Genomic DNA, 115343 nt, shown 5'->3' with positions numbered 1-115343 from the left:
ACGCGGTAACACCTGATATTTGTGTTATCAAAGTGGCACCGCTGGCAAAATCAAACTTTGCTTCAACAGCGGTTTTAGTAAGGTTAGCAAGTTCTGAAAAAGCAGCACCTACAGTTGATGCCGGTATAGATTTAGGTTCGGTTTTGTTAGATATATTAGCTGTTACGCCGGAAACGAAATTTGAAATATCCATTTATCTCTTGTTTGAGATAAATAGTCTGTTTACCTGTTAGAACTTCAAGCTTGATTCGCTTACCTTAAATTCCAATTCCAGCCTTCTATTGCCGGTTGAATACTGCTTATTGCCTAAGCTGTATGACTTGTTTTTAATCGTTATAGGTAAGAAAACTCCATTGCTTAACTTCACATACACCTTTTCAGAATCAATAATTGATTTAAGCCATTTTGCAGTTTCAATGTTCAGGACATCTGAGAATACTTTATAGGTAGATTCACTTACTTTATTGTAAACAAAGTCCGTTTCACTATAAACGCCATTGGTAATGTTTGTGTAATCACCAGCGGTGTCAATTTGGTATGGGTATGTTTTGATTATAGATTTTTCAACGCTTATAGTTTCAGCCGGATTAAACATGGTTACAGAATCGAACCCACCTAAGCGATTGCTAAACACAATTTGTACGGGTTCACATATACATTTATCATTTTTCAAGATGTATGTTCTTAATTCGGATTTTGGAATATTGCTGCTGTCAAGAATTTGAACTGTGTAATAATTTGCATTGTCTATACCATAATTTGAACCAAACGTATCAGTAAACATATCATCAAAGGAGTAATTACCATACAAATTTGAAAGGGCATACCCATAGTGGTTTTGTATCGCATTAGGGCTTACATTCAACCGGTAAGCTTTAGTGTTTGCCGTAATTCCTGATAGCGTATGAGAGCCTAAAAGCGTATGCCCAAAGCCATAAAATTTAAATTCAACTTTAGCATTGATACCAGCATTAAGAAAATATAAGTATTCATTGCTTCTCCGATATATATTACTTATTTGTGGTTTGTCTGTTAGGAAATTGGTATTACCTGAAACTGCATTAATTGCATAATCAGAATAGGAAAAATCAGTAAATTGAATTCTGTCAAATTCAGCATTCCATACATTGTAGATACCTGTTGTTAATGTTGAACCAGTAATAACAGTGCTGCCGGAAACATAGTTATCCGTAATGCTTAATTGATATGCCTTTACAAGCTTGCTAACAGGCTGCAATAGGTCGACCGATGGTAGTAACTGGTTATCAACAAACGGGCTTAGAACCGAGGATAAATCACATACAGTACCGTTATTTAAATTAGGTAGGGTTTGGTATTTCTGATTAGCAATTAAGCCACCAGTATCACCATCAAGAACTTGAACACTGAAATATAAAGCACCCGGCTTGTCTGAAGTAAACTTGAATTGTATAGGCGAATCAGCCGGTGTAAAACTTTGGGGTTGCTTATCTATTGAAATCATCAAATGCTTTCAAATAAATAGTCTGCCTTTTAAGTATATTTGATTAAAACCTTATCAACGATGCAGATAGACAAAACCCAACTCATTACAATTTTAAAGGAAAAATATGATTATGAAGTTCAACGTAAGCTTCATTTTGAATCTATCTTAAATATTCCGGTAACCATGTTGGGTTTATTAAGTGCTGGTATATTTTATGTTTTAAATCTATCACCCAACCATAGCTATCTGTGGTTCAATGAAATCAAACCTTGGTGTGTAGGAATTAATATGGTGTCATTCACAACATCGATTGTACTGATTATTCTATTTTATTTCGGTTACAAAAGAGAGTATAAATCCTTTCCAAACAGCGACGAAGTATCAACTAACTTTACGGAGCTATCCGAATACTATGATAAGATAACTCCTGGCTTAACATTGCTTGAATTAATTTTTAATCCCTCTAAAAGAGAGAAGGAAATTGATGCAAAAACTAATGAAAGGTTCAAGCAGAATATCATCGGATGGTATGTTGAAATCAACACTCACAATTCAAGCATCAATGACTATAGGGGTACTCTATTATTCGGGGCAAAGTTTTTTATTGGAATTTCATATTTGATATTAATATTAACTTATGCGTTATCTTTAGCTAACAGATTTTAACATGTCAGAGCGAAAAAAACAGAGAAGAATTAATAAAGCTATCAAGCTAAGTTCGCTTTCAGATAGTCGAATAAAAATTAAAAATAAAACCTCTAAACAGGATGAGATAAAAACTTACAAACCAAGAAAAGAAGGTAGGACTTATAAAGCTAAAAGTTCTAAATTAGGTTGGGTATTAAAATTTAATTACAAACCTGCTTCACGACGCTCATTTCGTCGAGTAAAATTTAAAAAAGCTTCAAGCACTGTTAACGTTTCTGAACCTGTAACACCAAAACCTAAAAACGAAAAAAGAAAATAAGATGGGAAAACAACAAAAACCACCTCCACCTCCGCCACCACAGGCACCACCACCAAAGAGAGAAAAAGCAGATAAGATTCCGATTAAGATTAAATAGCTTTTGGAATAATCACTTCTTACTGGCTTTTTTAACCAAGTCATTACCATACTTGTCTTGAATTGATGATGTGATGAAACTGGCAGCAAAGTTTGTTACTGATTTCGTCACATCGTCAACCAGTTTTGGTAACTCTTTTGAGAAGATATTTTTAGGGGCTAATCCTGTTTGATATACGGAATTCGCCATGGCGAAAGCAATGCTGTTTATTGCAGCTTCATCACCCTCTGAATTATTAAATGGTGAACCAGCATTTGAATCATAAAACTCTTCATTCCTAAGATTTAGATTTTTACGTTTGATGTAATCTTTAAAAGAATTAGCCGGAGGCTTCTTATCGGTATATTTGAAAGGACTGTTAGGTGCTTTTGCGTTACTTACTGAACCCTGCACACCTTTATCCTGGTATATTAAATAAGGTTTACCTATTATTTCAATTCCGGTATTAGATACATTCATCCTTAAATCAGCTATATCACCTGTGTTGGCAATACCAGCATCATTGATATTTTGCTGAACACGTTGGATAAAATTTGCCACATCAGATTCCATAGCGGTAAAGACCTCTTCATTTGAAAACTCTGAACGGGTGGAACCTATGTTATCAAGTTGTGATAAAGCATCAGCACGGGCTTGCCTTGATGCGCTGGTTATTGATTGTCTTGGCATATAAGCGTATATTGGTTAAGAGTTAGTTGGATATTGTCAGATTAAAGATTTGATTTTTATTGGCTAACACACCGGGCAAGACAGGGGGTCTTGTCCGTTCTTTTTTACTTTTTCGCTCTGTTTTCTATCAATTCAACCTTAGCTGAAAGATAACCGGCTAATGTTAGTACCTCTAAAACTGGTTTATTCATCACAATAAAAAAGCTGGTTAATGTTTCTTTTGCCACCTGCATTGCAAGGTCAATCCACCCCCACTGCTCTTTAAATTTATCTTCAGTGTGTTTTTGCAATTCGCCCATTACAGACCCTTGAACATTGCCCAAATCACTTTCAAGTTCTGCTTCATCATCTGTTTGCCCAAAGAGCGTTTTAAGGATTGTATTGATTTGTTCGTTGACTTGTTCAGTATAAAAAAAACGGCAACCACCTCCGGGATTGTCAAAAGGCTTAACTCACCAGCGGTTTTATCTTTTATAATCAGATTTAAGATTTTTTCCATGTTATCCCATTGTGATAACCTTAACTTCTGATAACTCACAAATTCATCATAAGTAAGTTCAGATTCAGCTTTGAGTTTAAGCGTTGTTTTAGCTTCCGGGATAGGTTCATTCATAAACTGCAACCGTTGAAGCATTGGTACTATTTCTGTAGCTGGTAAGCGTTCTAAATCAATAACAGGGATATCGAGAAATATAGATAGCGGTATTAAAGTGATGTAGCTGTTATATTCATCTTCATCCCACCCTTCCGGTAATTCTGCCGGTATTGCTTGAATGATTTTGATATAGGTTTTATAATTAATGTCGTGGTAGCTGGTGGGTAATTTATCTATCAATTGCATATTGATAAATAGTATGCTACCTTCGCTTGTAACCTATTCACATAATGAGAAGAATCACTTACGCAATCCTACTACTATCCTTTATGGGTTGTAAGCCGAAACCACAACCATTAAACGTTTACAATATCAAATTAAAGCAACTTGAAAAGGATTTGCTTACTCCAAATTACACTGCTATAGAAAAGCACGATACGGTTATGGTAGCTAATGATACCGCCGCTTTTGAGCAAGGTTTAATTAGTTATTATGCAAGAGTGAAACAAGAAAAGCTATTTAAAGAAAAAAGGCTTGAAGGGTATTATCAAACTATAGCCTTTTCTGTTACTGATGGCTCAGGTACTGATGTGCGCTACAAGCTATCCGAAAAGGTAGTTGATAGCTTAACAAAAAACGTCAAAAAGATTGCTGGAATCAATTAATAAAAATTAATATTATGAACTCAGACGAACATTGCAGAAATCCTCAATTAATTAAAGAGCTACTCAAAAATGATTTCAAAAACGAGCGTTACGAAATAACTTTTACACAACTATCACCAAATGTTGTTAAAGGTAAATTTGTAAACAAATTCGATAAGGAGGTCTACGAATCAAACTTTGGTTTGCCGAATACTTATAATGGAGAAAAGATTAAAGCTGAAACGCATATCAATTTGCAACCATTAGTATTTTGGGGCTTTGATAAAGGGAGTAATGTACCTTACATTCCTGATTTTGAAATCAACTCAGATGACTTTGTTGATTTTCTTAACAATAAGCTAATTAGTGTTCAAGATAACAGAGGTATAGACAAACTAAATAACCCTAAACCGGATAACAACATCAAACACATTAATGATATTAAATATAATTAGTTTAACCAAAGCTAAATCCTGCTAAGAAATTAACCGGTATTTGCTTCTTATAGCGATTAGCAAGGGCTAAAGCTATTACGCAATCATCAAACCCGCCGGGTGCATTACCATACTTGATGTACCCGGTACTTGTATAACTGTACTCAAAAATCGATAATTCATTTGCGGTAATTTCATTGAATTTTAGATTGCCTTTTTCAATATCTAAAATTAGTTCAGTAATTAGCTTAGGCTTTGTAGCTGATGTGAACTCAAAGCCCCGGATGTTTGCTACACCTTCGTTTTGCAAGCTCTCAAATATGCCATCACCAACGCTGCCATGTGTGCTGTCAATTACTTTCAATACGTTTGATGGTAGTGCTTTAATACGCTGCTTCGTATATTCATTATCCCGCTGGAACCGCTCAAAATAACACATAGCACCATCTGAATCTAAACCAGCAATTACGCTGTAATCTTGATACTTTGCTATATCAATCCCGAACACTACCGGCTTCTTGGTTGACAAGTTTGTAATTGTATTGGCTTCTATAAAATGCGATGCAACAACTGAATTGCTATTAGCATTTGGTACCGCTAAATATTCCTGTTTAAATGCTGAATCCGGTAATGAAGCTTTAGCTGCTTCAATCTCTGATTTGCTTATGTATGGGTTATCGTAGGTGCTGTAATGGAATGATTCCCATTCTGTATTGGATTCATCCAAGCCTTTTAAATAAAGGCTATAGAAGTAGTTTTTGCCCCGTGGGGTTGAGATGAATAAAGCATCACCCTCATAATCCGTCAAACATGGTCGGATGCTATTTAACCAGGCTAATTCTAAATCCGGTATATAAGCAGCCTCATCAATGATAACTGTATGAAATTTCCTACCTCTAAATGAATCAAGCCTTTCACCGGTTAAAAAGCTTAATGAACCACCAGTTTTAAGCGTAATAATCAGGTCGGTTTTATTAGCTGATTGTATTAACTGAACCGGAATAATCTTGGTTATCTCTTGAAAGAATATCTTACTTAGCTGATATGTAGGCGTAACGTAAGCGATATGCTTTTTTTTAAGCATACCAAGTATTGAAATTATTTGAGAAACCAGCGATTTGCCCCAGCGCCTCCCACATAAAAGGCATTTGAATCGTGCTTTGCTATCAAGTACTCTTTGCTGTCCGGAATGTGGTTTAGGTAGATTAATGTTAACGTCCAATACGTTTTTGATGTCCTGATTTTCCCGGCTTTTATATACTAATTGGCTGCGATTTTGGCACCTTTCACAAAAAGATGCCCTTTACAGTATCAAAAACAGCATATATTGGTTAGTGATTCCTAAACCAGTAAGTAGCCGGACGGCTTAGACAGTACCGTTTATTTTAATTATCCCACCATGGGGCATTCTTTTTTGGTAATGGTTAAACGGCTCTTCAATATCAAGCCCGGCATCATCATTGGCTTTGTCATTTTGGGTATCTGTAAAGCTCACAGTGACATTTATTTCACCGGAATGCTCAACGGTATCATCTGATTTTGATAATTGTGGCATCACGTATTTAGCTACAGCGTTGAGTATAGTCCATTGCTTGAACTCACTCATTTGTTCAAGGTCGGCTTCCAAATCTTCAATCTTATTTGATAAAACAAGCTGTATTTTATCCCTAATTTCCTGTGTGGTTTTGTTTTTAACGCCCGGCTTTCTACCTCCGGTTTTGGCACGTCCTTTTTGAAATCCCATCTATTTATCTTCTGTTATGAATAAATAGTACGTGCGAGGGCAGATTGAGAATTGCGCCCTAACATTTATGAGTTTTTGTATTACTTATAACCTTATATATATGAAGAATTTATACCTGACCTTGATTTTCGCATTAACCACAGTGTTAACAATAGCTCAAACTACTGAACATCTTTCTTTCAAAGGCGTTCCAATAGACGGAACACTTAATCAGTTTGTCTCCAAAATGAAAAACAGTGGGTTTACTAATTTAGGAACCGAAGGTGGGATTGCAGTGTTGAAAGGAGATTTTGCCGGATATAAAGATTGTTCTGTTGGTGTTGTAACATTAAGCCAGCAGGATTTAGTTTACAAAATTGGAGTTGCATTTCAAGACAAAGACACTTGGTCAAGCCTTTCAGGCAATTACTTTGATTTAAAAGAAATGCTAACCCAAAAATATGGTAAGCCTACTGATGTGGTGGAAAAATTTGATGGTCTTATTTCTGAACCGAAAGATGATGACTCCAAATTCCGTAATGTTAAATATGATAAATGCAAATACTATTCGATTTGGACTACTAAAAATGGTGATATAGAATTATCAATAGCAAATAAGAATTTAAATTGTTATATCAAGTTAGCCTATTTTGACAAAGAAAACTCAGCCAAAATAAAAGCGAAAGCGATTGATGATTTATAAGCATTAAATCTATACTTTCTCATTTAGCCGACTATTTATGATAAATAGATAGTATGGCTAAATTGAGCAAGAATGAGATTAAAGAACATAATATTGCTGTATAACTTCTACAAAAAGATAACCTAACCTTTGAAGAAAAACTTATAGTATTTGAGAAATGTAATGAGGGTGCAACATCAGTTAATAGTGAAGCTGGTGCATTCTTTACCCCTTATGAATTAGCTAATGATTTTTCATTAAACATATATGATAATGCTAAGACTATAGATTTATGCGCTGGTATCGGTATGCTGTCTTTTGTTGCTTATCACTACAGAAATTGTAAAGATATTACCTGTGTTGAACTAAATCCTACCTATTACGAAGTTGGTAAGAAATTACTACCAGAGGCTAACTGGATTAATGATTCAATCTTCAACTACAAAGACTTTGGATTATTTAAACAAGCTATATCTAACCCCCCGTTTGGTAAAATCAAGACTGGCTTAGATAAGAATCTGCAATCTGAACTAAAATACAAGGGTGCAGAATTTGACTTAATTACTGTTGAGATAGCTTTTAAAATCGCTGATTATGGTTGTTTCATACTCCCACAGCAGTCAACACCTTTCAAATACTCCGGTTCAGAATTTTATATGGATTTACGTGAAACAGGTAAAGGTTATAATCCTTATGGCCTAACAGTACCCAATAAAGTGCAGAAGTTCATTAAGGAAACGGGATTGGATTATATGTTCAATATTGGTATTGATACCAGCATCTACAAGGATAGCTGGAAAGGTGTTAGTCCTATTTGTGAAATCGTGACTTTTGAGTTTAAATAAAAAACCCGACTTCATTAGCCGGGTTTTCCAATTTGCTGATTTCAAATTTCTTTGGATATAAGTGCAAGATTAATATTTAAGTTAATTTAATATTTTATCTCTTTGCAAATGATTGCAAGTAGGTTGCAAAAGAAAAAAATGCTGATATTATTGTTAAACGAGGCTCAATGGTATCCCAATTTCTAAGTATAGAATCTAATATTTGTGTATAATCAGCAAATAGATATAGAATAGCTGTTAAGAAAAGAATTATGAATCCTTTTTTCAACTTATCTAAAGTATCGCACTTATTAGATTGAGCTGTTGTTAAATTTTTAGTATTTTTTCTCTTATCAACCTTGTTTCTTCGCCGCCCGGACATTGCCCTGAGCATTAAAGGTCAACGATTTAATTAACTGTTTTTCGTTCATTTAACTCCTTCTTTTTTTTTGTTATAATCAAATATATTAAAAAATAAATTTAAAACAACCACCTCATTATTAATGAGTTTTCCACATCGCATTAAAATTGAGCCATCTTTTTTGAAGTTAGATAATTGAGATTATCTTAGCACTTAAATCTTATATAAATGAAAAAAACCTTACTTATCGCATCAGCAGCGTTGCTGCTATTATCTTCTTGTGGTGATAAAAAAGCCAGCTTAGAAGAAACAGCAAAAAAGAACATTGCAATTTATTTGAATCAACATTTGAATGATTCAACCAGTTACCAACCTGCATCTTTCGGTACGCTTGATTCCTTAACTGATAGCTTTTATGATGACCCCAACTACAAGAAAATCGATGACCAAATAAGCGATATTAGTTCGGAAAAGATTTCTGACATGGAAAAGAATTATAATGCTTATTCAAAGAAAGAGGCTGCCGGGTTTTATGATAAGAAAAAAGCAGCTTTAGAGGCAGAGCAAGATATCATTGCTAAAAACTACAAAGAAAAATTTATTGGTTACCGTATGGAACATAAGTACCGGGCTAAAAATGGTTTTGGTGCCTTAATGCAAAATGAAACCGTATTTGTATTGGATAGCTTAGGTAACGTAGTTAAAGCTTTGAAATAGATTAACAATGACTACTAACACTCAAATTGAAATTAGAGATTACATTACTTTAATCGTTTTGATTTGCACGATTGTATCTTCACATTTTTTAGCTTCTAAGCAAACGAGAAAAAACAAACGTGCAAAGTGGATTGATGATTTCAGAATTTCAATAGCGAATTTCATTTCCCTATCTCAACAAATAGACCATTTAAACATAGATACTTTTATAAAATTCTCAAATAGTGGCTATACTATAATCTTGCTTTTAAATCCGGAACTAAAAAAACACTCTGACTTAATCTTACAAATTAGGTCATTCATTAACTTATTATCAGATTTAAAAAATACCAATCCACGAACAGAATTTATGGCAAAGTACGAAGACATTTTCCAAAATATATATTCTTTAACTCGTGAAATAATAAAAATTGAAGAAAAAAAAATTTAGCTTTTATATCTGATTCTATGCTTTAAAAATTCCAATTCTTCAATCATATTTTCCTTAGCCTTTATTCGCTCCTTTGAAGGTGAACCCGGCTTTTGTTTGCCCATCAATTGATAAAAAACAAATTTAGCTTCCGGGCTTAAATGGTCAATTATTTGTTCGGGAGTAAAACCGTATTCAGTTTCAAAATCTGATTTTGCATCTGCATCATCAAAGATTATTAATTCTTGCTTAGGTTCTGTATCACCATCGCTTAGTGATTCTAACGGTGGGATGCTGTAGTTGGTAGTATTGAATACTGAACCAAACCCCAAGCGTGACACTAAGCAGGATTTTGGGTTGTTGGTACGTTTATCAATAGCAAAGCATTTTAGCACGATAATACGCATTAGTAGAGCTATAATTCGGGTGCCTTTTATTTTAGAATTTTCATAAGCATCAATGAACTTATCTGTGTCATAGTTCCATAGATGCAAAAATGCTTCTTGGTAAATATCCTCTATAAAATCATTTTCCTGTACGCCATTATTTTGTAGTAGGTAACTTTTATATAGACAGCCTTTAATATATTCTTTTATCGGATTAGCCTTTGATTTAGATTTAATCCCTAAGTAGTAACCGTCAATACGACCAGTACGGTAAAACTGATTTATAATTTGTTCTTTTTGTTGTTGATTAGTCATTAAACATTTAATTAAGGCACAAAGCCTAAGTAGCTACACCGCGTGGGAGTCATATAGCTTAATCCGTGAAACGGAGATATTATTTTGTCACTTGGTAGATGTATTTCCTACCTAATCTGTGCGGGATTTCAATGAAAATTTTGTCTTTTTTTCCGACATCTATCACAGTTTTACGTCCTGCATTTTTGATTACAATATTTATGTCAGTTATACTAATATTTCGAAGGTTATAAGAATAAGCAACCCCATCAGTATAAAAACATAAATAATACATGTTTGCTTTACCATTGGCATCTGCTATGGCTGTCAGATTTTTAAGTTTATCCGCTTCCAAAATTGAAGAATCGAATGCTGTGGAACTGATTTGCCGGTCTTTTACTTCAATAAAATAATTTAGTGTAGGTGTTTGCCCAGAAAAATCCCAAACCTCACTTATATCGGGGCTTTCCGCAAATTGGTAATTAGGAAATAGCATCTTCGTCTTATTTCTACCTATCTCTTCGCATTTTTCAAATTCGTTCATAGCTCTTATATATCCTCTCTCAAATCTCTCATAAGCTCCATAATACCGTAACTATCGGCGCAAATCAATCTGCATTTATCGTTTTTTAGGTCTATCATTAGATAAACATCGGCTGCTCTGTCGGCAACGAAATACCAATCGTATACCTTAATTACTTCAACTTCTTTTTCCATGTGCTCCTTTATTATAAATACTCGTTAACTTTGAAAAAGACAATTTTTTTCAGTGTTTTTTTTTAAAATTTTGATAGCAGGATAAAGTGATTATTAATGAGAAAGAGGGTTAGAAGTTTTGTTATTAAATTTTGCTAATTTTAATTATTCAACTAAAACATGGAACAATTAATTTTCCCTTTCAGGGACGTAATGATGGAACCCATAATTTAATCTTGATAGTAACAGACGATATGCAAGCTTCAATTGTATATAACGCTCTAAATATTACCAAAACCGTTAGCTTAGAATGCTCAATTACGAAAGAGTTAATTGATTTAAAGATTGTATTAAATGACTCCTATCAAGAAATTAGAATAACATTTGGCAAATTTCCTGTTTATGGGCGGGCAATTCCAGTAGTTCCATTATTTAGCTAAAGCAATTTTACGAGTTACCCATAGCTTTAAGCAGCAATTATTGATTTAAAAACTACTTTTTGATGGCTCCCATCAACCATCTTTTGAAAGTGTGCTTTCACTTTGCCTTTAATCGGTACAATTATTCCCACTCCGGGTTGATTAAGTAAGGTTGAAAATAACCTAACTTGTTCTGCCATATCCATCTTTTTTACCCATTCTTCAATTTCACTGTAGTTATCAATATAGCACCCCGCTTCATCAGACAGAATAACTAACTGATGGTCGTATGGTATAATGCTTAATCTATCTGTTAACCTTATTTCAATACCATCTTGTGAAGCCACAGATTCAATTATTTCATCTGGCAATACAACCGATAATGTTGGTTGAATTGGTGTCTCTATGGACTCAGATTGCTTTTTAAAATTCACTTCATCCATTGATGCAGGTATTGCGATATTATTGAATTTCAACAGTGCTTCAAGTTGTTGAATACGTGTAATCAATTTGCTTTCATTTTGCGATTGCGGGATTTTTTTTCGGGGCTGGAACTTTGAAAATTCTTTATAGGTAAAGCCATCAGCAATGAAGCGATTGATAAAAGTAGGTGTACCGGGGGCTTCAAATTGGAAAGATACTACATCGCAGATATCCGTATCAACGTTGAACGGCTTCACCATGGCGTAAGTCCTGCACTGCTCTTTATATTTGCCAGCCTGTACGAGCTTTATTATATCAGCCTGAACCAGCACATCAAAAACTTTATCCAATTGAAGTGTGTTTCTCCCCAACAGCTTTTTAAATTTGCGGACATACACATCATAGTTCCCGTGGTAATTTGTTTGTGATACAATAAACAGGGCAATGATTTTATCACCCTTACTTAGTGGTAAATTATGTAAATCAAGGTATTCCGCCACCTTTAGGGTAAGAAATTTGTTTTTACTTTTCATTTGTTTTAGAGTTTATCAACCAAAAAAGTTTCAAATAAAGTAGCAGGACTTGCAACCCCTGCTACCGTTAACTCTAAAACCTAATTGGTATTTATTATAAATACTTTCGAGATATGGAAAGTACCAATAGAGTTGAAAATTTTTCAAACTCCTAAAGCAAACTTAGTTCGGTTTTCAGATTTGTCAAGCGATTAGCACCACTATTTCACCACATAAAAAGGACTTACATCACCACGCTTTAACCCAAATATCACCACATTAATCCAAAATATCACCACATTTTCCCCGTATATCACCACGATATCACCACTATTATATTAATGTATTTATGTATACTTAATAATGTAAAATGTAATAATGTATTAGGCTTTGGCAGTTGGTATTTCCTTTTCTTAAACTTTTCTAACCGGAGGAAAATACTCTCAACTATTTGAAAAATACTTCAACCTATTATGAAAAATGCCGGACACGGCACAGTTACCAATTAATATTTGGAATCCTATTTCACCGTCTTATTTATTTTACATAAATGCTTAATTATCAATTATTTATTTAAAATAAAATTTGCATATTGAAATTTCTTGACTATATTTGCAGCAAAATATTAGGTAAATCTATATACGGTTGCAATAAATAATTGCACATCTATATTTAAGTTGGGTAGCAGAGATGCTGCCCATTTGCATTTTAAATGGTGTGGTGAAAAATAAATTTATTTTAAATAATGATGTAAAACAACAGCATCAAATGGTTTGATACTGAATTAATGAATATAAATATGGAAATAATAGAAAATCAAGTATCTGATAGTGCTGAAAACGAAAAAGAACCGAACGTATTAATTGCAAAAATTTACTTCACTGTACTACAGATTGATGTTAATAAAAACTATAGTAAGTACGTTAATCTTGTGACCGACCATCAAATAGATTTCAATTTCAAAAATTTAGAAGAGGGTCAAGAGTTTTTTAGTGCAGTAACAAAGGAATCTGTAATTACAGAAACTGTCGACCTCAAAGCCTTAGCCGGTATTGCGAACTCAATTTTGTCTCAATTGTAACATTATTAAGCCGATGTTTATATCTCCGAGGCTTAACATAAAACTATGGACTTAAAGCAGATTTTCAGTGAGATATTACAGGTGTTGGGTAATAATTTAGCCAACCAATTTGAATTCGGTCTTACCACCAAGATAGGTACTAAATGTAGCAGCATAACAGCTTATTACTGGTACAGTTCAGAGTCGGGCAAGAACAAAGAGATATACGTTAACATCTGTGATTTATATAAGCTTGAAATAGAGGGTAAGCAATCAGGTAATTACTTTTATGTTAACATATACTTATGAACGCTAAAATTTTGAGAGAGGTTGAATTTGGTATTGAACAACTGAAAAGAGAAATAGCAGAAGATAACCGTAATGGCCGTGAAGCAATGAGACGTTCAGAGGCTAAAAGGATTGCTTTTAAAGAATTTAATCCTGAAAATGACATTGTCATAAGCCGCGAAGTATTCGCTTCGTTAAATGAGCTAAAAACAGCTAAAAATCCAACGATGCAATCTGAGCAGATAGAAGAAATTAGAGAAACTGTTTTATTTCTTAAAACCCTGTTTACCGAAAGTGTAAAGGGTAAAACACCATCAAAAGCACTAAGTAAAGAAGAGCGCGTTAATGCGCTGCGCGCAAAAATGCTATCAAAGATTGCCAAAAGTAAAAGGGGCTAATTTCGCCCCTTTTACCTTAAAACATCTTACTTGCCGATGGCTGGATGATATTCTTCAACAATCGCTCTCTCACATATAGTGTAGTTACCTGTAAATTTGCGTGTCTATTACGTTGCCTTATTTCTTCGTATGATGCACCATTCTCGATGTCAAAATAATTGGATGAATGCTTTAATGCATATAATTTAAGGTGCTTGGGGATTTTATATTTTTTGCGAAACATACGCCACTTTTGCCCAAAATAATCCTGATGAATTTGTTCAGCCCCCGGTTTGCACCTATGCCCAAAAACAAAATGTGACTCCGGCAAACCTGCTGTTAATTCATCTAAGAGATTGTACATATCATCATTTAGTTGAAAAATTGCTTCACAACCATTTTTGGTCTTTGCTGGTGGTAACGTCAATTGTTTCTTGGTAAAATCTATATCGCAAATTTGGATACGTGAAATTTCAACAGGTCGTATGTTGTAATGAAATACCAATTTTGATGCAACGAACAAACCGAAGTAGGATTTGTCATTTTCTAATAACTTCACCACATGGTGAAGTTCGGATGATTCATAAATTTTGAACCTTGATGAATCTTTTCGTGTATTTTTTTTCACTGATTCAATCACCGGATTCTCAGTTATTAATTTTAGAGTTTTTAAATAGTTAAAAAAAGTACCCAAATCTGTACGGTAACAATTATAAGATACCTTATTCCATTTACGAAGATTTGCGGTGTGTTGTAAAAAGCTATCAATATCAATCCTTGTGAATGTTTGCGGTTTTCGTTGTAAGTAAGATTTGGACTGCAACCAAGTTTTGAAGTACCTGACCAAATAACTATTTAGTTCATAGGATTTCGGTTTCATCGCTTTGTTATCGCGTTGTTTCTCCCGCTCTTTCAACCAGTAGTCCAAGCATTCATCAATTGTTGAAAGTGGTGATAACGGACGGTCTTTAAAATTATCTGTTATTGGATTCCAGCCTTTGCTTAACCAATCAACCATTACTTCAATTGTATCTTTGGCATTGGTTTTTAATACCGATAATGACGAACCGGGTTTTAAATTAGTCATTTTCCTAATTCGTTGCGACACACCGGTATCAGGATTAATAAAGTAAAAAGAGATGTAAGGCTTACTTCCGGGGTGTAACTTAAATTCGTAAGTTTCCCATGTTTGAATCAGGATGGCACCTGATTGTTTTGTTTCTTTTTTTCGTTCCATTTGCGGTGATTTTTAATCAGCCCGCCGTATCAGAAAATAAATTTATTTTGAGTTCGGAAAGGCTTTTTTTTATTTAGCCCGACCGATGGAACTATGTCCAAAACTACTAAAAATAACCCGTTTTTTAAAATCTGATTTCGCTGACTGATACATTAATTATTCTGTTATCACCGACCTACTTATTTCAATTGAAAATTTTAACAACCGCTCTGAGGATTCTTCTTATTTTTGTCACCTTCCTTGTCACCACAAGGGTAAAAACATGGCAAACAATAGCAAAAACATACAATTCTGGTTAGTAAAAAGCGAACCGTTTAAATATAGCTGGGAAAAATTTAATGAGGATGGCCGTACCTTTTGGGATGGCGTACGCAATTACCAGGCGCGCAACAACCTGAAAGGCATGCAAAAGGGCGACCTCGTGATGTTTTACCACAGCAACGAGGGTAAAGAGGTTGTGGGCATTGCCAAGGTGGTTAAGGAGTTTTACCAGGATCCCACTACGGAGGATGCCAACTGGGTGGTAGTTGACCTCTCGCCGGTTGAGGCGCTGAAAAAACCGGTTACGCTGGAGCAGATCAAGGCGGACGAGCGCCTGAAAGATATTAGTTTGGTGCGCCAGGGCCGCTTGTCGGTTATGTCGCTCAAGCCCGAGGAGTTTGACCGTATTGTTGAATTAGGCAGCTAATATATAAAACCCACACCTATGGAATTTGGCCGAGTTACTCCCGAAGAGCTTTTAACTACCGACTTTACCTTGCAGCCTGATCCGCAGATAACTACGGAAACCTTAGCGGCATCAAGCCGCAAGGGCGACCTGCAGGTACATGTGGGCTGTGCCAAATGGGGCCGTAAGGAGTGGGTAGGCAAAATATATCCGCCTAAAACCAAGGATGCCAATTTTTTGGATGAGTACGTTAAGCATTTTGACTGTATTGAACTCAACGCCACCTTTTACCAGGTATACGGTGCCGAAACCATCGCCAAGTGGCGTGATAAGGCGGCTATTAATCCTGATTTCAGGTTTTGCCCCAAGTTTTCGCAGAGCATCAGCCATATTCGTCGCCTTAAAAATGCCGAGGAAATAACCACCAGCTTTTACGAAGGCATTACCGCCTTTGGCGATAAGCTGGGGCCGCTGTTTTTACAACTGAGCGATAACTTCACACCCAAAAGCTTCCCCGAGTTAAAGGCTTACCTGGAGCACCTGCCAACTGATGTTCCGGTATTTGTGGAATTGCGCCATAAGGATTGGTTTGCCGTGCCCGAGAACAGCGAAAAGGTATTCAACTTATTCAGAGAACTTAACATAGGCGCGGTAATAACCGATGCCAGCGGCAGGCGCGATTGTGTGCACATGCACCTGCCTACGCCACATGCCTTTATCCGCTTTGTGGGTAACAGCCTCGACCGTACCGATTACCTGCGGGTTGACGAATGGATTGACCGTATTAAACAATGGGCCGATAAAGGGCTGCAATCCGTTTGGTTTTTTATGCACCAGCACGACGAACGTTACTCGCCCGAGTTGAGTGATTACGTATCCGATCAATTCAACAAAAAACTTGGCCTGAACCTGATGCGCCCGAAATTTATCGGCAAGGAAAAAGGATTATTTGATTAAGCTGATTGAGGCCGCTCAACAGCCTTGCGTACCAATCTGCCGGTAAGCGCGGCGAAACCGCCAAGCAAGCCGCCAATTACTACGGTTACCAGCAGCAGATACAGCCAATGCGGCAATTGGAACAGCGTTGCCATACGTGTAGCCAAAACATTATTATTAGGCAGGCTTTTAAGTAATGCGAAAGCCAGCCATGCCAACCCCACCCCTGCAAACCCCGACCAAAACGCGCTGCCGCTTGTTTTTACAAAATAAGCCACTACCAATGCTATCAGCACGGCTACCCACCAGGGCAGGAACAATCCGCTGATAAAGGTTAAAGCGAGTATAATGGCGAATAGCATATATCTTATTATTGTTTGTGAAACCCCTCCCTGCCCTCCCGTGGGAGGGAATTGGATTTTTTTATATCTTTTTATACCCTGTCATTTCGAGCGATAGCGAGAAATCTGTCGCTTTGTTATGAACGCGGACAGATTTCTCCTTGTAAAACCCCTCCTAAATCCTCCCCGAGGGGGAGGACTTGAAAATACGTCATTGCGAGGTACGAAACAATGACGCATGAGTTATAATACTTTCAACTCCCTCTCCTACAGGAGAGGGCCGGGGTGAGGTATCTACTCCCCCTTCCCCGATAATGCTTCCAGATGGCGCTCCAGGCTATATTCATCCGGATATAACACGTCACGTGCCTTGCTACCTTCAAACGGGCCAACTATGCCTGCGGCTTCCAACTGGTCAATAATACGGCCGGCACGGTTGTAACCCAGTTTAAGCTTACGCTGTATCAATGAGGTTGAACCTTGCTGGTGCAGCACAATTAACCGGGCGGCATCCTCAAACATCGGGTCGCGATCGTCCGGGTCAAAATCTTTGGCTCCGCCGCTTTCTTCGCCGTCGCCAACGTATTCAGGCAGCATGTGCGCTGTTGGATAGCCCCGTTGATCGCCAATGTAGGATGATATTTTCTCTACCTCCGGCGTATCAACAAAGGCACACTGCAAACGGATCAGATCACTGCCGGTTGACAGCAGCATATCACCACGACCGATCAACTGGTCGGCACCACCGGCATCCAAAATAGTGCGCGAATCGATTTTTGACAATACCCTGAACGCCAGCCTTGCCGGGAAGTTGGCCTTGATGGTACCCGTAATAATATTAACCGACGGCCTTTGCGTAGCAATAACCAGGTGAATACCCACCGCTCGGGCCAACTGCGCCAAACGGGCAATAGGCATTTCCACCTCTTTACCGGCGGTCATCATCAAGTCGGCAAACTCGTCAACTATCAGTACGATGAACGGCAAAAAGCGGTGCTTCTCCGGGTTAGGTATTTTACGGTTGATGAATTTGGCATTGTACTCCTTCAGGTTACGTACCTGCGCATCCTTCAGTAAGTCATACCGCTGATCCATCTCGATACATAACGAGTTCAGCGTGTTGATCACCTTTTTTGTGTCGGTAATGATGGCATCAGCCTCATCGGGCAGTTTAGCCAAAAAGTGGCGCTCTATTTTACGGAACAATGTCAGCTCCACCTTTTTAGGGTCGACCAGTACAAACTTCAACTCAGCCGGGTGACGTTTATATAGTAACGATACCAAAATGGCGTTAATACCTACTGATTTACCCTGACCGGTAGCACCGGCAACCAGTAAGTGGGGCATCTTAGCCAAATCGGCAATAAATACTTCGTTGGATATGGTTTTACCCAGCGCGATAGGCAGATCCATCGTCGTATTCTGGAATTTTTCGGTTGCCAGTACCGAACGCATTGACACCATTTCGGGATGTTGGTTAGGCACCTCAATACCTATGGTACCCTTGCCCGGCATCGGCGCGATAATACGGATACCTAAAGCGGCAAGGCTCAGGGCTATATCATCCTCCAGGTTTTTGATCTTGGAGATACGCACACCCGGCGCCGGAATGATCTCGTACAGGGTCACCGTCGGACCAATCGTCGCCTTGATCTTGTCAATCTCGATATTGTAGTGGTTAAGCGTTTCAACGATCTTGTTCTTGTTGGCTTCCAGTTCCTCGGTATTAACGGCTATTTTGTTGGTGCCATAATTCTCTAACAACTCAAGCGGTGGATATTTATAGCTGGCCAGGTCAAGCGTTGGGTCAAACGTACCGAACTGCTCTACCAGGTCGTTGGCTTTGTCTGAGTCGCTTTTTTCAATATTCAGTATAGCCGTAGGACGTTCGGTTTCTACAGTAAGCGGTATTTCTTCTTCCTCTTCAGGCTCGTGTATCACACGCTCGTTCACTACCGGATCGGGCGTAAGCACAACCGTTTCATGAAAAACGGGCACATCCTGCACCACAGGCTGCGGCCTTACAGGTTCGGTTTTTTGTACGTTAGCGGCCAGTTTATCGCGCAGGGTGCCATGGGCATTGGCGCGGGGCCATTCCACCGGCGCTGATGGTTCTTCGTCTATCAAATCTACCGGTTCGGGCACTACGTCCGGCACAGCCTCCGGCTTCACTTTTTGCTTGCGCTCAGGCAGTTTAAAGTCAATATTATAAGCAATTATCAATACCGTTAAGGCAGCAAACACCAGCAGGCCTAAAACGCCTGTTTGCCCTATTTGCGCCTCAAGCAAACGGTTGCTCCAAAAGCCGAATTGGCCCTCCAGAAAGTGCGGCGTATCATTAATAAACGAATGAAAAAAACCAAACGCTATTGAAAGGAATACAATGCTGAATAAGGTATAAGCCAGCATTTTACTCATGGAGAACAAACGCACCTTAAACAGCATACGGTAGCCCAGCACAAAAAACACAAACACAAACAGGAACGATGCCACGCCAAACCATTCAAAAATAAACTGGTTAGCCAGCAGCGCGCCAAACTTGCCCAGCCAGTTATCAACCACCGGGTCTATATTTTTAAGGGCCAGTTCCTGGGTTGTTTTAAACAGGTTATCCCAGCCGCCATTGGCTTTTGATACATAGCTCTGATCTTCCTGCCAGGTAAAAAGATAGGAGGTAAATGCCGTTAAAAAAAATATGGACAAGATAAGAAAAAACAAACCTGCCACTTTTATCAACCGGCCGTCCTTTAAGTCAAACGTGGGCAAATTCTCGGGCTTTACCTTAAATATACGGCCCTTTTCGGGCTTGCCCGCGGCGGTGCGGGGCTTGTTTTCGTCCCTTAAAGTATTTGTTTTAAACTGATTTCCTTTTGGCGGCATCCTGCAATATCTCTAATAATCTTCAAATATAAAGTTAATTAGTTAACAACTTATTTGGCGGTAGTTTTTAAAAAAAATGCGCCTTTTAATTACAGGCATTCAATCTGTTTAATAAAATATAAGCACATATTGTAACAAATTCATTTTCAATACCATCTTATCATCGAAACTTACTATCATGAAAAAACCGATCCTGATAATTACCTTCTTTTTAATAACCACGGCAGCATTCGCGCAAAACAGCATTAATAAGCCCCGGCTGGATAGCTTGCTTGATGTGCTTGCAGCTAATAACCGTAAAATGGTGAATATGGCTATCTCACAAAACGGAAAGATCATTTACCAAAAAAGTACCGGCATAGCATCATCAGGGGTTAAGGCAACGGCAAATACCAAATACCGCGTTGGCTCTATCAGCAAAATGTTTACCGCCACTATTATTTTTCAGTTGATTGATGCAGGCAAACTTAAACTGAGCGATCCGCTGTCAAAATGGTACCCCCAGTTGCCTAATGCCGAAAAGATCACCATCGGCCTGATGCTGAAACACCGCAGCGGCTTATTTAATTTTACGGCAGACAGTACCTATTTAACCTACTATACGCAACCCCAAACCGAACAGCAGCAAATAGCACGCTTTGCAAAGCTGCAACCGGCTTTTGCTCCCGATACAAAATCGGCCTACAGCAACACCAACTATGTGCTGCTGGCCTACATAGCGCAAAAAATTACAGGCAAACCATATGCACTGCTGATTAAAGAACGCATAACCGGCAGGCTTAAACTAAATGATACTTATGCCGGGGGCGCTATCGACCCGAAAAAGCATGAGGCACAATCGTACAAATACATTAACGGCTGGCAACAGGAAACAGCTACCGATATGAGCGTACCGGGAGGAGCTGGTGCCATTGTATCTACCCCTGCCGATCTGGCCCGCTTTATTGAGGGTTTATTTAACGGTAAACTGGTTAGCGATAGCAGCCTGAACGTTATGAAAACGCTTGACGGCCGGTTTGGCTCAGGCATGTTCGGTTACAGTTTTAACGAAAAATCGGGGTTTGGCCATAACGGCAGTATCGACTCATTTAATGCTGACCTGTCTTACTATCCCACAGAAAAACTAACTATTGCCATTTGCAGCAACGGCGGCACCTATTCGGTTAACAACATAGGCCTTGCCGCGTTAAAACTATACTTCGGTCAACCTTATCAATTACCCGTTTTCAGCAATATAAAACTTAATGAGGCTGATATGGATAAATATGTTGGCGTTTATGGCCTCGCCCAGGCGGCTATGAAAATAACCGTGGCCAAAAAGGACGACATGCTTACTGCCCAGGCAACCGGGCAAAACGCCTTTCCGCTTGAGCCTACAGCACCAGGCAAATTCAGCTTTGAACCGGCAGACATTGTGATTACTATTGATACCGCGAAAAAAGAATTAAACATAGCCCAGGGCGGCCATACCACCCTGTTTAAAAAAGAGTAGCTCAGTTGTAGCATTTTTGGCACCGCTCGCAATAAAAGCAGTGGCGTTTGGTTTTACCGAGGTCTTTTTTTACAAAGGGCACATGGTTGCGCGGGCATTCCTCCTGCTCATAAGCCTGCCAGTTACGGCTCAACGTTCCGGCCTGCTTCTGATCCAAAAACTTAAAACTGTAGGCAACTGTTTCGGCAATAAGTGCTTTAAGCCGTTTAGGAGGTATAGTATCGGCTATACTTGCCGGATGTATCTTTGATCGAAACAGCACCTCATTTTTGATAATATTGCCCACGCCCGAAAATACCTGCTGATCCAACAGTACATCGCATATCATGCGGCCGGGTTTGGCTTTAATTTTTTCAATGGCTTTTTTGGGATTAAAATCATCATTCATAATATCCGCCTGCCAATCGTAAACTTTATCCAAATCATCTTCAATCAGCAGTAATTTAGCTACATAAAAGTACAGTATACCGTTAGTGAACTCCAATTGCAACACGGCGTTACGCTTGCCGGGTTCATCAATTTTATAGGAGCCGAAGAGCATAAAATGCACCCGTACGGTGAGCTTACCAAAACATAACAGCAGGTGCTTGCCCCAGCTTTTAATATCAGTAAGCACTTTGCCCTCCAGCATAGCCGGCTCAAAAGCCGGGGTATAGCCAATGGCAGCCACAACCCGTTTACCCTTAAATTTTTGCAGGTTTTTTTTGGCGATGATAATGGTGGGTCCTTCGGGCATTTAATTGAGTTTTATATGGATGATAACAAGCATTATTGAATACGGTTGTAGTTAAGGCGCATGTTTTGTTAATTTGCTTTATCTACCATTTTTTTTATGAAAACAACAAACGTACTTGTAATTGGCGCAGGTGCTTCAGGCCTAATGGCCGCCCACAAGCTAACACAGGCCGGTAAAAGCGTTACCGTGCTTGAGGCGCGCAACCGCACCGGGGGCCGCATACATACTATTTACAATGAATTATTTTTTCAGCAGGCCGAGCTTGGTGCCGAGTTTGTACATGGCAACCTGCCCGTTACGCTGCAATTGCTGGATGAAGCCGGATTAAAATATCAGCCTGCCGGTTTTGAAATGTGGCAGTACGATAACGGCCGCTTTACGCAAAACGAAGAAATGATTGAGGGCTGGGACGAACTGCTTGATAAACTTAGCTCGTTGCAGCAGGATATACCCCTGAGCGAGTTTTTGGATACATATTTCAGTGATGAACGTTACGCGCCCCTGCGCAAAAGCGCCATCCGTTTTGTATCGGGCTATGATACCGCCAACCCTGATCTGGCCGGCGCCAAAGCCCTGGGGAACGAGTGGCAGCACGAAGAGGACGACCAGTACCGTGTTGCCCGCGGTTATTGCCGAATGATAAAATACCTGGCAGATACCTGCAAAGCCGCGGGTAACAGCATAGTTTTAGGTTCGGTGGTAAAACACGTTCGCTGGGAAAAAGGCCGGGTTAGCGTGGCGACCGAAGATGGCAAAGTGTACACCGCGGAAAAAGCCATCATAGCATTACCACTTGGTGTTTTAAAGGCCGAACCAGGCATAAAAAGCGCTATTGCTTTTACCCCGCAAATACCTGAGCAATTAGCTGCCATAAAAAAAATAGGCTTTGGGGCGATAATTAAAGTGCTCCTTGAATTTGATCATGCGTTTTGGCATGATAACGATATAGCCAAACTGGCCGGTGCTGATCTGAAAAATATGGGCTTTTTGCTGAGCAGTGAGGCCATACCCACCTGGTGGACGCAATCGCCCGACGCATCACCTATACTTACCGGATGGTTAGGCGGACCCGCCGCTTTTGATAAAAAGGATGTAAGTGATGAGGATTTGCTGCATTCAGCCCTGACATCACTAAGCCATATTTTTAAGATACCGCCGGGTATATTAAAAAGCAACCTGATAGCCTGGCACATTGCCAACTGGACCGCCGACCCTTTTACCCTTGGCTCATACGCTTATGACATGGTGGGCAGTGACAAGGCCCGCGAAACACTTTACAAGCCTGTTGACGATACCATATACTTTTGCGGCGAGTACTTATATGAAGGCACCGCCATGGGCACCGTAGAGGCGGCGCTAAGCAGCGGCAAGGATGTGGCGGGTAGAATTTGTTCAATTCTACCTTAACTACCGTCATTGCGAGGTACGAAGCAATCTCTGAGCGACTTGTCTAAGGGAATATCTTAAAGAGATTGCTTCGTACCTGGCAATGACGTATCTTTTCATAATTATATAATTTGTCATCCCGGGCGATAGCGAGGGATCTGCCAATGTTTATAGACGGCGACAGATTTCTCCTCGTACCTCGTTCGAAATGACAGGAGTTTTTATATATTCTTATACTCCCTTTCCCTTGGAGAGGGCTGGGGTGAGGTATCATTTTAAACGGTATACATTCCCTATAAATTACCATATTTGCAGCATGAGCAAACTTTGGCAAAAAACCACCTACGTTAACCAGTTAGTAGAAGATTTTACCGTGGGCCGCGACCGCGAGTTTGACCGCCAGATGGCCGCTTTTGACGTGCTTGCCTCACTGGCACATACGCGTATGCTGCAAAGTATTGACCTGATGAGCGCCGAGGATCTTAATGTGGTGCAGGCCGAACTAAAAAACATCTACAAAGAAATAGCCAACGGCGACTTTGTGATTGAAGAACATGTAGAGGATGTACACTCACAGGTAGAGTTGCTACTCACCCGCCGCATTGGCGAGGCCGGTAAAAAAATTCACAGCGGCCGTTCACGTAACGACCAGGTACTGGTTGACCTGAAATTGTTTTTTCGCCATGAGTTGCAACAAGTGGTTGCCGAAACCGAAAACCTGTTTAAGCAATTAATTGAACTCAGCGAAAAACATAAGGATGTATTGCTGCCGGGTTATACCCATTTGCAGGTGGCCATGCCATCATCATTCGGCCTGTGGTTTGGCGCTTATGCCGAAAGTTTGGCCGATGACCTTGAGCTGGTATTAGCCGCTTATAAAATTACCAACAAAAACCCATTGGGTTCGGCGGCGGGTTATGGCTCGTCGTTCCCGCTTAACCGCACGCTTACCACGCAGTTGCTGGGTTTTGAGCGCTTAAACTATAACGTTGTTTACGCGCAAATGGGGCGTGGCAAAACCGAGCGGATCATTGCGCAGGCGCTATCATCAATAGCGGCAACCCTGGCTAAAATGGCTATGGACCAATGCCTGTACCTGAGCCAGAACTTCGCCTTTGTAAGCTACCCCGAAAACCTGACCACCGGTAGCAGCATAATGCCGCATAAAAAAAACCCGGATGTTTGGGAGATTATGCGCGGTAAATGTAACCGCCTGCAAGCCCTGCCTAATGATGTGGCCATGATGACCACCAACCTACCATCGGGCTATCACCGCGAACTACAATTGCTGAAGGAGCTATTGTTCCCGGCGTTTACGGAACTGAAGAATTGCCTGCACATGGCCACCTTTATGCTGCAAAACATCGAGGTAAAAACCAATATTCTGGACGATCCTAAATATGCCTACCTGTTTAGTGTTGAAGAGGTAAACAAACAGGTGCTCAACGGTGTGCCTTTCCGCGATGCTTACAAACAGGTAGGCATGGCTATTGAACAAGGCAACTTTAACCCCGAAAAAACGGTTAACCACACCCATGAGGGCAGCATAGGCAACCTGGGTAATGAGCACATCAGCGCGGCGTTTAACGAGTTACTCTCAAATTTTAAGTTTGATAAGGTTGAACAGGCTGTAAATAAATTGGTTGAATAATTACTAAAATACGATCAGGTATAGGTAGATTTACAATAAAAGTATATCTGATCGTATGTATTTCACCACTCTGCCTAAACAAAAAACACTTCTCATTCTCGCATTTGCTGCGTTCCTTTTTGCATCCTGCAAGCAAAATAATACGGTAATCATCAAAGGTGATATTAAAGGACTTAATACCGGTATGGTGTATCTGGCCAAAACCTATCCTATCGGTGGCGAGCCGTTTGATTCTGCCAAAATCACTAATAGCCAATTTGAATTTAACATCCACCCAGATACCGTAATTGAGCCGGACCTGGTTATGCTAACCTATAATCGCGATGGTAAACAAGAGCCTTTATTTGTAACACATCAGGAAGCGAAGATTACGGCTCAAGGCCGAAATGGCTATGATAGTTTTATGCTCGAACCCGGCACTATTGAAATTAAAGGTGATTTTTCTAAACCGAACGCTAAAGCGATGGTTACGGGCGGGCCGCAAAATAAATTCTACTTTAAAAATTACGATCTTCCTTTTATACAGATCAGTATTGACTCCAATCAAAGGACAGCCCAGGCTGCAAGGATAAACAAACTCATAAAAGGAACACCCGATGCTTTTTACACAATACACGCTTTGCAAAATCTGCAGTATGATTTTGACCACAAAACGCTCGAAACCTTTTACAATAATTTTAGCGATGCCGTAAAGACCTCACACAAAGGGCGGCAGTTTAAACAATTTATTGATGACCAACCGGCCAGTAAAAATATTTTTTTACAAAGCCATTTTTTCGATGTAAAAAATCAGTCGCTGCCTGTGCTCGACAGTACCAAAAAGCTGAACATTGTAATTTTTTGGGCAAGCTGGTGCGGCCCGTGCAGAAAAGAAATACCATCCCTAAAAAAGATATATAGCCAGGTACCCTCTGATAATATACGCATGGTAAGTATATCTATAGATGATGAAAAAGCCGATTGGCAAACCGCCATGGCGCAGGAAAAAATGCCCTGGCAGCAACTTTTAATACAACCTGCCGAGAAAAACCGTGCCGACGCACGTTACAACTTAGGCTTCATCCCACAGATATATATCGTAGATCAGCACAATAAAGTGGTTAAAAAAATTAATGGCTTTGAAGAAGGCGGTGATAAGGAGATTATTAATTTTATAGATCAGTATCTGGCAAAAAGCTGATATTTGCCCACATGAACTGGTTTATCCTCATCATAGCCGGCCTTTGCGAGGTTGGCTTTACCACCTGTTTGGGCAAGGCCAAAGAAGCTTCGGGCAGCCTGTACTGGTCGTGGATCGGTGGGTTCCTGTTTTTTTTGACCTTGAGCATGATCCTGCTTTATAAAGCTACCCAAACCCTGCCTTTGGGCACTGCCTATGCAGTTTGGACGGGCATCGGCGCGGTAGGCACGGTAATTATCGGCATCATGTTTTTTAAGGAGCCTGCCAGCTTCTGGCGTTTATTTTTTATCGCTACGCTGATAAGTTCAATTGTTGGGCTTAAATTTGTATCCTCACATTAATATTATGGCAGGTATACCCACATTCAGGCTCAGCAGCGAAGGCGGCGGCAACAACGGCCAGCGCCGCGAAGATATTTATCCCGGCCTGGAGGTTGATATCATCCTGAAAAAAGATCAGCGAAGCGGCAAACGTACCCGCGGCATTGTTGAAAAGCTGCTTACCAGCGCGGCCTTTCATTCGCGCGGTATAAAGGTTAGGCTGGAAGACGGGCAAGTAGGCCGTGTAGCCGAAATTATCGGCGACTAAAAATTCATCAGCAAAGGCGTATAATAATTTGCCGCCGTTTACTCATATTTGATACATGAGCGGCATCACCCCAAATTGCGTAAACCCAAAGGATTATTTTTGCGCATAGACGCGAATTACCGTATCTATATCTCGCTGCTGGTAGCTTCAGGCGCATTCTTTATTTTCCGTGCCGAATCAATACCCGCAACCATCCTTACCACCTGGATAGGCTTTGCCCTGAGCATTATTATACTGGATTGGGTGGTGATATTTGGTGCCCATCCGCGCGAGATCCGCAAAATAGCCAGTCTGGAAGATTCAAGCCGCACGTTGATATTCATTATTGTATTAGGTGCCGCTTTGATCAGTTTATCGGCCATTTATATATTACTGAAATCAACCAAGGGCCATGCGGATGATGAAGTTACCGCGAACGTTTTTTTGGCACTTGGGGCGGTTATTACTTCGTGGTGGCTGGTACATACCCTTTTTACCATGCGGTATGCCCATATTTATTACGATTTACAGGCTGATAAACCTGACGCACCTACAGGCCTGCAATTTCCGGATGAGCCCCTGCCCGATTATCTCGATTTTGTATACTTCTCTTTCGTAGTCGGGATGACGTTCCAGGTGTCTGACGTGGAAATCTCCTCACGCCGCATCCGGCGTTTGGCGCTGGTGCATGGCCTGGTATCGTTTGTATTTAATACGGCAATCGTTGCATTAAGCATCAACATTATCTCCGGCCTGGTATCAAACTAAAAAAGCCAACCCTGTGCAGGATTGGCTTTTCGTATCGGTTTTACACGTTACAATAAATTACATCTTGGCCAAAGTAGCTTTAAGATTTTTAACTTCCTCGGTTGAGCTTTTTGATGAAGCGAATATATCCTGCGAGGTAGCCTTTGCGCCATAGTAGTTAGCAATAGATGTTTTATCAATTGCCAGGTTTGAACCATTGATGCTGATACCGGCAAATAAGCCTTTACTGCGCGAGTATGAGTAGATCTCGGCATCCAGTTCATGGTCAGTGCTTGCGCTCGAACTGCGGCCAACCGGACCAGCCGTTGCCGACACATCGCCACCGATAGTAAAGTCGCCGTTTTTAACCTTGGTTAACACACCCTTGCTTTTAAACACCAATACCAGGTCAACTGATTGAACACCAATCTGAAAACCGATACTACCGCCGGTCATGGTAATAAATACCGGATCGCTCCAGCTACCGTCGGCCAGTTTTACCATAGCTACACCCTTACCGCGTTTACCGCCAATGCCAAAACCCGCGTTTATTAGTTTAGGGATTACCACCAGGCCCTGGTATTCCTGCAAAAGTTCATGCGGTATGCTCTCCTTCATTTTGGTGAATGCCGTAAGCACCTCGGTTGATTTATTAATCCTTTCTGTTTCCTTACCTGCATCAGCGGCCGAAGTAAGTATAAAAAACACGCTTAACAAAAGCGGGAGTTTTAAAAATTTTAACGTTTTCATAAGCTCTTTAAATATTTGGTATCATCTATGTATTTAGCTGCAATATTACAACCACTAAGCATAACGCTTGTTTACCTAAACGCGCATTTTACTTTAATATGATAGGTACGGCAGCCGTTAAATTTGCATGGCCGGGCAATTAATTATCTTTGCAGTGATGAACAAACCCGGTAAAGAGCAAGTATTTTCTATCAGCAACGAGGCCGACTTCAATCATACTGCACTTGAAGTATTCAGGTATCAGGCTGAGTATAACATTGTTTACAAGGAGTTTTTAAGCGGATTGAATGTTGACGCAGTTTTGGTAAAGGAGGTTACAGCCATCCCTTTTATGCCGGTGGAATTCTTTAAATCGCAGGCGGTAGTTACCTCGCATGATGATATTGAGCTAACCTTTACCAGTTCGGGCACTACGGGCATGGTTACCAGCCGCCATCACGTTACCGATGTAAGCTGGTATGTGCAGAGCTTCCATAAGGCATTTGGTTTGTTTTATGGCGATATAAGTGAATATACCGTGCTGGCCTTGTTGCCCTCTTACCTGGAGCGTGAGGGATCATCACTTATTTACATGGCTGATGATTTGATTAAACAATCAAACAATCCCGACAGCGGCTTTTACCTGTACAACCATGCCGACCTGTTTCATCAGCTTAAAAAACAACAGGAGCTAAAAAAGCCCACTTTATTGTTAGGCGTAACCTTTGCCCTGCTCAACTTTATTGAACTATACCCGATCAACTATCCGGAATTGATAGTGATGGAAACCGGCGGTATGAAAGGCCGCCGCAAGGAAATGATACGTGATGAACTGCACGCTACGCTTTGCCGGGGCTTTGGGGTGAGTTCAATACACTCAGAGTACGGCATGACGGAGTTGCTCTCTCAGGCTTACTCAAAAGGCGAGGGTATATTTAACTGCCCACCCTGGATGCGCATCACCCTCCGCGACCCAAATGATCCGCTGAGTTTAATAGGCACCGGTAAAACGGGCGGCATTAATATTATCGATCTGGCCAACATCAATTCCTGCTCATTCATTGCCACGCAGGATCTGGGCAGGGTTTATGCTGATGGCTCATTTGAGATACTGGGCCGCTTTGATAATTCGGACATTCGCGGCTGTAATTTACTGATAGCGTAAACTTTATTTGCACCTATCAGTATTTTGCTATTTTTGCGTGAGCCCAAAAGCTAAAAATATGATAGAGAAATTTCTAAACGATCAGCAGGATGCCGCTGCCGTTGAAAAAGTATATACCCGCCTTGTTGACCTGCTTACAACCGGCGAAGAGATATTATACATAGCCGTACAAAAAAAACCGCTGGTAAACCTGTTTCCGGATTGTATTGCGCTTACCAACAAGCGCGTACTGTTTTTTACCCCGGCAAACCTTGGCCTTTCCATCAAGTTTATTGATTTTGTTTGGAAGGACGTTGTTGACGTGCACACCAAGGAAGAAATTATTGGCGCGGTATTCACTGTAAAAACCGTTAACGGTGCCGAAATGGGTGTTGATTACCTGCCCAAAGTGCAGGCCCGCAAACTTTACCAATACGCTCAGGAGCGTAAAGAAGCCGAGCGTGAAGCCCGCCGCCTGCGCGATCTGGAAGAAAAACGTGCCGAATCAGGCTCGGTAAATATTGATAACCCCGGTCATGTTGCCATACAGCCACCCGCACCTGCTCCGGTAATACTGCCTGAACCAACACCGGTACCTGAGCCTGTTGCTGTTAAGGAAGAACCTGTTGCCAAGCCCGACGAACTGACCGAAAAGCTCAAGAAACTAAAAATGCTTTTTGATAACAGCCTGATCTCGCAGGAAGAATACAATCAAAAGAAGCTGGAATTATTAAAGGACCTGTAAAGGTCCTTTTTGCTACAAAAGCCTGTCATCAAACCTGAAAGGCGAAACATTAACAATACGGGCCTTTTCCATATCGGGATGCCTCGGGTTGATCAGGTAATTAAATTCAGCCGGTACAATGATGGATGGAACGGATAAAATAAGATGCTCTCCTTTTTTCAGGAACTCATCACCTATTTGCCTTGTTATGCGCGATACGGATATGTCATGCCAGTTTTCAGGTAATGATTGCACATCTATCTGTAATATACTGTTCGCCGGCAGTTCAATTTCAACAAGGCAATAATTATCGGGCACTAACAAGGGCGGTAAATGCACCAATACCTCCAGCACAGCTAATGAGCGTGATGATGCGGTGTACAGCATCGGCCTGCCTTCGCTGTTCCAGCGGCCGCCATACAAGCGCGCGCCGGTTCCGGTAAGGTCGCGCCCGTAATCGTAGCTGGTAATACGGTAAACTATCATTTACACGCTAAGCAAATATACCATGCTCAATACGGCCCAACTCACGGAATACCATATCAAAACCTGCCGAGGTATCCAGTAATGAAACCGGCGTTTCACCTTTAAATATATACGATGGGGTTTTTATCCATTGTTTAAATTTATCGGCAGCGCCAAAAACCTCCTCGCCGCGTTTGTACAGGCGGGCCAGTTCAACAGCCTTTTCAGCATATTCCTTTTTGATGATGGCATCATCCTCATAGCGCTGTAGCGTACGCTCAGAGATATGCAAAATATTGGCCAGCTCCTGAATGTTGAGCGATATTTTTTTGGCAAGGCTAAGCAGCACATGTTTCGGAAAGCCCTGCCTTGCCAGGTTAACAACATCAAACTCGGTATTGAATTTTAATGATTTATTGCTGCCCAGCAAATTGTAATATGGAGTGGGCGATGGCAGATAGGCAACCATCGGCTCACTCAACTGATTTTTTTCATCCTTTTTCATAACTTACCGACATTTATACAAATATAAATACAAAATGTCGTAAATTATGTTTATTCAGCAATAATTAAAAAATAATTTTTCTTTCCTTTTTGTGCTACCAGGTATTTCCCGTTTATCAGGTGATCAGCATTAAATACATCATCAGGCGTAGCTATTTTATTTTTATTTACCGCAACGCCGCCACCTTGTATCATCTTTTTAGCTTCGCCTTTTGACGGAAACACGGCTGTTTTACCGGCTAATAATTCGGTAGCGCTGATGCCTTGATTAAGTTCGGCAAGTGATATATTAAAGTTAGGCACACCTTCAAATATGCCTTTTACCTCGGCATCGGTAAGTTCATTCAAAAATTCGATGCCTACGTTCCCGAATAAAAAGTCTGACGATTTGATCGCTTTTTCGTAAGCCGCTTCACCGTGTACGCGTATAGTTATATCCTTCGCCAAAGCCTTTTGCAATATGCGCAAATGCGGTGCGGCATCATGCTCGGCATCCAGGGCTTCGATTGTTTCTCGGTCCAGTAAAGTAAATATACGGATGTAACTTTTGGCATCGGCATCAGTACTATTCAGCCAAAACTGGTAAAACTGGTAAGGCGATGTGCGCGCAGGATCAAGCCATACTGCGCCGCTTTCGGTTTTACCGAATTTAGTACCATCAGCCTTTTTAATTAACTGGGTAGTTAGCGCAAAGGCCGAACCCGCGTCTTTACGGCGTATAAATTCGGTACCGGTAACTATGTTGCCCCATTGGTCGCTGCCGCCCATTTGCAGTATACAGTTATGGTTTTTCCAGAGGTAGTAAAAATCATAGCCCTGCACCAACTGGTAAGTAAATTCCGTGAACGACATGCCGGTATCACCCTCAAGGCGTTTCTTTACCGAATCCTTAGCCATCATATAATTTACAGTGATGTGTTTACCCACATCGCGTATAAAATCAAGGAAAGTAAAGTTTTTGAACCAGTCGTAATTATTAACCATTTGGGCGCTGTTGGCACCGCTGTTAAAATCCAGAAATTGCTCCAACTGCTTTTTAACACACTCCAGGTTATGCTGAAGCACATCTTCTGACAGCAGATTACGCTCCTGCGATTTGCCCGACGGATCGCCCACCATGCCGGTAGCACCGCCAACCAACGCGTAAGGCTTGTGGCCCGCGCGCTGAAAGTGGATCAGCGTCATGATCTGGGTAAGGTGGCCCACATGCAGCGAATCGGCAGTAGGGTCGAAACCGATATAGCCCGAGGCCATACCTTTATTCAGTTCGTCCTCAGTTCCGGGCATAATATCATGCAGCATGCCCCGCCAGCGTAATTCTTCAACAAAGTTCATTGTACGTAATTTTCAAAAGCTGCAAAGATAAAATAATAACATTATTGCCACCGTTCTCATTAAAAATTAGTAAATTGTGATGATCGCGTAAAATTTAATTCAAACGCCACCTATGAATTTTTTGTCGCATTACTACTATGAGCGTGATAACACAAACTGCTATTTTGTGTTGGGCACCGTGCTGCCCGACCTGCTCAAGAATGCCGATAAAAACGTAATTATTCATCCCGAGAAACTGGAACACCCTGACCCGCGCGTTAACGCCCTGATAGGCGGCTGGAAAAAACACCTGGAAGTTGACAGACATTTTCACTCATCCGCTTTTTTTGCCGAACACTCGCATGCGCTAAGGCTTGAACTGGCCCCGGTTATAGCAGGCTCGGCTGTAAAGCCGTTTTTTTTAGGCCATATTGCTATTGAGCTGATACTTGATAACCTGCTTATCACCACCGGTGAGGTTAACCCGGATGACTTTTACGATCATTTACAGGCTTGTAACAGCGATGTAATAGTTAACTTTTTGCAATTCAGCGGCATGGATGATCCGGATATATTTCTGCGGTTCTTCGCCATGTTTAAAAAAGAACGCTACCTGCACTCCTATGCCGAAACCCAGCACATTGCTTACGCGCTTAAACGTATATGTATGCGTGTATGGCCTACCCCTTTTACCCCCTCGCAGGAAAACGCCATTGATAATGTACTGATAGCTTACCGCCAAAACATCTTTAATAAATATATGGATGTATTTGATGTTGTAGGCGAAGGATTAGCATCCGATACCGAGAAAATGATGTGATGTTGATAAAAACTGCCTTAAAATCAACATTTAACATTAAATAAATTTTTTTGTACCAAAAATATATCTGTACCTTTGCAGTCCCAATTTATAATTGGGAAAAGGAGAAAATTTATTTAATGGCAAAAAAACAAGAAGCAGAAAAAGAATTAAAAGCGAAGCAAGCTGAACTCGATTCAGTAAATGCCTCTGCGCAAAAAGAAACAATTGAATCAGAAGCTGATTCATTTTCTATTGACGACATCAAACTACAACTGGCAACCCCATCAGCAGATTTTGACTGGGATGCTGATGACAAAAAATTCGGCAACTACAATGACGAAGAGCGCCAGAAGCTTGAGCAATTGTACGATGGTACATTTAGCTCAATCACTAAAGGCGAGATCATTACAGGTACTGTAGTGAACATCAACAGTAAAGATGTTGTGTTAAACGTAGGGTTCAAGTCAGACGGTTTAGTGTCGGCTTCTGAATTCCGTGATATGCCTGACCTTAAGGTAGGCGATAAAGTTGAGGTTTTTGTTGAATCGCAGGAAGATGCTAACGGCCAGTTAGTACTTTCACGCAAACGTGCAAAAACACAACAATCATGGGAGCGCATTAATGCTGCTTTAGATAACGATGAGATCATCACCGGTTTTGTTAAGAGCCGTACCAAAGGTGGTTTAATTGTTGATATAATGGGCGTTGAAGCCTTCTTACCAGGTTCACAGATCGATATCAAACCTATCCGTGATTACGATGTGTACGTTGGTAAAACTATGGAATTCAAAGTTGTTAAAATCAACCACGAATTCAAAAACGTTGTGGTATCTCACAAAGTTCTTATCGAGGACGATCTGGAGAACCAAAAAACTGAGATTGTTGCACGCCTTGAAAAAGGCCAGGTATTGGAAGGTACCGTTAAAAACATTACTGACTTCGGTGTATTCATCGATCTTGGTGGCGTTGACGGCTTACTGCACATTACCGATATATCATGGGGCCGTATCGAGCATCCGCGTGAAGTACTTGCGCTTGATCAAAAGATCAACGTTGTGGTACTTGACTTTGATGACGAGAAAAAACGTATCGCCCTTGGCTTAAAACAACTTACCCCGCACCCTTGGCAAAATTTGGATGAAAACATCCAGGTTGGCTCAAAAGTTAAAGGTAAAATTGTTACTGTTGCTGATTACGGCGCATTCCTTGAAATCACCCCTGGTGTTGAAGGCTTGATCCACGTATCAGAAATGTCATGGTCACAAAACCTGCGTAACCCTCAGGAATTCCTGAAAGTAAGCGACGAGGTTGAAGCTCAGGTACTTACTTTGGATCGTGAAGAGCGCAAAATGTCATTAGGTATTAAGCAATTAACGCCTGATCCATGGCAACAAGCTGCCGATAAATACGCTGTTGGTACTCAACACGTAGCTACAGTTAAAAACATGACCAACTTTGGTGTGTTTGTTGAACTGGAAGACGGTATCGACGGTTTGATCCACATCTCTGATCTTTCATGGTCTAAAAAAGTGAATCACCCTAATGAGTTTACTAAAGTTGGCGAGAAACTGAACGTAGTAGTTCTGGAGCTTGATACCGACAACCGTAAACTGAGCCTGGGCCACAAACAACTTGAAGAAAACCCTTGGGATACTTTTGAAACCGTATTCACTATCGACTCGATACATGAAGGTACAGTATTAAAAGTAACTGATAAAGGTGCTATCGTAGCTTTACCTTACGGTGTTGAAGGCTTTGCGCCAACCAAACACCTGGTTAAAGAGGACGGCACAAGCGTTAAAGCTGACGAAACTGCTGAATTCAAGATCATTGAGTTTAACAAAGAGAACAAACGTATCGTTATTTCTCACTCACGCATCTGGGAAGAAGCACGCGCCGAAGCACGCGTTCAGGACTTTGAGAACCGCAAGAAGGAAGCTAAAGCTGCCAGCAATGCTGTTAAAAAAGTGAAAGATTCTGTTGAGAAATCTACTTTAGGTGATCTTAGCGTACTTGCACAATTGAAACAACAGATGGAAGGCGCTGAAAGCGAAGCCCGCAAATCTCAGGAAGATTCAAAATAAGCATTAAGTAAATTTAATTCTTCATAGCAAAGCCGCTGTATTTAGGTACAGCGGCTTTTTTATATTGATACCGTGAATAAAATTTTTACCCCTAAGCATTCGGCACTTATCATCGTAGTTTTATTTTTTGTGTCGATAGCCGTGCTGTTTACCCCGCAAATAAATAAATCGGCGGTAGTTATATCTATGATCGTTAGCGCCGCGCTTGCCGCTTTAAGTTATGGCATGTTGGCAAGGCATATCATTTATAACTGGGCCGGTTATAATACCTCTTTAAAAACAGTCAACATTATAATAGCCCTTTGCCTGCTGCCCATGTTACTGCTTATGCTGTTTTTACCGTATGCGGTATCAACTATTCAATGTTAACAAACGTTACCGTTTAACCGGATGTATCACTTTGATTTTTGCTGCTCGCTGATAGTTATCTTTTCAACACGGCAGCCGTAACGCCCATCGAGCGAAGTACCTTCTATAATCAGTGTATATGTCCCCGGTTTTGCTCCTGCAAAAAAGGAGAAGTTTGCTTTACCCTTATCATCGGTTATAATGTTAGGTTCCCAGTGGATGGTTGAGCGATAATCGGGTACATTAACATCTTTTACAGTATAACGGGGGCGATAAAAATCCTTATGCGGCTGTAATGGCATAGGGCGATACACATAACTGCCAAAGGTGCTGCCACTCAAGGTTGGCCCCGCGCCACTGCGGGTGGTAACAGATAAAATGTAACTAACATCCGTGCGCATCATCTGAATATCTTTTACATCCTCGGCACTTAAACGGGTAAAAAATGAATTCACGTTAGTAAAGAACTCATCAGGAGCCGCGGAGCTAAATCCATTCCCGGTAGGGTCGCCAGGTATAGCATCACCTAATAATCTCCTAATACTCATGCCGTCAACCACCACATCGCCTATCAGGATCGACTCATAAACATAGTTATCCTGGCGTTGAATACCTATTTTAGTGAATATTGTTGGAGAATAAGTATTGGAAATACGGAAACGTTTAAGCTTGCTGTATAACAAATCCTTGAGCGTTGTGCGCCGGGCTTCAATAAGTTCCTTTTCTTCTATCTGTTTTACGGGCGTGGCCCAGGCCATACCTATTCTTTTACTTGCCTTTTTACCTTTAATATTTACCTCATCAAGTATAGGCCCTTTAACATTACCGGCATTGAGCTTATTATTCTTTTCGGCCTGCTGCTTGTTGGCTTGCAGATAATTCAGCAGGGTTGGGTCGCTTTTGTAAAACCATGGCACAGGCTTGAGTGGTTGTGCGGCCATTGGCCACATTGGCAAAGGCTCAAACACCTTTATAGCGCCGTTAGGTACTTTACCCTTGGCATTGTGTATCTTGAGTGTATAGGCTATGGTATCAGTAACAGGCAGGTCAGTAAAAGTAAACAGCCCGTTATCGTCTGTTTGGGTATCTGCAATAAACAAGTCGCTGCTCAGGGTGGACAGGATGGTGACCCTGGCATTCTTCATAGGCTTTTTAAATAATCCTGTCACCTTGCCCGATAGGCTATTATTAGCCTCGGCAATGTATTTAAGCCCGGTATCTGTTTTTAAAATATCAGTAGTATTATAATTCGTCCACCCTTGGGTAAGCAGCAATATATCCAACGCACGGCGGGTAGTTAACGTATCATCCTTAAAATACCATGCCGGTTGCTCAACATATCCTTTTAGGTTGGCGGTAAGCAACATGCGGCTTATTATATTGTCGACATATCCATCATGCCTGATCTGCCCGTCATCCGTTACCGAGGCCGAAAAACTGCCGATAACGGGTTTGCCATCCCTGCCAGTAACATCTAACCCGATGCTGATGCTATCTCTCAGCAAATAGCTTTGTGCAGTGGCAGGTTTAATATGCAGCCCATCATGATGATCAACAAAAAAGCGGCGCTCGTTAAGTGGCTGGTTAAGCTCATTCATCAGCATTACCTGCGCAATGCCGGTAGGGAAAAGCTGTTTGCTTATTACCCTGTTATAAACACCCTTGTTTAAAACCAGGGGCAAACCAAAATACACTACATCCCGCGACTGCGCGATCAATGAAAAATGCTTACCTGCCATATCCGGCGTACCGGTAACATAGATGATCACCGAGTCGGACTTAGAAATGTTATCAACCCTCAATACCAACCCTGAAGCCTGCACTTCGGGCAGCTTATGGCTGATCACGGTACTATCATTCACCTGTATTTTAGCCATATATTTTTCACCGGCCTGCGGCATCAGGGCAAACATGCCCATACCATTATGGGTAGTTGTAAATACGCTTACTTCCTCACTTTTTGAATTGAATACACTGCCTTTTATATTTACGCCAAGCCCATCCTCACCAATTACCTTGAGGGCTACACGGCTATAAAGCCCTGCTACGAGGCTGCCGCCCTCGGGCATAAACTGTACATCAATATTTTGCGCTACACCGCTGTAAAACGGAAAAGATGCTGTTTGCGCTTTATTTTTAATGTTGGCCAGGCTAATGCTTAAACTGCCCGTATCAGCCTTTGCAGGTATTATAAACGTAGTGTTGATGATGCCGTTATCAGGCGTAACATGTGTGCTTTTAAATAAGGGTTTACTGCCGCTCAATATGCGCATCTCAACATCCTTATAGCCCTCGGGGCGTTGCTGCATATCCTTAATTTGCAGAGATAGGTTAACCTCGGTACCATTGGCCACTTTTTTTATAGTGTGCGATGATGATACCAGCCACGAATCGGCAGCAGGCCTGCCGATGTAAAACTGTTTATGAAAAAAATGATCCTCATTAAAATTACCCATCCAGTTGGTATACGCGCGGATAGTATAGCCACCATCGGCCAGCGTTTTATCATCAAGCACCATATACCCCTGCGCAAGGCCTGATGCTACGGGCACGGCAAGTTTTTGTACCTCGCCGTTTTTATCATTTAGTAATGATACATACAGCTTTGAACTTTTAACAGATGGGGCCCCATTTGCAGCCATCAACAAATAAGCCTTAAACCAAATGGTATCGCCCGCGGCATAGTAAGGTTTATCAAAATGGAGATACAGTTTTTCAGCCGGATATTTGGTTTGATAGGCTTCGGCAGCAGCGATGTACTTTTTTATTCCGGCGGTATCTGTTTGGCAATAAGCATTGCTAAAACCGGTTATAAATACAACACATACAATTAATAACTGCTTAAAATAAGGCATAAGGCGGGGCGGTAAAATTAAAGTCAAGATAGGCATCTTTAATTAAACATGATGCAAGGGCTGGTATTAAACCCAAACTTTTTCCTATTTTTGCCCAAATCTATCCCAGCGATGCTAAATCTAACACTGCTCGACGGTCAGAAATTTCAGATAACAATACAACGTTTGTGTCGTCAGTTGATCGAGAATCATAATGATTTTTCAAATACCGTACTTATAGGCATACAGCCCCGCGGCATATTTTTGGCCAAACGTGTGGCCGAAGAATTGCGCAAGATATTACCTGACGATACCATTTTACAGGGCGACCTGGATATCACCTTTTACCGGGATGATTTCCGCAGGCGCGAAAGTCCGCTGGTGCCTAACCAAACCCGTATTGATTTTATTATTGAGGGTAAAAAGGTGGTGATGATGGATGACGTATTGTGGACAGGCCGTACCATACGTGCCGCCATGGATGCCATGCTGGCCTTTGGCCGCCCGGAAAAGGTGGAACTTTTGACACTGGTTGACCGACGTTACTCGAGGCATATACCTGTAGCTGCCGATTATGTAGGCATAGAGGTAGATTCTATTGCCTCGCAGCGCGTGGTGGTTAGCTGGAAAGAAACCGATGGAGAGGACAAAATAGAACTGCTGAGCGAGATAAAATAGGTTACAAGGCCGGCAGGCATACTAAAACATTAACGAAAATAAAAAAATTCGAGATCGGACATCCGAAATTCGAAATCAACATAACATGGCAGGATTAAGCACAAGGCACCTTTTAGGCATTAAGGATCTGAACCAGGCAGATATTGAACTCATATTACAAACTGCCGATACCTTTAAAGCGGTATTGAACAGGCCTATAAAAAAAGTGCCCTCGCTTAGGGATGTAACCATTGCCAACATATTTTTTGAAAATTCTACCCGTACCCGCCTGTCGTTTGAACTGGCGGAAAAACGCCTTTCGGCAGATGTGGTCAACTTCGCGGCCTCATCATCATCCGTAAGTAAAGGCGAAACGCTTATAGATACCGTGAACAACATACTGGCCATGAAAGTGGATATGGTGGTAATGCGCCATCCGTATGCGGGCGCGGGCATCTTCCTGTCAAAACATGTAAACGCACAGATAGTAAACGCGGGCGACGGCGCGCACGAGCACCCTACCCAGGCCCTGCTGGATGCCTATTCTATCCGCGAAAAGTATGGTGATGTTGCGGGTAAAAAAGTGGTGATCGTAGGCGATATACTGCACTCGCGCGTGGCATTATCCAACATACTTTGCCTCAAACAATTGGGTGCCGAGGTAATGGTTTGCGGCCCCACAACGCTGATACCTAAATACATTGGCACGCTGGGCGTTAAGGTTGAGCACAACCTGATAAAAGCCCTTAACTGGTGCGATGTAGCCAACATGCTGCGCATACAGTTAGAGCGTCAGGATATTAAATACTTTCCATCACTGCGTGAGTACACCATGCTTTATGGCTTGAACAAGCAGATACTGGACAGCCTGGACAAAGAGATTATGGTGATGCACCCCGGCCCGATAAACCGCGGCGTTGAAATAACCAGTGATGTTGCCGACAGCAAACAATCCGTTATACTTGACCAGGTGGAGAATGGTGTGGCCGTGCGTATGGCGGTATTATACCTACTTGCCGGGCAAACGGTATAAACCCCTCCTAAATCCTCCCCGAGAGGGAGGACTTTAAATAACACTTTCCATTTCGAACGGGTGCGAGGAGAAATCCTGTAGCCTGCTAACCCCTCCCTACCCTCCCCAAGGAGGGAATTATAACGACATCAAAGCAAAAACCGCAAATAAAAATAACAACCGGCATCAGTAATGTCCGGAGTAGCATATGCCCCGCCAAAGCATAATCTTTCACCGGGCAGGACGTAGCCGGCGACTTTTGCTTCTTTTGTTCGCACAAAAGAAGTTTAGGACAGGTGATAAACTGTGCTCTAATTAATGATTATGCTTTGTTTACGTTGATCTGCTCTTGGCCGCAGAGGCCAGTTACTTTACCTTAGATGCAAAGTAACCAAACATCAAGCCGGAAAAAACCTTCAGCCGCACAAGGCCATACTCCTCGCCCGGTTTTCCGGCAGGCCGACGCTCTTTTTTTATAGTTCGATGAAGTTATTGAATATAATTAAGCACAAACCACAAATAATCCTAACAACCGGCATCAGTAATGCCCGGAGTAGCACAAGCCCTGCCAAAGCATAATCTTTCACCGGGCAGGACGTAGCCGGCGACTTTTGCTTCTTTTGTTCGTACAAAAGAAGTTTAGGACAAGTAATGAAGTGATCTGAACTAATTACAATTCAGTACAGGTATTAATTAATTACTAAAATTTCAATTTATGCAACGGGCTCTCCGGCCACTCACTTTTTAATATGCTATAGTAAGCGGAGCTGCGTAAAAATCCATCATATAGTTTAATATGCTGCCTAACAGTGCCTTCATATTTAGCACCGAGACCCGCGATAGCTTTGCACGAGCGGATATTACGCTCATCGGCACGGAGTTGAATGCGGTTGAGGCCGAGCACCTCGAAGCCGTAGCACAGTATTTCAAACTTCATGGCTTTGTTGAGGCCGGTTCCGCGAAACTCAGGGGCTATCCATGTCCAGCCTAAATGTGCATGCTCATGCTGCCATGATATTTCGGCCAGGCGGGTGCTGCCTGCTATGCGGTTGGTTGCATCATCAATTATGGTGAATACAACGCAGATACCTGCTTCCCTTTCGGCAATAGCTTCGGCCATATATTTATGTAATGCGCCGGGCTGCGAAAGGTCTGTCGGGCTGTACATCCAGCATTCCTTATCATTTGCGATGGGTTGCAAGGCGGCTTCATCACTCAATTGCAGGGGGCGCAATATCACTTTAGCATTTTGCAGCGTGGGCGACAGGTTGAAATTCATATCAGCAAATTTGTTCCAGCATATCAATATATATACCTATACCCTGCTCTATCTCATTCACATAAATAAATTCATCAGCCGTATGTGAACGTGCCGAATCGCCGGGACCAATTTTCAGGGATGGAATATCCAGCAATGATTGGTCTGACGTGGTTGGCGAACCATAGGTATCTCTGCCCAAAGCAATACCGGCCTGCACTATCGGGTGGGCTTTATCAATTGATGATGGTTTTAAGCGAATAGAACGCGGCTTAACCTCGCAGTTTACATGCTCACGGATGATCTCCAGCACTTCCTCGTTACGATAAGCATCAGTAACGCGCACATCTACCGTAAAGGTGCAGCTTGCAGGCACCACGTTATGCTGCGAACCGGCATTGATAATAGTTACCGACATTTTTACCGGCCCAAACACTTCTGATTCCTTCGGGAACCTGTAGTTGCGGAACCATTCAATATCCGTAAGCGCTTTGTAAATGGCGTTATCGCCTTCCTCACGGGCGGCGTGGCCCGCTTTACCGTGGCTGGTACAGTCCAACACCATCAGGCCCTTTTCGGCAATGGCCAGGTGCATCAGGGTTGGTTCGCCTACTATGCCGAAATCAAGCTTACCCAGGTCGGGGATGATCAGTTCCAGACCATTAACGCCGGATATTTCTTCTTCGGCAGTAGTAGCCAAACAGAAGTTATATTTCAAACCCTCCTGCTCATAAAAATACATGAACACAGCTATAAGCGATACCAGGCAACCACCGGCATCATTACTACCTAAACCGTACAGTTTACCGTCCTCTATCTTAGCATCGAAAGGGTCGCGGGTGTAGCCTGAATTAGGTTTAACCGTATCATGGTGCGAATTAAGCAGGATGGTTGGCTTAGCCGGATCGAAATGTTTATTCCATGCCCAAAGGTTGTTAAGCTTACGATGAACCTCGATGCCATGCTGCTTTAAGAATTGTTCTATAAGGTCGGCAGTACGGTCTTCCTCTTTACTGAATGAGGGTGTCGCGATCAGTTGCTGCAGCAACTGCACCGCCTGCTGAAAAAGGTGCTGTTTATCGGTCATATAAAACCGGGTAGTTCCCGTTTGGTAAGGCGCAAAAATAAGCTTTTTTGCTGATTATTGATTTTTTGAAAAGCTATACCTCGCCGGTATATTCGTCCTCAATTTTTGATGACTTGCGGGTATCGCTCATGGTACCATATATAAGCAATGATATAAATATACACACCGTAACATAGTAGAAGAACCATTCGGGATGACCCTGACTTTTTAGGTACAGGGCGATATACTCCGCCGTGCCGCCAAATAATGATACCGCTATAGCATACGGAAAGCCCACCCCCAAAGCACGCACATTAGCCGGGAAAAGCTCGGCCTTAACCACGGCATTGATAGAGGTATAGCAGCTTACTACCACCAGTGCCAGCATAATCAGCATAAAGGCCGGCATAGCTTCGTGTGTATTACTCAATGCGTTAAGCACAGGTATGGTTACCAGTGTACCCAATATGCCAAAGGCAACCAGCAAAGGTTTGCGCCCTATCCTATCGCTCAATAAACCGAATAAGGGTTGCAGCAGCATAAAAAACACCAGCGAGAGGGTTGATATTAACGATGCCTCCGGCTTGCTGAACTTGCTGGTATCAACCAAAAATTTTTGCATGTAGGTGGTAAACGTATAAAAGGCCACGGTACCACCAAGCGTTAACCCTACTACGGTAAGTACCGCCCTTGGGTGTTGTGCCAATGCCCGTAGTGTACCCTTTAACGGGTTGGCGCTGTTTTTCTGGTTTTGGTATGATGATGATTCCTTTAAACTGCGGCGCAGGTACATGGTAATAATGGCCAGCATGGCGCCCACTACAAACGGAATGCGCCAGCCCCAGGCATGTAGCTGATCTTCGGACAAAAATACCCTTTGCAGCAGTACCAGTACGCCCATGGCCAGCAACTGCCCCATTATTAATGTAACGTATTGAAAGCTGGAGTAAAAACCACGGTGCTTTTTGTCGGCCATTTCGCTGAGGTAGGTAGCGCTGGTGCCGTATTCGCCGCCTACGCTGATGCCTTGCAGCATACGGGCCAGCAACAGCAACAGCGGCGCGAAAACGCCTATACTATCGTATGACGGAATGATGGCGATGATAAGCGAACCCAAACTCATCAGCAATACCGAAAAGGTGAGTGCCGTTTTACGCCCCTTTTTATCGGCAAACATACCCATCAGCCAGCCGCCTATAGGCCGCATTAAAAAACCGATAGCGAATATACCTGCCGTATTCAGCAGCCGCACGGTAGGATCAGTATCCTTAAAAAAGGAATCAGAAAAATACAGCGAAAATGACGAATAGGCATACCAATCGTACCACTCCACCAAATTACCCATAGAGCCGCCAATGATTGATTTAAGACGTTCGGCGGTGGTAGGTGCGGTTGCTGTTTGGTTCATGGGTTAAAAGTAGCTTTTTGGGAGGAAAGGTGAAAGGCGAAAGGTGAAAGGTGAAAGGCGAAAGGCGAAAGGTGAAAGGTGAAAGGTGAAAACTCACCCGGTCTTCACTTCGTTTGACCACCCTCTCTTCGCCTTTGGCGAAAAGAGGGTTATTACTTCTTCCCTCTTTTCGCTTGCGAAGAGAGGGATGTCGAGCGTTAGCGATGACAGGGTGAGTCGGAATAAAGCCGCTATTCAAAATCTCAACCAAAACCATTATTTTGCAGCATGCTTATCACCGAGGATTTTTTGCACTATGTATGGAAGTTCAGGCTGTTTGACCGTGCCGAGCTTAAAACCGTTGAGGGTGATGAGATAGAAATTTATTCGGCAGGCATGCATAACAAACATGCCGGACCCGATTTTCATAATGCACGCCTGCGCATTGGCGAAACTACCTGGGCAGGCAATGTGGAGCTGCACCTATCCTCGGCCGACTGGCAGCGCCACGGCCACACTAACGATAAGGCTTATGATAACGTAATACTGCACGTGGTTTACCGTGATGATGCCCCGGTTACCCTGCCCAATGGCCGCCGGCTGCCCACACTTGAACTGCATAACCGCATTTCGCCCGACCTGTATAACCGCTACCACAGGCTCATTTTTGGCGAGCGGCAGTTCATCCCCTGCGAGGCTAACATTACGGTTGTAGATAGCCTTACTATGAGCAATTGGCTGTCGCGTATATTGGTGGAGCGGCTCGAAAAACGCTCGGAAGCGGTTTTGAATACCCTTGAAACCAATCGCGGAGATTGGGAAGAAACTTTTTACCAGTTTTTGGCGGCCAACTTCGGTTTTAAAACCAATGCGCTGCCCTTTGAGTTGCTGGCCCGCTCGCTGCCGCAGATCACGCTGGCCAAGCACAAAAACAATCCGCTGCAAATTGAGGCGCTGGTATTCGGGCAGGCGGGCTTTTTGGATGGCGATGTAACCGACGATTATCCGCAGAAACTAAAAACCGAATACCAATACCTCAAACATAAACACGGCCTTAAACCCATTGATAACCATTTATGGAAATTCATGCGTATGCGGCCGCAAAACTTCCCGACCATCAGGCTGGCGCAGTTTGCAGGGCTCATTATGCAATCAAACCATTTGCTGAGCAAAATACTGGAGATAAGCGAAGTTGAAATTTTGCGCGGATTGTTTGACAGTATCAGCATACACCCCTATTGGGAAAACCATTACCGCTTTGATGCCGAAAGCAAGCCATCGCCCAAAAACCTGGGGCGGGCATCAGCTAATATTTTGCTATTGAATACGGTAGCGTTGTTTTTATTTACCTACGGCAAACAGCATAAGCAGCAGTACCACATAAACCGCGCATTAAAGTTGTTAGAAAGTTTACCTGCCGAAACAAACAACATTACCGCGGATTTTGTTAACTTGGGATTGAAAATAAAAACGGCTTTTGAAAGCCAGGCATTGCTCGAGTTAAAAAATAATTACTGCGATTATAAGAAATGCCTTGATTGCTCCGTTGGAAATAAAATACTAAAGCTGAACTGATATGTTGCAGAGGATAATCACCTTTTTTGAGCGTTACTCTTTTGGGGTATGTACCTACCTTGGGGGCCGCTTCAATGTATCTATCGCCAAAATTCGTCTTTTCTTTATCTACTCCTCGTTTTTGGCCGTAGGTTTCCCGCTTATATTTTACTTTTTTGCCGGTATTGTGCTTGATATCCGCAACTACGTTAAGCGTACCCGCACCCGCCTTACCGATCTGTAAGCCGTTTATAGTACTATTTTAAAGCAGGCACCCTCGCCTTGTTTACTGTGTGCTGATATGCTGCCGTTCATGCGGTCAACAAATTCTTTTACCAGCAGCAAGCCCAAGCCGTTGCCCTTTTCGTTTTGTGTACCCTGCGTGGTGCCGTTCTCGGTACCGTTAAATAATTGCTCGGCCTTGCCCTCTAACATACCTACACCCGTATCTGTCACTTTAATTTCGGTTTGCTTGCCATCTCTTACAGCACTTATGGTAATGGTGCCGTTCTCGGTAAATTTATTGGCATTACTCATCAGGTTACGTAAAATAAACTCAAGCACACGCTTGTCGGTATTTACTATAAACTCCTTGTCAACGGCATTAACCAGGGTATTGCCCTTGTCGCGGTTATTTAATACCTGCGAACCCACAATGCGCTGCACCAGGTCGCTCAGATCGATGTTATCATAATTGAACTTATCAAATTTAAGCTGCATCTCGCCCCAGTTCACCACGTTTTCTATCATATCTATCGTGCTGTCTAACTGCAAACTGATGGAGCCCATCATGCTTGATGTTTCAGCCTCATCCAGCAAATCGTTATTACGAAACTCGATGACTGATTTTAACGATGCCAGCGGGTTGCGCACATCATGCGCCAGTATAGATATAATGCGTTTTTGGGTTTGTGTTAAATAATTAAGATGCTTGTTCTTGATGCGCAGTTCGGCCACTTTTATCACGTTATCAGCCAATACCTTTAGCGCAAAACGCTGCCGCTCGTTTAAATGGCGGGGTACACGGTCAATAACGCAAAGGGTACCCAGGCGGCTGCCTGTACTGGTAACCAAAGGCACACCGGCATAGTAACGGATTGATGGATCGTGTGTTACCAGCGGATTATCGAAAAACCTGTCGTCCTGCCGGGCATCAGGTATCTCAAATATATTGTCCTGCAAAATGGCGTGGCTGCAAAATGATATATCACGGCTGGTTTCGGTGGCATCAAGCCCCACACGCGCCTTAAACCACTGCCGGTTGGCATCAACCAAACTTATGAGTGATATAGGCATGTTACACAGGTCAGATGCCAGCCTTACAATATCATCAAACTCCTGTTCCTGCGGTGTATCAAGCAATTCGGTTTTGTATAATGCCTCAAGTCTTGATAGCTCATTAGCTGGCAGTTGCGCGGTATTCATGTTTACTAAAACTATTAAATTACAGGGTGAATGTTATACGTATACTGGTGTTAATTGGTTACTTTTTGATCTGTTTAACTTTAATTTACAAGCACATGCCAATTAGTTTATAGGCAATATTTTAACATATCGTTAATTAAAAATTCATTAAAACAAATGTACAATCCAAGTGATTATATATAGTCAATTAAAATATAGATTATGGTATATATTTACAAGCTTTTATTAAAATAATGACCGGGACCTCCACACCTGACGCCAGTTTTAACGACGATATTTTTCGCACCCTCATTGAGGAGTCGCCTACGGCAGTTGGTCTGTATGTTGGCCCCGAGATGCTTGTAAGGCTTGTTAATGATGCTATGCTGAAGGTTTGGGGAAAAAGCAGCAATGTAATAGGCAAAACATTGCATGAGGCCCTGCCCGAACTGGAAGGGCAACCCTTTCATGATCTGCTGAGCAATGTATTTAACACCGGCATAGCTTATGAAGCCGCTGAAGACCGTGTTGACCTTGTTGTAGATGGACGCCTGCAAAGCTTTTATTTTACCTTTACCTATAAACCGCTAAAAAACACCGACGGCCGCGTTTGGGGCATACTTAATACCGCTACCGACGTTACCGAACTGGTACTAACCCGTAAAAAGCTTAACGAAAGTGAGCAAAGCACGCGCTTTGCCCTATATGCCGGTGAACTGGGCACCTGGGACCTTGATCCGCTTAATAACATTATTACATGGGACGAACGCTGTAAAGAGCTTTATGGCTTTCCGCCGGATGATGTAACAACCTATAACGAGGTACTTAACAATATTCATCCTGATGACGCAGGCCGTGTTAACCGTACAGTACAACACGCGCTTGATGTAAATTCGGGCGCTGAGGGCAAATACTTTTGTGAGTTTCGTACCATTGGCGCTACCGATAAAAGATTACGATGGCTGCAATGCAAAGGGCAGGCTTATTTTAATAATGATGGCATTGCTTACCGCTTTGCCGGTACCGCGAGGGATATTACCCGCGAGGTTGAAGATAACCGGCAGCAGCGCGAACTATCGGCACTGGTTGAAAGCAGTGATGATATTATTTACGTTGCCGACCTTAATAATAAACTTACTTATATAAATAAAGCCGGCCAGCATGCATTGGGCTTGCAAACAACCGAGGGAATGCCCGGCACGGATATTTTTATGCCGGAGGATGTTGAGCGCCTGCAAAATGAGGTGTTGCCGGTATTGCTAAAAAAAGGCAAATGGAGTGGCAATATGCGTTACCGCAACGTTGATAACGGCTTGCCCATACCGGTACATATAAACGCGCTGCGCATTGATGACCCTATGACGGGTAAAACCACCGGGTTGGCGGCGGTAAGCCGAGATATGCGCCCCGAAATACTGGCCAACAGCGAGAAGGATAAACTACTGGCCCTGGTTGATAACAGCAGCGTTTTTGTAGCTCTCTCAAACCTTGATGGTTTTGTTACCTATGTAAATACCTATGGCCGCCAAATGATAGGCCTTGACAGCATTGAGGATGCACAGCGCCCTAATACTGATTATGTAATGCCCGGCGAGCTGGAAAAGATAATGGCCGAACACCGCCAAAGCATGGCCGAAAAAGGCATATGGGCAGGCACGGTTGTTTATAAACATTTTAAAACCGGCGAGCCTATACCTGTTGAGGGCAGAACCATATTGGTGTATGACCCCATAACCGGCGAACCTGCAGGCCGTGCCAGTATAGCGCGCGACCTGAGGCAGGAACTGGCCGATAAGCAAGCATTACAGGAGAGCCAGCACCTTTTATACAACATAACATCCGCATCGCCAACGGCATTGTGGATGGCCGACCAGGATGGCAATGTTAGCTATGCCAACCAAACCTGGCTGGACTGGACCGGCCAAACCTATGAGCAGGTATTGGGCGGCGGCTGGATAAACGCTATTGTTGAGGATGACCGTTTGGCTGCCGAACGTGATTTTGCTGGTGCCCGCGAAAAAAGGGTGCCTTATGTATCAAATTTCAGGCTGATACGTAAGGATGGCGTAATACTGTGGTGCGTGGCCAAAGGCAACCCGCAATATTATGCCGACGGTAGCTTTGCAGGCTACATAGGCTCATGTACTGATATTACCGAGAAAACGCTTATTGACCAAAAATTACAGCAAACCAACGGCGAACTTAACGAGCAAATAAACCAATTTGCCTTTGTTACTGATTTTATGCCCGTGCAGCTATGGACGGCTAACCTTACCGGCGACGTTGATTATGTGAACCGCCGGATGGTTGATTATTTTGGTGCGGCGGCTGAGAGTATTAGCGGCTCGCGATGGCAAAACCTGGTACATACTGATGATTTACAAAATACGCTTGATACCTGGCAAACCGCGCTCAATACCGGCGAACCTTTCCAGGTAGAGTTCAGGCTGCGTGATGCCAGGGGTGATTATAAATGGCATCTTTCAAGGGCATTACCGTTTTACAGCGATGGGCAAATAATAAAATGGTTTGGCACCAATACCGATATTGATCAGCATAAACTGCTGCAACGCCAAAAGGACGACTTTTTAGGCATTGCCAGCCATGAGCTTAAAACGCCCGTTACCAGCATAAAGGCTTACGCACAGGTGCTTGGGGCCATGCTTACCAAAGAGGGCGAACATACCAAGGCATCAATGGTTACCCGCATGGACAGCCAGATAAACCGCCTTACCAACCTTATTGGCGATTTGCTGGATGTTACCAAAATAAATTCAGGCAAGCTGCAATTCAATAAAACCTGGTTTAACCTTAACAGCCTGGTTAAAGAGGTAATGGACGACTTGCAGCACACCACAGTTAAGCACACACTTGTAGAAAATTTTACCCACACCGGGAAAATATACGCAGATCGGGACAGGCTTAGCCAGGTAATTGTTAACCTGATAAGTAACGCAATTAAGTATTCACCCGCTGAGTGTGACATAATTGTGCGTACCCAACGTACCGACAGTGAAATTACTGTAAGTGTTGAGGATTTTGGTATTGGTATTGCACCTGATAAACAAAACAGGGTGTTTGAGCAATTTTACCGTGTAAGCGGTAACATACAACATACTTTTCCGGGGTTGGGGCTCGGTTTATACATCTCCTCAGAAATAATAAAACGCGAAGGCGGCAAAATGTGGGTAAACAGTGTAGAAGGCAAAGGTTCAACCTTTCACTTTAGCCTGCCTGCGCAGCCCGAAAATTAACTGATTATTGATAATGTACTTTACCTATTATAGATGACAGGCCTTAAACATAAAAAGATAATGATAGCAGACGATGACCCGGGTATTGTGGATGCCGTTGAGATGCTGCTTGAATTTGAAGGCTATGCCGTTACCTCAACCGTTGAGGGCTCGGCAGTACTTTCACTTAAAGATAACCTGCCCGACCTGCTGCTGCTTGATATATGGATGAGCGGCGAGGATGGGCGTGATATATGCAGAAACCTCAAGGCCGATGATACCAAGAAACACATCCCGGTGATCATGATATCGGCAAGTAAAGACATTAAGGACTCGGCCATGCAGGCCGGTGCCGACGATTTTTTGGCCAAACCATTCGAGATGAATGATCTGCTGGGCAAAATAGAGGCACTTATAGCGAAGCCGAGTATTTAAATAACATGTCATTTCGAACGAGGTACGAGGAGAAATCTCTCGCTTGATTACGAACGCAGACAGATTTCTCGCTATCGCTTCGAAATGACATCATTAAAAACCACGTCATTGCGAGGTACGAAGCAATCTGTTTAGGACAGGCAACGTGCAAATGAAAAAAGCATAGCCACTGTCACCCTGAGTCTGTCGAAGGACGAGCGAGGGACTAACCAAGCGGCGAATGCTTCGACAAGCTCAGCATGACAAAACGGTTAAACCCGCAATTGACGCTTAATTATACACTACCTCTCCCATGATAAAAACACTCCTCACAACCGCTATAACATTACTCCTAACACTAAACAACACGCCCCAAAACAACGGTGATGCTATACTGGGCCAATGGACATCAGAGGATAAGAAGATGGTGGTTGAAATGTATAAGCAAGGTAATGAGTATCGCGGTAAAATGGTTTGGTTTAAGGATGACGACAGCAAACCCATGAACGAATGGACCGACAAGCACAATCCTGATGAAAAACTTCGCAACCGCAAATTATTAGGTATGGATGTGGTAACCGGTTTGGTATATGATCGCGATAGCAAAAGTTACAACGATGGCGCCATATACGAGGCCAAAAGCGGCAAAACCTGGAATGCCTCGGCCAAACTGGCCGATAAGGATGTGTTAAAAGTAAAGGGCTACTGGCACGTAAAATTTATTGGCCGCACCATGATCTTCAGGCGGGTAAAATAGCACAGAAACAAACAGGGCGTACCCAATTGGATACGCCCTGTTTGTTTCTATATATCGAATACTGATTAATCAATATCAATTAAGCTTTACCGAACTCGCCGTTAGCTTTAAATTCAACTTCTTCGCTTACTACGGCTGCAGGTACTGTACCTACGCCAAAATCAGTACGTTTAATGGTACCATTAACCTGGAAACCGGCAACATCTTTTTTAGTCATCGGGCTAACTTTAGCACCACGGAACCAAAGATCAAGCGTTACTGGTTTAGTAACACCGTGCATGGTTAAGTTACCTGTAACTTTAAATTTACCGGCACCCGCTGGTGTTAATTTAGTGCTTTTAAAGCTGATGGTAGGGTATTTGGCAGCATCAAAAAAGTCGCCGCTTTTAAGGTGGGCATCGCGTTTTTCGTTATCAGTATCAACTGAGGCTGTTTGAGCGGTAAAATCAAATGTAGCATCGCTAAAATCAGCTTTTGATGAAGTGATGGTGGCATCAAAATCTTTAAAACGGCCGTCAACGTCAGACAGCATCATGTGTGTAGTAGTAAATTTCAGGTTAGCATGAGCCTTGTCAAGCTTCCATGATGACTGTGCAAAAACCGCAGTTTGCATTAATACAGCCGCTAAAAGGATAATCGTTTTTTTCATTGTCTTTTTATTGTTAAATGGTATTATTTACGTGTTTGGAGTACAAATGTAATAATAGGTTTAGTGTTTAAAAATTTATTTGTTTAAACATCTATTATATTACACATGGATGATAATCAGCTACAGAAGTTCAAATTTATACTTTATTAGTGTTAACACAATCCATTAAAGCGTTTATTAACAAGTATTATTATGCAACAAATACTTGCCCCGTAACATAACCGATACATATCCGTATAACACACTAAATCCCTGATTAATTTAACGATGCCGCCGGTACGTTAACCGGATGTATTGTATAAAGTGTTGGTTATGAATTTGTGTGAACGATCTATCTACCGTATTGTAAAAACAATTATTCTGCTGGCTTTACTGGCCTTTTCGGTTCCGGTATTTGCCCAAACTCCTGCCGGGCGTATTGAAACCGTATCAGTATCAACAAACAAAAACACCGGTCAAAATTACGCGTCATGGTTAAGTGATGATTTGACCTCGCTGGTGCCCGAAGCCTGGGAAAATAACTTTGTATATGCCGATGTTATGCTCAGGTTTAAATACCACAGCCGCATATCGCAATTAAAGCTTTATGATTACACCGGGGTATTTGAAGATAAGCCGGCTGAAATATACGCCCTGAATGGTACTGAGCGTACCTTGCTTGGTTATTTTACAGGCCCGGCATACGGCATCTTTCAAACCATTGATCTGCCCGCGCCGGTTGAGGCTGATGCCATCATAGTACATAAATACAGCAACAATATACCGCAAAAGGTATTTGCCTACGGCGAGCAGGATACCACGCTTGCAACGCCTGCAAGCATTGAGCTTGTGGCCGAGCAAACAGGCAGTACGCCTGCCACCCCTACCACACCGCCGGTTACTGAACCAACGGATAGCTATGTTAAGCTACCGCTTGAATTAAGCCGCTGGTACCAGCTAAATAATGTTAGCGATGGTTTAGGCGGATTGTTTGACGGCATTACCGAAACCGAAGTGACTACCGGTTGGGGTAAACTTTTTAATAATTACGATGCCTACTATCCCGTGCCTGATGGCCAGCGGATAGACATCGCCAAAATAAAATTCTTTAACTATACCGGCGCCCTGGGCGATTATCCGCTTACCGTATCGGTTATTGACAGTGCCGGCAAACGCACTGCTATTGGCACTTACCGCGGCGGATACTGGAACAGGTGGGTTGGCCCCTACCCTGAACGTGCGGACCAATTTACCCTGGATACCATTGCCACCAACGTAAAGTACATAGTGCTTAACTGCTGGTACCAGTTCCCTACCGAAATTGAGTTTTACGGTAATTATATTAACACAACCAGCGCACCCGGCAGTATCCCTGCCGACACTGAAGCACCTGCAACTACGGCATACCCTTTAAAGAATTTTATGGGTGTTAATGCCTTTGAGTGGGATTTTGAAAGCCCTTACGATCCGTTTGTGGTTGAGGCCAAGCGCCTGTCGGCCATGCGTACATTCTCGCAGGTGCGGCATTATATGGATTGGGAAAAGCTTGAATCACAGCAGGGCGGTTTTACTTATGCCCCTACACACAGCGGCGGCTGGAATTATGATGCCATGTACAAAGCCTGTTATGAAAATAACATTATGGTACTTGCCGATTTGAAAACGCTGCCTAACTGGCTGCTGCAATCATACCCCGAAGGTGAGCGAGATACGGAGAACATCCCGGTAAAATATGGCGCTGATTACGCTGACCCGAAATCGTACCTGGAACAGGCTAAAGTAGCCTTTCAGTATGCCGCGCGGTATGGCAGCAATAAATCAGTTAATAAAAAATTATTATCGGTAAACAGCTCGCCAAGGTGGACGGACGACCCGATCAATACCGTACGCGTAGGCCTTAACTACGTAAAATATATTGAGTGTGATAACGAGCGCGATAAATGGTGGAAAGGCCGCAAAGCCTATCAAACAGCCTACGAATACGCGGCCAACCTCTCGGCCTTTTACGATGGGCATAAAAACACCATGGGCCCGGGTGTTGGAGTAAAAAATGCCGACCCGAATATGAAGGTGGTAATGGGCGGCCTTGCATCAGCCAACCCCGAGTATGTGATGGGCATGATACAATGGTGCCGCATAAACCGCGGGTATAAGGCTGATGGTACCGTAAACCTTTGCTGGGATGTGATTAACTATCACTGGTACTCGCACGATGCCGAAATGATACCTAACTCGGTACCAACACGCGGTATGGCACCGGAGGTGAACAATACAATGCAAAAAGCCCGGGATTTTGTTGAACTGGCTAAAAAGTATTGTTATAATATGCCGGTTTGGGTTACCGAGGCCGGTTACGATGTTAACCCCTACAGCCCTATACGCGCCATACCTATCGGCAATAAAACCATTGAGCAAACCCAAGCCGACTGGATATTGCGTACCGCGTTGCTTTATGCCCGCAGCGGCGTTGAAAGGTTATTTTTTTACCAGGCTTATGATGATAACATTGATAACCCGGTACAATACAGCTCATCGGGCCTGTTAACCCAAAACCGTACCCGTAAACTCGCGGCAGACTATATTAACCAGTTTAACAAGGTGCTGGGCAAATACGCCTATGCCGAATCATTAAGCAGCAGCCCGGTGGTTGACCGGTATGTCCTTAATGGCGAATCAGCCTATATAATGTATATTCCGAATGAAAAGGGCCTTACCGGCAAATACACGCTTAACCTGCCGGGTATTGATTCGGCGCGGGTGTTTACACCACAGGCGGGCTCGCTTGCTGTAAGTAAACGTAAGGTAACTAACGGGCAGTTCGCGGTAAACATAAGCGAAACCCCGGTATTTGTGATGCCTGTTTATAAGGGTGATAATACTGATACGGTTAGCACAAGCAGCCTGTCAAAAAAGGTTATCATGTCGGTTAAGCAAGGCATTGGCAACATAAGCCAAAAGCCCGATACTATAGCTAAAGCTGCTGCCGGGTATACTATCAACCTGTTCCCTAATCCATCAACACAATATGTTAACGTAAGCTTTAAGAACGATAGTAAAACCAAGGTGAACATCAGCGTGGCCGATGCCATAAGCGGGCGTATTTACAGCAATAACGATTACGCTAAAGCCGATACTGATTTTTCGCAAACTATTGATATCAGCAAGATGCCGCAGGGCGTTTGCCTGGTGATGATAAAACAGGATGAGCAAACCATTGTAAAGCGGGTTATTAAAACCAATTAACGTTTTTAGTGAATATGCCCTATTGATGCGTAAAGCACATACAACGGAATAAACAGTACAAAAAATACCCTTGCCATTTGTTGCCTGCTGGCGTTACCTTCAACTAATACATTATATAAGTCGGTGCGTATGGTGTTTAATTTAGTTTTCATATTGTGTAAGTTTTATACACAATAGAGGGGCACAGGCAGCAAAGGTTTAAAACCGTAAAGTATCAGTTTAATTACAGTACTGATTATTAATCAAATAAACTGATTAAGCACCTGCTCAAGTTGCCCCGCCTGTATAACGCCGGATTGCCGCCACTTGCTCTCGCTGTTTTTAAATACCATCAGCGTGGGTACGCTTTGAATGTTATAGGCGTTAGCTACCGAAGGGTTCTTGTCAACATCTATTTTTATGATGGTAACCTTATCGCCCACGGCATTTTTTAACTGCTGCAATATGGGCGGCATCATTTTACAAGGGCCGCACCACTCGGCCGAAAAATCAACCAGTACCGGTTTCTCTGATGCGATGATATCCTGAAAGCTTGCCATAATAGTATGTTTATTGATGATACAACAGCGTGCGCCTGCACTTGTTTAGGCCGATGGTTTATTAAATGTCAAAAAAAATGGCTGTATTTGCAACCATTATCAAAACAATACCGTCTTGATGATATACAAACCATAACCCGTTAAATATGCATTCTAAAACTTACAATACAAGGTTAACTTTCAAAGTTCTTTTAACAATGCTGATCCTGTCGGTTACGTTAGCAGCGCAAGCGCAAAAAATAAAAACCATAGGCAATAAATTACGCTCGGGTACATCAAACAATACATTTAGTGTAGTAAAGGGTGGTGAAATAGGCATAAAAATGAAAGCCGGTAAAAAGCCGGTAAAACTGCTTAAACTTACTTTTGATGTGGAGAACCGACAGCAGGACAGCCTGCCCGTTAAAGTTAATGTTTACCGCTTTACGGATGAAAAAGCCGGAGAAAATATTGTTAAACAGGAGATAACCGGCATAATTGCAAAAGGCAAATCACGCCCGGTTATTGACCTTTCGGCTTATAATATTGAAGCCAGCGGCGATATACTGGTAAGCATTGAGTGGCTGAAAGACTCTCCGGGGCCTGAAGTTGCTTTTTCTATCGGCTTGTTTAATGGCGGAACCTATCATAAGGACTCGGCAACCGCTAATTGGGAGAAAATACCCGTTGCCGGTGTTGACTTTAACATGCAGGTAATGCAGTTAAAATAGTATGGAACATTTTACTTATCTGTAAAAAGTACCATACATACCCTGTTTATTACCATCAGCAATGGCAGATAACCGCTACTTTTGTAAGTATGATAAGCGGTTATCCGGTATATGATATTTGCACACTAAGCGGCCAACAGGAGCACGACCTGCTGGCCGACCGTTTTGGCGACTACCTGAAAAAGCATGATAAGCTGCATTTTCCGCACAAGCACAGCTTTTATCACCTGGTTTATTTTACCAAAGGCAGCGGCTCGCACGTTATTGACTTTGAAACCTATGATGTTAAGCCCGGCCAGATCTATTTTATGATACCCGGCCAGGTACATAGCTGGTTTTTTGAAGGAGAGATAGAGGGCTACATCATCAACTTTTCGCAAGCTTTTTTTACCTCGTTTTTGCTGAGGCCCGATTACCTGGACTCATTACCGTTTTTTAGCGGCAATACCGCTGATGCTGTGATACAGCTTAGTACTAAAACAATTGCTGCGGTTACTGAATTGTTTGAGAACATAACCGAGGAGAATAACGGCCATGACCGTTACAGCCTTGATATGATACGCACCGCCATGATGCGCATTTTTACCCTTGTGGCGCGCGAGCACAATAAACATGCAGAAGCTGTAACCCCCACGTATAACCATACTTTGCTGGCCAATTTCAGGAAGCTGATAGAGCAGCATTACAATTCTCTGAAGCTACCGAAGGATTATGCAGCCCTGCTGTACATCACCCCCAATCATCTGAATGCCCTATGCAATGATATTTTGGGCATATCTGCCGGCGAGGTGATACGCAACAGGGTAATATTGGAAGCCAAGCGTATGCTCATCAACCCTAAACTTACCATTGCTGATATTGGCGGCCGGTTAGGCTTTGATGATAACTCGTACTTTACCCGTTTTTTTAAAAAACAGGCCGGTATAACGCCCGATGAATTTAGAAAGAACTTTAACAAATAAAACCATGGCTACCCCAACATTAAATACCGACAAACGCTATATACCTCAATTTGGCGCATTTGTAAAGGCTAAATGCCCGCGCTGCCGCCGCGGCAACATGTTTGCCAACAGCATGTATAACCTAACCGGCCAAAACATGTACCATCGGTGCCCGCATTGCGGCCTTACCTTTGAGCGCGAACCGGGTTATTTTTATGTGGCCATGTATGTAAGCTATGCCCTTAACGTTGCCGAAATGGTTACCATAGCCGTGGCCACCATCATCCTCACCGGGTCCGAGTCGCCTTGGTTGTATGCAGGTTTGCTGCTGGGCTCAATATTGGTGTTAGCGCCATTTAACCTGCGTTATTCAAGGGTGATACTGCTTTACTGGATGACACCGAGCGCCAAATACCGCCCTGAACTATCCGGCGATCTGCCGCATGATCACGAGCAAAACGGGCATCAGCATTAAAATACTTAGTGTTTTGAATAATTTTTTTTAACTTTGAAAAAAAGCATTTAAATAACTAAATATCAAATAATTAAATTAAATAAAACACCACAACATTACAATTATTCACAAAACCTATAGTTGTAATTTACGGGGGCACGTTAAACCCTCGCTCTCAAAAAGTGTTTAATATTTAAACAACCGCCGGCGCCACATTTATTTTTGCCGATAATGATTGATAATTTTTTAGCGCCCGGTGGTTGTTTGCTTATGTAGAACTAAAACTTTTTTGAGAGATGAAAACTTTAAAATTATTCGCAATTACCTTAATAACATTCGGAGCTGTTTCAGTAGCTAATGCACAAGTTCAGGTTAGCGTAAGCGCGCACTTTGGCACTCCTGTAAGATATTACGCCCCACCGGTAGTTTACGAAGAACCGGTAGTGTATGAACGCCCCATAGTTTATCATCCACGTACTGTTGTGGTTGAAAGGCCGGTGGTGTATCGTCGTCCGGCGGTGGTTTATGCACCGCGTACCGTGGTTTATGAACGCCCGGTAAGATACCGTACCGTTAAGTATTATGGCGGCCATGGCCGTGGCCACGGATGGGGCCATTATAAAAAAGCCCATTACAGGTATCGTTAATAATATAACTGTTGATATCCCCTTATTTAGCAAGCCCCGCATATAAACCGCGGGGCTTGTTTTTTGTTAAGCACCCGGGCATGGTGCAATTGCTAACTATTTTTACGCTCTGATTACCATTGCTTAATTATCTTGCAATAAATAATTTAATATGCGCAGAGGCGGCTTTTTTATCTTCTTTATGATATTCGCGGCAGTTAGTTTACTGCTGGACTGGTATGTATTTTCGGGCCTGCGCACCCTGACGGCCGACTGGCAATCGCGCTGGCGTGTGGCATTGCTATCAACCTTTTTAATACTCTCTATAGGTGCTACACTCACCTTTGTTATAGGCATCGCCTTTACTGATACTTCACGCGGGCTATCACAGTTTCATATGTGGTCGCTCAGTGTGTTTATGGCATTTTTTGTAAGTAAAATAGTATTTGTGATGGTATTGTCGCTGGGTGATCTGGGCCGGTTTGTGGTCGGCATAGCATCAAACGCGGGCAAGGATGGCATTGAGCAAAGCAGGCCGTACTTTCCGGAAAGGCGTAAGTTTATCAGCGAGATCGCGGTATTGTTGGCCGCATTGCCTTTCAGCGGATTTTTTTATGCCATGTTCAAGGGTAAGTATGATTACCGTGTGCATCGCCATGATGTATATTTTAAGGATCTGCCCGAAGCATTTGATGGTTTTACCATCACCCAACTGTCAGACATTCATGCAGGCAGTTTTGATAACGCTGATGCCGTACAAAAAGGCATTGACAAGGTGATAGCGCTCAACAGCGACCTGTTTGTTTTTACCGGCGACCTGGTGAATAACACCGCCGACGAGATAGAACCATACATCAACCGTTTTGGTAAGATCAAGGCTAAATACGGACAATACTCCATTTTAGGTAACCATGATTATGCCGACTATATACAGTGGGATAGCGAGAAAGCCAAAGCCGCTAACCTTGATACGCTGAAACAGCACCACAAGGACATGGGCTTCCGCCTGATGCTTGATGAAAACATCACCCTTGAAAAGGACGGCCAAAAGCTGCACCTTGTAGGTGTACAAAACTGGGGGCATGGTTTTATTAAAGTTGGCGATCTGGATAAGGCGCTAAGAGGATTGGATAAGGACGATTTCAAGGTACTGCTCTCCCATGATCCTACACATTGGGAACATGTGGTACGCTATCACCAAAACCCGGTACATTTAACACTTTCGGGCCACACACACGGCGCGCAGTTTGGCATTGAGGCAGCCGGTTTTCGTTGGAGCCCGGTAAAATACCGCTACCTGCAATGGGCAGGTTTTGCCAAAGAGCATAACCGCAAATTATATGTAAACCGCGGCTTCGGCTTTTTGGCCTTTACCGGCAGGCTGGGCATATGGCCGGAGATCACGGTGCTGACGTTAAAGAAGAGTTGATAAGTCAAAATAACCTTTTCTGTATTTATTATAATAATTAATAGCACAAACCGTAAACAAAACTACACTCCGGCATCAGGAATGCCCGGAGCAGCACAGACCCTGCTAAAGCAAAAACTTTAACCGGGCAGGACGTAGCCGGCGATTTTTGCTTCTTTTGTTCGCACAAAAGAAGTTTAGGACAGGTAATTAATTGTGGTTTATTAGGGCCTGTACTACCTCAAGGGTTTGTGTTCTAACCATTGTCAGCCTGCTCTTGGCCGCAGAGGCCAGTTACTTTGTCTTAGACACAAAGTAACCATACTAAGCGTAGCGATCTCATGAACGCCTTAAAAAACAAATAATAATAATGTGAATAACGTCAAAGGCAGAAAAACCTTCCACCCACATGCCATACTCCCGGCCCGGTTTTCTGCCAGGCCTATGCTCTTTAACCCCTCCTAAATCCTCCCCGAAAGGGAGGGCTTTAAAATTCTTGTCATTTCGAACGAGGTACGAGGAGAAATCTGTCGCCTGATTATGAACGCGTACAGATTTCTCGCTATCGCTCGAAATGACATAATGGGATTTTTTAAAGTAAAAAACGCGTCATTGCGAGGAACGAAGCAATCTCTTTTAGGGCATTGTTCAAGCAAATCGCTCGAAGATTGCTTCGTTCCTCGCAATGAGGCAATTTACTAAAAGCCGTATCCTCCGAGATGATTACACATGGAAAGTAGCACTTTTCAGACAATAAGCCCCCTTGCTTTTACTACCTTTGCCGCCTATGGCAGATACTACAACATCACTAAAAAACAAGTACGACAGTATAATATTTGACCTTGACGGCACCCTTTGGGACAGTACCGCCAATGTGGCCGTGGCCTGGCAGGCTGCCAAACAAAAGGTTGATTTTATTAAGGACGATATTACCCAGGCTGATGTTCGCTCGATAACCGGGATGGCCTATGACGCCATTTTTGTAAAGCTTTTGCCGTATCTGGATGATGAAAAACGTAATGAGTTTAAGGCACATTGCTCCGTAAGCGAGCTTGAAACGCTTAACGCCTTAGGTGGTGAGCTTTACCCGCAACTTGAAGAAACCCTGCAATACCTGAAACAGCATTACCGCCTGTTTATTGTTAGCAACTGCCAGAATGGTTATGCCGAAACTTTTTTTAACCACAGTAAGCTACAGCATTATTTTGAGGGCTATCAGTGCTATGGCACCAAAGGCCAGCCTAAAGCTGAGAACATTGTGGATGTTGTGAACGATTTTGACCTGAAAGCACCCGTTTACGTTGGCGATACCCAGGGCGATTATGATGCAACCGTTAAAGCGAATATTCCTTTCATTTTCTGCAACTATGGTTTCGGCAAGGTGGAAAGTGGACAGGTAGCCACCATATCAAGCTTTGGTGAACTGAAGGAAATTTTGTAATAATTAAAATACATCAAAAACAAAAATGGGTAGTTGTATGCACAGCTACCCATTTTTGTTTTATCACTCTACCGGTTGCAAAACGGCGGCGAATTTCTGTTCGTATTCCTTTGCGTTTTTTTCAATTTTGGCGGCAAGCGCATCCTGATGAGCGGCTTTGGTATAGCGTACCATATTATTTAAAACATATACGCCTATGTTAACCAGCCGCAGGTCTACACTATACGGACTATCCTCATAAATGGTATGGTTATAATCCATTTCATCCGTCAGGTAATTATAAATATCGTCAGCCAGCTTATTGCCCAGCTTATAATCACCTAAGCGGAAGGCTATCTCCGCCATGTGCGATTTGCGGTTGGCTACATCAACAAACGGATTTATGTTAGGCATCACTTCATCAAAACGGTTTAATACTTTGCGGGCCATATCCGTTTTACCTTCGGCCATTAACCCATCAGCAAGGGAAAGAAACGTGGTAGTAAGCGCAGGGTAAAACATCATTACCGATTGCTGATCTAAATAGCGGGCGTGTTTAAAGTTGCCGAACCTGAACTTGTTCATCACATTATCATACATCACCTGTGTATTCACTTTCGCACCCTGATCCTGAAGGGTGGTATCAGGCTTCAAGGGCAGTAAGCGGTAGGTGAAGCCCTCGCGGTACAGGTAATCATCCAAACCCATCATATTACTTGTGCCGATGGTAACCGTAAAACAAACCGGCCTTTTCCAGTTATTATGGGCCAATATATCTATCAGTGCCAGGTTATTTTTTACGATAAGGTTAGAGTTGTACTGCCATACCACGCTATCGGCCATCATGCGGTTTTGATCGGCAGTTAATACTTTATTCTTAATAACCTCATCAGGCTTAACCGTAATTTTAAAGTTTTTTGTAGGCAGGTAATTGGCCACCATGCCGCTTTGGTATTGTACATGCGTGCGCGGATCGTCGGACGTGATGAAATCAAACACTTCTTTTACCTCCACATGGTCGGGTATGTGTTCATCATTTAAATAGATCACATCACGCACGCCTTCTTTATACTTATCATACGGCATAGTAATAGGTAACGGTGCCGACTCGTTTACCTTATGCTGCATCTGCTTAATGAGCCAGTCGATACCGAACAGGCTCAGGTTAACCAGGCGTACATCGGGCCTTATATTTTCCACTTCCTGCGCGTACCATAACGAGTAGGTATCGTTATCGCCATAGGTAAACAAAATAGCGTTCGGCGGGCATGATATCAGGTAATTATAAGCCATATCGTGCGCGGTAAGTTTGGTAGATCGATCGTGCCCGCGCCACTCCTTAAAGCCCATTAATACCGGGGCGCAAAGCAGGCAAAGCACAGTTGCCAATACCGATGCTTTTTGCCATTTAAAGCGTTGCTGCAACATCTCGCTAATGGCTACTACACCCAATCCTATCCAGATGGCAAAGGCATAAAATGAGCCTACGTATGAGTAATCGCGCTCGCGGGGTTGTATGGATGGCTGGTTTACATAGAGCACAATGGCTATACCGGTAAAAAACCATAACAGGGTAACCACCAAAGCATCGCGCCTGCGGCGCTTAAAATGATAATACATGCCCAGCAAACCGATGATTAGCGGCAGGCCATATAAGGGCGCGTATGATGGGCTTTGGGTTACTGATTTGGGCAGATGCTTAGCGCCATCCAATATGCCGGATGTCCAGTTACCGTCAAGGGCGGTCATGCTTTGCTGGCCATCCATATCATTATAGCGGCCTACAAAATTCCATAAAAAGTAACGGGCGTACATCTGGTATATCTGCCAACTGAACATAAAGCCCAGGTTATCCGCAAAGTTTGGTGTATGGCCCTCGTCCATCTTCATCCACTGGCGGTAGAACTGCGGGTCGTCGCCATCATCACTGAACATGCGCGGCAGTATGGTATTATGATCGTAAACCAGCGATTGCCTGTAGCCGGTTATTTCATATTTCTTTTCTCCTTTACGGTAGCGTGCCTTGCCCTGGGTTTGATCAATGGCCTTACCGTCAAAATACGGCCCATACAGCAATGGGCTCGGCGGATACTGATCGCGATTGAGGTAGCTGGCTAAGGTAAAGGCATTATCAGGGTGGGTATTGTTTAGTGTAGGGTTAGCTGTTGAACGTATGGGCACATACATAAAACAACTGTAACCCAGGTACAAAAACGATAGACACATTAATGCCAAATGCACATAATATTTTTTGTGTTTGATGCTGTATAGTATCCCCCAAACAATGGCACTGATCAGTATGGTAAAGAAAACGATAGCGCCGCTGTTAAAGCCAAAGCCAAGGGTGTTCACAAAAAACAGATCGAACCAGCCGGCAAACTTAACCGTGTATTGTATAATGCCGTACTGTACAAAAGCCAGCAACACCACACCCAACAAGAACACCATAAAACCCTTTTTTACGGTGATGTTTTTATACCTGCGGAAGTAGTATACCATAGTAAGCGCGGGTATGGTAAGCAGGTTAAGCAAATGTATGCCGATAGAAAGCCCCATAACATAAGCGATGAAAACCAGCCAGCGGTCGGCACCGGGTTCGTCGGCGTGGGCATCCCATTTCAGGATAGCCCAAAACACCAGGGCTATACATAATGATGACAGGGCGAACACAATGGTTTCGACAGCCGAGAACCAGAAGGTATCAGAAAAGGTAAAGGCCAGCGCGCCTACCAACCCCGCACCCATAATGCTGATCAGCCTTTGATTGGGCATAGCATCGGCATAAGTTTTGGCGGTAAGTTTTTTGGCCAGCGCGGTAATCGTCCAAAACAGGAACATGATGGTAGCGGCACTTGCAATGGCCGAGCACAGGTTGGTAAAATAGGCTACCTTGGTACGGTCGCCAAAGGAAAGCAGCGAGAACACCTTGCCAATCATGGCAAAAAGCGGATAGCCGGGCTGGTGCGAAACCTGCAAACGGTACGCGCAGGAGATGAATTCGCCGCAATCCCAAAAACTTACGGATTGCTCGAGCGTAAGCGTGTACGTTGTGGCGGCAATAACAAAACATAGCCAACCCAGCAGGTTGTTAATTTTAGTATAAGGCATGGTGGGGTGATGTAAAAGTTTCTTCAATGCCGTAAATATCCGCTTTTTATAAGTAGTACCACAGGCATTAACTTTTTTTAACAGGAGATGTTAAATCGGCGTTAATTGAGTTTGCTTAAATGAACATAGTCAATAAAAACCAACTGCTCAATCCAATGAAATGCACCCAAACCAACCATAAATTAGGTTTAGTCTTGTTTAAAGTATATCTATTAAGTACTACTATCATAAGTATGATACTAATAAATACAGCCAATACAAGGCTGATAATATCTAAATTCGGCCCACACATTCCTGTCCTGAACGATGTAGATAACCGAAAACTACACACTAATCCAATAGTAATAATGTAGTATATTATTGAATATATGATAAGTTTAGATTTGAAAATCATACGTTGTGAAAATAATCATTAACCTGATAAAAACAATAACACCCGGTTTGGCATTAGGTATCATAACTATTAGCAAGCAGGCCGTATTACTCAAATTATATATAAATATTGGCCTCCAATTTTCTATCTTGTACCCATAATTACTGTAAATGCAAAACATCTACACTGTTAAACGCTGTAAATTACTATTGGCTACGGCCGGTGCATTGCTGTGCGGCACCTTCGCCCGCGCGCAATCAGTTCAGCTACCCTATCAGTACCAGTTCTATCAAAAATTTAATGCCGATGTTTATTCAACATCTAACAATATACATACGGCATTTAAACCACTGCTGATTGACAGTTCGCTTACCGCACGGTACGATTCGCTGATGAATTACGGCGCCGACAGCAACCGCCACGGCTGGGTATACCGCAAGCTTTTCAGAGAGCATTTGTTTGATGTACGCAAAGCGGATTATACCTTTTATGCCGATTACCTGCCCGACCTTACCATTGGCCGCGACTTTAAAAGCAAGGAAAGCACCTGGCTAAACACCCGCGGTTTCCAGATTGGCGGTACTATAGGCACCAAATTTTCCTTTTACACCAGCGGATTTGAGAACCAGGGCCGCTTTGCCCCGTATATTGACGACTACGTGCGCACAACCCGTATGATTCCCGGCCAGGCGTATGACCGTAAAGGCGGCATTGAGCAAACCAAAGACTGGTCGTACGTAACGGCGGTAATATCATACACCCCCATAAAACAACTTAATTTTACTTTAGGGCAGGATAAAAACTTTATTGGCGATGGTTACCGCTCGATGCTTCTGTCAGACTATGCCACCAACTACCCTTTCTTTCGTACTACCTTAACTCTTGGCCCTATACAATACACGGCCATGTGGGCGCATATGCAGGACAGGCAGGCACCCAAGTTTGATACCTTTGGCGATAGCCGCCGAAAATGGGCCGCGTTTCATTACATCGACTGGACCATCAGCAACCGGGCATCATTAGGCTTTTTTAATGCCTACATTGCCTCAGAGGCTGATGACGAAGGCAACCGCCGCGGCTTTGACGTAAACTTTATAAACCCTGTATTTTTTGCCAGTTCGCTGGGCCCGTCAGGTATGCCGGGCAATTCCATATCAGGCTTTAACGGTAAATATAAATTCCTGAACAAACATGCCATTTACGGCCAGTTAGTGCTTGACCGTGTTAAGGGCCGCGAAGGCAAGGCTATTAACAGTACTGCCTGGCAGGTAGGTGTACGCGGTGCCGACCTGTTTGGGGTACGCAACTTAAATTACCTGGCCGAATATAATACCGCCCAACCCTACACCTACATCGGCGCGCAGCGCATGAGCGGCTATACCGCCTTTAGCGAGCCGCTTGCCCATCCGTTTGGTGCCAACTTCAGAGAAACCTTAGGCATCCTGAACTACTCGGCAGGCAGGTTTGACCTGCAGGGAAAAATGATCTACGCCAAATATGGCCTTGATGAAGCCGGCACGCTTGACAATTACGGCAAAAACATTTTACGCGGCTTTAATGGCGATGCAATACCAGGCACCAGTACCGGGCAGGGCATCAGCACATCGCTAAAATACGCTGAGGCTACTGTGGGCTTTATCATCAACCCACGTTATAACCTTAAATTTGAGGTTGGCGGTATATTGCGCCAGCAAACAAACCGCCTGGGTACATCAAACACCACCCTGCTTACGGTTGGCCTGCGCAGCACGTTCCGTAACTTATATTCCGATTTTTAACATATCGCGTAAGCAAATATTAAAAGGCGCTGAACATAATCTCAGCGCCTTTGTTTTTACTAAAAACACCGATATACCATGCCCGAACTACCCGACCTGCAGGCTTTTAGCCACAACCTCAATAAAAAGCTTAAGGGCAAAACCGTAAAGCAGGTTACTGCCCACACCGGTAAACTCAATGTTAGCGCCGATGAGCTGAACCATACCCTGCAGCACCAAAAGGTAGAGGAGATATACCGCGATGGCAAGGAGCTGCATATCCGCTTCGCTAAGGGTGATGTACTTGGCCTGCACCTGATGCTGCACGGCAAACTGTTTTTATTTGAGGGAGAGAATACCAATAAATACCCCATTATTGATATTCAATTTACTGATGATAGCGGGCTTACCCTTACCGATTTTCAAAAGGCGGCCACCCCTACCCTCAATCCCGAAAAAAAGGACGCGCCCGATGCGCTGGCCGGGGAGGCTGATGCAGCGTTTTACAAAAAGATATTGGGCAGCAAAAAATCAGTCGTAAAAAATATATTGCTCGATCAAAAGATCATCAAAGGCATTGGCAATGCATATGCCGATGAGATATTGTGGCATGCCGGAATATCGCCCTTCTCGATAAGTAATAAAATACCTGCGGATAAGGTAAAAGCCCTGGCCAAAGCGGTTAAGGATGTGCTTACCGATGCCGAAAAGCAGATACTGAAAAGCAACCCGGATATTATAAATGGCGAAGTGCGTGATTTTATGCTGATACACAATGCCAAAAAAACGCATAGCCCCGATGGTGCCGAAATCAAAATAAAAGACGGCACCCGTAAAACCTATTATACTGATGAACAGGAACTTTATACATAAAAACTATCAGCATGAAGATAAGTAAATACCTGCATTCCTGCCTGTTGTTTGAACTTGACGGTCATAAGTTATTGTTTGACCCGGGCAAGTTCTCGTTTGGTGAAGGACGTGTTACAGCCGATATATTCAGCAATGTTGACAGCATTGTTATTACCCATATTCACCCCGATCATTTTGATTTGGATATACTCAAAAGCATTTTAGCTATTACCGATGCCAACCTGTACACCAATAGCCAGGTAGGTGAGCAATTAAGCAAAGCTGATTTGGCATATACGTTAGTTGAAGATGGCGATATTAAGATCGGCCCGTTTAAATTAAAGGCCATACCCGTTACGCATGAGCCATTGCTGGATAACCCTATACCGCAAATGACGGCCTTTGTAATTAACGACAGAGTACTTTACCCGGTTGATACCCTTGGCGATGAACTATTGGCCTACAAAGGGATTGAACTGTTGCTGCTGGTAACGATGGCACCATTTGCCAACGAGCTGCGCATTGCCGCCTTTGCCGATAAAATGCAACCCAAACAAATACTCCCGGTGCATGATGGTTACGCCCGCGACTTTTTTATACTACAGCGCTATGCCAACTATAAAAAGCACTTTGAGCAACAGGGTATCACCTTTCATGAGGTTTACCGGGTTGGACAAAGTATTACTATCTGAAATAAAATTACAATGCCTGTAGTTTTACAAACTTCAGGTTTATTGTAAAAAATAAAAACCCATAGCGTTTAAGCTATGGGTTTCTATTTAATAGACACATGGTCTGTTAAATCAACACTAAATGGTTGAGGAAAATTATTTCCTCTTATCTTTTTTAGTAGTATCTTTCTTTACAGTGTCTGTTTTTGTTGTGCTTTTTGTAGTGTCTTTAGGAGCAGTTTGAGCAAATGAACCTAAAGTAAAGGCTGATAATACCAGCACGCTTAATAGCTTTTTCATAGTTTTCAGATTTAAATTATTTTATTATACCAAACAATTACTGAATAGTATGCAATAAGGTTACCAGTGTGCCGTCAGCATTATAAATTCTATTTGTAAACACTGTAAAAACTTAACACAAACTACTAATTATCAACTATATAAAATATTAAATATAATTATTTACAGGGTTGTGTGCCGAAGCCAGGCTATACTTAAATATGTAGACTTATTACACAAAATGGCTATAAATGCCCCTATTAAGGCCGTTTTTCGGCTTTAAACTCGGATGGCTTAGGGATGATCTTTACTATAGCCCATAATGTCCCGGCCATGATGCCCATAGTTTTTACACCGAATTTTACAAAAGGCTTCATCACCTGCCAAAAGCTATCATTATTTTGCGGTTTGGGTTGCTGGGCAGGTTGTTCAATATATTTGCGTTCCATAATGTTATGTATTTATATAACACAGGCACATACTATGCCATAGGCTTAAACACTGCCATCATAAACTTCATTTTCAACCAATTGTGTTAATATGGCCTTTAAAATAGCTTCGCGCGCCCACTGTTGTTCGGTGGTGGTGGCATCATCACGGTACCAGGCAACCGGCTCATTTATCTCGATACGGCTCTTATACAGGTACCCTTTTTTGGTGTGTACCTTTGTGCCCACGTAGCTGTTTAGGCCTTCGCTTTTAATAATGCGGGCAAAGCGGGCTATCGGCAGGTCAAGGCGCAGGCATTCATCCAACGTATTCTTATAATCCTGCTTGTCCTCAAGCCACAGGGTGAAGGCATCGTCGGTAAGGTCGTGGTCGGCAATGGCAATGCGGCTGTAATTGTAATCAACCGAAATAATTAACCACCATAATTGCTGTTTTAGTTTTTGTGATAATTTGATCATGACATATGCCCCCCAACCCCCTTCAGGAGGAGCTTTGTTTTTAATCAGTAGCGCGGCAAGGCAACAGCTACAGGGATTTAGATTTTGATTAATGATCGCTCCGCGGTAAGGAGCTGGTTAATTGGTTTTACTTTAAGCCCGGCCGTTCCGGAAGCCAGCCGGGCAGGTAACGCTGAATTGCGGCAATTTCTTTGCTTAGCCTCGCACATGCCATTACGTATCCTTCCATTTGCGCATTATGAAAGGCTTGTTCATCAGCATCAACAACATTATTTGTTTGATGGCCGGTTAGTGCTGGCAGGTGATCGGGTGATAAGTAGGCTACGTACATGCTGCAATTCTTTAATTCCTGTAAATTCTTTAGGCGATGTTTGGCGCTTTAATAAATTTGCTTTAGCTTAGCATCAAACAACGAAACAAATATAAAGATATTTCTGTATTTATATCAAGAATATTTATAATTTTTTCTTTATGGATCAGACTACAAAACCCAATAAAATAAAAACCATTCGCCCGGAAACATTGGAGTTTATTATACTCTATACTCAATTGAGAGGCAAGGCATTTTATAATAACACACAATTAGCAGAGGCACTTGGCTACAACTCAGCCAGTACCATTACAGAGATTGTAAAAAGCAGACAAAATATTGATCCAGAAAAATTAAAACTTTTTAAAGAAATATATCAAGAATATCTTTCTCCGGTAAAAAATAAAGAAAACAGCACCTCTGTTAGTATAAGTAAAAAAGCCTTTGAAGGTATACCGATGTATGAGGTAATGGCAACAGCTACCGGCGTTGAGGTTTATAATGATATAAACGACAGCAACCCGGTAGGCCACATGAATTTTCCGGGGATTGAAGATTGCGATTTCGCGCTACCCGTATGGGGCCACAGCATGTACCCTTACCTTGAAAATGGTTGCTGGGTTGCCCTGAAGGTGATACATGACATGAAGATACTGCCCGGCGAGGTTTACTATATTGAGTGGGGCGATTATCGCATGTACAAGCGCCTGCTTGCCGGCGACACGGCCGACGAAGTGATAGCTCACTCAGACAATACCACCGAAATGGTTGGCAACCGTTTGAAATACGCCCCCTTCGTTATCAAGATAGCCGACATTAAAAAGCTGTGCCTGGTAAAGGATATTCATAAAAAACATAACCATTAATAGCGATAGAAAAATATACAGGATGACGATACGTGAAGCTACCCTGACCGACATACCCGGGATAATGACAGTAGTTGCCGAAGTAGTGCCGTTAATGCAGGCAGCAGGTAACCGGCAATGGAGCGATACCTACCCCAACACCGAAGTTTTTACAAAGGACATTGAGCTTAAACAACTGTGGGTTGCTGAACATAACGGCCAGCTTGCAGGTGTAACCGCCATAACTACCGCCCCCGAGCCTGACTATGCCGCGGCGGGCATTGATATTACCCTGCCTGCGGTTGTTACCCATCGGCTGGCGGTTAGTCCGCGGTTTCAGGGCCTGGGCATAGCGGTGGCGCTGCTAAACCATGCTGATGAAGTGGCACGCAGGCATAACATAGGCAAAGCACAGGCTGATACCAATACCATGAACAAAGCCATGCAGCGCTTACTGGAACGATCAGGATATAAAAATATAGGCGAGATAGGCCTGGCACATAAACCCGGTTTAAGTTTTTACTGTTATGAAAAGGATATAAGATAAGGCGTGTTGAAAATTTTGTTCGCTCACGTAAAACCATTTAACTTAAAACCTCGTAATGATATATATAAATACCCCGATTACGAATGAATGAGTTGTTACCCTACGCCTATGGCGGCGCTGTTATACTTATACTGATATTGATATTTGATATTCGCCAGCGCAGAAAATTCAATACTATTTTAAAGCAAAGCAATGGAGTGGAGCCTTTGCTGATGAAACAAACAGCGGCTACAAAACTTAACAAACTGCAAAATGTACTATCGGCTGTGCAATCAGCAAATACGGCGCTTTATAACAAGGTAAGCCAAAAGCTTGATGAAACCATGCACGATTACAATACCGGCAAAATGCCCCTGCCCGAATATACCAACAGGCTCGACCTGATACTCAACTACATTAACAAACACGCTAAACGCTAAGGCCGGATATACTGCCTGGTAAAAAATATTCTTTAAGATTGGCTTAATGCCAAATTGTTTATACTTGCACCATCATGGGTGATGACGGCATTGTAAAAAGGCTAAAGGTAATTGTTAAGGAACATGGCGGCCAGGTTGGCCTGGCATCGGCCATTGGCGTTGATCAGGGCTTTATCAGCAAGGTTATCAATCACAAGCAGGAGATGAGTTATTACCTCATCAGCAAACTATGCTTTCAGCTTAAATATTCGCCCGAGTGGCTGATATTGGGCACCGGCGATAAAAAGATCAACAAAACCGACGGGGCCAAATTAATTACCGAAATACAAATGCTGCGCACCGAGGTTGATATTTTACATGCCCGTATGCGCGCTTATGAAATTGAACTGAATGAATTAAAAGACAAGCTGCCCGGCAAACAAGCCGTATAGTAATAAAAATATATCCGTTACAAAAAATGCCCGGCAAATTGCCTGGCATTTTTTGTTATAAGTAGTACGAGGTTTGCTTATTTAGCTGCGTCGCGCAGGGCCTTAATGGCATCGTGCGCGGCATTAATATCCTGAGATTGCGCTGTAACGGTTTGCAAAGCTTCGCCGCTCAGGCCACCTTCGGTAAGGGCGGTGGTGTAAGCTTTTTTAATAGCATCTTCACCTCTTTCGGCCTCGTTAAGAATACCGACACGATCGCTACCGCCAAATAATGATTTTACGTCGATCCAGGCGCGGTGTAATGTACCGCTTACGCTGTTACCGGTTTCTACATCACCACCACGAACAGCGGTAAGCGCGGTAAGCTCCTGGCTAAACTTGCGGCTTTGAGCTGAGTAAGTTTGAAAAAGCCCTTTTAAATCGATGTTTTCATCGTTAATATCAGCTAAGGCTTTTTCAAAACCTGCAACACGGTCATTATTGATCTCTATCAGATCATTTAATACGTCAATTGATTTTTCTGTAGTTTCCATAGTTTTTAGATGTTTGCATCAACATTTGCAATAGCTGTGCCAGCCTTACCGCAACATGGCTTTTATTATTAATGCCGATGCCGCCTCACCAAAATCCAAACCTGAATAATCGGGATTAAACCCGCCAATGTAAGGCACCGCCATAATATAAACACGCTCATTTAGTGCGCTATAACCATCCACCGCCTGAAAATCATCATTAATAGCCACCCCGGCAACATTCAAATAAAAATCGCCCGAGGCATCCTGTGTTACCTTGCCGTCGCCTTTGGCTAATGCCTGCTGTCCCGCTTTTGGGTCACTGAATTTTAGCTTTGCCGGGGTTAGCACCCTGTTATCTATCAGGCTTTTATAGGGTATATCGCTAAATGAAAGGTGCGGCTGCCCTATGCAATCAACAAAGGTTTGATAGTGTTTAGTTTTTTGTTCGCCGTCCTTATCAGTATACGTAACGGTTGCTCCACCATCATCGGCGGGCTCAACGGTACTATCTTCACCAACGGCTATAATATCAAGCACGCCAGCGTTATGCAGGGCAAGCATCTCAATGGCCGAGCTTTGGGGCACATAGGCAATAACGATGGAAATAAGCGGCATCAGCGTTTTTTGCACCCGCTGCATGTCCTCCGCCGAAAAATATTTAGCCGGGTAATTCATCGCGAAACTTAATATCCCCAGCATCTCTTTCCAGTAAATCGACTCCCGTTTTTCAATCGACCGATCGGCCTCATCATACTCCGCCTGTAGCAGCTCAAACGCGTCGCGCTCCTCACGCATGCCCATCATCAGGTCAACAAACTCCTCCGTTTGCATATCCTTAATGCGATGGTAAAAGTCAGGGTCATTCTCTTTAATGCCGTCTTTAAAGTTTTTATCGAACACATAATCAAGTGGCAAAAAGCCATTGTTGGCCTCACGTACGCGCGCTATCTCGTCCCGGCTAAGCACAGTGTCTTTACCCAGGTGCGAATCCTCCAGGTGAAAACGCACCGCGGGCAGCAAACCATTGCGCGAGTGCATCACCATCCTGAAATTCTTGCTTTCGGGATATGCAGAGTAGGTCAGGTTTCCTTCAGCATCCTTATCAAAGCTGCCGTTATATCTTGATAAAGTACGGATGGCATCAATAGCCGTTAACGATGAACCACGGATGGCTACCTCATGATCGACCTTAAAAGTGAGTTTTGATGGCGGGTAGGGCGAATCAAAATAACCGGCCACCTTACCCTCATTTTTTTTAGGCCAATAGTGCCCGCTGCAAATAGCTATGCGCTCGTGGTAAAATTTATCGCCTGCTGATGTTATTACCTGTACCCTGCCCCCGGCCGGATCGTCAACCAAATCAGCCACGGCGGCATTAAATTTAACAATAGTATTAATCCCTTTTTCCTTAGCCTGCTGCAGCAGTAACCTGAACTGCTCAGTAAGATATTGCCCGAACAGTAATCGCGGCAGCACCTTGTACTCATTAAAGCGTTCCGGATCAATTTTATATTTATCAAGCGTATCTTTAGGTACGGTCCATATCCAGTCGGACACGGAAGTGACCAGCTCAGGTATCTCATTGCCTGATACATTGGTAACATGCTCATCATTAGCACCGGCGGCACTGTACGGCATACCGGCACCCAGCCTGTTACCTTTTTCGTAAATGGTGATGTTCACGGTATGGTCAGATGCTTCAATAAGGCGTTTATACAGGAACATGGCGCTCGGCCCGCCGCCAATAATACCGATGTTCAGGTTTGTTTGGGTTGAATTCACAATTAAAGTAATATTTGTTTGAGCTGTTCGCGCAACCGGATCTAAATATTCTTTTGTTGTGGTTGGCGCTATAATAATTACTTAATAATAAAATTGTTTGCCTAATTCATTAATAAATCAAAAAAGCCGGAACATGTACATGCCCCGGCTTTTCAGATATCAAAATACTATATAATTACTTCCCGATCACCGTCATGATGGCATCGCCTACCTCATGCCCGGCAGCTTTCTTAAAATCAAAGCCAAGCAATAAGGCCATGGTTTGTGCCAGTTGCTTATGGTAGGTGGTGGTAGCGGTTTTAACCTCGCCGGTTGGCGCGGTATCGGGGCCAATAACGGCAAACCAGGTTTGCTCTGAGTTTTTAACATCCTCGCCATGGCTGCGCCAGGTTTCAATCGGCTCCTCGCCCCTGCCATGATCGCAGGTGATAAGCAGCGTTGTTTTACCTTTGTAAGCCGGATCATGCTGCACCATATCCCATAGAGCTTTGATATAGCCATCCTCCTGCTTAATCCTGTCGAGGTAAAAGCTGTAATTACCCTCGTGCGCCATATCATCCGTTTCATCAAAACCCAAAAAAACCACCTTGGGTTTATATTGCCTGATGTACTCTTTGGTGTATTCAAAGCTGATGAAATCCAACCGGGTTGAATCGCCTAAATAATGAGGCACATTATGCTGCAACTCGTTCAGGTATTTGATACGCTCATTAGCATCCTTATTTTTTACATCAGCATAACCTGAATACACCGGCAGGCCCGAACGCGAAGTATTTAATATCTGCGGAAAACGCTCCCATGATGAAAAGGCCACCACTTTGCCCTGGTAACCTTTTTGCTTGTTGATAAATTCAAGCACATTCATGTTAGGGTTAGTTATCGGGTCATTGGTATTCATCCGTCTATCAGGGAAACCGGTGAATATCTCGTTATAACCCGGGTAAGAAAAACGGTAAGGATTAGCGACCTCATCTTTATTACCCAGATCGCGGTTGCCGTAAACCTGCCCCTGTTTGCTTATTACCGACCATAGAAAGGGCATCAGTATGCTACGCCTTTCGCCCGGAGTAGCTGCCCAGTATTTCTTTTTAACACCATCCTTATCGCCGGTAAACGTTGAGGCTACAAGCACCGAATCCGCTCCGCGAAATACCTCCTGCCAGCGCAGGCCATCAAGTGTAACAATGATGAGGTTTTGCGTTTTGGTTTGCGCCTGTGCGTAACCGAGGGTCATGGCACCCAGCAGCACCAAGAATATTTTTTTCATACTGATCACTATTAAAACAAACGGCCATTATCGCTAATGGCCGTTTGCAAGTTTTATTTAATTATTGAAGTATCCACATAACGCCGTTAATATCGTCGTTACCGCCAAATTGCCTGTCAAGCGCATCCTGGTAGTTTTTAGCGTTCGAGGTACGCTCTACATCAGGGTATTGAAAGCGCTTGGCTATACGGCTGCCGTTACCTGTACCCGGGCCGGTAGTAAAGGTTGGCACACCTGTACGGCGGTAGTTAAAGTACGATACCAAACCCGAATGGCGAAACAAGGCCAGGTATTGCTGCTGCAACACTTTTTTCAAACCATCGGCACCATCAGCGTATTTTACGGTTGATTGATTGTAATAAGTATTAAAATCAGCATCAATAGTATAGGTATCATAGTTAGCATCAACAGTTACGCTGGTTGAGCCGGGGCGGTAAAAATACGCCGTAAAGGTGCCATCATCAGGTATGCTGTATGCTGCCCTTGATGCCTTGATGCCTTTTATATAGTAAGTTTCGGCATTGGCACCAGCAGCCCAGCCACGGTTAATACCCTCGGCAATATTCAGCATCAGCTCAGGGTACCCTATTTGTACACTTGGCTCGCCGGTATAAGTTGAATAAAAATGCTTACGGTTAATAAATGAATATTTTTGCAGACCGGCGTTGTTGTACATCACACCCTGGTCAAGCCCCGGATCGGCACCTACAAATGATGCAAAATCGGTAGCGCTTTGTTTTTTATTATCAACCAGATCGCGCGCTGGCTCGGCAGTTACAAATACACGCGGATCTTTTAACTGCGTTAATAAGCCGATATAAGTAGCGGATGTGTTTTTACGCGAACCGCTTTGTCCAAAGTTATTTGGGTTTTGCGGATAGTAGTTGTTAGGCGCCATAAATACATACTGCATGTTGTCATCATTGCTTTCCATCAACGGGTATTTTGTTGGGTTGTTAATGATGCCGACAAAACGGGTAGCTACTTTCAGGTCAGTATCCGCCGTTTTTTTGCTTAGTTGTATAAGCAGGCGTACCTGTAAGGCATTTACCGCCTTTTGCCATTTACGCAGATTGTTACCAAAATAAATATCATTCTTTAATATCGCGCCTTCACCGGTGCCAAAATCATTCGGCTTGCTGATGAGCTGACCCAAATCGTCATTTGCGCTTTCAAGCCACTCTAACGATTGCAGCATTACCTGTTTTTGAGTATCATATGTTGGCTCAAGGTTATCCAAACCTTTAAGGGCCTGGCTCATGGGGATATCGCCCATTTCCAAACTCATTTTGCTGAACAGGTAAGCTTTAAAAAATTTGCCCACTGCCTCATAAGGGTTTATGGCGGCACCACCGGTTGCGGCAGCCTGTTTTTCCATAGCCAGTACATTTTTTAATACGGTATAGTAATCATCACCGCCACCCAGATCGTAACGGTTGTTACCATAATAATCGTAGTTATAAAGGTAATACTGGTTGTATATTTCCTTTTGGCCATCGGGCAGTTCGGCAATACTGTTAAGCACGCCGTTAAACAGCAGCGATGCGGGTACATTGCCTGGCAGGTTGTTGTTTTGCGAAAGCTCATCAAAGCTTTTTTTACAACCCGTTACCGATAGCGCAAGAGCTACAGGTAATATATATTGTTTTAATATCTTTTTCATTTTGTTTACAGCTAAGTAAGTTTAGAATGACAGGTTAAGGTTAAAACCATAGCTGCGTACGGTTGGCGATTGCAAACCGGTTAAGCTGGTGGCATAGTTATACTGGTCAAGGTCAACATCCTTAAAGCGTTTATCTTTATAGAAGTACAGCAGGTTACGGCCATATACTGATACAGTAGCTTTTTGGATAAAGGTTTTTTGCAGCATCGGTTTCGGAAAATCAAAGCTTAAAGTAACCTCACGCAGTTTAGAGAAGGTTTTGCTCATCAGGTTGGCTTCGTCGGCATTGTAGTACTTGCTCACATAATCCTGCACAAAGGCGGTTTGTTTATTTGGCGCATATTGCAATTCACCATAATTTAACACCGCACCTGTTTTTGAATCGTAGTTGATAGAGCCTCCGTTTGAAATAACCACACCCTCACCCACGTAGCTACCGTTGTAACCGGCCTTGCCGTAGTTTTGCCAGTCCTTGTAACGGGCATCGCCAAGGGCACCTTCAGCAGTTTCAATGTTGGCACCACCACGCATCGTTTTGTTGTGCATGTAGTCAACAATTACACCACCTACCGAACCATCAAACTGGAAGCCCATGCTTACTGTTTTATAACGGATTTTGTTGTTGATAGCCCAGTTGTATTTGGCGTTCATGTTACCCAGGTATTGCGATACCGGGTTGATCAACGGCTTGCCGGCAGCATCATTAATGATCTGGCCGTCAGGCGTGCGTACAAAGGCGGTACCATATAGTTTGTCGGTACGGTCACCTGCCTTAAAAAAGGTTTGGTAAGTATCCTGACCGGCAGGCAGCTCTTTATACACCTCTTTAAAGGTGGCAAAGTTTACTAATACATCCCAGGTAAAGCCGCCCATGTTTTTAATTGGCGTACCGGCAAGCGATAGCTCATAACCATTCTTTTTGGTTTTAAGCGCGTTTACGTACTCAATGGTGTAACCTGTTGAGGTTGATATGGCGTTAGGTAATATACGCGGACCATCAATATACTGGAACGCTGTACCTGTTAAACCTAAACGACCCTGCAAAAATTTAATATCAAAACCTTCCTCGTAGTTTACACGGGTTGATGTTTTGATGCCATTTTGATACAAGTAATCGGGCGCGTAACCTGCGGTTTGGCTGTTGTATGGCTTGCTGGTTGAGTACGCTGATACCAATGAATAATCCGGACCATTATATGGTGAGTTATAAGTAGTACCATAACCCAACGGATTAGTGAACAACGACGAACCGGTTGACCCGCCAAGTGCCGTGATAGAATTAAACGGAGCGGGGCCGATAGTGGTTGAAGTAGCATCCGAACGGATGTTTGAGAATGACGCCCTTGCTTTCAGGAAGCTGATCGCTTCCGGCAGTTTAACGTAATCAGATATTACAGTAGCTAACGATACACTTGGATAAAAATAAGTTGTAGGTACCTGGAATGCCGATGATTTATCGATACGGCCGGTGCTTGATAAAGTAGCGTATTTACCAAAGCTGGCATCTAACGAGTAGTAAGCACTCATTACCCGCATATCCGAATTGAAGTTGGTTGACTGAACCGGGTTTTTAGAGTTGCTGAAGCTGTATACGCCCGGTACGTTCAGGTAATCAGTTGATGTCCAGTTAGAGTTATAAGTAAAGTTACGCATGTTACCACCTACTAAACCCGATAGGTTAAGGAACTTTTTAATGGTGTAATCGTAATTCAACATTAACTCGGTATTGCTGTCGTACAGGTTACGGCGATCTTCGCGGTAGTCACCTTCATTACCTTCACGGCCGTAAGGGTGTGCTGAGAAAGGCATTTTTTCGGTACGCAGAATATTGTAGGTATTGATCTGTGAGCGCAAGGTGGCGTTCAGGTTATTATTGATCTTGAAGTTGGCAGACATCCAGCCATACAAATCATTTTTGTAATGACCGCGGGTCCACTCTTTCACCATAAACCATGGGTTATGGTAACGGGTGTACTCGGCAAATTGCTGCTGAATACCCTCTTTACCAGGCTGCCATATAGCTTTAATATCAGGCGCGTTAACATCCCAGTCGGCACCTGTCCAAACAGCAATGTTATAAATTAAGCTGTTAGGGCCATATTGCACGTCAGGAAAGTTATCTGTAGTTTGACGGTTGTAGTTTACGTTACCCTCAAATTTCCAGCGTGGGTTAGGGTTAAATGAGGCGTAAATATTAGCATTAGCTATATCCAGGTATTGCTCAGGTATATAGCTGTTTTGGTGCTGCTGTGAGGCCGATAAACGAATGTTGTACGTATCGCCGTTGGCACTCAGCGCAATGTTGTTGTTGGTTTGATAACCGGTGCGCAAAAAGTTATTCAGGTTATTGGCACCACGCGCGGTATATGGCGTAGCCTGGCGTACACCGTTAATGATCGGGCTATCGTACTGCTCAATTAACTGGCCGGCAAAGTAAGGGCCCCAAACGTCATAATCGGCATCAACGCCACCCGGCGCACCGCCTTTACCATCAACAAATTTGTAAAAAGTATTCTCGCCCGCGCCGTATAATTTTTGAACTCTCGGGAAGGCCAGGAAACCGCTGTTAATTACAGTACTGCTGTTTACATCAACACTAAGGCCTTTTTTGTTTTTGTTGCCTTTTTTAGTGGTGATCAATATAGCGCCGTATGATGCACGGTTACCGTATAACGCGGCAGCCGCAGGGCCTTTAAGCACAGTATAGGTTTCAATATCATCAGGGCTGATGTTGTAGGTATCGGTGTTAATAGGAATACCATCAACCACGTAAAGCGATATCTGGTTACCACGTATACGCACGCTTGGCGCGCCCAGCAACTCGGCCGATGGACCTACTGATAAACCTGCCACCTTACCGGTTAAGCCGGTGATAGGGTTAGGGTCGCGGGCCATGGTAACATCATCACCATTTACAGTTTGTACGGCATAGCCAATGCGGCGGGTTTCTTTTTTAACACCAAGGGCGGTAACTACCACCTCGTTAAGTGCTTTACTGTCGCCTTTAAGGGCAACTACCATGGTGTTGCTGTTACCTACGGTAGCTTGCTGCGGGGCAAAGCCTAAAAATTTAAACTCAAGCACATCGCCCGGGTTGGCCGTAATAATAAAGCGGCCATAAATATCGGTTGATGTGCCTTGTGTGCTGCCTTTTAACATTACAGTTACGCCCGGCAGGGGTTGCTTGTTCTCGTCAGTTACGGTACCGGTAATTTTTGTTTGGGCAAACAAAATAACCGGCGACAGGCAGCACATTATAAATAATGCAAGCCTTTTTAAATTTGGATAAAAGTGTTCCATGTTTTGCTGTTAAAAAATCGGTGGTGTGACTTTGATTTTGTTAACGGCAATTTTAGAGTTTGTTTATTATTTATAAACTAAGTTTAATTTAAATAAACTTTAACGTTTCATTGTGGAAATGTTAACACCCCGGGCTGGTAGTAACACTAAACATACATGCTTACCCAATTAAGTTAACAATACCTGTTTACCGGGCGTTGTTACGGAGATGGTTTACAGCCATTTGTTTAAGGGCGGCAACGTTAGTAACGGGAATATGCTCCAGCTTTGCCTCATCATCCCAATGCCTGAAACGGATGATCAGATCCTTATCCGGGTCAGTCTCAAAAGCACCTGCTTCATCGGCATTCATCACTCCACCCTGAAATTCAAGCGTTACCCTGCTTGCGGGCGAAAGCTTTTCATAGTATTCCGGGTATTTATAGGTAAGATAGCGCTTGGCGATAACATGGGCGCGTACCAGGTTTGCAACCCGTTCAGAAAAACCCCGCTCTGATAAATAATCAGCACCCAGCTTTTCGTGATCTACATTGCCCATACCGTCCATGCTTTCAGCTTCGCCCTGCGCAGCGCACAGGTGGCCAATGTCATGAAAAAACGCGGCCAGTATTACCTCATCATCATACCCCTCATGCTGTGCTAAAGATGCAGCTTGGGCCATATGCTCTAATTGCGATACGGGCTCGCCTATATAATCCTCATCGCCATGGCGTTCATATAAAGCAAAAACTTCGTCAACAATAATTTCGGGGGTGCGTGTGGTGTGTAGCATGGCTAAAGCAAAACAATAGCACAGACATTAATATCTTATTAAGCGAATATTATGTAATTTACAGTGACGTAAAAATTTTGTTCAAGCCCGGATTTAACATCCTATTATTTGTGTGTTGCTGTTATATTATATACTTTGCCACGGTTCAACCAATAACCTGATTATAGATGGAAGACGATATTCTGATACAGATAAGCAACCGCATTAAAGAACGCCGCCGCGAAAAAAATATCACCGTACAGGAACTGGCCAACATGGCCAATGTAAGCAAAGGCCTTATATCACAAATTGAGAACAGCCGTACCATACCATCACTCATCGTACTGATAGATATTATTAAGGCGCTTGATATTGACCTTAACGTGTTTTTTAAGGATATAAGGCATAAGGAAGACAAACAGGTGCCTATTATTAAAAGGAAGAGCGAGTACGAGCATTTTGAAAAGGAAGATGCCCACGGTTTTCACTACCAGCGAATATTCACCCAATCTATCAAAAACTCAACAGTTGATATTGTGATATTGGAACTTGAACCCGGTGCCAACCGCCCCATGGTGCAAACCGAGGCTTACGAATACAAGCTTATTTTGAACGGAACAATTGAGTACCAATTTGAGGATAATAATTACATCCTTAATAAAGGCGACTCCATGCTGTTTGACGGCCGCATAGCCCATACCCCTAAAAATACAGGCACCGATACAGCCAGTATGCTGGTAATCTATTTTTTTGAGGAACACCCAAACGCTTAAAGGTAACTTAACATTGGCTTTGTTTATTTTTAATAAACAAAGTTTATTATTGCTAAACTATTAAAGTTTAGCATGTCCCAAACAAACAACACCCCTTATAGAACAGGGCCGATAAAAATTCGCCTGCAAAAACGGTTAGGGACATTGCCTTACGGGTTAATTTCTGTACTTGCGGCGGTATCGGCATTCGGGGCTTACACCTGCATGTATGCTTTTCGTAAGGCTTTCGCGGCCGGCACTTACCCCGGTGTTGAATTTATGCACGTAAGCTATAAAGCATGGCTGGTTATAGCGCAGGTATTGGGTTACACCTTGAGTAAATTTTACGGCATCCGTTTTATTGCCGAAGTAAAGGCGCTTAACCGCGGCAAAAGTATCCTGCTTCTGATCGGCATTTCATGGCTGGCCCTACTGGGTTTCGCGCTGGTACCTGCTCCTTACAATATAATCTTTTTGTTTGTTAACGGCTTCCCGCTGGGGATGATCTGGGGGCTGGTATTCGGCTACCTGGAAGGGCGTAAGGCCACCGAGTTTATGGCGGCCGTATTATCTATCAGCCTGATATTCGCCTCCGGATTTGTTAAAACCGCCGGGCGCACCCTCATCAGTAATTTTGGCGTTAACGAGTATTATATGCCCTTTTTAACCGGGGCGCTTTTTGCTATCCCACTTATATTATTCGTATTGTTTCTGGAGATCATCCCTCCACCCACACCTGAGGACAAGCTTTTACGCACCGAACGTACCCCCATGAACGCCACTGAACGCCGGGCATTTTTACTGCGCTTTTTACCTGGCATTATCCTCACCGTAGCGGTGTACGTTATGCTTACCGTGATACGTGATATTCGCGATAATTTTGAGGTAGAAATATGGCATGGCCTCGGCATTAACAGCAACAGCATTTACACCAATATTGATTCGGTTATCTCCATCATTGTATTGGCCGGTATCAGTCTGCTTATTTTGGTGAAGGATAATTTAAAGGCATTCGCCATCATCCACATTTTTATTATTTGCGGATGCCTGCTTGCCGGTATATCAACCCTATTATTTAACGCCGGGAGCATCAGCCCCATTACATGGATGACCCTTGCCGGGCTGGGCCTTTACGCGGGCTACGTACCCTACAACGCCATATTTTTTGAGCGGATGATCGCCTCCTTTAACTACAAAAGCAACGTTGGCTTTGTAATGTACATTGCCGATGCTATTGGCTACCTGGGCAGTGTAAGTGTATTACTGGTAAAAGAGCTGGGCAACCCCAGCGTTAGCTGGGATACCTTTTTTAAGGATGCCTTGCTCATATTAGCCGTTACGGGTGGTGTTGCAGGCACGCTTTCACTTATCTACTTTTTACAAAGCGCGCGCCGGTCGCGGGTGCAAAATAAACCGTTAAATTTATCAGCAGTATAAAATGAGTAACAGATCTGCCATTATTATAGGCGCGGGCATTGTTGGCCTGGCCACCGCCCGTGCGCTGGCCACACGAGGTTATAAGATTACCGTATTTGAGCGTAACGAACGCGCGGTTGGCGCATCCATACGTAACTTTGGGATGATATGGCCCATTGGGCAGCCCAACGGAACATTATTTGAACGCGCCATGCTTTCACGCGGCATCTGGAAACAGTTAGCCACCGAAGCCGGTATCTGGCATGACGAGGTGGGCTCGCTCCACCTGGCCTACCATGATGATGAACTACAGGTAATGACCGAGTATGCCGACCTGAACAGAACGGTACGTGATTGCACCCTGCTATCACCTGCCGAAGCCTTGTCAAAATCGCCATCGGTAAATCCGGATGGGTTAAAAGGTGCGCTATGGAGCGGCACCGAAATGATCGTGGAGGCCCGTGCCGCTATTGGACAAGTGGCAGCATACCTTACCGAAAAACATGACGTTACCTTTTACTGGAATACCGCTATCAGCGCGATAAAGGGCACCGAGGTGCGCAGCGGCAACCGCACCTGGCAGGCCGATGAGGTGTTTGTGTGCGGCGGTGCCGAATTTGAAACCCTATACCCCGAACTGTTTGCCGAGGCGCCGCTCACCAAATGCAAATTGCAAATGATGCGCCTTGCAGCACAGCCCGATGGCTTACGTATTGGCCCATCGCTTTGCGGCAGCCTATCCATGATTCACTATCCCGGGTTTGGCGCCGCGCCATCATTACCGGCTTTAAAAGCCCGCTATGAGCAGCAATATGCCGAATACCTGAAATGGGGCATACACGTAATGGTTTCGCAAAATCATCTGGGTGAACTTACCGTGGGCGATTCGCACGAGTATGGCTTGGTGCACGATCCGTTTGATAAGGAGTTCATCAACCGCATGATACTGGATTACCTGGCTACCTTTACCCGCTTTACAAACAACCTGGTAATACAAAGCTGGAATGGCATTTACCCTAAGCTTACCAACGGCCAAACCGAACTAATACTGGAACCTGAACCGGGTGTTACCATCATCAACGGCCTCGGCGGTAATGGCATGACGCTCTCCTTCGGCCTTTGCGAACAATTTATCGCCGCGAGGCAATAAGGCTTAATATTCTTCATTAATAAAAAACGGGGCTTGCATTATCTGCAAGCCCCATTTTTGTTAACCCATTAGGCTTTATTTTTTTGACTTAACCACAAACCAGGTGTTCACCATATTGTACTTGCCTTCAATACAAACCTTATAAATTTCTGATGGGGCATCTTTAACCGGGATCAGCGCGTGGCCGGCATCACCGTTAAATTTACCCATCAGCTTGTAGGTGTCGCTTTTGCCCTCCTTAACGTTGTTGGTTGTTGCTACCCAAATATTTACCTGCTCGCCCTTATTCAAAGCTTTCCAGGTAACATCCAGGTTGCCTTGTATAAGGTTTACTTTGGGCTGCGCTACTGACACCTGTCCGGTTAAGGGCACGCCATCTATCTCCCGCTGATATTTTACGGGGATGCTGATATTCATAAAACGCGCCAGCGATGGCATAATATCAACAATGCCGGGCGTATAGTAATTCGCATAAGTATTTACATCCTTAGCGTTGGTAACTATCCAGGTGGAGCGCTGCCTGTCCGACTGGCCACCATGGCCTTTGCCTGTAGCTTCATCCCGCCCATGATCGGTGGTGATATAGATCTGCCAGCTTTCGTTAAACTTTTGCTCACGGTATTTAATGGCATCCCAAATGGTACCGATCTGCTTATCAAGCATACCGATGGCGGCATAGTATTGCGGACTATCGCCGTAACGGTGTCCCATATCGTCGGTATATTCCAGGTAGATCCATGACAGATCAGGCGCCTGCGTTTTTATGCTTGCTGAGGCCTCAGCCACCACTTTTTCATCAATGCGGTGCATGTAGGCGCTTTCCTTATCGTGCTTAAAGTTTATGGTATCCAACTCAAAGCCATCAGCATGAATATCAACCTCAATGCTATTGGTTTGCTTTAAACCATCACCAACCAGTTTGGTACGGTTATCTTCCCAGCTCGAAAAAACCGCTATCTTTTTCTGCGGATACTGATCCTTAAATATCCGGAAGATGGTGGGGTAGTTATAGTTTGGCGCTTTAATATCATTATCCCAAACGTTGTGCTTGTTTACCCATGTACCCGTAAGCAAACTGTTATACCCTACTGCCGATATGGTAGGCGTTTGCGAATAACCATCCTTTTCGCCGCCTACATGAGCACGAAGGTATTTGCCTTCAGCAGCTATTTTTTGCAGGTTGGGCATCGGTAATTTCTCAATCACATCCGCAGGAATGCCATCGGCAATTATAAAAACCGCTTTATGTGTTTTAGTTTTGGGCTGAGCCACGGATATGGAAACAGCCGCGACGAAAAATGCCGTAAGCTTTACTATTTTGGTGTTGATAAGCATAGATGAAACTTTTATGCAAGATAAGCACTCACCAATGATGAGGCGTTAAGCAAATATTATTTTATCAGGATAAACGATTAAACAAGCGGCAGCAACTCCAGCAGGTTATTGATGATGTGATCCGGCTGTGCTGATTGCAATTGTTCAACCGTATGCGCCCCGGTAGTAATACCAATGCTCATAGCGCAGCCCGCGTTTTTCCCTTCCTGAATGTCAATTACCGAATCGCCAACCTTTACAATTTCGGCAGTGCTTATGTTATACATTTGCGCTGCCAGTTTAATCATATCCGGCGCGGGGCGGCCACCTTTTACATCGCTGGCGGTTATCAGCGTATCAAACTCAACACCTTTTTGCCAGCCCAGTTTGTTAACAATAGCTTGCGCTACCTGGCCGCTGTAACCGGTGTTAAGCACCACCAAAATACCCTTTTCTTTCAGCGCCTTAAAGGCATCTGTGGCGTTAGGCTGGGGCAATATGGCATTTGTGCTATAGGCATTATCTAACTGGGTAGAGAATTTTTGAAAGATGCTTTCCGCAATCACAGCATCGTCAACACCGGCATAGGTATGTAATATACTTTTAATAGCCTGTAATTTTTCCATGCCTGCGCCAACGGCCAGTACATCGTTGAGGGATATGTTGTAACCGGCATCGTTTATAGCTTTGTGAAGTGTTTTATAAACAATATTCTGTTCGTTCACGGTTGTTCCGGCCATATCGAAAACAACCATTTTTATAATAGTATTCATTGTAAATTATGTTTAGCAAAACTAAACATAATTCATTATTGATAAACAAATTCTGTATTAAGTTTTAGTTAACGGGTTCATTTTTAACCAATGCATCCCATAATATTTCGGCAGGATGTTGTGCTGTTACCGCCGTTCCATCTTTAATTTGGTGGCGGCAACTGGTGCCCGGCGCGGCTATAATGGTATCGGTATCTGCACCACGAACCGCGGGGAATAGCACCAGTTCGCCTATGCGCATGGAAACATCATAATGCTTATCCTCGTACCCGAATGAACCTGCCATGCCACAACAACCCGAAGGGATAACCTCAACCTGATAATTAACAGGCAAACTCAACGCCATTTGCGATGCCGCCTGCACATTCCAGGCCTTTTGCTGGCAGTGGCCGTGCAGCAACACATGCCGGTGTTCAATTGTAAATTGCTCGCCGGTTATGTTTCCGGTTTTTACTTCACGGGCGATGAATTCCTCTAACAATAAAGCGTTTTTAGCTAAAACTTGCGCCTGTGGTAATAGCTCTTCTTTTACCAGGTCAGGATATTCATCCCGAAAACTCAAAATGGCCGATGGTTCAACTCCGATCAGCGGCGCATTATCATTAATCAGCGGAGCAAGCAGCGCCACATTTTTTTCTGCCACGGCTTTGGCCTGCCGCAACAAGCCTTTAGAGAGCATGGTACGCGCACTTTCCAGATGCTGCGGAAAAACTACTTCGTAACCCAGCGCCTGCAATAATTTTACAGCCTTTTGGCCAATGCTTACATCGTTGTAATTGGTAAACTCATCGCAAAAGAAGTAAACACGTTTGCCCTTCTGTTTTTTATCAGCCTGCTTTTTATACCACTGCTGCAAGGTTTGCGAGGCCAACTTTGGCAGAGTACGCTTTGCTGAAAAGCCGAGGCTTTTTTTTAATATGGTGCCGATAGCATTATCAGCCGTAAAAAAATTATACAATCCCGGCCATGCCATACCCAATTTATTAAGCCTGGGCAAAGCAGCTATCAGTCTGGCCTGCATGGGGGTGCCATTGGCATCATAATAATGCTGCAAAAACTCGGCTTTCAGCTTGGCCATATCCACGCTGGAGGGGCACTCCGACCGGCAGCCTTTGCAACTTAAACACAGGTCCATCACCTCCTTAATTTCGGGATGATCAAAGCGGTTCAGCTTTTCAGAATTGGTAAGGTAATGGCGCAGGGTATTGGCGCGGGCACGGGTGGTATCCTGCTCGTTACGGGTGGCCATGTACGATGGGCACATGGTACCGCCTGCCTGTGCCGACTTGCGGCAATCGCCCGAGCCGTTGCACTGCTCGGCATGTTGTAAAATATTTTGCCCGCGAAAACGGAATACGGTTTCAATTTCAGGCACCTGCTGTCCCGGCGTGTAGCGCAGGTATTCGTCCATAGGCGGCGTACCGGTTATTTTGCCGGGATTGAATATGCCCTGAGGGTCCCAGGTTTGTTTGATGGCTTGCAGCAGGCGGTAATTCTTCTCCCCTATCATCTGCGGGATAAATTCGCCGCGCAGGCGCCCGTCGCCATGCTCGCCGCTTAATGAACCACGGTATTTTTTTACCAGTCCGGCTATCTCCTGCGCTATCATGCGGAATTTCTGCACGCCCCCGGCCGTCTTTAAGTTCAGCATCGGCCTTAAATGCAACTCGCCCGAACCGGCATGGGCATAGTATACGCTGTACAGGCCGTGCTTCTCTAATATCCGGTTAAACTCCGCTATGTATGCAGGCAGATCAACGGCATCAACGGCGGTATCTTCAATAACGGCCACGGCCTTTTCATCGCCGGGCAGGTTACTTAACAAACCCAGCCCCGCCTTGCGTAACGACCATACGGCATTTTGCTGCTGCCCCGTTAGTAACGGAAAATGATAGCCTAAACCACCTTGCCTTAGTTCTCCCTCAAGTCGGGCGGCAGTGGCAATCAATTCATCATTACTTTGTGCCGATAACTCTACCACCAAAATAGCTTTGGGGCTGCCCTGTACAAAAAAACGGTTAAGCGCTTGCGAGGGGTTATCGAGCGTGCAATCCAATATATAATGGTCGATCAGCTCGCATGATCGCGGCTGATATTTGAGGGCGATGATATTGGCATGTAATGCCGCATCTACCGACGGGCAATGCACGCAAAGCAGCCCGGTTATTTGCGGGGGCAGCTCTTCCAGGTTCAGCTTTATTTCGGTGATAAAAGCCAGCGTACCCTCTGAGCCGCATATCAGTTTGCAAAAATTAAAATCATCGCCACCGGCGCTAAAGGGATTACTATCCAGCAGCACATCAATGGCGTAACCGGTGTTGCGGCGGTTAACGCTTGGTTTCGGGAACTCGCGGCGGATCTCCTGCTGTACTTCCCAATCGCCAAGCTGCTGCCTGATGGTTCGATATAATGATGCCTCAAGTGTGTCACCCTCGCCAGCGGCAATGAACGCCTCAAAATTCATCGGCCTGAAAACCGCTTCGCTGCCATCGCTTAGTAAGGCTTTCACCTCCAGGGTATGATCGCGTGTACTGCCGTAAACCATGGAATTGGAGCCGCAGGCATTGTTGCCTACCATGCCGCCGATCATGGCGCGGTTGGCTGTCGAAGTTTCGGGGCCGAAGTACAGACCATAAGGGCGCAGGTAACGGTTCAGTTCATCACGCACCACGCCGGGCTGCACGCGCACCCATTTTTCGGCGGTGTTTACTTCGATAATACCGGTAAAATGCCTGGATACATCAACCACCACGCCCTTGCCCACCACCTGCCCGGCCAATGAGGTACCGGCGGTGCGGGGTATCAGCGAGGTTTTGTAATTATTGGCGAAGACGATCAGCTTTTTCAGATCATCCTCGCCCCTGGGGATGGCTACGGCCAGCGGCATTTCGGAGTAGGCGGAGGCATCCGTGGCGTAGAGTACACGCATCAGTTCGTCCGAGTACAATTCGCCTGTTAACGCCTCCCTGAGTTCCCGAAGTCCGTGATCGAGCATCTCCTAAAAATCGAATTTTATACCCTGCGCCAATGGCAGCTCGGTTGAATAATTGATGGTATTGGTTTGCCTGCGCATGTACGCTTTCCAGGCATCCGAGCCCGACTCGCGGCCGCCGCCCGTTTCCTTTTCCCCGCCGAACGCGCCGCCAATTTCGGCACCGGATGTACCGATGTTCACGTTGGCTATGCCACAATCAGATCCCGCGCCGGAAAGAAACAACTCCGCCTCGCGCAAATTATTGGTCATGATAGCGGATGACAAGCCTTGCGGCACACCGTTTTGCAGGGCGATGGCTTCATTCAGGGTACTGTACTTTATAAGATAGAGTATAGGCGCGAATGTTTCGTGCTGAACGATGGCGTAGCTGTTTTGCACCTCGGCAATGCAGGGTTTAACATAGCAGCCTGACGCATAATCATCACCCTGTAACAAACCGCCCTCAACCACAAAATTGCCACCCTCGGCTTTGCATTTTTCAATGGCATCTAAATAATTCTTCACCGCGTCTGTATCTATCAGCGGGCCCATGTGGTTATTGCTGTCCAGCGGGTTACCTATCCTTATTTGCTTGTAGGCGCTGACCAGTTTTTGCTTAAAATCATCATAAACTGACTCGTGAATGATCAGCCTGCGTGTTGATGTACAACGCTGCCCGGCAGTACCCACCGCGCCAAACACAGTACCGATAAGCGCCATTTCCAAATTAGCATCGGGTGTTATGATGATGGCATTGTTGCCGCCAAGCTCCAATAATACCTTGCCCAACCTTGCAGCCACGGCAGTTGCCACAGCCTTGCCCATACGGGTTGAGCCGGTTGCCGATACCAATGCCACGCGTGGGTCATTAGCCATCAGGCTGCCTACCTCACGGTCGCCAATTACGAGGCAGCATACGCCCTCGGGTATATTATTGGCTTTAAATACTTTGCTGATGATATGCTGGCAGGCCACAGCCGTAAGCGGTGTTTTTTCGGACGGTTTCCAGATGCAGGTATTGCCGCACACAAGCGCCAGCATGGTATTCCAGCTCCATACCGCCACCGGGAAGTTAAAGGCTGATATAATACCAACAACACCTAACGGATGATACTGCTCGTACATGCGGTGCAATGGTCTTTCAGATTGCATGGTGAGGCCATACAACTGGCGGCTTTGCCCAACGGCAAAATCGCAGATGTCTATCATCTCCTGCACCTCGCCCAACCCCTCCTGCAGGCTTTTGCCCATCTCGTAGCTTACCAGCGCGCCCAGGTCATCCTTGGCCTCACGCAGGGCATTGCCAACCTGGCGAACGATCTCGCCACGGCGCGGGGCAGGTACAGCACGCCAGGCTGTAAAGGCCTGCTGCGCCTGATCGGTGGCTGTATTATAATCAGCCACGGTTGCCATATTTACCTTGCCGATGGCTTTACCATCAACAGGCGAATATATGGTATGTGCGTTTTCGCCGCTAACCTCTGCCCAAACACTGCCCGTGCTGTAGGCTGGGTTAACATCACTTATTTGTAATCTGCTTAATATCTGTTGTATATCAACCATTATTTTTTGGTTTGACTGGTGTATGTACTTTCAAAAATTTTATCGGCATTGCCGGTTTCAAAACCCTCGCGGCGTTGCGCGGTGGTAAGCTGCTGTGCCGGTATGTGGCTGTATTCAGGCAGTGGCCTGCGTTCGGCAAACTCCACATAGCTGCCAGCAATGGCCAGTGTTTCGCCACCGGCAAACAGGGCCTCCTTCATTTCGGCAACCGTACTGCTCTGGCTTAGTAAACCATCCGGGCTGGTCTTGATCTTGCCGCCCTCGGTATTCAGCCTGATGCCTAAACCCTCTGCGAAGTTATTGAAATCCTCAATGGTATTGTAACCGTTTTTAAGCGCATGCACGCTGATGGTGTAATGATTGAGGTAATAGCGATTGTAAATTACCCAGGCGGCATACTCATTTTCTTCAAGCAGGCGCAGGTAATCAGCTTTGGTTGGGCGGTCCCATAAGGGCTTTTGAAAAAATGCGCCAACCTCGGCACCATTATCCAGGTCCAGCGCATCTACCGGGTCGCTATTTATGGCAGCGGTATATTTTTTAATGATGTGCTGCGCTTCGGCAGACAATTCCTCCACCCGCAATTCGCTGATAAATATGCGCGGGTAAACAGGCTCCGGTGGCGAAAACCAATAGGCATCGAGCTTCTTTTTTTCAAAATGATAATGATCGCGCTGCGTATAGCCATAGTGCAAAAATATCTTGCCCAATGAGGCTATGCCCAGGTGCGGCAACCCAAGCGTGCGGAAGGCAACATGGTCATTCACAATATCCTGCTGCGAGGCCACTACGCCCTTTTCAACCAGCGCGGCGGTTATTTGCTTAACGGCAGGTACGCCTTCGCTGTAGCGTTCAAACAAGTCGTTAAGCGCTACGTCCAACGGTTTATTCTCATCAAATCTCATAATCCTGAATGTTTAAGTGAACCTTTTAAAACAGGCATCGGGTTTATAATTACAGGCTAATATCAATAAAATATGGCAAGCAACAATCATTTACAGGTAACAAATCATTGCCTTGCATGCCAAAACAAAATGCCATATTAATGTAAAATAATTTAAAACATATTATATCTTTATGCGTACCGATAATAAACACATACAGGTACTTCAATCACCCATACTATGCCCCTACATAAACTTATAGTATTACTGGCAATACTTTTTATTGCCCCGGCAGCAGCCTTTGCACAAGTTGCCGAGATGGACACCACACACTACGGGCGTAACACCACTACCGGCAAATATGCTAACATACGCGGGTTTAAAATGTATTACGAAACTTATGGCAAAGGCGAGCCACTGCTGCTTATTCATGGCAATGGCGGCTCTATCAATAACTTTATTTTCCAGATACCTTATTTCGCTAAAAACTACCGGGTAATAGTGGCCGACAGCCGCGCGCAGGGAAAATCAACAGACGCGACGGACTCATTAAGCTATGAGATGATGGCCGATGACCTGAACGCACTGCTGGATACCCTGCACCTTAAAAATGTTAATATTATTGGCTGGAGCGATGGCGGCATCAACGGTTTGCTGCTCACGCTGCGCCATCCTGATAAGGTAAAAAAACTGGCTGTTACCGGCGCTAACCTGCGCCCCGATACCACCGCTGTTGACCCGCAGGTATACAGCATGGCCATGGGCTGGAACCTCCAGATACAGGATTCGCTTAAACTGATGAAACCGGCTTCGGCACAACTTAAAAATGTGGCCAAGGTAATGCACCTGCTATCCTACCAGCCCAATATCCCGGCATCGGCATTGCATAAAATTAATTGCCCGGTGCTGGTTATGGCCGGAGATCATGATGTGATCAAGAATATACATACGCTTGAAATAGCCGATAACATACCCAACTCCTATCTGTGGATCATCCCCGGCTCGGGCCACGCAACACCTGTTTATAAAAAGCAATGGTTTAACAGTACCGTAAGCGATTTCTTTTCAAAGCCTTATCGTAAAATTGAGGGCGAGGCACGTTTTAATTAAGTAGCTGATTTATGCGCATCTATAATATACTAACCGTACTGCTGCTGTTATGCGGCCTTACCCTTACTGCCAGTGCACAAAAATATGGCAGCAATGCCGCCGTGGGTAAATACGTAAAAATTAGGGGCTTTAAAATGTACTATGAAACCTATGGCAGCGGCAAACCGCTGCTGATGGTACATGGCAACGGCGGCTCTATCGGCAGTTTTGAAAACCAGATACCCTACTTCGCAAAAAACTACAAGGTGATAGCGGTTGATAGCCGGGCGCAGGGAAAATCAACCGACCTTAGCGACTCGCTAAGCTATGACATGATGGCCGATGACCTGAACGCCCTATTGGATACACTGCAAATAAAGGATTGCTATGTAGTGGGCTGGAGCGACGGCGGCATTAATGGCCTTGCCTTATCACTCCGGCACCCGGATAAGGTGGCCAAGCTGGCTATAACCGGCGCTAACCTGCGGCCCGACACTACTACACTGCATCCTTTCGTTTATAATTTGATCGCTAAAACAGATAAGGATTATAGTGATTCAATAAAAAGGTTTGGCGCTAAACCCCTGCTTAAAAATGCCCGTAAAGTAAACCACATGATGCTGGTGGAACCTAAAACCATTTTAGCCGATCTGCACAAGGTACAGTGCCCCGTGCTGGTTATAGGCGGCGACCATGATGCCATACCTACCCGGCACACCATCGAGATCGCGCAACACATTCCGCTATCGTACCTGTGGATCATCCCGAACTCGGGGCATTCAACACTTGTTAATTATAAAGATCAGTTTAACAATGTTGTAGAACATTTCTTTAAAACCCCATACCGCCCGATAAGCGGCGAGGACAGGTTTAATTGACCGGTAACACATCGCCATAAAAAAAGATCGCCCGCCTGTATGAAACCAGCGGGCGATCTTTTTTTTATTCAGCATCACAGCTATTTTTTGTTCAGCTTATCATTCAATATCTTGATATAAAAGCCCCCTACCACACTACGCGCGGTAAAGTTTTGGCGGCGGGCATCCTTGGTTTCGTGCCAGTCGCTCATGGGCACGCGGTCGGGTGTTTCTAAAACATAGGTGTAAACCGGCGCTATCAGTGCCTTAAAATCAGCAGGGTTGTCGGCCAGTGTGGCGGTCCAGGTAATCCAGTCGCTTTTGGTATAGGTTTTACGGCTATCAAGCGGCAGGCCGTATTTTTCCTGTTTGGTGAGATAGTACTTCACCTCCCTGCTGTAAACCTCTTTCGAGAACAAGCCCATATTCAGCACCTTATCCCAAACCAGGTTATACTTTTGGCTCCAGGTATTTTTGTTGTTAAATGTTAGGGCATAATGATCGCCCGCGTCGGCAGCTTCCATCCAGCGTTTGGCCATATCCTTAGCCATGGCGGTGTATTTTTGGCCGATAGCCTTATCGCCCAGCATATTAGCCAGCGTGCCGTAACCACCAAGGGCTACAATGGCTTTAACAGAAAGGTTGGCATTACGTGCCAGGTGACCGGCAAAATCATCGGTTGATAGCTGGTTGGCCGGGTCAAAACCATCCTTAGCTAAATATTCGGCCCAGGTAGTCAGCGTTTTCCAGTGCTTTTTGGCGTAGTTGGCGTTACCTTCAACCTTAGCTATCGCGGCAGCTAAAATCAGCATATTGCCTGACTCCTCAACCGGCATATCCTCGCCGTAGGTTTGTCCGTTGGCTTGCGGATAGGTACCCAGATCATGCGATGAATAAGGTTTTGTCCATTTGCCGCTTTCGCTAAAATAGAAGATACCGTTCATCATGCCTTTAACCAGGTCAGGGTTATAGATCAGGAACAAGGGTGCCGATGGATAGGTAATATCCACGGTACCGATAGAACCGTTGCTAAAATTCTCTTTTGACAGGAACAGCATCTCGCCCTCCGGGCTTTTTACCAGTTTGTGGGCTGATACCGCTTGCCTGTAAGCCAACTCGCAGAGGTTGGCATACGCTTCGCCGCCGCTTTTAAGGGCATCGGCATACAGTTTTTTATCAAAGGCGCTGCATTGCTGGGTTACGGTTTTGTATTGCGCCGCTGCTAAGGCTAATTGCTGCTCAATGGTATGCTTGCCATCGGCGTTCCACCACGGGCGCAAATTAGTTTTGAAATACTGCACCGGGTACAGGTCATCATAACCAAGCATTACAAACTGCTCTTTAGCGGTTGCGCCTACACTGCCCATAGGTATAACGGTATTCAGCATCAACTGCTCCCCTTTTAACTGATCAATTTGCGATACCTTTTGGCCAAAAAGCGTTTTCAGCGCGTCGGCAGTGTTAGTGATAGATTGTACGGCATGGTAGCTTTGCGGAACGGCCACATACATGTACCCCCAATCAATACGCACATCATCCCCGGTACGTTTTAAAAGGGGCTGCTCGGTAGTGCCTGCTTTTAGTACCGACAGGCTGTTAGCGGTATACTTACTTGCCGCTACTTGTTGAAACGCGTTGTGTACCGCCACGTTGGTTGATGCGCCAAAGTACAGGCTAACCTTATGCGCGGCACCATCATTAGCGCGCACTTTGGCAGCGATATAGCTAACCGGTCTGGCCAGCAGGTTCAGATCATTCATCAGCAGCGGCGAGGTAAAAGTAACCGTCAGATCGGCCGGGCCGCAGGTAAACTCATAGATGGTTTGTGTAGCATTAAACTGCAGGCTTTTTTGTTTCCCCTCGGCAAAAGTCATTGATCTGCTTGCCGGAGATTCCTGAACCAAACCAAAATCAACAAATGACGGGCCACCGGTGTTTACCGCGTAAACGCTTAATACATTACGGCCTTTTTTCAGTGCTTTGGCTAAATTGCCGGTTAGCGGTATATAGGCAAACTTTCCTTGCAGATCGGGCTTGATATATATCTGTTGCCCGTTAAGGTAGGCTGTCGCCTTATCATCATGCTGTATTTTCAGGTACACGGTACCGGCGGAGAGATCATCAAAAGTAAATGTTTTACGCACCCAAACCTCATCCTTAGCCCAAACGGTTTTGGCTATGGAGCCGCGACTGCCCAAAGCGCCCGCGCCTTTTTGCCATTGCGCATCGTCAAAGTCAGCATTTATCCAGTTATCACCGGGCTTGGTTTCGGTATAAGTTAACGGGTAGGCTTCCTGATCGCCCGCCGGAACTATGGTTTGCCAGGCTTTTTCTGGCTTGCCTAAAAAGCTGTATACCTTACCATCAACATTAATTAAACCGGTGAGGGATTGGTTGGCACCTGTCCAGTGGCTGGTGGTGCCTTTGTTCAACTCATCAGTGGTTGACCATATACTGAAATAAGGATCGTGGGTAACTAAGGGATAAGCCGGGGCCTTGCGCTCCTGGGCAAAAGCCACAGTGCAGCCAAGCAACCATGCGAAAAGAATTTTTCTCATGCTGAGTAACGGGGTTAAGAATTTAATTTATTGGTTTTAAAGGCCGTAAGTTAAAACGATTTAGGCAGTTAACCAAAAACTAAATTAAATTACCATCAACCCAGACTACTTAACCCGGAAACGCATCGTAACTACAATCACACCTATGCTTACTTACTGGCTTTAAACATATAAATACCGCCCGCTTTGGTAGCAAATGAATAGACTGTACCTGTTTTTTTACCTGCCGCATCGGTCAGCTCATCAGGCAACCTGAGCTTGCATATACCGCCATTTTTTGATACGATCACCAGTTTGGTAATACGTTTGTTTTGCCATTGTAATTCGCTGAGCACAAAACCGCCGCGGGCAACCAGGCCTTCAACCGTCCCGGCAGACCATGCATCGGGCAGGGCAGGCAACAGTTCCAGTTCGCCGGTTTGGCTTTGCAGCAGCATTTCGGCAACGCCTGCCGCGTAGCCCAGGTTACCATCTATCTGGAATGGCGGATGCGCGCAAAACAGGTTGGAATAAATACCGCCGCCCTCGTTATAATCAACACCTGCGCCGCCAACAAGGGTGATGAAGTTGCGCAGTATTTTATGGGCATGGTTACCATCGTGCAGATGGGCCCAAAAGTTCATTTTCCAGGCCATTGACCATCCGGTTGACTCATCGCCGCGGGCCTCTAAAGTTACGCGAGCGGCCTCGGCCAGTTCGGGTGTGGTGGTCGGGCTTATCTGCCTGCCCGGATGCAGGGCATACAGGTGTGATATGTGGCGATGATTATCTTTCGGGTCGTCGCGGTCGGTTTCCCACTCCTGCAACTGGCCCCACTTACCTATCTTGGGTTTAAGCAGGTGCGCACGCATATCAGCCACGCGATCGCGGTATGGCTTATCAATATTAAGTATGGTGGCGGCCTCAATATAATTAGTGAACAGGTCGTATATAATTTCCTGATCGTGCGTAACGCCATCCTCCGTAGGCCCATGCTCCGGCGACCAGCCCATCGGGGCAACCAGCGTACCATCATCTCGGCGCTTCAAGTGGTCGTCCCAAAACTCAACAATTTCCTTAATAACCGGGTAGGCCGTGTTACGCAAATAGGCTACATCCTTTGTAAAAGCGTAATGATCCCAAACGGCCTGCATGTACCAGGCACTGCCGGGGGTGTTCCATAAATAGGTTTGTCCGCCAAATACACCGTTCTCGGTACGTACCGTCCAACCCCTTACGCCCGGGTACTCCTCAAGTGTACGCTCCTTTTTTACCGAGCGCATACTGTTTATATAATCAATATACGGCCACTCGCATTCAGCCAGGTTAGTTGGCCCTGCAAGCCAGTAATTCATTTGTATGTTGATGTTGGAGTGATAGTCAGATCGCCATGGCGGATTGTTGCTATTGTTCCATAACCCCTGCAAATTGGCCGGTAAATTGCCCTGCCTTGATGAACTGATAAATAAATATCGCCCATACTGAAACAGCAATGCTTCGAGGCCGCTATCATTACTCTTTTTATAGTCGACTATACGCTGGTAAGTTGTTTTAGCAGCGCTTGGCTGCGCATTACCTAATGATATCTTCACCCTGTTAAATAGTCTTGTATAATCGCCTATATGCCTTGCCAGCAATTGCTGATAGGGTTGGGTAGCGGCAGCGGCCAGTATCTTTTCATTTTTCGCGGATGGCATTACTTCATCGCGCCACTTTTTAATACGCTGGTTACTGTAATTCGTGGCCGCCGTTAGCAATACCGTAAAGCCATCTGCCTTAGTGAGCGTTAGCTGTGCATTACCATTGGCATCCTTAACCAGTGCTAACCTGCCACCATTTGGTATCACTCTTACTGATGCCGCGTAGGCCAGCCCATTATCAAGCGTACCGTTAATGCTGAGCGTACCGCCGTCGCCTGTAATTTTTGCGCCATGCGCATCTTTTAACCTGAGCACCGCATTATACGCCCCTTTTTGCCCGGCGGTATAACGCAACACCAATACCCTATCAGGGAAGGAGCAAAAATATTCCCTGGTATAATTAACGTTATCGCTTTTGTAGGTTATCTGCTGCACCGCTTTACTTATGTCAAGCTGCCTGCGATAGGCCGTACTGTCGCCCGTTTTAGCGAGATCAATAAACAGATCGCCGAAGGCCTGGTAGGCACCGGTTTCCTTTTCGTCACCCGTCCATAAACTTTGCTCATTAAACTGAATGTGCTCCTGCTTAACACCGCCAAAAACCATGGCGCCAATACGCCCGTTACCTATGGGGTAAGCCTCGGTCATCCAATCGGCGGCGGGCTTATTTGCCCAAAGCAACAGGCTGTTGCCGGCAACTGTACCGCTGCGCTGGGCTATACTTAATTGTGCGATGTTGATCAGCAGAAATAACAGGTATATCTTCCTCATTATGTTATAAATGGTTTACAGGCAATCAGGTTTATGCAAGTTTGCAAACGCAATGTACATTATCAAAAGCGTTAATACAGGCACTTGCAATTATTGCATAATAATTAGCCAATAAAATATAGCGCGACTCACACTTTTGCACTATTGATCATTCATCAAATACTCCACCGTCAATATATTAATTCGTATTATTTTTTAATTATAGGTTGACAATTTGATACTAAAACCGCATTTTTGCCACCATAGTGAAAATGAAAACAAATAAACAGGCCAAAAAATTAAGCGCGATAGTATCGCTGCTATTGGCATTTGTTTTCATGGCCATCACGGCGGTTCAGGCTTTTCACAGGCACAATTACCAATCATTAAATGATAATAATGACGATGATACCGAATATGTGTACGCGTCAGAAAAATGTGCCGTGTGCGATTATATCGTTCACAAACAAAGCCATCATGCCCACCTGGCTTACCCGCCGGTAATAGGCATCCCCGTTACTAAAGCTGTTACCTTACTGAGCAAAACCTTTGCCGGTAACTATAAATTCACCCTACAGGGCTTTACCAATAAGGGCCCGCCTGCAATTTGCTGCTAAGCTACGTTACTGAAATTTTTATTGCCTGTTAAAATTGTTGTGGCTGAACTGCGTATTTACGTTTTTCATCGTAACACAATAATCGCCTGATACAGAAAGAATTTCCAACGCGTCGCTTTTCTACTCGTACCCGTGCATTCCGCATACGGGAGTAATTAATTCATTGCATTTAATTCCAATTAATTAATAATGATGCCTTTACGGGCATAAAAATTCCATTTTTCGTTTTGATACCAAGCATCCATCCTGCCGGCTGGGGTAACAGGCTGTATAACACCCTGACCCATACCGGCATTATTACCCTGACCATTTGCATTGTATTGCTGTGCCAGCAAGCTTTTGGGCAAACCCACCGCTTAACAGGTACAGTTACCGACCATGGTGGGCAACCGCTATCGGCCGTGGCAGTACAACTGAAAACTACCGGGCAATCGGCAATTACTGATAGCGCCGGAAAATTCAGTTTTGCTGTTGCAAATGCCGGAAATTACCAGCTTGAGGTATCGCACCCGGGCTTTAAATCCTTAAAAAAGAGTGTTAAGGTTACGGATGAACAACTGATAATCAACATTATGCTTCATCCGCAAAGCCATGAGTTGGAAGAAGTGACGATACAGGATAAGCATGCCGCCCTGCGCAAGCAAACCGAATCACTAAACGTAGAAGTTGTTAATGCCGATTTTATACAGCGTAACCTGGGCGGCAGCTTGATGGCTACCATGTCTCGCCTGCCGGGGGTTAAAACAATCGGTATAGGCTCGGGCCTGTCAAAACCGCTTATACGGGGGCTTGGCTTTAACCGTGTGGTAGTGGCCGATAAAGGTATAAAGCACGAGGGCCAGCAATGGGGTGCTGACCACGGCCTGGAACTCGACCAGTTTGCCGTAGGCGAAATCGAGCTGATAAAGGGTGCAGCCTCATTCATGTACGGATCTGACGCTATTGCCGGGGTTGTTGATGTTAAACCCGGAGTGTTGCCTGCCCCTAACGCCCTGGGCGGCTCGGTTGATATGATCGGCAAAAGCAACAATAATTTGTTCGGCACATCAATAAACCTGTATGGCCGCGGGAAAAAATGGTTTTTTGATTCGCGGTTCACCTATCAAAACTATGGCGATTACATGGCACCTACCGATACGGTTTATGTGTACGATTATGCCGTAAAACTACCGCACAACAAGCTGCGCAACACTGCCGGGCGCGAAACCGGCCTCCACTTTAATACCGGCTATGTAACCGAAAAATTCCGTTCAATTTTCTATGTATCAAACATCTACACCCACAGCGGTTTTTTTGCCAATGCCCATGGCTTGGAACCAAGACGGGTTGATACTTTGCTGCACGACAGATCAAACCGTGACATACAACTGCCCAGCCAAGAGGTTAACCACTTTAAGATAATAAACCGCAGCCAATACCAGGCCGGCAGGCATTTATTACAGGCCGACGTAGGGTATCAGCACAACTTCAGGCAGGAGTTTAGCCCGTACGTTAACCACGGTTATATGCCGCCGGTTTACCCTGATACGATGCGTATACCTGCTAACCTGGAGCGGGAATTCGAGAAACGCGTTTACTCGCTTAACCTGCGCGATCAACTGTTGTTTGGCCGCCATGAGCTTACTTTTGGCATAAACGGCGAGTATCAGGATAACAACATAAGCGGATGGAGCTTTTTGGTGCCCGCGTTTAACCAGGCCATTGCAGGTGCCTTTGTTTATGATAAGTACAGGCTGAATGAGCAAGTGTTGCTGCATGCGGCTTTACGTTACGACCATGGCCGTATACGTACATTTAAATATACCGATTGGTTTGAAACCGAGGGTGTAAAACAGGTACGGGCCGATAACCTTACACGCAATTTTAACAGCCTGGTATGGTCGGCAGGTATAAATTACACGCCGGAAGGGTATTTTAGTTTGAAAGCCAACATTGGCAAAAGCTTCAGGATGCCTATTGCTAATGAATTAGCGGCCAATGGGGTGAATTACCACTACTTCAGGTTTGAAAAAGGTGATCGCAACCTCGATCCCGAACAATCATACCAGGCCGACCTGACCTTGGGCTGGGATACCGAAAAGCTATCAATACAGCTTAGCCCGTTCTATAATTACTTCTCCAACTACATTTACCTTAACCCCACTGCCAATCATGATTACCTGCTGGGTGCCGGCAACCAGGTATTTGTATATACCCAAAGCAGCGTTGCGCGCTATGGCGGCGAGTTGCAGGTAAGTTACCGGTTTACACCTGAGCTAAGTTCAGAAATATTGGCAGAGTACCTGCGCTCGCGCCAGCTATCGGGCGATAAAGAGGGATATACCCTACCCTTTTCGCCGCCCCCATCGGTATTATTTAATCTTACTTATCAACCGCACCATATTGACAGGTTGAAGCATAGCTACATATCTGTTGATTACCGCATTACCGGCGCGCAGAATGACATTGTTCCGCCCGAACTAAAAACACCGGGCTACCAGGTATGGAACATACAGGCGGGTACCAGGCTGCGCTTTAACAACAAGCCATTAACGGTAAGCCTGCAGGTGCAAAATGTGTTTAACACACGTTACCTCAACCACACCAGTTTTTACAGGCTTATTCAATTGCCCGAAGCCGGGCGCAATATCATCCTGTCGGTAAAAGTACCGTTTGGTACCGGCGCAAATAATTAACAAGCATTTATTCACCCAATTTATTAATAACGTAAAACATGAAAACAACAAAACAACTGATCTGCCTGCTGCTTGCAGGCGTAACCCTGTTCTCGGCCTGCTCAAAGGATGATAACGAAACGCCGGTTGGCGCACCCGCTATTGAGGGGCTTGAGGTAGGCGCAAACAACAACAAAATTGCCCACCCGGGTAACGATCTGCACATTGAGGCACAGATAACCGCCGCCGCTAACATTAAGGATGTGGTACTGGAAATCCATCCTGAAAATGGCAGCGGCTGGGAAGTGAACACCACTTATACCGAGGGCTTTGCCGGATTGAAGAACGCCGAGTTTCACAAGCACATTGATGTACCTGCCGATGCTGCCGTAGGTGATTATCATGGCCACCTAAAGGTAACCGACCAAAACGGCCGTGTAACCGAGGCGGAATTTGAATTAAAGGTTGAGGCCGACCCTACCCTGCCATCAGTAACCGGTTTTGAGGTTGGTTATGGTAACGATTTGCATGTGGAGGCTACGGTTGCCGCGCCGAATAAAATAGCACAGATAGTGGTTGAAGTGCACGGTAACGACTTTGAGAAAGAAGTGGTTTATACCGATGCCGCAATGGTTGGCCAAACCACTTACAACCTGCATAAACATGTTGATGTTGCCGCCGCCCCCGCAGGCCACTACCATGTACACTTAAAAGTGGTTGACCAGGCCGGCAAAGAGAACGAGTTTGAGGAACATTTTGATAAACCCTGATATTCAGCAGCCTTAATTAGTACGAATCAATAAATAGTTAACAACGGGCAGGCCATAACAGCCTGCCCCTTATTGCTTAAATAATTATGAAGAATTTTTTTAAAATAAGCACCTGCATTTTTGCCCTCGCGCTTTTTGCGGCAGGTTGCAGTAAAAAAAACGACGACCGGGTTGATACCGAATACCCGGTGATAGATTTATCGGCAAGTAATGCCTTTCCGCAGCAATGCAGCGTAATTAACCGTGGCGAAAGCTTTACTTTCAGGGCTAAGCTTAGCGATAATGTGCAGTTAGGCTCGGTAAGTGTTGATGTACATAACAACTTTGACCACCACAGCCACAGCACCGAGGTTAACGATTGCCAAATGGAGGCTGTAAAAACGCCGGTGAACCCATACCTGCTTATACGCAGCTTCCAGATAGCTGAAGGCTTGAAAGAAACAGAGATCAGCCAAACCATTGCCGTACCTGCCGATGTTGACCCCGGCGATTACCACTTTTTGATACGCCTTACCGATAAAGAGGGCTGGCAAACCATTAAAGGCATCAGCATAAAAATACAGTAGGTAAAATAGCTGCCATTAATTATAAAACCGAACTTTTTTTAATACTACGGGTTAACAGGTAAATAATTAATATTGCGCCCATAATTTAAACAGTTGATACATGGCATCAGGCTTTTTTGCGATATTGGATGATATAACGGCCTTAATGGACGATGTTGCGGTTACAGCCAAGCTGGCATCGCGCAAAACCGCTGGCATATTGGGTGATGACCTGGCCGTAAATGCCGAAAAGGCTACCGGTTTTTTGGCATCACGGGAGTTGCCTGTACTTTGGGCCATTACCAAAGGCTCGTTCATCAATAAGGTGATCATTGTACCTATCGCCTTATTATTAAGCCTGTTTTTGCCCGCGGCAATTAAGGTGGTTTTAGTTTTAGGTGGATTTTACCTGGCTTATGAAGGTGTCGAAAAAATAATTGAGTACTTTTTTCATCGCCCTAAAGAGGGGCACAAGGTTATTGAAGAAAAGGAAAATGATAAAGCCGCCGAGGACGCGAAAGTAAAATCGGCCATTACAACTGATTTTATATTATCAGTTGAGATAGTGATTATTGCCCTGGGTACTGTTGCCGATGAGAGCTTAACACTGCAGGCTATTACGGTATCAGTTGTAGCGCTGTTGGCCACAATAGGTGTTTATGGCATAGTGGCCCTGATTGTACGTATGGATGATGCCGGTTATCACCTGATGAAACGTGCAAACAACAAAGGCTTTTTAGCCGGGCTTGGCTCATTGCTGGTAAAACTACTGCCGATCATTATCAAAATACTGGCGGTTGTGGGTACCATAGCCCTTATACTGGTTTCGGGTGGTATATTTACACATAACATAAATTTTTTACACCATATAGCACCTAATGTACCGGCAACCCTTAAAGAGTTTGCTATAGGTATAGCCGCAGGCCTGGTGGCTGTGGCAATCTTAAGCGGCGGTAAAAAAGCCATAGCCTTAATAAAGGGATAAGGTTTTGAAATATAAAAACAAGTAAGGATGTGGCCTGTAGCCACATCCTTACTTGTTGCAGTTAATTATTTAACGGCTGTTGCTTCCAGTTCTACCTTCAGGGTTTCAAAAAGTGTTTTTACCTCAAAAAAGGTACTTGCCTGTTTAATACCGTGTTTAGTGATCCAATCCTGCAAAATATTAAAGCAGGTAAAGAACTCCTCGTGCGAGGTGGTATAAACATTAAGGCGTACAATATTTTTACACTCATAACCGGCTGTAGTTATTACCTGCTCAAGGTTTTGAATGGCTATTTCAAGCTGTGTTTTCATATCTGCCGAGCTTGATTCGCCATTGGCCAGTACGGCTGCCTGTCCGGCACAGTAAAGTGTACTCTCAACATTTTTCACTTCAACTGCCTGTACATAATTACGATCATCCTGCCATTGCCAGGGGTTAATAATGCGCTTTTCCATTTTGTTATTCTATTTTATTGTTAAACAGCCATATGGCTGTGATTTTCATCAATACAAAGATCAAAAGAATAACGTGTATGGGCACGTGATGTACCGCACAATTATGATGTGAGGTACATCACGCCGTCAGGTAAGCCTGCTCAGGGTTTCGCGGGTAACACCTAAATAAGCGGCAAGCAAGGTTTTGGGCACACGCTGTAGTAAGGCAGGGCGCTGCTTAAGCAACTGCTCATAACGCTCCTGCGCGCTGGCTGTCATTAACGCTAAAATACGCCGCTGGGCTGCTATGTAACTAAATATGGTTTTTTCGAGAAAAAAATGCTCTATTTTAGGCATAGCCGCGCATAATGTACGGTAATCATTAAGCGAAAGGCAAAGTACCTCGGTATCCTCAACACACTCTAATGACATGGTTGCCGCCGTTTGCGTGTAATAGGCCAGCATATCGCTCTCCCACCAATCCTCCATGGCAAAAGCCAGTATGTGCTGCTTTGCAATGGCATCAGTATATACCAGCTTTAAAAGCCCGGTAACAACATAAAAATTAAACGGAACCTTATCACCTTCCTGGATAAGGAATTGATGTTTTTTATACTTTTTGGCGATGAAGTGGCGCATTACAAACGCGAATTCATCATCGGTTAGGGGTACAACCTTTTCAATATGTTCTCGTAACGCTTGCGACATTGGATAACAAACATACAATAACAGCTACAGGTTTGCTAATTAGCTACTATTAATCATTACATGAGCGTGCAACACCGTCAATCTCACCTATATTTAAAAACCTACCATCAACTACACCAAGTGAGTTTAAAATAAGGCCGGCATTTATTTTTTCGAGGTATTCTTTAAACGGATACTTCATACCGCCGGTAAGCGCGCATATTTCGCTGTATGCGGCGTAGTCAACCACCTGGGCATATCCCTTTTCAGGGCAATAAAATTCAGGCAGTTGAGATATGATCTGCGCGTCGAGGCACTGGTATTCGTCGTTAATGTAAAATGCTACCAACAGTTTATCCTTGCTGAATTCGGTTTCGCAATCAGCAATAAATTGTATTTTATGAATATCATACGCCGGATTACTTTCGCCCCTGCTGCCTAAGTATGACGATGAAAATATCACGTATGAACTTTGAGGTTCAGAAAGCTTGTTATAACTAATAATTTTAAAACTTTCAGTTTCGTTTGTCTGAGTGTTTTTAATAGCTAATTCCATGCTACATTTTTTTATAAATATAGCTTAATTGTTTATAACTAATTGAAAATTAGTAAATTAACTAAAAATTAATTATTTACTATAAGTAATATTACAGCTACTTAATCAAGGCCCGGCGCTAATAAACGCGGGTTAACGCTGCCGCTGTTGGCCTCGGTTATTTTATGCAGGTTGTAGCGTGTTTCGCCATGCTCATTGTTAACAGTTACAAGGCCTCCCTTATCCCATGTTGCCAGTAGTTGCTGTGCCTCCTGTTTGATAGCGCTATCGTCTTTTCCTTCAAGCTTCAACAAATGGCCGGTAACTTCGTCGGCAGTGCCTTCACCAATATCTGCCAGGGCAAATGCCAAACGCTCCTTTAAAGGCGCGGCCTTATCATAGTGCGCGGGTACGTGCAGCGGCTGGTGCTGCTCCCTGAATTGCTCATCGTTCATGTCCTGATATTTTTGATAAAGACAATCAGATCATCAAATTGTTGTAAACACCGGCTTTACCTGCCACGTAAATCTATCAACATTGAATATTTGATCAACACAGCCACGCAATAGCCCAAAGTAAACTAAAACTGTGTAACCAATAACCAAAACCATTATTTTAGCAACATGCTAACTGTAGAGAAGATCGGCGGCACCTCAATGAGCGCGCTGAAAGAAGTAATTGATAACATAATTCTGCACAACCCCGAACATATTTATAACCGGGTTTACGTTGTTTCTGCCTTTTCGGGCGTTACCAACCTTTTGCTCGAAAACAAAAAAACCAAAGCGCCGGGCGTTTACCAGCAATTTGCCCATGGCGGCGATTATAAAAGCGCCCTGCAACAACTGGCACAGCATTTAAAAAGCCTGAATGCGCAATACGCCTCTTTAGGCCTTGACACTGCCGATGCGGATACTGTGGTTGACAGCACCATCAAACTTGCCATACGCTACCTTGACAGCGCCACCACCATGCTTGCTTCGGGCTACCTTAATGAAGGGGTTTTGCTCGCCGTTAGAGAGATACTCGCTTCTATTGGCGAAAGCCACTCGGCCTATGTACTTGCCGGCATTTTGCAAAAACGGGGTATCAACACTTATCTTATTGACCTTGCGGGATCGCATGACAGCCGGGCACTTACCATTAACGAACGCATTACAGACGCTTTTCAGGGCCTTGACCTGGAGCATAATGTTTGTATTGTAACCGGTTACGCCAAAGGCAAGGAAGGCATTATGCGCGAATTTGACCGTGGTTACTCTGAAGTTACTTTTAGCAAAATAGCCGAAATACTTAAACCGCAGGAAGCTATTATACATAAGGAGTATCACCTGTCAACCGCTGATCCGGGTCTGGTGGGTATTGAAAATGTTAAACCGGTTGGCAATACCAATTATGACATTGCCGATCAGCTTGCTGATGTGGGCATGGAAGCCATACATCCAAAAGCCTCAAAACCGCTGGAAATGGCCGGTGTTCATCTGCGTATAAAAAACACCTTTGAGCCTGAGCATCCGGGTACGCTTATAACACGTGATTATATTTCAAAACTAAAACGCATTGAGGTAATTACCGGCACCGACCAGCAATTACTGATAGACATTTACGACCCGCTGATGACCGGCAACGTAGGCAGCGACCTTAAGATAATGCAATGCTTTGCCGGCCATGGCATCAGTTATACCTTTAAGGCTACAAGTGCCAACAGCATCAGCATTGTTATATGGGAAAACGACTTTAAGGAACAACTCATTACCGACCTGCAACAACAGTTTGAGCGTGTAACCGCCCAGCCTATTGCCATGGTTTGCCTGCTGGGCACCAATATGGACCAACCTGGGCTGCTTGCCAACGCTACCGCCGCCTTAGCAAGGGCCGATATTTCAATTATTGCCGCGGGCATGGCCAGCGGACGTGTTAATATTCAATTTGTAGTAGCCCGCGAACAGTTTAAACCAGCTATTATTGCGCTGAACAAGGCTGTTGGTTAACAGTGCCGGATGGTTTGATCAGTATATGGTGGGTAACAACATTTATTATAATTGTGTAAACATATAAACTCTTTATAAGGTTTATTGCATGTTGGTTTGTACGATATATAATTCATATCATTAAGTTCATAAAACATTATTATTAAAGTGTGCCACGCTCTATAAAAAGTATCAGTTATGAAAATCAATTATATCGCTACTAAGCAAAAGGCGCTGGCCATTAACCTGGACCCGCAGATCTACGGATCGTTCGCGGAGATAGGCGCCGGACAGGACATCGCCGCTCATTTTTTTAAGGCGGGCGGCGCGGCCGGTACAATAGCCAAAACCATGTCTGCCTATGACATGACCTTCTCTGACGCGATATACGGCACACAGCAAATTAAAAGATATGTAAGCCGGCAACGGCTCGTTGCCATGCTCGACCATGAATACCAGCTACTGATAGAACGGCTTGCCGAACAGCGTGGTAACAATACTACATTTTTTGCGCTTTCAGGTACATTCTCTGCCCTTAACTACCACAAAACAAATGAAGGCCATGGCTGGATCGGCGTAAGGTTTCAAACTGTACCTAACGGCCCGCAGCATGAAGTTATATTACACGTAAAGTTGCTTGATAATGATAATATATTGCAGCAGCAGGCTGTTGGCGTACTTGGTGTAAACTTTTTGTACGCCTGCTTTTATCACCGCGATTCGCCGGAGGACTTTTTGCTATCGCTGATGCACGACCTTAACGTGAGTAGAATCCAGATCGATATGATCCATTTTGAGGGACCGGATTTCGCGAAGATCGACAACCGTTTAATGAGCCTTTATTTAGTAAAATACGGCTTTTCTGACGCGGCTCTTTTCGGCCCTAACGGAAAAAACCAGCAACCCTCAGAAATACTGTACAAAAAACACATTGTTGTTGTGCGGGGCAGATTCAGACCGCTTATTAATGTTCACCTGGAGATGCTTGAACGCGGACTTCAGCAATTTACCCAGGAGCCCGATATTGATAAGGACAATATTGTGGTACTCTCTGAGCTTACGTTACGCTCACTTAAAGAAAGAGACGCAGGCGATACGGCCAGTATTGACGAAAAGGATTTTTTGGACCGTGTGGACATTTTATGCAGTATGGGCCAAACGGTAATGATCTCGAACTTTCACGAGTACTATAAGTTAGCCGCCTATCTCTCCAGCATTACAAAACTCAAGATAGGCATCGTTTTAGGCTACCCGAATTTGCAGTACATCTTCTCCGAAGAGCACTACACAAATTTGCCGGGCGGCATCCTTGAATCATTTTCAACCCTGTTTAGCAGGAAAGTTAAGCTATACATTTACCCCACACTACGCGACGGCGAGATATGGAACGTAGCCAAATTTTCATTACCCCCTAAACTGATCGACCTGTACGAATACCTGGTAGCTAACGATAAAATTGAAGACATCCGCGACTATAACGCAAAAAACCTGCAGGTAGAAACCGATAACGTATTAAAGCTTATAAAAGACCATAGAACGGGCTGGGAACAGTATGTACCGGCCAAGGTAGCCGAAATCATTAAAGAACGCCGTTTGTTTGATTATGATCCTGATACGGCCAATAATAACGGGGAGGTACATTCATAGCCTGCACAACGCACATTTATTTACCCCTGATGCCCCAAATAAATACATATAAGCCGAATAAAAACAAGGCACCGAGGGAAATGAATTCAAATGTTAGATTTTCATGAGGGAATAAGACGCTATCAGAACCATCAAGATACTTTACTTTGATCTTCTCACCAATATGGTGGTCGTCACAGTATCCTCCGGGTATCTGCTTAGTTATAATTTGGCCACGAACCTTTATCTTCATATACCACTTTGCTTTAGTCCCGAGGCAAGAACCAGGCAAGTGCGTAATTTCCGCTTCAACCAAATTGCCATTTTTCAGCACATCTAATTCTTCCTGTTTATCCTGAAAGCCTAACGTGGTGATGATCATGAATATGCCTCCTATTAAAAGTGATGAAAATTTGATCGCAGGTTTTCTTACCATTATTTAGTTTTCATTTATTTCTGAGGATACAAAAAAAGCCCCTCTAATTTCTTAGAGAGGCTTTCGTTTTTTCCGTGATCCCGCTGGGACTCGAACCCAGGACCCCAACATTAAAAGTGTTATGCTCTACCGGCTGAGCTACGGAATCATCCTTTAAGTGTCTTGGATTGTTATATCCGTTTCCTTTAAAGTGGTGCAAATATAGGACTACGATTTAATGTGTGCAAGCCCTATTTTAAAATATTTTCATAACAATATATTAACCTCCTAATGCACAGCCACTAAAATTTTAAAATACCTATATTCCCTTTATCTCCGGCCAATAAAACCAGGTTTCCCTTGCGTGCTTTAAGGCAAACGTTAAAACTTGTCTTGTCTATTTGAGACCACGTTTTACCACCATCGGTAGTAATATTGGTTCCGGATGTACCGGTAGCCACAAAAGTTTCCCCCTTAATATGCTCCACACATGACTGAAAACCGGCAGGCATCGGTGCTGAAAGCTCAAATTTATTATACCCTATTAATATCGCGGCTACCGAGTCTTGTTTTAATGGCTGCTCATAATCTCCACCTACAACAATAACACTACCATTATTACTTGTGATACCAAAAGCGCCCTGACTACTTTTGCTTTGCAAAAGCGGCGTGTTTGTATACTGCCATTTTATTTTTTTAATGGGCGAAGAAATATATCTTGAAACAGAACCACCTGTGCCTATAATTATTTGCCCGTTTTGCACACGCATGCAGGTTCCGCTGGCGGCAAAAGCGGCCTCTCCCGGTATTGCATCGGGCGTGTTACTCATTTGAGTCCAATTACTACCGCCGTCGGTAGTTTCAAGCAGTAAAAATTTATTATTGATCGGGTCGCCCATAATATAACCGTGTTTTTTATCGGCAAAATCCATCGCGTCTAAAAAATACGCAGCATCATTATTTTGAAAAACAAGTTTCCAGTTTAATCCGCCATCAATAGTTTTTAACACCAGTGCCGGCGTTCCAGAAGCTATGATGACTGCCTCCTTATCAGAAAAAGCCTGTATATCCCTAAAATCGGCCTTTTCATAACCTTTTATCTGCTGCCATTTCCAATTATTACCGCCATCGGTTGTTATGGCTACATAACCTTTGCTACCGCTTATCCAGGCAACATGATCGTCCACTACACACATCCCCCTAACGCTTGCCGTAACAGTTTGCGGAAGCAGTTTAATTGATTGTGCGTTGATGATATATACATTGCAAAACAGGATCAAAAAGGTGTAAAAAAATTTCATGTATTTATTCATAAGCACTAATATACATCAGCCCATACAATGATTTAACAATTTCTTTTCGCTTTTTGCTGAAAGCGATTATATTTGCAGCCTCATTTGAGCCTTTGGCTCATTTAAGCCCGGGTGGCGAAATTGGTAAACGTTGCGGTCTCAGAAGCCGTTGAGAATTGTCTCTTGAGAGTTCGAGTCTCTCCTCGGGCACGCCCCAAAAACAAAAACAGATCAGCTTATTGCTGATCTGTTTTTGTAATTAATATATAGCAGGCCCAGGTGGCGAAATTGGTAGACGCACCATCTTGAGGGGGTGGCATTCGTAAGGATGTACGAGTTCGAATCTCGTTCTGGGCACTAACTAACTCGTAATTAGCTTATACTTATTTTTATAATACCATTCCAATAGGTATACTCCATCACTCCAGGTTAATTTTTTTTCGCTTGCAGCTTGCGCACAAAGCACTGAAATACTATGAAGATATGCACGTTTAACATCGGCATCCATTTTATTTAACTCTTTCGCGGCTAATGCAACTACACGTTCATCATCGGCTATAGCCAATTTGAGCTTGATCAATATTTGCGGCAGTGCCTGCCTGAGCCATGTTTTTAATTTATCATCTATTTCGCCAGGAATTAATAGCGTCAAAGCATCTGCGCCAGGTGAATCAACAAACTTTTTTAAATTTTCTGTTATCAGCACACCTATCTCAATTGCCTTCTTAACATCAACGGGCATTTTTGAAAATAGGTTTTTAATGAATTTCACTATGCTATTTATTATTGCTTTTATATTCATTTCAATTATTTATTTCTTTCATCTGCTCCTGTAGCAATACAACCTGACCTTCCAGTACATTTAACCTTATTTCATTAATTCGTGATTGTGCATCTTGCTGTGTTTTCAGCTCCCTTATATCATTCTGTAGCTTAAAATAAGTACCCATAACTGATATTACGATACTTATCATACTACAAATAGTAACTATGAGGTTCTTTATAGTTATGCCTTTTATCTCTGTATGCTCAATATTTGTCATTTTACTTCTTGGTTAAAAGGACCATATTGTTTAATGGCAAATTGAGATAATGCCACAATTGTTGCCCCTATTGATGATAATATTGTGGACAGGGTTTCAGGTATTCCATAAATTTGAGAAAGCGAAACAGCTAATGTCACTAACCCTGCTCCAAATAATTGTGCTCGCTTAAAAAATGCAGGGGTATCGGCAATAAATCTTTGCCATAAAGTTATCTTTTTCATTTTGATCAGGGTTTAATTTGAATATCAAACAATAAATTGTTAGAGCCTGCAGGAGGGGGATTTAAGAATGTTATACTAACATTCGATGCATCTACGGATGCGTAACCAATACCAACAGATGCTGCATTACGTGGAGTTACAGACAATACACTATTTGATGTTATCCCGGTTAATCCATGAGGCATTGTAATCAAATTGCTTGTTCCGTTTCCACTACCTGTTAGCTTAACAAAATATGGTTGATTAGCTGTAACAGCATAATAGTTTGCTGGTATTCTGCGAATGGCGTTACTCGAATCGTCTTTCACAAGCAAACTGTCTGTACCGGCAGCCCCTGTAGGTGTATTAATAAGTATTGGCGACTCCTTAAACGATACTGATTGAGTAGCCCTGTTTGCACTAAATACAGTAAAGGGATTTATACCCGCATCATCCCAGGCATAAAAAATGAAATTGGAGCCATTGTTTGCTCCACTCTCGGCTGTTGCAGTTAGGCCAAATGTAAACCTGTTTTTGTTAGAACGACCTAATGAATATCCTACAATGTTGCCAGAATTTTTCTGTAGCATAACCGGATAATCGCCAGCATTTGCAACAGTGAATAAACGGTTACCCGAATTATTTTGAAGGTTCAAGATATAGTTATTGGCCACGGTGCTTCTTACTGTCAATCGATCCGCTAAACGACTCGTATCAGTAAACCCATTTGAGGTACCGATTCCGAAATTTCCTGCATAATCCATCTCAAATGGATAAATATAATTTCCCGTTGAATTTACCTGCCTGAAATATAACCGGCCTTTATTTTCATACCCTCCTATATCTAAGGTCATTTTTCCCACAGAAGATGAAGTAGCAAAATCTCTACCCCACATGGAAATTGTTGGCCCCTGACCTGGAGCATTCGTAGCACGAAGGTTTAGCTGGCCATCGTTACCGCTTAACTGATAACTTCTGATTTTATTCGCAGAACTAACATCTAAACTCACAGATGCAGTCGTTATACCTTGACTAAATATTGGATAATTATAACTACCTTGAATATTAATATTAGTGGTTGACTCTGGTGCTGAATTTGGAAATGATTCAGCACCAGACCTTAGTTCACCAACGTTTTCAACCGATGCCTTCCATAAGGAATACCCACTATTAAATCCTGTATTATTTGACCTTTTAACATTTATCAAATCAGTTATGCGATAGGCATTTTGATTATTAGCCGATTCAACTGATGACAAACAATAGTTTACGAATGAGTTATTTACAAATGTTAAATTGCTTCCACATCTGCTTACTATACCATTCCACCTCGTCTCATTAATCTTATTTCCATCATATATTTTATTATCGATATAATTATCCGTCAACGCTACACCATAAGTTGTGTTACCCTCATAAATAATATCCTTAAAATAACTTCCACTTGTGGCTGTTCCATTTACTGCGGTTAATACACGTTTTATGTGATCGGTTGTCTTAAATATGTTATCCTTTATATTAAATTGGGCATTACATTTACCGGTTCCATAGGTTAAATTGTAACTTACAAACAAGACATAAGCTACACCGTTATCCGCCATTGCCATATTATCATATAGCACGGTGTTATTATTAAAAGAAAAAACTGCTGATGTATCTACCGACTTGTATAATCTCATAGCCACTCCCTTGCTGTCATCGTTAATATATTTTGCTCTAAATATATTACCGGATATATTAAAAGCTGTACCACAAGGTTCATTAATATACAAGGATGTGCCCGGGGAGTTAATGGTATTTCCAACGTCACCAATATTCCAGCCTACATTGTTATTGACAAAAGTGATATCCTTGCCGCCTATTGAAGCTCCTGTAGGCATATTATTACCATCTATAACAGCAAATTGGGTATTACCATGTATGTTAAAACCAAACTCTCTGGCCGATGATGATTTAGTGTTTTTTATGTATATAAATCTGTTTACATAAGATCCTCCGGTTGCAAAACCGTGGCGGGCCCCAAACAGATCAGAGTTAAGCACCTGCATATCCTGGCAACCGCTGTTAAACGCCAGACCATAGCTTGTTTCACTTGCCGCATTTGTTTCTTCATCAAACTTATACGAATAAATATGATCAAACTTTAAACCTAAACATTGGTTGACCGATATATTAGCCCTTGCAGCATTATAAACCGCTACATCTTCAACTGATGACCTGAATACATAACTCAACCAAATACCATTCATTGTTGATGCCGTATATGGTATGGCATATAATGAAAATCCTTTCAAATCACACTGCTGCATTTTTACTGAATACAATTTGGTACCCGCCAATGTGGTGTAGTTTCCGCTTACCGGATGATCCAGAACAATTTTATTGCTGTTAGATACAGCATTACGAACAATAAAATATTCACCCTCCTTATAGTAACTTCTCCAAAGATTGAACGAAGAATTCACAGTATCTATTAACCTGACTATATCACCACGTTTAAGGTTTACATTAACAGGCAGCGTTACCGAAGTATCACCCTTTTTAACAGCGGTACTTACTGACGATATTA

113 protein-coding genes and 3 tRNA genes (2 of these 116 running past the window's edge) are annotated in these 115343 nt (G+C 43.7%); 60 read left to right on the top strand and 56 right to left on the bottom strand.

What is annotated here, in order from left to right; translation table 11 throughout:
* Together LJ707_RS13290 and LJ707_RS13285 are read right to left on the bottom strand one after the other, a co-directional pair.
* Positions 1 to 193 carry the start of an SGNH/GDSL hydrolase family protein gene (locus LJ707_RS13290; protein ID WP_228951733.1) on the bottom strand. It extends 827 nt beyond the left edge of the window, so 193 of the gene's 1020 nt are visible here — the first part of the coding sequence; its start codon is at positions 191 to 193; its stop codon lies off the left edge, out of view.
* A gap of 36 nt (positions 194 to 229) precedes the next feature.
* Positions 230 to 1483, bottom strand: a complete 1254-nt coding sequence (locus LJ707_RS13285) for a hypothetical protein (RefSeq protein ID WP_228951731.1) — start codon at positions 1481 to 1483, stop codon at positions 230 to 232.
* A 60-nt stretch (positions 1484 to 1543) separates the two neighbouring features.
* Between LJ707_RS13285 and LJ707_RS13280 the strand changes: the two genes are divergently transcribed.
* Positions 1544 to 2131, top strand: a complete 588-nt coding sequence (locus LJ707_RS13280) for a hypothetical protein (protein WP_228951729.1) — start codon at positions 1544 to 1546, stop codon at positions 2129 to 2131.
* A 1-nt stretch (position 2132) separates the two neighbouring features.
* Positions 2133 to 2432, top strand: coding sequence for a hypothetical protein (locus LJ707_RS13275; RefSeq protein ID WP_228951727.1), 300 nt, complete (start codon positions 2133 to 2135; stop codon positions 2430 to 2432).
* Between the two features lie 109 nt (positions 2433 to 2541).
* Here LJ707_RS13275 and LJ707_RS13270 read toward each other — a convergent pair whose 3' ends face one another.
* The 3 genes from LJ707_RS13270 to LJ707_RS13260 all read right to left on the bottom strand — a co-directional run bounded on the left by LJ707_RS13270 (position 2542) and on the right by LJ707_RS13260 (position 4039).
* Positions 2542 to 3198 (bottom strand): hypothetical protein, encoded by a 657-nt coding sequence (locus tag LJ707_RS13270; RefSeq protein WP_228951725.1) that lies wholly within the window; start codon positions 3196 to 3198, stop codon positions 2542 to 2544.
* Between the two features lie 104 nt (positions 3199 to 3302).
* A complete protein-coding gene (locus LJ707_RS13265) occupies positions 3303 to 3497 on the bottom strand; it encodes a hypothetical protein (RefSeq protein ID WP_228951723.1) in 195 nt (64 codons plus the stop codon).
* Entirely contained in the window at positions 3497 to 4039 is a 543-nt protein-coding gene (locus LJ707_RS13260; protein WP_228951721.1) for a hypothetical protein, read from the bottom strand. The genes LJ707_RS13265 and LJ707_RS13260 overlap by 1 nt, the downstream gene beginning before the upstream one ends.
* Positions 4040 to 4083: 44 nt before the next feature.
* Between LJ707_RS13260 and LJ707_RS13255 the strand changes: the two genes are divergently transcribed.
* The gene (locus tag LJ707_RS13255; RefSeq protein WP_228951718.1) at positions 4084 to 4458 is read left to right on the top strand and encodes a hypothetical protein; all 375 of its coding nucleotides are present in this window, start codon (positions 4084 to 4086) and stop codon (positions 4456 to 4458) included.
* Positions 4459 to 4472: 14 nt separating this feature from the next.
* Positions 4473 to 4892, top strand: a complete 420-nt coding sequence (locus tag LJ707_RS13250; protein ID WP_228951715.1) for a hypothetical protein — start codon at positions 4473 to 4475, stop codon at positions 4890 to 4892.
* Position 4893: 1 nt separating this feature from the next.
* Here LJ707_RS13250 and LJ707_RS13245 read toward each other — a convergent pair whose 3' ends face one another.
* Both LJ707_RS13245 and LJ707_RS13240 read right to left on the bottom strand, forming a co-directional pair.
* Positions 4894 to 6093 (bottom strand): terminase large subunit domain-containing protein, encoded by a 1200-nt coding sequence (locus tag LJ707_RS13245; protein WP_228951713.1) that lies wholly within the window; start codon positions 6091 to 6093, stop codon positions 4894 to 4896.
* A gap of 144 nt (positions 6094 to 6237) precedes the next feature.
* Positions 6238 to 6615, bottom strand: coding sequence for a hypothetical protein (locus LJ707_RS13240; RefSeq protein ID WP_228951711.1), 378 nt, complete (start codon positions 6613 to 6615; stop codon positions 6238 to 6240).
* A 100-nt stretch (positions 6616 to 6715) separates the two neighbouring features.
* Here LJ707_RS13240 and LJ707_RS13235 point away from each other — a divergent pair, with 100 nt between their 5' ends.
* The 4 genes from LJ707_RS13235 to LJ707_RS13220 all read left to right on the top strand — a co-directional run bounded on the left by LJ707_RS13235 (position 6716) and on the right by LJ707_RS13220 (position 9608).
* Positions 6716 to 7297, top strand: a complete 582-nt coding sequence (locus tag LJ707_RS13235) for a hypothetical protein (RefSeq protein ID WP_228951709.1) — start codon at positions 6716 to 6718, stop codon at positions 7295 to 7297.
* Positions 7298 to 7584: 287 nt separating this feature from the next.
* Positions 7585 to 8121 (top strand): hypothetical protein, encoded by a 537-nt coding sequence (locus LJ707_RS13230; protein ID WP_228951707.1) that lies wholly within the window; start codon positions 7585 to 7587, stop codon positions 8119 to 8121.
* 568 nt (positions 8122 to 8689) lie between these two features.
* Positions 8690 to 9178 carry a hypothetical protein gene (locus LJ707_RS13225; protein ID WP_228951704.1) on the top strand — a complete coding sequence of 163 codons (489 nt, stop codon included), beginning with the start codon at positions 8690 to 8692 and terminating at the stop codon, positions 9176 to 9178.
* A 7-nt stretch (positions 9179 to 9185) separates the two neighbouring features.
* The gene (locus LJ707_RS13220; RefSeq protein ID WP_228951702.1) at positions 9186 to 9608 is read left to right on the top strand and encodes a hypothetical protein; all 423 of its coding nucleotides are present in this window, start codon (positions 9186 to 9188) and stop codon (positions 9606 to 9608) included.
* On the opposite strand, the gene LJ707_RS13215 is transcribed toward LJ707_RS13220, so the two are convergent.
* The 4 genes from LJ707_RS13215 to LJ707_RS13200 form a co-directional block, all read right to left on the bottom strand.
* Entirely contained in the window at positions 9605 to 10288 is a 684-nt protein-coding gene (locus tag LJ707_RS13215; protein ID WP_228951700.1) for a hypothetical protein, read from the bottom strand. The two genes, LJ707_RS13220 and LJ707_RS13215, sit on opposite strands and share 4 nt — an antisense overlap.
* A gap of 79 nt (positions 10289 to 10367) precedes the next feature.
* A complete protein-coding gene (locus LJ707_RS13210) occupies positions 10368 to 10811 on the bottom strand; it encodes a hypothetical protein (RefSeq protein WP_228951698.1) in 444 nt (147 codons plus the stop codon).
* A gap of 5 nt (positions 10812 to 10816) precedes the next feature.
* A complete protein-coding gene (locus LJ707_RS13205) occupies positions 10817 to 10984 on the bottom strand; it encodes a hypothetical protein (protein WP_228951696.1) in 168 nt (55 codons plus the stop codon).
* Positions 10985 to 11429: 445 nt separating this feature from the next.
* Entirely contained in the window at positions 11430 to 12338 is a 909-nt protein-coding gene (locus LJ707_RS13200; RefSeq protein ID WP_228951692.1) for a hypothetical protein, read from the bottom strand.
* 778 nt (positions 12339 to 13116) lie between these two features.
* Between LJ707_RS13200 and LJ707_RS13195 the strand changes: the two genes are divergently transcribed.
* From LJ707_RS13195 to LJ707_RS13185, 3 genes are read left to right on the top strand one after another with little or no spacing between them, the layout of a single operon-like run.
* The gene (locus LJ707_RS13195; RefSeq protein ID WP_228951689.1) at positions 13117 to 13398 is read left to right on the top strand and encodes a hypothetical protein; all 282 of its coding nucleotides are present in this window, start codon (positions 13117 to 13119) and stop codon (positions 13396 to 13398) included.
* Between the two features lie 45 nt (positions 13399 to 13443).
* On the top strand, positions 13444 to 13686 hold the full coding sequence (locus tag LJ707_RS13190) for a hypothetical protein (RefSeq protein WP_228951687.1): 243 nt from the start codon (positions 13444 to 13446) through the stop codon (positions 13684 to 13686).
* Entirely contained in the window at positions 13683 to 14063 is a 381-nt protein-coding gene (locus LJ707_RS13185) for a hypothetical protein (protein WP_228951680.1), read from the top strand. The genes LJ707_RS13190 and LJ707_RS13185 overlap by 4 nt, the downstream gene beginning before the upstream one ends.
* Positions 14064 to 14079: 16 nt before the next feature.
* Here LJ707_RS13185 and LJ707_RS13180 read toward each other — a convergent pair whose 3' ends face one another.
* A complete protein-coding gene (locus LJ707_RS13180) occupies positions 14080 to 15279 on the bottom strand; it encodes a tyrosine-type recombinase/integrase (protein ID WP_228951672.1) in 1200 nt (399 codons plus the stop codon).
* A gap of 283 nt (positions 15280 to 15562) precedes the next feature.
* On the opposite strand from LJ707_RS13180, the gene LJ707_RS13175 reads away from it, so the two are divergent.
* Together LJ707_RS13175 and LJ707_RS13170 are read left to right on the top strand one after the other, a co-directional pair.
* A complete protein-coding gene (locus LJ707_RS13175) occupies positions 15563 to 15967 on the top strand; it encodes an EVE domain-containing protein (protein ID WP_228952521.1) in 405 nt (134 codons plus the stop codon).
* An 18-nt stretch (positions 15968 to 15985) separates the two neighbouring features.
* Positions 15986 to 16903, top strand: coding sequence for a DUF72 domain-containing protein (locus LJ707_RS13170; protein WP_228951667.1), 918 nt, complete (start codon positions 15986 to 15988; stop codon positions 16901 to 16903).
* Here LJ707_RS13170 and LJ707_RS13165 read toward each other — a convergent pair.
* Positions 16900 to 17244, bottom strand: a complete 345-nt coding sequence (locus tag LJ707_RS13165; RefSeq protein WP_228951665.1) for a hypothetical protein — start codon at positions 17242 to 17244, stop codon at positions 16900 to 16902. The two genes, LJ707_RS13170 and LJ707_RS13165, sit on opposite strands and share 4 nt — an antisense overlap.
* Positions 17245 to 17517: 273 nt before the next feature.
* Positions 17518 to 20103, bottom strand: a complete 2586-nt coding sequence (locus LJ707_RS13160; protein ID WP_228951658.1) for a DNA translocase FtsK 4TM domain-containing protein — start codon at positions 20101 to 20103, stop codon at positions 17518 to 17520.
* 178 nt (positions 20104 to 20281) lie between these two features.
* Between LJ707_RS13160 and LJ707_RS13155 the strand changes: the two genes are divergently transcribed.
* Positions 20282 to 21595: a serine hydrolase gene (locus tag LJ707_RS13155; protein ID WP_228951656.1), complete on the top strand. Its 1314-nt coding sequence runs from the start codon at positions 20282 to 20284 to the stop codon at positions 21593 to 21595.
* Position 21596: 1 nt separating this feature from the next.
* Here the strand turns inward: LJ707_RS13155 and LJ707_RS13150 are convergent, their stop codons facing one another.
* On the bottom strand, positions 21597 to 22331 hold the full coding sequence (locus LJ707_RS13150) for a DNA-formamidopyrimidine glycosylase family protein (protein WP_228951654.1): 735 nt from the start codon (positions 22329 to 22331) through the stop codon (positions 21597 to 21599).
* A gap of 96 nt (positions 22332 to 22427) precedes the next feature.
* On the opposite strand from LJ707_RS13150, the gene LJ707_RS13145 reads away from it, so the two are divergent.
* The 6 genes from LJ707_RS13145 to LJ707_RS13120 all read left to right on the top strand — a co-directional run bounded on the left by LJ707_RS13145 (position 22428) and on the right by LJ707_RS13120 (position 27883).
* Positions 22428 to 23738, top strand: a complete 1311-nt coding sequence (locus LJ707_RS13145) for an NAD(P)/FAD-dependent oxidoreductase (protein ID WP_228951646.1) — start codon at positions 22428 to 22430, stop codon at positions 23736 to 23738.
* A 295-nt stretch (positions 23739 to 24033) separates the two neighbouring features.
* Positions 24034 to 25368: an argininosuccinate lyase gene (argH, locus tag LJ707_RS13140; protein WP_228951644.1), complete on the top strand. Its 1335-nt coding sequence runs from the start codon at positions 24034 to 24036 to the stop codon at positions 25366 to 25368.
* Positions 25369 to 25423: 55 nt separating this feature from the next.
* Complete coding sequence (locus LJ707_RS13135; RefSeq protein ID WP_228951642.1) at positions 25424 to 26548, top strand: AhpC/TSA family protein; 1125 nt, start codon at positions 25424 to 25426, stop codon at positions 26546 to 26548.
* A gap of 11 nt (positions 26549 to 26559) precedes the next feature.
* Positions 26560 to 26889, top strand: coding sequence for a multidrug efflux SMR transporter (locus tag LJ707_RS13130; protein WP_228951640.1), 330 nt, complete (start codon positions 26560 to 26562; stop codon positions 26887 to 26889).
* Positions 26890 to 26893: 4 nt separating this feature from the next.
* Complete coding sequence (locus LJ707_RS13125; protein ID WP_228951638.1) at positions 26894 to 27136, top strand: YwbE family protein; 243 nt, start codon at positions 26894 to 26896, stop codon at positions 27134 to 27136.
* 99 nt (positions 27137 to 27235) lie between these two features.
* Positions 27236 to 27883, top strand: a complete 648-nt coding sequence (locus LJ707_RS13120) for a DUF1345 domain-containing protein (RefSeq protein WP_228951636.1) — start codon at positions 27236 to 27238, stop codon at positions 27881 to 27883.
* A gap of 57 nt (positions 27884 to 27940) precedes the next feature.
* Here LJ707_RS13120 and LJ707_RS13115 read toward each other — a convergent pair whose 3' ends face one another.
* The gene (locus LJ707_RS13115) at positions 27941 to 28612 is read right to left on the bottom strand and encodes a lipid-binding SYLF domain-containing protein (protein ID WP_228951634.1); all 672 of its coding nucleotides are present in this window, start codon (positions 28610 to 28612) and stop codon (positions 27941 to 27943) included.
* Between the two features lie 127 nt (positions 28613 to 28739).
* Here LJ707_RS13115 and LJ707_RS13110 point away from each other — a divergent pair, with 127 nt between their 5' ends.
* Both LJ707_RS13110 and LJ707_RS13105 read left to right on the top strand, forming a co-directional pair.
* On the top strand, positions 28740 to 29756 hold the full coding sequence (locus tag LJ707_RS13110; protein WP_228951632.1) for an acyl transferase: 1017 nt from the start codon (positions 28740 to 28742) through the stop codon (positions 29754 to 29756).
* Positions 29757 to 29814: 58 nt separating this feature from the next.
* Positions 29815 to 30480, top strand: a complete 666-nt coding sequence (locus tag LJ707_RS13105) for a PH domain-containing protein (RefSeq protein WP_228951631.1) — start codon at positions 29815 to 29817, stop codon at positions 30478 to 30480.
* Between the two features lie 12 nt (positions 30481 to 30492).
* Here LJ707_RS13105 and LJ707_RS13100 read toward each other — a convergent pair whose 3' ends face one another.
* The 3 genes from LJ707_RS13100 to tyrS are packed head-to-tail and all read right to left on the bottom strand — an operon-like array spanning position 30493 to position 32763.
* Complete coding sequence (locus LJ707_RS13100; protein WP_228951630.1) at positions 30493 to 30945, bottom strand: RES family NAD+ phosphorylase; 453 nt, start codon at positions 30943 to 30945, stop codon at positions 30493 to 30495.
* Positions 30946 to 30952: 7 nt separating this feature from the next.
* Positions 30953 to 31429 carry an antitoxin Xre/MbcA/ParS toxin-binding domain-containing protein gene (locus LJ707_RS13095; RefSeq protein WP_228951629.1) on the bottom strand — a complete coding sequence of 159 codons (477 nt, stop codon included), beginning with the start codon at positions 31427 to 31429 and terminating at the stop codon, positions 30953 to 30955.
* A 50-nt stretch (positions 31430 to 31479) separates the two neighbouring features.
* Positions 31480 to 32763 (bottom strand): tyrosine--tRNA ligase, encoded by a 1284-nt coding sequence (gene tyrS, locus LJ707_RS13090; RefSeq protein WP_228951628.1) that lies wholly within the window; start codon positions 32761 to 32763, stop codon positions 31480 to 31482.
* Positions 32764 to 32875: 112 nt separating this feature from the next.
* Here tyrS and LJ707_RS13085 point away from each other — a divergent pair, with 112 nt between their 5' ends.
* The 3 genes from LJ707_RS13085 (at position 32876) to LJ707_RS13075 (ending at position 35997) form a co-directional block, all read left to right on the top strand.
* Positions 32876 to 33562, top strand: coding sequence for a hypothetical protein (locus LJ707_RS13085; RefSeq protein ID WP_228951626.1), 687 nt, complete (start codon positions 32876 to 32878; stop codon positions 33560 to 33562).
* A gap of 119 nt (positions 33563 to 33681) precedes the next feature.
* A complete protein-coding gene (rpsA, locus tag LJ707_RS13080) occupies positions 33682 to 35628 on the top strand; it encodes a 30S ribosomal protein S1 (RefSeq protein WP_228951624.1) in 1947 nt (648 codons plus the stop codon).
* Positions 35629 to 35700: 72 nt separating this feature from the next.
* Positions 35701 to 35997, top strand: a complete 297-nt coding sequence (locus tag LJ707_RS13075) for a hypothetical protein (protein ID WP_228951622.1) — start codon at positions 35701 to 35703, stop codon at positions 35995 to 35997.
* Between the two features lie 26 nt (positions 35998 to 36023).
* On the opposite strand, the gene LJ707_RS13070 is transcribed toward LJ707_RS13075, so the two are convergent.
* On the bottom strand, positions 36024 to 38831 hold the full coding sequence (locus LJ707_RS13070; RefSeq protein WP_228951620.1) for a carboxypeptidase-like regulatory domain-containing protein: 2808 nt from the start codon (positions 38829 to 38831) through the stop codon (positions 36024 to 36026).
* Between the two features lie 111 nt (positions 38832 to 38942).
* Here LJ707_RS13070 and pyrR point away from each other — a divergent pair, with 111 nt between their 5' ends.
* Both pyrR and LJ707_RS13060 read left to right on the top strand, forming a co-directional pair.
* Complete coding sequence (pyrR, locus tag LJ707_RS13065) at positions 38943 to 39488, top strand: bifunctional pyr operon transcriptional regulator/uracil phosphoribosyltransferase PyrR (RefSeq protein ID WP_228951618.1); 546 nt, start codon at positions 38943 to 38945, stop codon at positions 39486 to 39488.
* Positions 39489 to 39573: 85 nt separating this feature from the next.
* Positions 39574 to 40500 (top strand): aspartate carbamoyltransferase catalytic subunit, encoded by a 927-nt coding sequence (locus tag LJ707_RS13060; RefSeq protein ID WP_228951615.1) that lies wholly within the window; start codon positions 39574 to 39576, stop codon positions 40498 to 40500.
* Between the two features lie 679 nt (positions 40501 to 41179).
* On the opposite strand, the gene LJ707_RS13055 is transcribed toward LJ707_RS13060, so the two are convergent.
* The 3 genes from LJ707_RS13055 to LJ707_RS13045 all read right to left on the bottom strand — a co-directional run bounded on the left by LJ707_RS13055 (position 41180) and on the right by LJ707_RS13045 (position 44211).
* Positions 41180 to 41758, bottom strand: coding sequence for a GNAT family N-acetyltransferase (locus LJ707_RS13055; RefSeq protein ID WP_228951613.1), 579 nt, complete (start codon positions 41756 to 41758; stop codon positions 41180 to 41182).
* A 1-nt stretch (position 41759) separates the two neighbouring features.
* The gene (locus LJ707_RS13050) at positions 41760 to 42824 is read right to left on the bottom strand and encodes a M20 family metallo-hydrolase (protein ID WP_228951611.1); all 1065 of its coding nucleotides are present in this window, start codon (positions 42822 to 42824) and stop codon (positions 41760 to 41762) included.
* Between the two features lie 73 nt (positions 42825 to 42897).
* The gene (locus LJ707_RS13045) at positions 42898 to 44211 is read right to left on the bottom strand and encodes an MFS transporter (protein WP_228951609.1); all 1314 of its coding nucleotides are present in this window, start codon (positions 44209 to 44211) and stop codon (positions 42898 to 42900) included.
* Between the two features lie 267 nt (positions 44212 to 44478).
* On the opposite strand from LJ707_RS13045, the gene LJ707_RS13040 reads away from it, so the two are divergent.
* Together LJ707_RS13040 and LJ707_RS13035 are read left to right on the top strand one after the other, a co-directional pair.
* On the top strand, positions 44479 to 45765 hold the full coding sequence (locus LJ707_RS13040) for a DUF2851 family protein (RefSeq protein ID WP_228951608.1): 1287 nt from the start codon (positions 44479 to 44481) through the stop codon (positions 45763 to 45765).
* A gap of 1 nt (position 45766) precedes the next feature.
* Positions 45767 to 45988, top strand: coding sequence for a PspC family transcriptional regulator (locus LJ707_RS13035; RefSeq protein ID WP_228951607.1), 222 nt, complete (start codon positions 45767 to 45769; stop codon positions 45986 to 45988).
* Positions 45989 to 45993: 5 nt separating this feature from the next.
* On the opposite strand, the gene LJ707_RS13030 is transcribed toward LJ707_RS13035, so the two are convergent.
* Positions 45994 to 47169 carry a GAF domain-containing sensor histidine kinase gene (locus LJ707_RS13030; protein ID WP_228951606.1) on the bottom strand — a complete coding sequence of 392 codons (1176 nt, stop codon included), beginning with the start codon at positions 47167 to 47169 and terminating at the stop codon, positions 45994 to 45996.
* 233 nt (positions 47170 to 47402) lie between these two features.
* Here LJ707_RS13030 and LJ707_RS13025 point away from each other — a divergent pair, with 233 nt between their 5' ends.
* The 3 genes from LJ707_RS13025 to LJ707_RS13015 all read left to right on the top strand — a co-directional run bounded on the left by LJ707_RS13025 (position 47403) and on the right by LJ707_RS13015 (position 51552).
* The gene (locus tag LJ707_RS13025) at positions 47403 to 50402 is read left to right on the top strand and encodes a PAS domain S-box protein (RefSeq protein WP_228951605.1); all 3000 of its coding nucleotides are present in this window, start codon (positions 47403 to 47405) and stop codon (positions 50400 to 50402) included.
* Between the two features lie 60 nt (positions 50403 to 50462).
* The gene (locus tag LJ707_RS13020; RefSeq protein ID WP_228951604.1) at positions 50463 to 50816 is read left to right on the top strand and encodes a response regulator transcription factor; all 354 of its coding nucleotides are present in this window, start codon (positions 50463 to 50465) and stop codon (positions 50814 to 50816) included.
* Positions 50817 to 51108: 292 nt separating this feature from the next.
* Positions 51109 to 51552 (top strand): DUF2147 domain-containing protein, encoded by a 444-nt coding sequence (locus tag LJ707_RS13015; RefSeq protein ID WP_228951602.1) that lies wholly within the window; start codon positions 51109 to 51111, stop codon positions 51550 to 51552.
* Positions 51553 to 51631: 79 nt separating this feature from the next.
* On the opposite strand, the gene LJ707_RS13010 is transcribed toward LJ707_RS13015, so the two are convergent.
* Positions 51632 to 52201 (bottom strand): YceI family protein, encoded by a 570-nt coding sequence (locus LJ707_RS13010; protein ID WP_228951599.1) that lies wholly within the window; start codon positions 52199 to 52201, stop codon positions 51632 to 51634.
* 312 nt (positions 52202 to 52513) lie between these two features.
* Between LJ707_RS13010 and LJ707_RS13005 the strand changes: the two genes are divergently transcribed.
* On the top strand, positions 52514 to 55423 hold the full coding sequence (locus LJ707_RS13005) for a T9SS type A sorting domain-containing protein (protein ID WP_228951596.1): 2910 nt from the start codon (positions 52514 to 52516) through the stop codon (positions 55421 to 55423).
* 5 nt (positions 55424 to 55428) lie between these two features.
* Here LJ707_RS13005 and LJ707_RS13000 read toward each other — a convergent pair whose 3' ends face one another.
* Together LJ707_RS13000 and trxA are read right to left on the bottom strand one after the other, a co-directional pair.
* On the bottom strand, positions 55429 to 55575 hold the full coding sequence (locus tag LJ707_RS13000) for a hypothetical protein (RefSeq protein WP_228951595.1): 147 nt from the start codon (positions 55573 to 55575) through the stop codon (positions 55429 to 55431).
* A 90-nt stretch (positions 55576 to 55665) separates the two neighbouring features.
* Positions 55666 to 55962 carry a thioredoxin gene (trxA, locus tag LJ707_RS12995; protein ID WP_228951593.1) on the bottom strand — a complete coding sequence of 99 codons (297 nt, stop codon included), beginning with the start codon at positions 55960 to 55962 and terminating at the stop codon, positions 55666 to 55668.
* A gap of 197 nt (positions 55963 to 56159) precedes the next feature.
* Here trxA and LJ707_RS12990 point away from each other — a divergent pair, with 197 nt between their 5' ends.
* From LJ707_RS12990 to LJ707_RS12965, 6 genes are all read left to right on the top strand, one after another.
* Positions 56160 to 56672, top strand: a complete 513-nt coding sequence (locus tag LJ707_RS12990) for a hypothetical protein (protein WP_228951592.1) — start codon at positions 56160 to 56162, stop codon at positions 56670 to 56672.
* Positions 56673 to 56761: 89 nt separating this feature from the next.
* Positions 56762 to 57634 carry a helix-turn-helix transcriptional regulator gene (locus tag LJ707_RS12985; protein ID WP_228951591.1) on the top strand — a complete coding sequence of 291 codons (873 nt, stop codon included), beginning with the start codon at positions 56762 to 56764 and terminating at the stop codon, positions 57632 to 57634.
* Positions 57635 to 57638: 4 nt separating this feature from the next.
* Entirely contained in the window at positions 57639 to 58088 is a 450-nt protein-coding gene (locus LJ707_RS12980) for a DUF983 domain-containing protein (RefSeq protein ID WP_228951590.1), read from the top strand.
* A 275-nt stretch (positions 58089 to 58363) separates the two neighbouring features.
* Complete coding sequence (locus LJ707_RS12975) at positions 58364 to 58714, top strand: hypothetical protein (RefSeq protein WP_228951583.1); 351 nt, start codon at positions 58364 to 58366, stop codon at positions 58712 to 58714.
* Between the two features lie 151 nt (positions 58715 to 58865).
* On the top strand, positions 58866 to 60122 hold the full coding sequence (locus LJ707_RS12970; protein WP_228951580.1) for a metallophosphoesterase: 1257 nt from the start codon (positions 58866 to 58868) through the stop codon (positions 60120 to 60122).
* Between the two features lie 766 nt (positions 60123 to 60888).
* Positions 60889 to 61542 carry an HAD family hydrolase gene (locus LJ707_RS12965; protein WP_228951578.1) on the top strand — a complete coding sequence of 218 codons (654 nt, stop codon included), beginning with the start codon at positions 60889 to 60891 and terminating at the stop codon, positions 61540 to 61542.
* Positions 61543 to 61605: 63 nt separating this feature from the next.
* Here LJ707_RS12965 and LJ707_RS12960 read toward each other — a convergent pair whose 3' ends face one another.
* Positions 61606 to 64656, bottom strand: coding sequence for a DUF2723 domain-containing protein (locus tag LJ707_RS12960; RefSeq protein ID WP_228951577.1), 3051 nt, complete (start codon positions 64654 to 64656; stop codon positions 61606 to 61608).
* Between the two features lie 516 nt (positions 64657 to 65172).
* Between LJ707_RS12960 and LJ707_RS12955 the strand changes: the two genes are divergently transcribed.
* The 3 genes from LJ707_RS12955 (at position 65173) to LJ707_RS12945 (ending at position 68303) form a co-directional block, all read left to right on the top strand.
* Positions 65173 to 66780 carry a gliding motility protein RemB gene (locus LJ707_RS12955; protein WP_228951576.1) on the top strand — a complete coding sequence of 536 codons (1608 nt, stop codon included), beginning with the start codon at positions 65173 to 65175 and terminating at the stop codon, positions 66778 to 66780.
* Between the two features lie 78 nt (positions 66781 to 66858).
* Positions 66859 to 67632 carry a DNA-formamidopyrimidine glycosylase family protein gene (locus LJ707_RS12950; protein WP_228951575.1) on the top strand — a complete coding sequence of 258 codons (774 nt, stop codon included), beginning with the start codon at positions 66859 to 66861 and terminating at the stop codon, positions 67630 to 67632.
* Between the two features lie 11 nt (positions 67633 to 67643).
* Positions 67644 to 68303 (top strand): MBL fold metallo-hydrolase, encoded by a 660-nt coding sequence (locus LJ707_RS12945; protein ID WP_228951574.1) that lies wholly within the window; start codon positions 67644 to 67646, stop codon positions 68301 to 68303.
* Positions 68304 to 68438: 135 nt separating this feature from the next.
* Here LJ707_RS12945 and LJ707_RS12940 read toward each other — a convergent pair whose 3' ends face one another.
* The 4 genes from LJ707_RS12940 to LJ707_RS12925 form a co-directional block, all read right to left on the bottom strand.
* Positions 68439 to 68582: a hypothetical protein gene (locus LJ707_RS12940; protein ID WP_228951573.1), complete on the bottom strand. Its 144-nt coding sequence runs from the start codon at positions 68580 to 68582 to the stop codon at positions 68439 to 68441.
* A gap of 239 nt (positions 68583 to 68821) precedes the next feature.
* Positions 68822 to 69010, bottom strand: coding sequence for a hypothetical protein (locus LJ707_RS12935; RefSeq protein ID WP_228951572.1), 189 nt, complete (start codon positions 69008 to 69010; stop codon positions 68822 to 68824).
* Positions 69011 to 69055: 45 nt separating this feature from the next.
* Positions 69056 to 69469, bottom strand: coding sequence for a hypothetical protein (locus tag LJ707_RS12930; protein WP_228951571.1), 414 nt, complete (start codon positions 69467 to 69469; stop codon positions 69056 to 69058).
* Between the two features lie 127 nt (positions 69470 to 69596).
* A complete protein-coding gene (locus LJ707_RS12925; RefSeq protein WP_228951570.1) occupies positions 69597 to 69800 on the bottom strand; it encodes a hypothetical protein in 204 nt (67 codons plus the stop codon).
* A gap of 140 nt (positions 69801 to 69940) precedes the next feature.
* Here LJ707_RS12925 and LJ707_RS12920 point away from each other — a divergent pair, with 140 nt between their 5' ends.
* The 4 genes from LJ707_RS12920 to LJ707_RS12905 all read left to right on the top strand — a co-directional run bounded on the left by LJ707_RS12920 (position 69941) and on the right by LJ707_RS12905 (position 72021).
* Entirely contained in the window at positions 69941 to 70645 is a 705-nt protein-coding gene (locus LJ707_RS12920) for a S24 family peptidase (protein ID WP_228951569.1), read from the top strand.
* Positions 70646 to 70667: 22 nt separating this feature from the next.
* Entirely contained in the window at positions 70668 to 71171 is a 504-nt protein-coding gene (locus tag LJ707_RS12915; protein ID WP_228951568.1) for a GNAT family N-acetyltransferase, read from the top strand.
* Between the two features lie 83 nt (positions 71172 to 71254).
* On the top strand, positions 71255 to 71590 hold the full coding sequence (locus LJ707_RS12910) for a hypothetical protein (RefSeq protein ID WP_228951567.1): 336 nt from the start codon (positions 71255 to 71257) through the stop codon (positions 71588 to 71590).
* Positions 71591 to 71664: 74 nt separating this feature from the next.
* Positions 71665 to 72021, top strand: coding sequence for a helix-turn-helix transcriptional regulator (locus LJ707_RS12905; protein ID WP_228951566.1), 357 nt, complete (start codon positions 71665 to 71667; stop codon positions 72019 to 72021).
* A gap of 77 nt (positions 72022 to 72098) precedes the next feature.
* Here LJ707_RS12905 and LJ707_RS12900 read toward each other — a convergent pair whose 3' ends face one another.
* From LJ707_RS12900 to LJ707_RS12875, 6 genes are all read right to left on the bottom strand, one after another.
* A complete protein-coding gene (locus LJ707_RS12900; RefSeq protein ID WP_228951565.1) occupies positions 72099 to 72554 on the bottom strand; it encodes a PA2169 family four-helix-bundle protein in 456 nt (151 codons plus the stop codon).
* A gap of 45 nt (positions 72555 to 72599) precedes the next feature.
* On the bottom strand, positions 72600 to 74318 hold the full coding sequence (locus tag LJ707_RS12895; protein ID WP_228951564.1) for an FAD/NAD(P)-binding protein: 1719 nt from the start codon (positions 74316 to 74318) through the stop codon (positions 72600 to 72602).
* Between the two features lie 175 nt (positions 74319 to 74493).
* Positions 74494 to 75585 (bottom strand): phosphoglyceromutase, encoded by a 1092-nt coding sequence (locus tag LJ707_RS12890; protein ID WP_228951562.1) that lies wholly within the window; start codon positions 75583 to 75585, stop codon positions 74494 to 74496.
* 61 nt (positions 75586 to 75646) lie between these two features.
* Positions 75647 to 77248 carry a SusD/RagB family nutrient-binding outer membrane lipoprotein gene (locus tag LJ707_RS12885; RefSeq protein WP_228951560.1) on the bottom strand — a complete coding sequence of 534 codons (1602 nt, stop codon included), beginning with the start codon at positions 77246 to 77248 and terminating at the stop codon, positions 75647 to 75649.
* Between the two features lie 21 nt (positions 77249 to 77269).
* Entirely contained in the window at positions 77270 to 80548 is a 3279-nt protein-coding gene (locus LJ707_RS12880) for a SusC/RagA family TonB-linked outer membrane protein (protein WP_228951558.1), read from the bottom strand.
* A gap of 187 nt (positions 80549 to 80735) precedes the next feature.
* Positions 80736 to 81320 carry a phosphonate degradation HD-domain oxygenase gene (locus LJ707_RS12875; RefSeq protein WP_228951557.1) on the bottom strand — a complete coding sequence of 195 codons (585 nt, stop codon included), beginning with the start codon at positions 81318 to 81320 and terminating at the stop codon, positions 80736 to 80738.
* A gap of 167 nt (positions 81321 to 81487) precedes the next feature.
* On the opposite strand from LJ707_RS12875, the gene LJ707_RS12870 reads away from it, so the two are divergent.
* The 3 genes from LJ707_RS12870 (at position 81488) to LJ707_RS12860 (ending at position 84617) form a co-directional block, all read left to right on the top strand.
* Positions 81488 to 82072 carry an XRE family transcriptional regulator gene (locus LJ707_RS12870; protein ID WP_228951555.1) on the top strand — a complete coding sequence of 195 codons (585 nt, stop codon included), beginning with the start codon at positions 81488 to 81490 and terminating at the stop codon, positions 82070 to 82072.
* A gap of 72 nt (positions 82073 to 82144) precedes the next feature.
* Positions 82145 to 83488: a DUF5690 family protein gene (locus tag LJ707_RS12865; RefSeq protein ID WP_228951553.1), complete on the top strand. Its 1344-nt coding sequence runs from the start codon at positions 82145 to 82147 to the stop codon at positions 83486 to 83488.
* Position 83489: 1 nt separating this feature from the next.
* Complete coding sequence (locus LJ707_RS12860) at positions 83490 to 84617, top strand: TIGR03364 family FAD-dependent oxidoreductase (protein WP_228951551.1); 1128 nt, start codon at positions 83490 to 83492, stop codon at positions 84615 to 84617.
* 75 nt (positions 84618 to 84692) lie between these two features.
* Here LJ707_RS12860 and LJ707_RS12855 read toward each other — a convergent pair whose 3' ends face one another.
* The 5 genes from LJ707_RS12855 to LJ707_RS12835 all read right to left on the bottom strand — a co-directional run bounded on the left by LJ707_RS12855 (position 84693) and on the right by LJ707_RS12835 (position 92146).
* Positions 84693 to 85952, bottom strand: a complete 1260-nt coding sequence (locus tag LJ707_RS12855) for an alkaline phosphatase family protein (RefSeq protein WP_228951549.1) — start codon at positions 85950 to 85952, stop codon at positions 84693 to 84695.
* A 77-nt stretch (positions 85953 to 86029) separates the two neighbouring features.
* On the bottom strand, positions 86030 to 86704 hold the full coding sequence (locus LJ707_RS12850; protein ID WP_228951547.1) for an HAD-IA family hydrolase: 675 nt from the start codon (positions 86702 to 86704) through the stop codon (positions 86030 to 86032).
* A 64-nt stretch (positions 86705 to 86768) separates the two neighbouring features.
* The gene (locus tag LJ707_RS12845; RefSeq protein ID WP_228951545.1) at positions 86769 to 89699 is read right to left on the bottom strand and encodes an FAD-binding and (Fe-S)-binding domain-containing protein; all 2931 of its coding nucleotides are present in this window, start codon (positions 89697 to 89699) and stop codon (positions 86769 to 86771) included.
* 3 nt (positions 89700 to 89702) lie between these two features.
* Positions 89703 to 91241, bottom strand: coding sequence for an aldehyde dehydrogenase family protein (locus LJ707_RS12840; RefSeq protein WP_228951543.1), 1539 nt, complete (start codon positions 91239 to 91241; stop codon positions 89703 to 89705).
* Positions 91241 to 92146: a DUF1338 domain-containing protein gene (locus LJ707_RS12835; RefSeq protein WP_228951541.1), complete on the bottom strand. Its 906-nt coding sequence runs from the start codon at positions 92144 to 92146 to the stop codon at positions 91241 to 91243. Before LJ707_RS12835 ends, LJ707_RS12840 begins: the two co-directional genes overlap by 1 nt.
* Positions 92147 to 92365: 219 nt before the next feature.
* Here LJ707_RS12835 and LJ707_RS12830 point away from each other — a divergent pair, with 219 nt between their 5' ends.
* Positions 92366 to 93235, top strand: coding sequence for an alpha/beta fold hydrolase (locus LJ707_RS12830; RefSeq protein WP_228951540.1), 870 nt, complete (start codon positions 92366 to 92368; stop codon positions 93233 to 93235).
* An 11-nt stretch (positions 93236 to 93246) separates the two neighbouring features.
* Positions 93247 to 94092, top strand: a complete 846-nt coding sequence (locus tag LJ707_RS12825; RefSeq protein WP_228951538.1) for an alpha/beta fold hydrolase — start codon at positions 93247 to 93249, stop codon at positions 94090 to 94092.
* 80 nt (positions 94093 to 94172) lie between these two features.
* On the opposite strand, the gene LJ707_RS12820 is transcribed toward LJ707_RS12825, so the two are convergent.
* Together LJ707_RS12820 and LJ707_RS12815 are read right to left on the bottom strand one after the other, a co-directional pair.
* Positions 94173 to 96629: a glutaminase family protein gene (locus LJ707_RS12820; protein WP_228951536.1), complete on the bottom strand. Its 2457-nt coding sequence runs from the start codon at positions 96627 to 96629 to the stop codon at positions 94173 to 94175.
* Positions 96630 to 96778: 149 nt separating this feature from the next.
* Positions 96779 to 99019 (bottom strand): glycoside hydrolase N-terminal domain-containing protein, encoded by a 2241-nt coding sequence (locus tag LJ707_RS12815; RefSeq protein WP_228951533.1) that lies wholly within the window; start codon positions 99017 to 99019, stop codon positions 96779 to 96781.
* A 251-nt stretch (positions 99020 to 99270) separates the two neighbouring features.
* On the opposite strand from LJ707_RS12815, the gene LJ707_RS12810 reads away from it, so the two are divergent.
* From LJ707_RS12810 to LJ707_RS12790, 5 genes are all read left to right on the top strand, one after another.
* Entirely contained in the window at positions 99271 to 99615 is a 345-nt protein-coding gene (locus LJ707_RS12810) for a hypothetical protein (protein ID WP_228951531.1), read from the top strand.
* A 227-nt stretch (positions 99616 to 99842) separates the two neighbouring features.
* Positions 99843 to 102290 (top strand): TonB-dependent receptor, encoded by a 2448-nt coding sequence (locus LJ707_RS12805; RefSeq protein ID WP_228951529.1) that lies wholly within the window; start codon positions 99843 to 99845, stop codon positions 102288 to 102290.
* 38 nt (positions 102291 to 102328) lie between these two features.
* On the top strand, positions 102329 to 103039 hold the full coding sequence (locus LJ707_RS12800) for a DUF4625 domain-containing protein (RefSeq protein ID WP_228951526.1): 711 nt from the start codon (positions 102329 to 102331) through the stop codon (positions 103037 to 103039).
* A gap of 86 nt (positions 103040 to 103125) precedes the next feature.
* A complete protein-coding gene (locus LJ707_RS12795; RefSeq protein ID WP_228951524.1) occupies positions 103126 to 103605 on the top strand; it encodes a DUF4625 domain-containing protein in 480 nt (159 codons plus the stop codon).
* 100 nt (positions 103606 to 103705) lie between these two features.
* Positions 103706 to 104569, top strand: coding sequence for a DUF808 domain-containing protein (locus tag LJ707_RS12790; protein ID WP_228951522.1), 864 nt, complete (start codon positions 103706 to 103708; stop codon positions 104567 to 104569).
* Positions 104570 to 104634: 65 nt separating this feature from the next.
* Here the strand turns inward: LJ707_RS12790 and LJ707_RS12785 are convergent, their stop codons facing one another.
* The 4 genes from LJ707_RS12785 to LJ707_RS12770 form a co-directional block, all read right to left on the bottom strand.
* Positions 104635 to 105024: a RidA family protein gene (locus LJ707_RS12785; RefSeq protein ID WP_228951521.1), complete on the bottom strand. Its 390-nt coding sequence runs from the start codon at positions 105022 to 105024 to the stop codon at positions 104635 to 104637.
* A gap of 126 nt (positions 105025 to 105150) precedes the next feature.
* Positions 105151 to 105711 (bottom strand): Crp/Fnr family transcriptional regulator, encoded by a 561-nt coding sequence (locus tag LJ707_RS12780; RefSeq protein ID WP_228951519.1) that lies wholly within the window; start codon positions 105709 to 105711, stop codon positions 105151 to 105153.
* A gap of 49 nt (positions 105712 to 105760) precedes the next feature.
* A complete protein-coding gene (locus LJ707_RS12775) occupies positions 105761 to 106246 on the bottom strand; it encodes a hypothetical protein (protein WP_228951517.1) in 486 nt (161 codons plus the stop codon).
* A gap of 101 nt (positions 106247 to 106347) precedes the next feature.
* Positions 106348 to 106680: a hypothetical protein gene (locus LJ707_RS12770; protein WP_228951515.1), complete on the bottom strand. Its 333-nt coding sequence runs from the start codon at positions 106678 to 106680 to the stop codon at positions 106348 to 106350.
* Between the two features lie 168 nt (positions 106681 to 106848).
* Here LJ707_RS12770 and LJ707_RS12765 point away from each other — a divergent pair, with 168 nt between their 5' ends.
* Positions 106849 to 108216, top strand: coding sequence for an aspartate kinase (locus LJ707_RS12765; protein ID WP_228951508.1), 1368 nt, complete (start codon positions 106849 to 106851; stop codon positions 108214 to 108216).
* Positions 108217 to 108393: 177 nt separating this feature from the next.
* The gene (locus tag LJ707_RS12760; RefSeq protein ID WP_228951506.1) at positions 108394 to 109842 is read left to right on the top strand and encodes a TonB-dependent receptor; all 1449 of its coding nucleotides are present in this window, start codon (positions 108394 to 108396) and stop codon (positions 109840 to 109842) included.
* 16 nt (positions 109843 to 109858) lie between these two features.
* Here the strand turns inward: LJ707_RS12760 and LJ707_RS12755 are convergent, their stop codons facing one another.
* The 3 genes from LJ707_RS12755 to LJ707_RS12745 all read right to left on the bottom strand — a co-directional run bounded on the left by LJ707_RS12755 (position 109859) and on the right by LJ707_RS12745 (position 111537).
* Positions 109859 to 110203, bottom strand: a complete 345-nt coding sequence (locus LJ707_RS12755) for a hypothetical protein (RefSeq protein ID WP_228951505.1) — start codon at positions 110201 to 110203, stop codon at positions 109859 to 109861.
* Positions 110204 to 110332: 129 nt separating this feature from the next.
* Positions 110333 to 110405: transfer RNA gene (locus tag LJ707_RS12750), tRNA-Lys, on the bottom strand.
* A gap of 133 nt (positions 110406 to 110538) precedes the next feature.
* Positions 110539 to 111537, bottom strand: a complete 999-nt coding sequence (locus tag LJ707_RS12745; RefSeq protein WP_228951504.1) for a YCF48-related protein — start codon at positions 111535 to 111537, stop codon at positions 110539 to 110541.
* 117 nt (positions 111538 to 111654) lie between these two features.
* Here LJ707_RS12745 and LJ707_RS12740 point away from each other — a divergent pair.
* Positions 111655 to 111738: transfer RNA gene (locus LJ707_RS12740), tRNA-Leu, on the top strand.
* A gap of 63 nt (positions 111739 to 111801) precedes the next feature.
* A tRNA-Leu gene (locus LJ707_RS12735) sits at positions 111802 to 111885 on the top strand.
* A gap of 4 nt (positions 111886 to 111889) precedes the next feature.
* Here LJ707_RS12735 and LJ707_RS12730 read toward each other — a convergent pair.
* From LJ707_RS12730 to LJ707_RS12715, 4 genes are all read right to left on the bottom strand, one after another.
* Positions 111890 to 112330 carry a hypothetical protein gene (locus LJ707_RS12730; RefSeq protein WP_228951503.1) on the bottom strand — a complete coding sequence of 147 codons (441 nt, stop codon included), beginning with the start codon at positions 112328 to 112330 and terminating at the stop codon, positions 111890 to 111892.
* A 1-nt stretch (position 112331) separates the two neighbouring features.
* Positions 112332 to 112502 carry a hypothetical protein gene (locus LJ707_RS12725; protein ID WP_228951502.1) on the bottom strand — a complete coding sequence of 57 codons (171 nt, stop codon included), beginning with the start codon at positions 112500 to 112502 and terminating at the stop codon, positions 112332 to 112334.
* 65 nt (positions 112503 to 112567) lie between these two features.
* Positions 112568 to 112795, bottom strand: a complete 228-nt coding sequence (locus LJ707_RS12720; RefSeq protein ID WP_228951501.1) for a hypothetical protein — start codon at positions 112793 to 112795, stop codon at positions 112568 to 112570.
* Positions 112796 to 112800: 5 nt separating this feature from the next.
* Positions 112801 to 115343, bottom strand: partial view of a hypothetical protein gene (locus LJ707_RS12715; RefSeq protein ID WP_228951500.1) — the 3' portion only. It continues 577 nt past the right edge of the window; only the last 2543 of its 3120 coding nucleotides appear in the window; its start codon lies beyond the right edge, outside the window; its stop codon occupies positions 112801 to 112803.

It is taken from the genome of Mucilaginibacter sp. UR6-1 (assembly GCF_020880975.1).
Lineage (GTDB): Bacteria > Bacteroidota > Bacteroidia > Sphingobacteriales > Sphingobacteriaceae > Mucilaginibacter.
This window is presented reverse-complemented; position numbering and strand designations above follow the sequence as displayed.

Bases quoted from the DNA above. Each gene is read 5' to 3' on its own strand.
- LJ707_RS13055 (WP_228951613.1), bottom strand. From the start codon at position 41,758: ATGAATTTCAACCTGTCGCCCACGCTGCAAAATGCTAAAGTGATATTG.
- trxA (WP_228951593.1), bottom strand. From the start codon at position 55,962: ATGGCAAGCTTTCAGGATATCATCGCATCAGAGAAACCGGTACTGGTT.
- LJ707_RS13095 (WP_228951629.1), bottom strand. From the start codon at position 31,429: ATGAAAAAGGATGAAAAAAATCAGTTGAGTGAGCCGATGGTTGCCTAT.
- LJ707_RS13045 (WP_228951609.1), bottom strand. From the start codon at position 44,211: ATGAACCAAACAGCAACCGCACCTACCACCGCCGAACGTCTTAAATCA.
- LJ707_RS13195 (WP_228951689.1), top strand. From the start codon at position 13,117: ATGGAAATAATAGAAAATCAAGTATCTGATAGTGCTGAAAACGAAAAA.
- LJ707_RS13220 (WP_228951702.1), top strand. From the start codon at position 9,186: ATGACTACTAACACTCAAATTGAAATTAGAGATTACATTACTTTAATC.
- LJ707_RS12875 (WP_228951557.1), bottom strand. From the start codon at position 81,320: ATGCTACACACCACACGCACCCCCGAAATTATTGTTGACGAAGTTTTT.
- LJ707_RS13190 (WP_228951687.1), top strand. From the start codon at position 13,444: ATGGACTTAAAGCAGATTTTCAGTGAGATATTACAGGTGTTGGGTAAT.
- LJ707_RS13145 (WP_228951646.1), top strand. From the start codon at position 22,428: ATGAAAACAACAAACGTACTTGTAATTGGCGCAGGTGCTTCAGGCCTA.
- LJ707_RS12920 (WP_228951569.1), top strand. From the start codon at position 69,941: ATGGATCAGACTACAAAACCCAATAAAATAAAAACCATTCGCCCGGAA.
- LJ707_RS13105 (WP_228951631.1), top strand. From the start codon at position 29,815: ATGATAGAGAAATTTCTAAACGATCAGCAGGATGCCGCTGCCGTTGAA.
- LJ707_RS12975 (WP_228951583.1), top strand. From the start codon at position 58,364: ATGAAAACTTTAAAATTATTCGCAATTACCTTAATAACATTCGGAGCT.
- LJ707_RS12940 (WP_228951573.1), bottom strand. From the start codon at position 68,582: ATGAAAAAGCTATTAAGCGTGCTGGTATTATCAGCCTTTACTTTAGGT.
- LJ707_RS12725 (WP_228951502.1), bottom strand. From the start codon at position 112,502: ATGATAAGTATCGTAATATCAGTTATGGGTACTTATTTTAAGCTACAG.
- tyrS (WP_228951628.1), bottom strand. From the start codon at position 32,763: ATGAACTTTGTTGAAGAATTACGCTGGCGGGGCATGCTGCATGATATT.
- LJ707_RS13155 (WP_228951656.1), top strand. From the start codon at position 20,282: ATGAAAAAACCGATCCTGATAATTACCTTCTTTTTAATAACCACGGCA.
- LJ707_RS13000 (WP_228951595.1), bottom strand. From the start codon at position 55,575: ATGAAAACTAAATTAAACACCATACGCACCGACTTATATAATGTATTA.
- LJ707_RS12885 (WP_228951560.1), bottom strand. From the start codon at position 77,248: ATGAAAAAGATATTAAAACAATATATATTACCTGTAGCTCTTGCGCTA.
- LJ707_RS12810 (WP_228951531.1), top strand. From the start codon at position 99,271: ATGAAAACAAATAAACAGGCCAAAAAATTAAGCGCGATAGTATCGCTG.
- LJ707_RS13070 (WP_228951620.1), bottom strand. From the start codon at position 38,831: ATGCCTTATTTTAAGCAGTTATTAATTGTATGTGTTGTATTTATAACC.
- LJ707_RS12970 (WP_228951580.1), top strand. From the start codon at position 58,866: ATGCGCAGAGGCGGCTTTTTTATCTTCTTTATGATATTCGCGGCAGTT.
- LJ707_RS13170 (WP_228951667.1), top strand. From the start codon at position 15,986: ATGGAATTTGGCCGAGTTACTCCCGAAGAGCTTTTAACTACCGACTTT.
- LJ707_RS13200 (WP_228951692.1), bottom strand. From the start codon at position 12,338: ATGAAAAGTAAAAACAAATTTCTTACCCTAAAGGTGGCGGAATACCTT.
- LJ707_RS13215 (WP_228951700.1), bottom strand. From the start codon at position 10,288: ATGACTAATCAACAACAAAAAGAACAAATTATAAATCAGTTTTACCGT.
- LJ707_RS13185 (WP_228951680.1), top strand. From the start codon at position 13,683: ATGAACGCTAAAATTTTGAGAGAGGTTGAATTTGGTATTGAACAACTG.
- LJ707_RS12720 (WP_228951501.1), bottom strand. From the start codon at position 112,795: ATGAAAAAGATAACTTTATGGCAAAGATTTATTGCCGATACCCCTGCA.
- LJ707_RS13285 (WP_228951731.1), bottom strand. From the start codon at position 1,483: ATGATTTCAATAGATAAGCAACCCCAAAGTTTTACACCGGCTGATTCG.
- LJ707_RS12825 (WP_228951538.1), top strand. From the start codon at position 93,247: ATGCGCATCTATAATATACTAACCGTACTGCTGCTGTTATGCGGCCTT.
- LJ707_RS12860 (WP_228951551.1), top strand. From the start codon at position 83,490: ATGAGTAACAGATCTGCCATTATTATAGGCGCGGGCATTGTTGGCCTG.
- LJ707_RS12870 (WP_228951555.1), top strand. From the start codon at position 81,488: ATGGAAGACGATATTCTGATACAGATAAGCAACCGCATTAAAGAACGC.
- LJ707_RS12850 (WP_228951547.1), bottom strand. From the start codon at position 86,704: ATGAATACTATTATAAAAATGGTTGTTTTCGATATGGCCGGAACAACC.
- LJ707_RS12910 (WP_228951567.1), top strand. From the start codon at position 71,255: ATGAATGAGTTGTTACCCTACGCCTATGGCGGCGCTGTTATACTTATA.
- rpsA (WP_228951624.1), top strand. From the start codon at position 33,682: ATGGCAAAAAAACAAGAAGCAGAAAAAGAATTAAAAGCGAAGCAAGCT.
- LJ707_RS13110 (WP_228951632.1), top strand. From the start codon at position 28,740: ATGGCCGGGCAATTAATTATCTTTGCAGTGATGAACAAACCCGGTAAA.
- LJ707_RS12845 (WP_228951545.1), bottom strand. From the start codon at position 89,699: ATGCTCGATCACGGACTTCGGGAACTCAGGGAGGCGTTAACAGGCGAA.
- LJ707_RS13280 (WP_228951729.1), top strand. From the start codon at position 1,544: ATGCAGATAGACAAAACCCAACTCATTACAATTTTAAAGGAAAAATAT.
- LJ707_RS13160 (WP_228951658.1), bottom strand. From the start codon at position 20,103: ATGCCGCCAAAAGGAAATCAGTTTAAAACAAATACTTTAAGGGACGAA.
- LJ707_RS12765 (WP_228951508.1), top strand. From the start codon at position 106,849: ATGCTAACTGTAGAGAAGATCGGCGGCACCTCAATGAGCGCGCTGAAA.
- LJ707_RS13250 (WP_228951715.1), top strand. From the start codon at position 4,473: ATGAACTCAGACGAACATTGCAGAAATCCTCAATTAATTAAAGAGCTA.
- LJ707_RS12890 (WP_228951562.1), bottom strand. From the start codon at position 75,585: ATGAAAAAAATATTCTTGGTGCTGCTGGGTGCCATGACCCTCGGTTAC.
- LJ707_RS13015 (WP_228951602.1), top strand. From the start codon at position 51,109: ATGATAAAAACACTCCTCACAACCGCTATAACATTACTCCTAACACTA.
- LJ707_RS13205 (WP_228951696.1), bottom strand. From the start codon at position 10,984: ATGGAAAAAGAAGTTGAAGTAATTAAGGTATACGATTGGTATTTCGTT.
- LJ707_RS13050 (WP_228951611.1), bottom strand. From the start codon at position 42,824: ATGACCGATAAACAGCACCTTTTTCAGCAGGCGGTGCAGTTGCTGCAG.
- LJ707_RS12900 (WP_228951565.1), bottom strand. From the start codon at position 72,554: ATGGAAACTACAGAAAAATCAATTGACGTATTAAATGATCTGATAGAG.
- LJ707_RS12815 (WP_228951533.1), bottom strand. From the start codon at position 99,019: ATGAGGAAGATATACCTGTTATTTCTGCTGATCAACATCGCACAATTA.
- LJ707_RS13235 (WP_228951709.1), top strand. From the start codon at position 6,716: ATGAAGAATTTATACCTGACCTTGATTTTCGCATTAACCACAGTGTTA.
- LJ707_RS13030 (WP_228951606.1), bottom strand. From the start codon at position 47,169: ATGAATACCGCGCAACTGCCAGCTAATGAGCTATCAAGACTTGAGGCA.
- LJ707_RS12775 (WP_228951517.1), bottom strand. From the start codon at position 106,246: ATGGAATTAGCTATTAAAAACACTCAGACAAACGAAACTGAAAGTTTT.
- LJ707_RS12780 (WP_228951519.1), bottom strand. From the start codon at position 105,711: ATGTCGCAAGCGTTACGAGAACATATTGAAAAGGTTGTACCCCTAACC.
- LJ707_RS12855 (WP_228951549.1), bottom strand. From the start codon at position 85,952: ATGCTTATCAACACCAAAATAGTAAAGCTTACGGCATTTTTCGTCGCG.
- LJ707_RS12955 (WP_228951576.1), top strand. From the start codon at position 65,173: ATGCAAAACATCTACACTGTTAAACGCTGTAAATTACTATTGGCTACG.
- LJ707_RS12790 (WP_228951522.1), top strand. From the start codon at position 103,706: ATGGCATCAGGCTTTTTTGCGATATTGGATGATATAACGGCCTTAATG.
- LJ707_RS13135 (WP_228951642.1), top strand. From the start codon at position 25,424: ATGTATTTCACCACTCTGCCTAAACAAAAAACACTTCTCATTCTCGCA.
- LJ707_RS12760 (WP_228951506.1), top strand. From the start codon at position 108,394: ATGAAAATCAATTATATCGCTACTAAGCAAAAGGCGCTGGCCATTAAC.
- LJ707_RS13060 (WP_228951615.1), top strand. From the start codon at position 39,574: ATGGCAGGATTAAGCACAAGGCACCTTTTAGGCATTAAGGATCTGAAC.
- LJ707_RS13275 (WP_228951727.1), top strand. From the start codon at position 2,133: ATGTCAGAGCGAAAAAAACAGAGAAGAATTAATAAAGCTATCAAGCTA.
- LJ707_RS13225 (WP_228951704.1), top strand. From the start codon at position 8,690: ATGAAAAAAACCTTACTTATCGCATCAGCAGCGTTGCTGCTATTATCT.
- LJ707_RS12840 (WP_228951543.1), bottom strand. From the start codon at position 91,241: ATGGTTGATATACAACAGATATTAAGCAGATTACAAATAAGTGATGTT.
- LJ707_RS12915 (WP_228951568.1), top strand. From the start codon at position 70,668: ATGACGATACGTGAAGCTACCCTGACCGACATACCCGGGATAATGACA.
- LJ707_RS12820 (WP_228951536.1), bottom strand. From the start codon at position 96,629: ATGAGAAAAATTCTTTTCGCATGGTTGCTTGGCTGCACTGTGGCTTTT.
- LJ707_RS13085 (WP_228951626.1), top strand. From the start codon at position 32,876: ATGAATTTTTTGTCGCATTACTACTATGAGCGTGATAACACAAACTGC.
- LJ707_RS12800 (WP_228951526.1), top strand. From the start codon at position 102,329: ATGAAAACAACAAAACAACTGATCTGCCTGCTGCTTGCAGGCGTAACC.
- LJ707_RS12795 (WP_228951524.1), top strand. From the start codon at position 103,126: ATGAAGAATTTTTTTAAAATAAGCACCTGCATTTTTGCCCTCGCGCTT.
- LJ707_RS12935 (WP_228951572.1), bottom strand. From the start codon at position 69,010: ATGGAACGCAAATATATTGAACAACCTGCCCAGCAACCCAAACCGCAA.
- LJ707_RS13180 (WP_228951672.1), bottom strand. From the start codon at position 15,279: ATGGAACGAAAAAAAGAAACAAAACAATCAGGTGCCATCCTGATTCAA.
- LJ707_RS13115 (WP_228951634.1), bottom strand. From the start codon at position 28,612: ATGAAAACGTTAAAATTTTTAAAACTCCCGCTTTTGTTAAGCGTGTTT.
- LJ707_RS12930 (WP_228951571.1), bottom strand. From the start codon at position 69,469: ATGATCAAATTATCACAAAAACTAAAACAGCAATTATGGTGGTTAATT.
- LJ707_RS13150 (WP_228951654.1), bottom strand. From the start codon at position 22,331: ATGCCCGAAGGACCCACCATTATCATCGCCAAAAAAAACCTGCAAAAA.
- LJ707_RS13025 (WP_228951605.1), top strand. From the start codon at position 47,403: ATGACCGGGACCTCCACACCTGACGCCAGTTTTAACGACGATATTTTT.
- LJ707_RS12770 (WP_228951515.1), bottom strand. From the start codon at position 106,680: ATGAACGATGAGCAATTCAGGGAGCAGCACCAGCCGCTGCACGTACCC.
- LJ707_RS13210 (WP_228951698.1), bottom strand. From the start codon at position 10,811: ATGAACGAATTTGAAAAATGCGAAGAGATAGGTAGAAATAAGACGAAG.
- LJ707_RS13020 (WP_228951604.1), top strand. From the start codon at position 50,463: ATGATAGCAGACGATGACCCGGGTATTGTGGATGCCGTTGAGATGCTG.
- argH (WP_228951644.1), top strand. From the start codon at position 24,034: ATGAGCAAACTTTGGCAAAAAACCACCTACGTTAACCAGTTAGTAGAA.
- LJ707_RS12745 (WP_228951504.1), bottom strand. From the start codon at position 111,537: ATGAAATTTTTTTACACCTTTTTGATCCTGTTTTGCAATGTATATATC.
- LJ707_RS12950 (WP_228951575.1), top strand. From the start codon at position 66,859: ATGCCCGAACTACCCGACCTGCAGGCTTTTAGCCACAACCTCAATAAA.
- LJ707_RS12945 (WP_228951574.1), top strand. From the start codon at position 67,644: ATGAAGATAAGTAAATACCTGCATTCCTGCCTGTTGTTTGAACTTGAC.
- LJ707_RS12925 (WP_228951570.1), bottom strand. From the start codon at position 69,800: ATGTACGTAGCCTACTTATCACCCGATCACCTGCCAGCACTAACCGGC.
- LJ707_RS13100 (WP_228951630.1), bottom strand. From the start codon at position 30,945: ATGATAGTTTACCGTATTACCAGCTACGATTACGGGCGCGACCTTACC.
- LJ707_RS13010 (WP_228951599.1), bottom strand. From the start codon at position 52,201: ATGAAAAAAACGATTATCCTTTTAGCGGCTGTATTAATGCAAACTGCG.
- LJ707_RS12755 (WP_228951505.1), bottom strand. From the start codon at position 110,203: ATGATCATCACCACGTTAGGCTTTCAGGATAAACAGGAAGAATTAGAT.
- LJ707_RS12830 (WP_228951540.1), top strand. From the start codon at position 92,366: ATGCCCCTACATAAACTTATAGTATTACTGGCAATACTTTTTATTGCC.
- LJ707_RS13260 (WP_228951721.1), bottom strand. From the start codon at position 4,039: ATGCAATTGATAGATAAATTACCCACCAGCTACCACGACATTAATTAT.
- LJ707_RS12865 (WP_228951553.1), top strand. From the start codon at position 82,145: ATGTCCCAAACAAACAACACCCCTTATAGAACAGGGCCGATAAAAATT.
- LJ707_RS12990 (WP_228951592.1), top strand. From the start codon at position 56,160: ATGCTGATCCTGTCGGTTACGTTAGCAGCGCAAGCGCAAAAAATAAAA.
- LJ707_RS13035 (WP_228951607.1), top strand. From the start codon at position 45,767: ATGTTGCAGAGGATAATCACCTTTTTTGAGCGTTACTCTTTTGGGGTA.
- LJ707_RS13240 (WP_228951711.1), bottom strand. From the start codon at position 6,615: ATGGGATTTCAAAAAGGACGTGCCAAAACCGGAGGTAGAAAGCCGGGC.
- LJ707_RS13230 (WP_228951707.1), top strand. From the start codon at position 7,585: ATGCTGTCTTTTGTTGCTTATCACTACAGAAATTGTAAAGATATTACC.
- LJ707_RS13270 (WP_228951725.1), bottom strand. From the start codon at position 3,198: ATGCCAAGACAATCAATAACCAGCGCATCAAGGCAAGCCCGTGCTGAT.
- LJ707_RS12730 (WP_228951503.1), bottom strand. From the start codon at position 112,330: ATGAATATAAAAGCAATAATAAATAGCATAGTGAAATTCATTAAAAAC.
- LJ707_RS12785 (WP_228951521.1), bottom strand. From the start codon at position 105,024: ATGGAAAAGCGCATTATTAACCCCTGGCAATGGCAGGATGATCGTAAT.
- LJ707_RS13130 (WP_228951640.1), top strand. From the start codon at position 26,560: ATGAACTGGTTTATCCTCATCATAGCCGGCCTTTGCGAGGTTGGCTTT.
- LJ707_RS12965 (WP_228951578.1), top strand. From the start codon at position 60,889: ATGGCAGATACTACAACATCACTAAAAAACAAGTACGACAGTATAATA.
- LJ707_RS12985 (WP_228951591.1), top strand. From the start codon at position 56,762: ATGATAAGCGGTTATCCGGTATATGATATTTGCACACTAAGCGGCCAA.
- LJ707_RS13255 (WP_228951718.1), top strand. From the start codon at position 4,084: ATGAGAAGAATCACTTACGCAATCCTACTACTATCCTTTATGGGTTGT.
- LJ707_RS13125 (WP_228951638.1), top strand. From the start codon at position 26,894: ATGGCAGGTATACCCACATTCAGGCTCAGCAGCGAAGGCGGCGGCAAC.
- LJ707_RS12880 (WP_228951558.1), bottom strand. From the start codon at position 80,548: ATGGAACACTTTTATCCAAATTTAAAAAGGCTTGCATTATTTATAATG.
- pyrR (WP_228951618.1), top strand. From the start codon at position 38,943: ATGCTAAATCTAACACTGCTCGACGGTCAGAAATTTCAGATAACAATA.
- LJ707_RS13005 (WP_228951596.1), top strand. From the start codon at position 52,514: ATGAATTTGTGTGAACGATCTATCTACCGTATTGTAAAAACAATTATT.
- LJ707_RS12905 (WP_228951566.1), top strand. From the start codon at position 71,665: ATGGGTGATGACGGCATTGTAAAAAGGCTAAAGGTAATTGTTAAGGAA.
- LJ707_RS12835 (WP_228951541.1), bottom strand. From the start codon at position 92,146: ATGAGATTTGATGAGAATAAACCGTTGGACGTAGCGCTTAACGACTTG.
- LJ707_RS13165 (WP_228951665.1), bottom strand. From the start codon at position 17,244: ATGCTATTCGCCATTATACTCGCTTTAACCTTTATCAGCGGATTGTTC.
- LJ707_RS13265 (WP_228951723.1), bottom strand. From the start codon at position 3,497: ATGGGCGAATTGCAAAAACACACTGAAGATAAATTTAAAGAGCAGTGG.
- LJ707_RS12980 (WP_228951590.1), top strand. From the start codon at position 57,639: ATGGCTACCCCAACATTAAATACCGACAAACGCTATATACCTCAATTT.
- LJ707_RS13040 (WP_228951608.1), top strand. From the start codon at position 44,479: ATGCTTATCACCGAGGATTTTTTGCACTATGTATGGAAGTTCAGGCTG.